Raw genomic sequence first — 115,343 nt, 5'->3', positions numbered from 1 at the left:
GTCCCGGGCAGTTCGGCCTGGGTGTAGCGGATCAGGAAGCTCCACACCCCGACCTGCGCGCCGACATAGAAGAATTGCGCGACCACCCCGAGCAGGAAGAGCGGCTTGCCGAACAACGCGCCGTAATCGCCCTTGCTGGCGACTTCGTCCTCGACCTTGGCCGCGGCGGGCGGGAACTTCACGAAGGCGACGAGCGCCGCCCAGACTAGCACGAACAGGCCGATCACGAGGTATGGGCCCTTCACCGCCGCGGTCTCGGCGGCGTAATAGGCCTGGAGCGCGCTGTCGCTCATCGCCGCGGTCTGCTCGGGGGTATATTCGACGCCCGAAAGGATGAAGTTGCTGCCGATCAGCACGCCGGTGATCGAGCCGAGCGGGTTGAAGCTCTGCGCGAAATTGAGGCGCTGCTCGGCGCCCGAGGGATCGCCGAGCACGGTCACCAGCGGATTGGCCGAGGTTTCGAGAAAGGCGAGGCCGCTCGCGAGCACATAGAGCGCGAGCAGGAAGAAGGCGTAGCTGCGCGAATCCGCGGCGGGGAGGAAGAGCAAAGCGCCCGCGCCGAACAGCGCGAGGCCGAGCACCACCGCGGCCTTGTAGCCGAAGCGCTTCATGAACAAGGCGGCGGGGATCGCGAAGCAGAAATAGCCGAAATAAAAGGCCGACTGGATCAGGCCGGTCTGGAAATCGTCGAGGATGAACGCCTTTTTGAAATGCTTCATCAGCACGTCGTTGAGGTTGTTCGCCGCGCCCCACAGGAAGAAGAGGCTGACGATCAGGATCAGCGGCAAGAGGTAACGTTTCGCCTTGTCGGTCATATCAATCCCCTCCCGTCGATTTTGATCACCGGCACGAAATCGCCGGGCCTGGCGCGAGGCAGGGTGACTTCGAGGCCCCCCGCGTTTCGCGCGAACTTGGTCTTGCCGCCGCCGAGCAAGGCGATGCGCTCGATCTGCGCATCGGCAGGGATCGATTTGAGCGTCACCGGCGCATCAGGCCATTTCAGGAACGCGGCGTAGAGCGCGCCCTTGTTGACCGTGTAGCGCACATCGCCCGGCGCGAACTCGACCTTGCCTTCATTGAATGCGGCGCCGGTGACCTTGGTCGGCCCCTCGCCAAAGACGCGCCATGGCCGCGAGCCGAAGATCGCCGCGTCGCCGTTGCGCTTGGTCCACGCGGTGATGCCGGCGACGATCTTCTCCTCCTCGCTGTCGATCGTGCCGTCGCCGCGGACGGGGATCGAGAGGAGGAGGTTGCCGTTCTTCGATACGACGTCGCACAGGCGCTGGATCACCCTTTCGGCGGGGACATAGCCCTTCGCGTCATAGCGCCAGCGGCTGTAATGCCAGTCGCCGATGCAGGTGGCGGTCTGCCATGGCCGCGCGCGGAGCCGATCGGAGAAACCGCGCTCGACGCTTTCGACCAGCGCGCGTTGCTGGAAGTCGCTGAGGCTGTTTACCGTCATCACCACATCGGGCGCGCCGTTCACCTGGTTCGCATGATCGTAATAATGCGCCAGGGCTTCGAGCCCGACGCTGCCGAAGGGAAGGCCGTAGCCGTCCTGATAGATGATGTCGGGCTTGTACTTCTCGACCATGTCCTTCTGGCGGAGCAGCCATTTGGCGACGAATAGCGGGTTCTGCTCGGGCGCGAATTCCATCCAGCGGCCCGAATGGACATCGACCCAGTCCTGCATCGCTTCCTTGGTGGTGATGCCGCCCGGGGGCACCATCGAGGGACCGGTATAAAGCTCCTGCGGATCGAGCCCGTCCCACCATTTCCCCGCGCCGTCCTCCTTGCGCAGCCTGAACGCGTCGTAGCGTTCGCCCGCGCGCGGGCCCTCGGCGTCATAGCCGTAGGCGGTCTGCCACCAATGCCAGGCGTGCGAACTGTGGTTCGAGACGCCGAAGCGCAGCCCCTCGCGGCGGACGATCTTTTCCCAGGTGCCGATAATGTCGCGCTTGGGACCCACCCGAAGCGTGTTCCACGCGTGGTGCTTGCTGTCGAACGTGTCGAGATTGTCGTGATGGCAGCCGAGCGCCATGAAATATTTGGCGCCCGCCGCCTTGTAGAGCCCGATCAGGTGTTCGGGGTCCCAATTCTCCGCCTTCCAGAGATTCTCGATCTCCATGAAGCCGGTGTCGGCGGGATGGCCGTAATGTTTGAGGTGATGCTCGTAAAAGGGGTTGCCCTGCTGGTACATCTGGCGGCCGTACCAGTCGCCATTTTCGGGGACGCACTGCGCGCTCCAATGCGCCCAGATGCCGAACTTGGCGTCGCGGAACCATTCGGGGACGGCGTAGGCATTGCCGAGCGCCGACCAGTTGGGCTCGATCGGTGCCGATGCCGCCGGGAGCGGGGCGAGCGCCGCCGCGGCGCTGCCGCCCATGCTTCCCAGAACGCCTCTGCGCGTGACCCGCATCGCTCTCCTCTCGACTGCCCTGCGTTCTTACAGGTGCAATTCTATTTCATCAGGGCAAAAGCCTAGCCGGACGCGCGAGGGGTGGCAAGGGCGGTCAGCAGGATGGCGAAGGCAGCACCGCGGCTACGCCGTCAATGGTGAGCGATGCGGCACCCGCAGAGCCGGCGGCGGCATAGGTGGTGGCGGGCGGAATCGTCCCGTCGCCATCGCCGTCGGTGCCGTACTGCCAGCCATTTTCCCCGCCATTGCCGCCAGTTCCCGGTGTTAGGGTGACGATGAACTGCGCGGGAGGGTGGCTGGGGTCGACGGTGAGCGTCACGATCGCGTTGCCGCCGGCGCCGCCGGTCCCACCGGGGCAGGAATATTGCGGGGTCTGCATGGCGAGCCCGCCGCCCGGCCAATTGGTGAGCACGACCCAGCCGCCGGTGCCGCCAGTGCCACCTTGGCCACCGGTGGCCGCGAGCGGGATGACGCGCCCGCTGTCGCCGGTGAGGTCGAGCGGCGGGATCGTCAGGGTGATCGCGCCGTCGCCGCCCGTGCCGCCGACCACGCCCGGCGTGGGCAGGGTGGAGGGCGCCAGGGCCTGACCCCAGGTGAAGGTGGCCGCGCCGTTCGTGCCCGCTGCGCCTGGGCCGCCGGGGCCGCCCGCCTGGGTTGCGCCGGTCGCGGTCGGCTTGATCGCGGGGCTGACCGTGGCGGTTGCGCTTTGCGCGAGCGATCGCCCGAACTGATCGTGCGCGGTGACCGTCACCGGTCCGGAGGCGGCGATGACGACATAGCGCGAGCCGCTTGCCGGGGCGGTGCTGCCGTCGGGCAGGATGCAATAATCGGCGCCCTGCGAATTCCAGCTGAGCAAGGCGAGACCGTTGACCGCGACGGTTGGCGGCTGGACCGAGACGGTCAGCGCGAGTTGCTCGAACGGTCGCGGCGCCGCCAGCTCGCCGCTCGGCGGAACGATGAGGCCGTCGAACGCGAACGCGACACTGCCCGGTGCGCCAGGACCGCCGTTGCTCCCCGCGAACATGCCGCCCGAGGGCGCGCCCGGTCCGCCGGCGCCACCCGCGATCGCGATGATATATTGGGCGGGCGGCAGGCTGGGATCGACGGTAAGCTCGACCACCGCGTTGCCGCCCGGACCGCCATCGCCGCCGTTCATGCCGAAGACATAGGCGCTCGCCTGGAGCGATCCCGGCTGGCCGCCGGTGCCGCCCGTACCGCCGGTGACGGCGATCTGGATGACCTGCTGGGGCTGATCGGAGCTGTCGAGCGGCGGCACGGTCGCGGTGAGCGTTCCCGTGCCCCCGGGCCCTCCGGTCCCGCCAGCCCCCAGGGCGGCGAAGGCGGTATATTGCTCGGCCTCGACCGGATAGGTCTGATTATTGATCGTGACGACCTGGGCGCCACTGCCGTCATTCTCCAGATAGGCCGAAATGCTGCCCATGGTGAGGTTATAGCCCAGGACCTGCGGCTGATAGGCGGGGCTCATGTTCGGGGTGATGGTCGCGTTCTGGCCGGTGGTGCCGGTCGCACCGGGGGTGCCGGTAACCGAATAGCCCGCCTGATTGGGGACGATCGCCGGGCTGACCTGGATCGTCTTCTGCTGCTGCACCGTCTGCCCGTTCGCGCCGACCGCGGTGATGGTGAAGAGGCGTGTCGCCTGGAGGATGACATAGGCGGTGCCGCTCGCCGGAAGCTGCTGGCCGTCATCGGCGAGGCAGTGATCGGCGTTGGGCGCATTCCAGGTCACCTGCGCCAGCCCGCCGACGCCGACCGTCGCAGGCTGGACGACGAGCGAAAGCGACAGCGTCTCGACCGAGAGGGTGAGGGTGCTTTCGAGGACCAATGGCTGGTCCTGGCCGGGCACGGTCTGGGTGGCGGTGAGGAGGAAGGGGACGTCGCCGGTGCGGGTGAGCGCCTCGGTCTGGAAGCCGCCGGTGCCGGGGATGTTCGGGACGGTTGCCGATAGGGGGCTGCCCGAATCCGCGGGCTGATAGGCAAGCGTGCAGGTCACGCCCTCGCCGGTCGCGATCCAGTTGAGCGTGCCGGGCATGCCGTAGAGCACGTCGATATCGTCGAGCGGGACCGGCATCAGCGGGGTGAGGCTGAACACCACCGGGAATTTGCTCACCGGGCAGCTCATCATGCGCGGGCTGAGCGGGTTGGTGCCGCCCGAGGCATTCTCCTGGATATCGACCGTGGATTCACCGACCTGACCGTTGATCGTTACCGCGAACATAAAGGTCAGCCCCGATCCCTTGACGTCGGCGGCGCCACCCGGGGCGAAGAGCGTCACCGTTCCGCCGTCGGTCGCATAGGTCCAGCCGGGCGCCGGGGTCACGACGATGTCGGTCGCCGCGATCAGGTCGCCGGCATTGGTGCCGCGGGGGAAGGTCACGACGATCTGCTGGCAGGTGACCTCGCGGCCGCTATTGTTATCGACCGCGAGCGTCAGCCAGGCAGGGGTGTTCACCTGGAGCGGGTTGGGCTGCGCGGTGAAGGCATAGTCGAGCAGGGGCGGCTGGAGTGCCGCGACGCTGACCTTGAGCACCATGTCTTCCTCCATCAGGGCAGCACCACCGCATAGCCGTCGACCGTCGCGCTCGCGGTTCCGGCGACCGCGCCGCCGCCGCCGCCCGCGCCGGCGGTGACGGTGATCAGATATTGCGCGGTGGTGGTCGCGTTGGGATCCCAGCTGAGATTGAGCGTGGCGTTGCCGCCATTGCCGCCGGGGGCATCGCCGAACTGGCCCTCTCCGCTGCCGCCGCCGCCGCCCGGCCCGGCGGTCAGGGCGATCGGGATGACCTGCCCCCCGCCCGACGTGTCGAGCGGGGGAAGCGCGATCGTCAGGTCGGCATCGCCGCCGGCGCCGCCGGCCGATGGGGGACTCCAGACCCAGACCGGCCCTTCGATGCTGCGGCCCGCCATATATCGCGTGGCCGATTGGCCGCCCGCGCCCCAGGGCGCGACGATATTCTGGCCAGGCGCGTTGGCGACGATGTTCGGGTTGACCTGGATCGTCAGTTGCTGGGGCAGGGTCTGGCCGTCGGCGCCGACCGCGGTGATGTTGAAGGTTTGCTGCTGCTGGAGCAGCACATATTTCTCGCCCACTGCGGGCAGCGTGCTGCCGTCATCCTCGTCGACGCAATGATCGGCGTTGACCGCGACCCAGCGCACCCGCGCAAGGCCGTTCACGCCCACCACGGGAGGCTCGGCATAGAGGGTCAGGCCGAGCGTCGCCACGGTGATCGGGAGCGAGGCGGTCTTGGTCAGCGGCTGGTCCTGGTCGGCCGGGGTCATTTGCGCGGTCAGGAGGAAATCGACCTCGCCGTTCCGCGTGAGCGCTCGCGTCGTGTAGGAACCGCCCGTCGGGCTGTTGGGAACATTGTCGGTCACCATGTTCCCGCTATTGTCGGGCACATAGCTCAGCGTGCAGGTCACGCCCGCGCCGGTCGCGGTCCAGGTGAGGGTGGCCGATTTGCCGTGCGGGATATTGGTGTTGGTCACGGGCACGGCGGTGAGTGCGCTGAGCGTGAAATCGACCGGATATTTGGCCGCGACCCAGGTGTAGGAGCGCACGCCCGCCGGGTTGGCGGGGTTCGACGCGCTCTCATCGATCAGCACGTTCGCGCTTCCCGCCTGATTGTTGGCGGTCATCGCGAGGACGAAGACCAGCCCCTCTCCCTTGACCACGATGCTGCCGCCCGGCGGGGTGAAGATCACCTGCCCGCCATCCTGCTTCACGCCCCAGTCCGCGGCGGGAGGAACGGTGTCGATCTGGGCGGTGGCGATCAGGTCGGCGGCGTTGGTGCCGACCGGCACCGTCACGATGATCTGCGTGCAGGTGACATTGGCGCCCGTCTGATTGCTCGCCGTGATCGTTAGCGACAGGGGCGTGCCCACCTCGATGGGATCGGGCTGGGTCGCGACCGAATAGGTCAACAGGGTAGAGCTGGGATCGGATAGTTGCATCGTGTTTCAAAGCCCTGATTTGGGGGTGAATTGCAGCCAGCCGTCGATCAGCCGGGGCGGCTTGCCGGGCAATCTCGCCTTGGCGTCGGCGGTGACGATCGCGTCGGTTTCCCAATCGGTGGGATCGGTGCCCGCGCCGGTGTGGCGCATCCAAGCCCAGCTGCCATTCTGTTCGGCGGGGACGGGCATGCGGATCGTGTCCCACTGGGTCAGGATCGGGCCGACGCGGAAGGTGACGCCCATGCGCTTGAGCGCGTCCGTATAGAATTCGGAGGGCAGCTCGAAGCTGGTCACCGGCTGCATGCCGGTGTTCGCGTGGATCTTGCCGCGCGGATCGAGCAGCATGGTGAGCATCACCGTTGGGGCCTGCCCCGAGTCCACGAAGGGCAGTGACAGGTAATTGCCGGGCACCACCGGCACGACATAGGGCGAGATCGCGGCGCTCGAGGCGTGGACGGCGTTGAACCGGCCGTAATTGTCGGAGGTGAAATAGCCGATCACCCCGTCGTCGAGCAGCTCGGGGCTGCCGAGGCGGATCGGGAAGGAGAAGCCCGCGAGCCCGGCGTCCTGCGCCTGGAGCGTGTCGCGCCAGCTCTGGTTGGTCGCGGCATTGCCATAAAGCTCGAACTGGAGTTCGACGCGGATCAGCGCGAGCGGGCGGCCGATCAGCACCGCGAGATCATGGTCGGACTGGCCGCCGGGCGGGTCGACCGTCCAGAGCGTCTCGTCGATCGACTGGTAGAGCGCCTGGAACGCCGCGACGCGCGCGGTGGGGGCGATGGCCGACCCCTGGGTGAAGGCGGAGAGCGCGGCGCCCAAGTGCGGGTTGGCGATCTGGGAGGGATCGGTGACGGCGGGGTTGGGGCCCGGCGCGGGGAGCCAATCGACCCTCTGGCCGCTTTGGTCGGCGAGCACGATCAGTTCGCCCAGCGCCGTTCCGCCCGCGTCATAGACCGCGATCGATTGGTCGAGATGGTTGGGGAGCAGCCAGCCGCACACCGGATCGGCATCGGGCGCGTAATAGACTTCCTTGCTGTCGTCGGCGGCGTCGAACAGGCGGATGTTGAGGCGGCTGGGCTGGACGATGCGCGGCACTTGGCGGACGCGCGTGGCGGGGTTGTCGATCGTCGATCCGGCATCGGGCGAGAGGCCGGCGCCGCGGATCGGCTGGAAGTCGGCCGCCTGGCCGGTGCCGTTGCCGTTGGCGTAGAGCAGGTCGAGCACCTGGCCATAGGCGTCGACGATCACCAGCCGGTTGAACTGGAAGAAGCCGCCGCGCACCGGAAAGAAGAAGGGCGTGCCCGATCCGAAATCGAGGTCCTGGTCGCCGAGCGACACCATCGGAATGCCGCGATTTTCGGCGCCGATCGCGGCGGCGAGGGGGCCGGGGGGCGGGGGCGACGTGAGTTCGCCCGAGCGCATCAGGAATGCATCGTTGAAGCCGCTCAGGCTCTGCGAGAGGAAGCGGCTGTTGCTGATCGCCTCGATCGCGGTTTCGAGCGCCTGCATCTCGGTATCGTCGGGATGCAGCGAGACATAGGTGGCGATGCGCTTGAGGAAGGTGTCCATCGCCTGCGGGGTGAGGAAGCTGCGGCCGTTATAGGTCTGGGCGGGGACGGGCGCGGCGAGGCTTGGGTCCCACAGTTCGCCGCCGGTCCAGTTATAGAATTCGCCACCGCGGGCGATGACATTGTCGCTGCCGTCAAAGGCCCAGCCGGACTGGAGGAAGGCCCAGTTATCCTGTTGCTGGCTCTCGCCGCCAAAGACGGCGGGCTGGGGCGGGACCATCGCGCCGGAGGGGGTGTTGGCGACGGTGGGGAACCACTGGATCTCCCATTGCAGGAAGAGCGGCGACCAGGCCTGGGTCCAGGGCGCGAAGGCGAAGCCGGCCTGGAGCGGATCGGGGATGGTCGAGGTCTGCGCGGTGCCGGCGGCCATGGCGGCGGCGAGCGCTGCAGCGGCGGCGGGATCGGGGCTGGCCGGGCCGTCGGTGACGATGATCTGGGCGTTCAGCGGATCGACGAAGAAGGCCTCGACCGCGATCGCCTGCACCGCGGCGCTGACGCCGGCGGGCAGGGCTTGGGTTGCGGGGAGCGCGATGATGCCCGCCAGGCTGCCCGAGGCGCGGGTGACCGGGCCGGCGCCGGGGATCGTCACGCCGGTGACCAGCGCGTCGAGCGTGCGGCAGGGAAGAGCGGCGTTGCTGTCCGGCTCGCTTGCCGGGGGCGTCATCCCGGCGACGAGCACGACCGGATCGGACGGATGGTGGAAGGCGGGTTGGGCGGCGGGGCGCAGCGTGAGCGGATTGGCGGAGGCATTGTCGGGGATATTTGCGGAAAAGGCCGCGATGCTGTCGCTCGACGTCGGATCGGGGAGCTGGCTGGCGAGACCTGCGACCAGCGTCTGCTGCGCCGTCACCGCGGCGAGCGCCGAGCCCGGCGCGGTGGCTTCGAGTGCCTGCTGGACCATCGTCTGGATCACGGTGAGGTCGAGGCCCCAGCCTTGCTGCTCGCCCGCCTGGGTGGCGAGCGCGGCGGGAAGGCGCTGCGACTTCCACCACAAGGCGAACAGCTCCCACTGCATCGTCTTGAGCTGGCGCAGCGCGCGGTCGTAATTGCGCTGGGTGACGTTGAGCGCGGCGAGCCAGGCATCCTGCGCGGGATCGAGCGCGAAGGGCGCGGGGATTGCGGTGCCGTCGAGCGGGTCCTGCGTCGCCTGCGCCTGCGAGACGGGGACGATCTTCCAGCGGGTGCCGCCCGGTGTGGCGCCGAACCAGGCGCGGCGGATCTTGAGCTCGAGCTGCGCTACCCCGTCCGCATCGTCGAGCGTTTCGAGTGCGCCATACTGGAAGGCCTGGAGCTTGGTCTCGATCTCGCCGGTCGGGTCGCCGAGCATCGCCGCGAGCGCATCGACCGCGGTATAGCCGACCGCGACCTTCATCGCGCTGGCATCGGGATCGATCACCGGCGGGGCGCTGCTGGTCTGCCATGTGACGCCATGGACCATGCCATGGACGACCGACAGCGAGGGCGCGGCGGCCGGATTGCCGAGGACCGACCAGTTGAGCGCGGTCGGCGTGGCGCTGGCGAGAAGATCGTGGCCGGGGTCCGAATACCAGCCGCAGACCCAATAGGTCAGCTCGCTATTCTCGGCGATGCCGGACACATTGTCGTAGAAGGAGAGGATGTCGGTGAGGCTGGGCTGATAAGCGGTGAAGGTAACGTCGCTCAGCCCCGTCGCGCGCAGGAAGAGCGGGCCGCCGGGTTCGCCCTGCCACTCCTCGATCCGCTGGCTGCGGCCCATATTGGTGAGGGTGACGTTGCCCGGCTGCGAATTGCGCGGATCGGCGACCGAATTGGTGCCGTCGGCGCCCAGATAGTCGCTCTGGACCACCCAGACGGTGAGCTGGGGCGTGGCGCCGGGGGTGGCGGTCGCGAGCCGGCCGATCGCCCAGCGATTGGGGATGAAGGGAAAGGCGACCTTGTCTCCCGGCGTCGGGGCGAGGCCATGGGTGAAGGCGGCGGGGAGCTTCCAGTAGAGGTGGATGCCGGTTGCCGGGGGCACCATCGTGTCCTCGGCGAAGGGCGCGGGCATCACCTGGTCGAAACTGTTGAGCGCTTCGTAGTCGGGGGTCCAGCGCTCGAACGGTCGGTTGGATGCGCTCTGGACATGGCTGTTCGAGAGCAGGGCCTGAACGGCCATCGGCACCAGCAGGGGCGTGGGGTCGCTCATGCCGATGCTCCATTGGCGAAGATCATGCGTTCGGGCGCGCTCACCATCTGCAGCGCGAACGCCGCCGGACCCCATAGCGCGCTGTCGGACGCGAATTGCGGGAGGGCGGCGAGATGGGATTGCCAGGCATCGACGCGCAGGACGCCGTTCGGGCGATAGCTGGCGTCGAGCGTGACATTGGCGCCCGCGATCTGCTGGCCGACATCGGGGCCGGAGATGGTGCGCAGGTCGACCGCCCATTCGGCCTCGACCCCGAAGGCGAGGCCTTCCTTGGGCTCCTCGATATCGATCCGCACGGGGAGCTGGGGATAGAGGACCAGCAGCACGTCGCTCGCGACCGTATCGAAGCGGAGCGCGGCGATCTCCTGCGTGCCCGCCATATCGGCCCATGCCTTTACCTCGAGCCCCGGCCAGCCCGAGACCACCGCCGATCGGAGCAGGAAGCCGGCGACCGGATCCGAGGGCGCCGGTGCCTGCGTGTCGATCGCCATGGCGCGGCGGCAGGCGGCGCGCGCGATCGCGGCGTCGCGCAGCGGCCCGCGCGCGAGCTGCTGTTGCTGGGCGTCGCGCGAAGTGGCGATGCCGATGCTCTGCGCGCCGTCGCTGAGCGCATCGAGCGCGTTGGCATCGACATGGAAGAAGCGGATCGATTTCTTGGGCAGCATTCGCGCATCGGGGACGAGGTGGACGAAGGGGACGGGCTCGAGCAGCCGCAGCCCGGCGAGCCAGTCCACGACAGTGTCGGTCGGGCTCTGCGGCGGAGCGTCCATGATGCTGGTGCGGATGGTCGAGGGGAGCGCGGGGTCGGCCAGGGTCGCGCGCACGCCGTCGATCGCCGAGGGCGCGCCGGTTGTGGGAACGCGCACCTGCGCGGGGCCGCCGAGATTGCCCACCGCGATCTTGAGCGCGTCGCCGAGCGAGCGGCTGACCTTTTGCGGTTCGAGCATCGAGGAATGATCGCCCCCGGCGAGCCAGCGCGCGCGTTCGCGCAGCAGGTTGACGGTCTTGCTGAGCGCCGCGCGGCTGCGCTGCTGGGCGGTGGCATAGGCGCGGTCGCGCAGCGCGAGCATGCGTCCGGCCTCCCAGCAGGTGGCGTAGGACAGGTCGAACGTGCCGCTGCCGGGATCGTAGACCGTCGCGGCGGAGGCGCTGGCGAAGGCGGTGTCGGGCGACACCGGGGCGACCGGATAGGGCGTCAGCGGCCCGTGATACCAGGCGAAGCTCTCGTCCCCGGCGCGGCTCTCATAGGCGAGCGCGGCATAGCCCTGCGCCAGCGCGGCGGCGGCGTCCGCGGCGGGGGTACCTGCGGCCGGGGCGGTGGCGGGACCAGCGAGGCGCAGACGGAGCTCCGGCCCGCCGGCGGTCGTGCCCGCGAGCTTGGTCATCAGCGCGGTAAAATCCTCACCGTTGGCCTGCGACGAAAAGGCCCAGCTTGCCAGCGACGCCAGCCGCACCCCGGTCACGCCTGCGGGCCAGCTGGGTGCGTCGGTCAGGTAGGCGGCATAGCCTTCGAGCGAGACGAGGTGCGCGATGTAGCGCGCGGGGCCGCTCGTCTGCCCGGCCGGGAAGCGGTTGCCGATCACCACCGAGAACCAGCCGTCGCCGATCGCCTGCGCCGTGGCCTTGTTGTCGGTATTCACTTGCCGGACGTGCGAGAGCCAGGGGAGGTCGGCCAGGCGCGGGACGACCGAGGTGAAGCTATCGGTCGAGATGTGAATCACGCGGCAGGTGGCGGGATCGCCCGGCAGCGCGGGCAGGCCGAGATTGAGGATCGTCGGATCGCTCGACGCCCTATACTCGCTGACGGCGCAGGAGACGGTGCGGGTGGGGTTCACCATGCCGGCCGTCGCGGGCGGCAGGATGATCTCGTCCTCGGCGAACACCAGCAAGGCCAGCCAGGGATAGGCGGGCGAATTGGCGTTGGGCGGCTTGGCCTCGCCGCTCGCCAGCTCGCGCTCCCAGGGGAGCGAGCGTTCCTTCAGGACGATATTGGGCAGGATCGCGTCGTAATCGCCGGTCGAATTGGCGGGCGGGAAGAGCGACTGGATCTCGGACGGATCGAGCGTGAAGCGCGGCGCGGAAATCCAGAAACTGGCGCTGGCCGAGGGAGCCTGGGACAGCGCGGCGCCCTTGATGGAGGTGACCTGCTGGGTCGCGGTGAGCGTGTATGGCGTCTCGCCCGCCGCGAGCGCGGGCTTGTAGGCGTCGTAGAAGCGGATATCCCCGCTCGGGATCGGCGCGCCACTCATGCCGCCGCTCCCCATGGGGCGCCGAGCATCGGTTCGTCGGGATAGTTGAGCGCGACATTCGCGGCGATCGCGCCGGTGTCGCCGTTCGTGACCGGATCATAGCCGAAGCCTTGCAGCGCCGTGAAGATCGCGCTGCGGCGCTGGGCGACGGATGCGCTGGCGATGGTGTTCGCGATCTGCTGGAGCGCGGGGCCCGGCTGGGGATTGGCGGGCGCGGTGGCATCAGCGGCGGCGAGGGGAAGCCAATCCGAATTGTCCTCGTCGATCGTGTAGAAATCGAGATTGGCGAGCGCGAAGGCGGTGGGGCCGGTCAGCGTCACATCGGGCGGGGTGAGGCCGTTCATGCCGATCAGGCACCCGGAAATCGTATCGGCCGAGGGTACCGCCGGGGTCGTTCCCGGATCGAGCGGCTGGCCCCAGAGCGCGGCGGGGGCCGCTTTGAATACCGGCGACCAGGTCCAGCCCTGCGACAGATCGACCGTGCCGTCGGGCCCGGTGAGGCTGACCGTGAGCACCGAGGTCATCGCGCAGACACCCATCGGCCGGACGCCGAGCGGATCGCCGGGCGGCGGCGGGGTGTAGATGGCGGGCTGCGATCCCGCGAGCACCGCCTCGGTCGCGGGGATCGGGGTGGCGACCGCGAAGGTCATCGCATCCGCGCGTGCCAGCCAGGCGCCCTGATCGGTGCCGAGCAGCCCATCGCTCATCGACAGCGTGACCATGCCGAGCGCGTCGGGATCGGGCGCCCCCAGCAGCGCGCGCCGGTGCGCCAGCGTCGCGGCGGGAGCGGGGCGCTTGGGGATCAGCGTCTTGAAATCGTCCCAGCTCTGGAAATTCGTGTCGGTCGGGAGCGGGTCCGCGCCGAAACTCACCGTGAACGAGATGATGTACCAATCGATATGGACCTTGCCCCCGGTCGGCGGGCCCCAGATGGTGAGGTCGGCGCCCAGGCTGACGCTGATCGTCACCGAGGTGAAGAGCAGGTCGAGCTTGTACGACGCGCCGATATCCACGCCGACATCGCCGATGAAATAGAAGGGCTTCCAGGTGAAGAGGAAGTCGGCATAGGCGCTGAACCAGGCGCGCAGGTCGCCGTCGTGGAACAGCACTTCGAGCGCGCCGCCGCCCATCGCGCAGGAGGGTGTGAGCGCGAAATAGCTGTCGCCCTGCACGGTCAGGTTGTCCGACACCTGCCAGCTGAAGCCCAGCCGCGGCACGACGGGATAATGCGGTGGCGGATCGAAGGCCGGGTGATAGCCGCCCAGCGTGATCACGAAATCGCCGGCATGCTCGCCCGAATACCAGATCCAGAAGGCGAAGCCGCCGGTCAGATGGCAATCGGGGGTGAGGATATAGCTGTTGGGCGAGAGCACCGCGCTCGCGCCGAAATAGCCGTCCGCCGGGCGGATCACCACCTCGAGGCCCAGTTCGGCATAGGCGAATTGCGGGCCGGCCTGGGCGAGCTTGATCCGCGAGACGCCGAGCAGCGCGGCCTGGAAATCCTGCCCCATCTGGGCGGTGACGACCATGTTCGACTGGACCAGATCGAACGAGGTGAACTGCACCCCCGCCGCGATCCAGTTGACCCCCTGCGCGGGGGCGATCCAGTCGTCGAGCGCGGCGAGCGCGGTCATCGGATCCGCATTGGGACCGCCGATCGCACCGGGGCTGGCGATCCCCGCGAGCAGCGGGAAGCCCGGCACCTCGTCCATGGTGGGGATGCGCAGCGAGCGGTTATAGCCGAAGCCTGCGCAGAGGCCGGTGACGAAGAAGAAGGGCGGCCCGCCCAGCTCGGCGCCGAGCTGGGCGAAGATGAACATCGACGGGTGGCCGTCGCTCAGCGTGGCGTAGCTGCCCTCTGCCGCGATCGTCCAGTCGGCCGCCTGGATCAACGCCGAGCCGTCATAAGTGACGGACGACACGCCGTTTGCGGATTCGAGAAAGGCGCCACTGACGCTCACCGGCCCGGTATCGGCGCTGATCCCGAGGCCCTTGAGATCGAGGCTGTAGCTGGAGAGGGTGCCCGGCGAGCCGAGCGGGATGCCGATCGACAGGCCCTGCAGCGCGATGTCGAGCACCGACAGCGTCACCTCGCCATCGAACATCACCCCGAGCCGGCAGTCGGGATTGGGGGTGGGCCAGGCGAGCCCGACGCGCTGGCAATGGAGCGGGCCGAAGGATTGCTGGACGGGGATCCACACCTGGTTGCCCGGGCCGAGGTTCGAATGGAGCTGGACGTCGAGCGTCACCGGCCCGCCAGGGTGCGACATGCCCGCGATCGAAGCCGAGAAGGCGGGGTTGACCGCTTCCGTGTCGCCCCCGCCCGAGCCCGAGGAGAGCAGGTTCTGCGCGACCGGATTGCTCGCGCTGCTGCCCGCCAGCCCGTTGCCGAGCGGGATGCCCAGATCGTCGGCCTGAAGCGCGACGCCCCAATAGATGGGCACGGTCGCCGCGTCGCACGAGAAGAGGAAGCGCGGCTGGGCCGAGCCGAGGGTGACGCCCATCATATCGAGCAGCGAATTGCCCGCGGCGCCGGTGAGATCGAGGCCGATGCTGACCAGGTCGAGCTTGGGACGAAAGCTCGGGACCGGCGGGGTCGCGGCGGATTCGGCGAGCAGGGTCAGCGACACGCCCGGATCGGTGATCGCGCCTGCGGGCGGATCGCCGCGGATCACCCAGTTGCTCGCGTCGGTATCGGCGTCGAGCATCTTGCCGAGCTGGAGCACGAAATCTGTGCCGCCGGCGGTGGTCAGCGCGACATCGGCGATGCAGAGGCGCAGGCCATATTCGGTGCCGCCGCTCGCGGGGCTGTTGGCGAACACCCAGACGCCGCCATCGCCGAGCGCGACAATCGGGGTGGTCAGCGCGGCGAGGCGCTTGAGCGCGGCGGCGAGGATCATCTCGCCGATCGCGACCGCGCCCAAGTCGAGCCAGGCCTTGAGCGTGGCGAGCGCGTAGCCGGCATCGTTCACGATCAACCCTGAAGCGGCGAAGAGATCGCCCGCGGTGATCGCCGTGCCGCCGATCGGACGGTTCAGCCATGCGGTGATCGTTGAACTGCCGAGCGCGGCATTGACCCAGGCGGTCGGGCCGGCCTCGACCAGCTGCGCCAGCGACATGATGGCGGGCGGGGAGGCGGCGCCGGTGAAGGTCAGCGCGAAACCGGGTTTGGCGCTTCCGTCGAGCGGAAAGGTTCCGAGGAGATCGAGGCCTGCATAACCATAGCTGCCCAACGGCACCGCGAAGGTGCAGGTGGCGGCGAGTTCGAGCGGATAGGCGGCGGTGCCGGCGACGACGATCGGCGTTCCCGCGGTGTCGAAGACCGGCGCGAAGGCGGTGGCGGTGACGCTGCCGGTGTTCGCCCAGGCGTCGTACAGCCCCACCCCGATCACCCCGCCGCCCGACGCATGCGGCGCGAGCACGAGGTAGATCGGCGCGGATCCGCCGAGGAAGGGCAGCGCGTACCAGTTCCGTCCGCCGATGCTGTGGGCGGGGGTGCCGAGCAGGTCGGTGAGCAGCTTCCATTGCGCGTCGCGGCGGCCGGGGATGCCGGCGAGTTGGGTGGGGACGTCCGCGAACCAGCCGAAATCGAATTCGCCGCCGTTCGAAACGAGCAGTCCGATCAGGCTGCCGATATCCTCCACCAGCGGCGGAATGCTGCCCGAAATCGGAATCGCTGATCCCATGCCCGCAAAACCTCCGCTGCAACGCACAGGCCGGGAACCACGCCATGTAAAAAATCAGCGATGATCTTGAAGCGAAACATTTCGCACCAGCGCAATTACTGTGCGGGGCCCCCCCGATATTGTCCAGAGCGGGACTCGGGGAAAAATGGTTGCGGAAGCGGAAATAAATCGCGGGCGGAGCGCGTCTTGCCGCGACGGGAAGACGTGATCAGGAGATCAGCGCGACGAACTCCTCCTCGCAGATGCGGTCGACCTCGCGGCGATAGTCCGCATAACGCGCGTCGCCCTCCGCGATCTGGCCCAGCGCGGGCTCGCCCTTGCGGCCGGCGTCCCAGCGCAGCAGCGCGATCGGGGCCGCCACCGGCGTCAGCCGCCCGCCGCGCGCCGAACGGAGCGTGGTCAGCAGGCCATACATGTCGCCTGCGATCGAGGGCCGGCCGAGCGTCATCAGCCGGTATTGGCCATGCTCGTTGGTCACCAGATAGATATGGCCCGACTGATAGGGCATCGAGACCGCGCCCTTTTGCGCGAAATGGGCGTCGAGCCGGGCCTTCTCGCTGAAGGACAGGTGGCCCGCCTCGTCGTTCCAGCTGATCTCGGTCATATAGGCATAGATGATGCCGGGTTTCTCGAAGCTCGGCCGCAGCGTCAGATACGAGCCGACCAGCCACTCGACGCCCTCGCGGCGATAGGCGCCGAGCTCCGCGGCGGCCTGCGCGCCGGGCGACGATGACGGACGCAGGCGGATGCCGATTGCGTCCTCGATCCGGATCAGCGTCGCGATCGAGAAGGGGCGCTCGCCCGACAGGCCCTTTTCGAGCGTCGATACGCTCAGCTTGGCGGCGTCGGCGAGCTGCAGGCGTGACATTCTGCGGCGCGCCATCCCCTCGCGGATGCGCGCGCCCAGATCCTGCTGTTCCTGCGGGCCTCTCCCCGTCTCGCTCATTCCTGCTCCTCATCGTCCGTACAGAAACCGACACATCCGTACCGGACCCGCCGACTGTGCGGATAAGGGCAAAAGATTCAAGAAAATCATGTTCGCACGGGCGCCCGGGGAAGCGCAGAAATGTGGAGAACTCTGGTGGGGCAGGTCACATGAAACTCCCGAACATCTTCCTCGATCGGACCACGGTCCTGCTGCTCGGCGTGGGCGTGGGTTCGGCGATCGGCTTCAGCTTTCTGGGGGGAGCGGGTCCCGCGAGTTCTGCGCCGCCGCCCAGCTATGCGGTCTCGAAGGCAGATAGCGGGGTGACCGAGATCGTCGAGGCGCTGCAGCCGGCGCAGCGGCAATTGCTCGAGACGCTCAAGGAAGGACGACCGGTCCGCATCGCCGTGTTCGGCGACAGTTTCGGCGACGGCGTCGCGTTCGGGCTGCAACAGCAGCTGACCGGCAAGGCGGGATATGAAGTGCTCAAGTTCAGCCAGCCCGCGACCGGCTTCACCCGCTACAAGAGGCTCAACCTGGAGGATCGCGCATCCGAGCAACTCGGCAGCGATCCGATCGACATCGCGGTGATCTCCTTCGGCGCCAACGACGCGCAGGGGATCATCACCGACAAGGGCGAATATGCCGCGTTGCTGAGCCCCAAATGGTGCGACCAGATCGGCAAGCGGATCGACCGCTTCGTCGCGCTGCTGCGCGCGCACAACGCGATGGTCTATTGGGTCGGCCTGCCGCGGATGCGCGACGGGACGCTCGACCGTGACGTGATGGGGATCAACCTGTTTTACGCCCAGCGCATGGCCGCGCTGGGCGTGCCCTTCATCGACACGCGCCCGGTCGCGTCGGACGCCAAGGGGCAGTTCGCCGACTATCTCCCCGATCCGGTGACCGGCGCGCGGACCCTGGTTCGTGAGGGCGACGGCATCCATATGTCGATGACCGGCTATAAATGGATCACGCGGAGCCTGAGCGATCGCATCCGGCGCTATGTCGATGCGGGCCGCAAACTCTACGCAAACTCCGCCTCCGCAGCGCGGCGATGAAGGCAATTCTTGCGGCGGCAGCCTTGTTGTCGCCGGCTGCGACACAGGCGTCGCCGTGCACCACACGGGTCTGCAACTTCGACACGCTCGCTCCTTATTTTGCGAGGGTGGCGCAGGCGCGCCCGGCGCGCGGGGTGCCGCCCGTGCATATCCTCCAGATCGGCGACAGCCACACTGCGGGCGACGTCACCACCGCCGCGTGGCGCGACCTGCTTCAGGCGAGGTACGGCAATGGCGGCAGAGGGGTGCTGCCGCCCGGGCGGCCCTATGCCGGTTACCTGACCAAGGGCGTCACCGCATCAATGTCGCCGGACTGGCTGGTCGGCGCGACGTTCGGGCCGGGCTCGGTCGAGTGGCGGCCGCTGCTGGGGCTGGCGAGCTTCAGCCTGAGCACGAATGCGCCGGGTGCCGAGATGGCGCTGGCGGCGGATACGCCGGACATGGCGTTCGACCGGTTCGTGTTGTGTGCCGGCGCGGGGATGTTCGCGCGCAGCGTGACGGTGCGGACCGCCGACGGCGACCGGCAGCTCGACCTGAATTCCGCCGTCGCCGAACCGCGATGCACGACGCTGAAATACGCGGTGCCGCAGATGAAGGCCGAGGTGATCGCCGATCACGGCCCGGTGACGCTGACCAGCTGGGGCACGTTCCGCGATAATGGCGGCGTGGCACTGTCCAATGTCGGCATCATCGGCTCGCAGCTCCAGCATTTCGCCACGACCGACGATGATGTCCTCGCGGTCGAGTTCAAAGCCTATGCCCCCGACCTGATCGTGCTGGCCTTCGGCACCAACGAGGGCTTCGGCCCGCGGCTCGATACAGGCGCGTACGAGGCCGTGCTGCGCGGCCAGATCGCCCGGCTGCGCGCGCTGGCGCCGGGGGTGCCGCTGCTGCTGCTCGGGCCGCCCGACGCGCTCAGCCGTACTCCAGAACTGCGCGGCGACGCCCCGGCCTGTCCGGGCACCGGCACGCCGCCGCTCTTCGTCCCGCTCGCGCTGGCGCAGGTCCGCGCGGTCCAGCGCCGGGTGGCGGGCGAGATGAACATCGCCTGGTGGGACTGGCAGGCGGCGATGGGCGGTCCATGCAGCGCGGCGCGCTGGGCCGCGGCTGGGTTGATGCGTGCCGACAAGGTCCACCTGCTCGCCTCCGGCGGCGCGATCGTCGCGGCGAGGCTCCAGGCCGATCTCGACCGCGCCATGGCGGAGATGCACTAGATGCTGTTCCCCACGCTCACCTTCGGGCTGTTTTTCCTCCTCGTGTTCGCCGCGGTCTGGTCGGTCCGGTCGAACGAGTGGCGCAAGCTGCTGCTGCTCGTCGCCAGCTGGTTCTTCTATGGCGCGTGGGACTGGCGCTTCGTGCCGCTGCTGATCCTGTCGGCGTTGATGAACTGGGGCGTCGCGCGGCTTGTCGCGGGCAGCGCGGAGGGGCGCGGCAAGCGCGCGCTGGTGATCGCCGGCGTCGCGCTCAACCTCGCCATCCTCGGCTTCTTCAAATATTTCGATTTCTTCGCGGACCAGGCGATCAGCCTGATGGCGCTGCTGGGATCGCGCCAGGACCCCGCGCTGATGCAGGTGATCCTGCCCGTCGGCATCTCCTTCTTCACCTTCCAGGGGATGAGCTACCTCGTCGATGTCTCGAAGGGCCGGGTGCGGCCCGCATCGGTGCTCGACGTGCTGCTGCTCATGTCCTTCTTCCCGCACCTCGTCGCGGGTCCGATCGTGCGCGCCGCCGATCTGGTGCCGCAGCTCCAGTCCGCGCCAAGGCTCGATCGCGGGATGGTGTCGATGGGGTTGCTGCTGATCGTGTGGGGGCTGTTCAAGAAGGCGGTAATCGCGTCCGAGCTCTCGACCCAGTTCGTCGATCCCGTCTTCGCCAACCCGGCGATGCATTCGCCGCTCGACCTGATGCTCGCGGCCTATGGCTATGCGGTGCAGATCTATTGCGACTTTTCGGCCTATTCGGACATGGCGATCGGGATCGCGGCGCTGCTCGGCTATCGCTTTCCGCGCAATTTCGATCGGCCCTACCGCTCGGCCTCGCTCCAGGAATTCTGGCGGCGCTGGCATATCAGCCTGTCGCGCTGGCTGCGCGACTATCTCTATATCGATGCGCTGGGCGGCAATCGCGGGGGCGAGCGCAAGGTCTATCGCAACCTGATCCTCACCATGCTGCTCGGCGGGCTGTGGCACGGCGCGGCCTGGACCTTCGTGATCTGGGGCGGGCTGCACGGGGTGGCGCTCGCGGTCGAGCGGGCCTGGTCGCGCTCGTCGGCACGCTGGGCGATCACGCTGCCGCGCTGGGCGAAGATCGTGCTGACCTTTCATGTCGTGACGCTCGGCTGGATCTTCTTCCGCGCGGCGAGCTTCGGCGACGCGCTCGCCTATCTGGGCGGAATCGTCATGCCCGCGGGCGATAGCGCGACCAGCGCGACGCCGCTGGTGGTGGCGCTGATCCTGTTCGGGCTGGCGATCCACGCGCTCCCCCGCGACGCGCTGAAGGGCGTTGCCGAGCGGATGCGCACGCTGCCCGTGCCGGTCGCCGCGACGGGGCTGACGGTGCTGATGCTGGTGGTCGATGCGATGCGCTACGAGGGGATCGCGCCCTTCATCTATTTCCGCTTTTGAGGAGGGGTCATGACGGACGGTGAGGATTTTCCGGTCGAACTCAGCGCCGATCCGGATGGCGGCGCGGGGGCGCTGCGCTGGACGGTGCTGGTCCTGGCGATCACCACGCTCGCGCTCGCACTGCTCAACGCCGAGGCGATCGCCAATTGGAGCCATGAGCTCTCGCCAAGCCCCGGCACCGCGCATGTGATGGCAGCGGCCGACGCGTGGAAGGACACGACCGTCCGGATCGGCGCCGATACGCCGCACGCCAGGCTCCATCGCGCCTGGAAGCGCGCCGAAGCGATGCGCTGGCGCTAGCGGCGTTGCTCTTTGAGAGTCGCTCGCATCTGGAACCGGCCGCCTTGCCCGCGCTTTGGACGCGGCAACGGCATATCGGAGAATTTCCATGGCAGATCAGGAATATAGTGACGCGATCGCGCTGCTGAAGGCGGGCCATCGCAAGGTCGAGGAACTGTTCGAGCAATTCGAAAATGCGAGCGGATCGGGCGCCAGGCAGAAGCTGGCGCACCGGATCTGCGTCGAGCTCAAGATTCACACCGCGATCGAGGAGGAGATTTTCTACCCCGCCTTCGAAGGCAAGATCGAGGAGGATCTCCTGCGGGAGGCCTATGTCGAGCATGACGGCGCCAAGGTGCTGATCAACGATATCGAGGCGGGCGGCCCCGACGACGACTATTATGACGCCAAGGTCAAGGTGCTCTCCGAGGAGATCAAGCACCATGTCCATGAGGAGGAGATGCCGTCCGAGGGTATGTTCGCCCAGTGCCGCAAGGCCGGCGATGTCGATCTGGTGGCGCTGCGCGACGCGATGCTCGCGCGCAAGGAGGAGCTGATGGCGCAGGCCGAAGCCGAAGGGTTGCCCCCGGCCCAGCCGCGCGCGCTCAACGTCGCTACCGCTTGAGGCCGGGCGGCAACGCCCGCATGATCCGAATCCTGGTCCCCGGGGACTTTGTTCGGGCCGATAGGGAGAAGCTTCGATGAGCGGTTTTGCGGTCGATCGGCTGGTCCTCGTCCCCGACGATATCGATCTGTCGCGCTCGCCGCTGGCCGGGCATCTCGACGCCGAAACCTATGTGCTCGGCGCGTTCAATCCCGGGCTGACGCGGCTGCCGAACGGCAATCTGCTGATGATGGTCCGAGTGGCGGAAGCGCTGCGCGAGCCGATCCGGGACGGCAAGGTGCATGCGATCCGCTGGGCCGATGGCCGCTATATGCTCGACGGCTGGCCGCTCGAGCTCGCCGACACCGCGGACCCCCGCAAATTCATGCTCCATGGCGGCGGCTGGAAAATCATGGCGCTGACCTCGCTCAGCTGGCTGCTGCCGGTCGAGCTGAGCCCCGACGGGCTGGAACGCGTGGCGATCCATTACGACCGCGCCGTCTCGCCGCAGGGCAGCTGGCAATGCTATGGCGTGGAGGATGCGCGGATCAGCCGGGTCGGGGACGAATGGCTGATGACGACCTGCTCGGTCAGCCCCGAGCGGCATTCGACCACGCTCTACACGTCGGCGAACGGGCTCGACTGGCGGTTCGACGGCATCGTGCTCGATCACCAGAACAAGGACATGCTGATCTTCGAAGGGCTGATCGGCGGCCGTTATTGGGCGCAGACCCGGCCGCTCGGCGACCTTTATTTCGCCTATCCGCCGGGCAGCGAGTGGCGCGCCGGCCCGTCGATCAACCTCGCCACCTCGCCCGACGGGCGCCATTGGCGGCCGTATCTCGATCCCGGCATCCGCCCGCGTTCGGATAGTGTCGCGACCGCGCGGATGGGCGGGGGGACACCGCCGATCCTCACCGATGCCGGCTGGCTGACGCTGTGGCACGGCGTCGAGCCCAAGGAGATTGTCGGCATCTACCGCACCTATTGGTCGCTGCTCGACCGCGGCGATCCCTCGCGGATCATCCGCAGCGGCGGCGCGCCGCTGCTCGAGGCCTCGCCCGAACTGACCCGGCCGATCGAGCATCAGATGTACCTTAGCGATGTCGTCTTCACGACGGGCATTGCCGATGGCGGCGATCACTATGTCGTGGCGTCGGGCGAGGCGGACCTGGCGTGCCGGATCACCCATATTCCCAAGAGCGTGTTCGGCTGAGAAGCTAGAAGGAATGCACCAGCCGGAAATTGAGTTTGGGTGACTCGTCCCCGGTGTCGTAGCGCGGCCCGCTCAACGGCATCGCGACTTCGAAATTCGCGCCGAAGCTGTTGCTGAGATCCGCGCGGATGCCGCCGCCTGCCGAATAGAGTTCGCCGCTGCCGAGGCCGCTCTCCAGATTGGCCACCTTGCCGCCGTCCGCGAACACATAGAGTTGCGCGCGCGGGATCGCGTTGAACGGCCTCGGCCAGTTGTAGCGGAGTTCGGCGGAGCCCATCGTTCCCTGGTCGCCCGATCGCTCGCTCCAGTCATAGCCGCGCAGGAAGCCGGTCCCGCCCAGGCCCGCTTCCTCGGTGACGAGCAGCGGATCGGTGGCGAACTGGGTCTGGAGCGCCAGCCGCAGGCTGAAATTGCTGCCGAGATTGCCGGTCCAGTCGGTCCACAGGCTGAGGCTGGTGAAGGTGCCGTCGGCATCGGCGCGCGAGGCGAGGGGATCGCCGAGTTCGGTCGCGCCGAAGACGCCGAAGCCATGCGACAGCGTCGCGCTCGCGCGCAGCCGGCCCCCGGCGAAGTCGGTATAGCCATAGAGCGTCATGCGCCCCACCGCGGTCCGGTCGTGCCGGACGCGGACGCCGCCGCGACGCTGGACGAGATCGCGCACGCCGAATTCGGTGCTGAGCCACAGGCTGGCGCTGCGGCGGCGGTAGAGCGGCTGGAGCAGCTCGGCGCTGACATACCAGCTGCGGCTGTCGAGGTTGAGCGGGTTGAGATAGGAGCCCGGCCGGGTTTGCGAGCCCGAAGTCACGAGGATCAGCTCGGCGCCGTCGCGATTGAGCCGCTTGGCATAGCGCAGCCGTCCGAACTGAAGCTCCGCGGGGTCGATCGGGGTGCCGGACCAGGTGACGGTGAACGCATCGTCGGAGAACATGACCGCGCTCATATCGACATCGATCCGCGCCTGGATGGGCCCGAGCGGGCGCGTGCCCTCGTTCGAGACCTGCGCGCGCAGCGCGACGCGATCCTGCGTCACGCGCACGATCAGCACGCCCTTGCCATTCTCGCGGACGAAGCGGCTGCCGCGGATGCGGATGCCGTCGATGTCGCCGGCGATCATCAGCCGGCGCTCGACATCGCCGACCAGCACCGGCTCCCCGGTCACCAGCGGCGCGAGCGACCGCTGGACCGAGGGATAGACGGGGCCATCGAAGCGGATCTCGTCGATCCGCCCCTCGTCGATATGGACGACGAGGACGCCGTTCGACATGCGCTGCGGCTCGATCCAGGCGGTGGCGAAGATATAGCCGCGCGCGCGGGCGCGGGCGGCGAGGTCGGTGGCGAGCTGGGCGAGCTGGGCGGGGCTCAGCGTCTGGCCGACGCGCAGGACGATGATATCGGCGAAATCGGCGGGAGTCAGCGCCTTGAGGCCGGTGAGGGTGACCGCGCCGACCAGCACCTCGGGGCCGGTGTCGGCCTGGGCGCTGCTCGGCGCATCGACATCGATCGGAACGGGCGTGCTCGAAGGCGTCGCTTGCGGGACCGTTTCCTCGCGGTCGCGGCGGTTCGGATCGGTGCGGTCGAGCGCGTCCTGCGCGCAGGCGGGCGTTGCGGTCGCGAGCGCGGCGAAAAGACCCGAAATGAAGATTACGGCCCGCGCCGCACGCCTACGTATCATTACCTAGCCCGCCTCGTAAGTGACGGAGATAGCAGTTAAGCTCTTACGAAATCGTCAAATTGAGAGTGCGTTAACTACGGGGCAGAAGGATAACGCAATCATCCCCCTTTATGAGCGAGGGTCCATATTGGGGGTTTTCCAATGAACGGGTTCGTGAAGCTGCTCGGCGCGGCACTGATGCTTGTCTTTGCGCAGGTCGCGCATGCGCAGGGGGCCAATTGGGTCGTCAGCGAAGCGGCGGGCAAGGTCGTGGTGCATGACGCGAGCGGCGATCATCCCGCGAAGCGGGGCACCGTGGTGCCGGTGGGCGGCACGCTCACCACCGGCGCGGCCTCGCGCGCGGTGATGGTGCGGGGCAAGGATTTCGCGACCGTCTCGGCCAACAGCCGCGTTCGCATCCCGACCGCGCAGCAGACCCAGGGCGGCCGGTTCGCGGTGATCCAGGAATGGGGCAATGTCGTCTTCCAGATCGAGAAGCTGCCCCAGCCGCATTTCGGCGTGCGCACCCCCTATCTCGCCGCCGTGGTGAAGGGCACGACCTTCTCGATCACGGTGACGGCGGACGGCGCGTCGTTGCAGGTGCTCGAGGGCGCGGTCCAGACCTCGACCCTTGATGACGGCGCGAGCGAGATCATCCGCCCCGGCATCCTCGCCACGGTCAGCGCGTCGGACCGCTATCGGCTGAGCGTGCAGGGCCAGGACAGTCACAATGTCGATTCGCCGCAGCGCGGGCAGGCGCCCGCCCCGGGCGCGCCGCCGCCCGAACAGGCGGTGCCCAATCCGGCCGATACCGCCGGCAGCGGGCAGAGCAGCGAGGTGATCGCCGAGACGATCGCGGCGAGGCCCGCCGATCTGGGCAAGGCGACCGACGGCCTGGTCGGCGGCACCACCCAGGTGGCGAGCGCCGATGTCGCGCTGGTTCGCGCCAACGGCAATTCCTCGGGCAATGCGCAGGGTAGCGATGCCGGCAAGGGCTCGGGCAATAACGCGAATGGGAACGGCTCGGGCAGCGGCAACGGGAGCAGCCAGGGCGCATCCGACGACGGCGCCAGCTCGGGAAGCGGCAATGGGAACGGGAATGGTTCCGGAAGCGGTTCGGGCAGCGGCGATGGATCGGATAACGCGAAGGACTCCGGCGGCGGCAGCGCGAACGGTTCGGATAAAGGAACCGGCAATGGGAGCGGTTCCGGGAATGGTGACGGCGCCGGCGGCAATGGCAACGGTAGCGGTGGGACCGATACTGGAAGCGGAAACGGCAACGGCGGAACCGGGAACGGTAATGGCAACGGCGGGACCGATACGGGCAACGGCAATGGCGGGACCGGGAACGGCAACGGCAACGGCAATGGCAACGGCGGGACCGATACGGGCAACGGCAATGGCGGGACCGGGAACGGTAATGGCAACGGCAACGGCGGGACCGATACGGGCAACGGCAATGGCGGAACCGGGAACGGTAATGGCAACGGCAACGGCGGGACCGATACGGGCAACGGCAATGGCGGGACCGGCAACGGTAATGGCAATGGCAACGGTCACGGGACCAAGCCTTGAGTTCTGCCGCCATTGACCTGGCGTTAGGCTCCATCGGCTAGAAAGGGCCGATGGGGATGGGACGAACGGGTCTTTTCGGCTGGATGCAGGAGCGCTGGCGCTGGATGGCGCTCGCTTTGTGCGGCCTGGCCGGGCTGCTCGTCGGGTTCACGGGATTTGGAAGCGCTTTCGAACGCTTCGCCGATGAAGCGCGCTGGAGGGCCCGCCAGCATCCCGCCAGCGGACAGCTCCATATCGTCGAGATCGACGCGCGCAGCATCGCCGCGATCGCGCACTGGCCCTGGCCGCGCAGCAACTATGCCGTGCTGATCGATCGGCTGCGCGAAGCGGGCGCCGCTTCGGTCACCTTCGACGTCGATTTCTCCTCGCATTCGGTGCCCGAGCAGGATGCGGCCTTTGCCGGGGCGCTCGAGCGGGCCGGCGGGCGCGTGATCCTCCCCACCTTCGGCCAGGAGTCCGGCGGCGGCGAAGCGGGGTGGACCGACTCGCTGCCGATCCCCGAATTGCGCGATCACGCGATGCTCGCCGCGGTCAGCATCCTGCCCGATCCGGACGGCACCATCCGCCGCGCGCCGCTGGGCACGATGACCGCGGGCACGCCGCGCCCCTCGCTCTCGGCGATGATCGCGGGCGCGAACGGGGCCGCGGACCAGGATTTCCCGATCGACTATGCGATCGATCCGAACACGATTCCGCGCCACAGCTTCATCGACATCCGCGACGGCCGCTTCGATCCGAAGGCCATCGCCGGCAAGGACATCGTCATCGGCGCCACCGCGATCGAGATGGGGGACCGCTATGCGGCGCCCAATTACGGCGTGATCCCCGGCGTGGTGATCCAGGCGATGGCGGCGGAGACGCTGCGGCGCGGTGTGCCCGTCGAGGCGGGGTGGCAGCTGCCGCTCCTGCTCGGCCTGCTGCTCTCCTGGATCATCCTGGCGGCAAGGTCGCGCCTGTTGCTGGGCGCGGCGGCCGCCTGGTCGCCCGTGCTCGTCTTCGGCGCGACGACCTTGGCCGACAGCCTGTGGAACACGCACTTCCCGGTCGTGCCCGCACTCGCACCGATCGGGGCCGCCTTTCTCTCGGCAACCGCCATGCGGATGCTGCGCGCGGCACGCCGGAGGAGCCTGCACGATGCCCGCAGCGGCCTGCCCAATCGCCTCGCGCTGCGTGAGGCCCTGCGCAGCGGGCAGGGCATGGGTATCGTCGCCGCGCGCTTTGCCGATTTCGACCGGCTCGCCGCCAGCCTCGACGCGGAGGGGACGTCGGAAATGGTCCGCCGCGTCCGCGATCGCATCGCCACCGTCACCGAGGGCAGCCTGGTTCATCGGATCGAGAACCGCGTGCTGGCCTGGTGCAGCCTGGACGAGACCCAGATCGAGGCTCAGCTCGCCACGATCCGCACGCTGATGCTCTCGCCGATCGAAGTGGGCGGACGGCGGGTCGACGTGACGCTGGCGTTCGGCGTCGCCGCCGGGGAGCGGCGCGAACATGCCGAAAAGACGATCGCCCGCGCCGCGCTCGCCGCCGATCATGCGCTCGCGGAGGGACGGAGCTGGCATTATCACGACGCCACCGACGATGACGCGCTCGAGCGCGAATTGTCGCTGCTCGGCGAACTCGACGAGGCGGTCGGCAAGGGCGAGATCCAGGTCTATTACCAGCCCAAGCTCGATCTGGGGACCGACCGGATCGGCGGCGTCGAGGCGCTGGTCCGCTGGAACCACCCGACGCGCGGTTTTCTGTGCCCCGATCTGTTCATCCCGCTGGCCGAGCGCAGCGACCGCATCGCGAGCCTCACGCTGCACGTCGTCGGGCAGACGATCGCCGACCTGCTGGTCTGGCGCGCGGCGGGGCATGAGATTGCCGGCGCGGTCAATCTCTCGGCCAAGCTGCTCAGCGCATCCGACTTCATCGCCGCGTTGCGCGACCTGATCGACGCGAGCGGCATCGCGCCCCAGCTGCTCACCTTCGAAGTGACCGAATCCGCGGCGATGACCGATCCCGCTTCAGCCGCGGCGGCGCTGCAATCGTTCCGCGATCTCGGCATCGCCATCTCGATGGACGATTACGGCACCGGCCAATCGACGCTCAGCTATATCAAGCAGCTCCCCTTGAGCGAGCTCAAGATCGACCGCAGCTTCGTCCAGTTCGCCCATCAGAGCCGCAGCGACGGCGCGCTGGTGCGCTCGACCATCGATCTCGCCCATGAATTGGGACTCAAGGTCGTGGCCGAAGGCGTCGAGGATATCGAATGCCTCGCCTTCCTGCGCGCGATCCATTGCGACATGGTGCAGGGCTATCTGATCAGCCGGCCCGTCCCCGCGCCCGATCTGGCGGCGCTGCTCGGACAATCCTTCGCCGAGGCAGCCTGAGCCAATCGGACGGAATGCGGACGATCCCGACGCCTTGAGCTTGCGCCTTGATTTCCGCGATAGTCACTGAAGGATGGTGGACGCACTAGGGCTCGAACCTAGGACCCGCTGATTAAGAGTTGAACCAAATAGGTTTCAAGACATCCAGCTATGTCTTGATTTCAGTAACTTACGTGCCATGATGTTTCATTCGATCCCGAGCTATTTCGGTCAAATGCTACCTTAGGTAGCGGTCGAGGTGCGCAAAACTGAGTGGAAATCAGATGGCCACGCAAGAACGTAGCGAGAAGATAGGGCGACCGGTTCGCCCCGAACCGACGGGTCGCGCGACAGGTAGCAAACCAGGCAGCGGCGCGCTCACCGATGCTAAGATCATGGCGCTCAAGCCGCCAGCCACGGGCCAGGTCGAGTACCCCGATACCATCGTTCCCGGCCTACGGGTACGAATCGGCGTCTCCGGCGCGAAGACTTTCGTGCTCCGCAAGCGGGTGGCCGGCAAGAACCGCAACATCACGCTGGGACGCTATTCGGAACGCCTTACGCTCCCGGAGGCGCGGAAGAAGGCTCGACAGATCTTGTCGGATGTCGAGATGAAGGCCGACCCGGTGGCTGCGTTGCCAAAACCGCAAAAGCGGAGCGCGACCGGATACACGGTCAACGCGCTCTGGCCGGCTTACAAGCAGTCAAAGGCTGAGCTGCGAAAGATCGGCGAGATCGAGAGGGTCTTTAAACGCCACATTCTGCCCGAATTTGGTGACCGGGCCGCCGACGGCATCACCCGAAGCGAAATCACTCGGTTCATTGATGACGTCGCGCAACGAACGCCGGTCATGGCGCGGAATATCCTAGCGTACTTCTCCGCCTTCTACACGTGGGCGCTGCCCCGGCTCGATCGGCTACCCGGAAACCCATGTCGTGACGCGGGACGCCCACCCAAGCCCAAGCCGCGCGAGCGCGTGCTTTCGGACGAGGAGATCGGTGCCCTTTGGCATGTGCTCGAAGCCGAAGGCGCACCGTTCGGACCCGCAATCCAGCTGCTTCTGCTCACCGGGCAGCGGCGGAACGAGGTCTTCGAAGCCGAAGGCGCCGAGTTCGACCTCGAACGTGCGCTTTGGACAATCCCAGGCGAACGCGCGAAAAACGGCGTGGCCCATTTGGTGCCTTGCGCGCCTGCTGTTGTCTCGATCATCGAGTCACTCCTCGACCATGACCGCGGCGACAAGCTGCTACCCGCGCGCGGAAATTGGGAGGTGGGGCCGAGCGGATTCAGCAAGGCGATGGCGCGCATCCGCGCTGCTCTGGAGAAGCAGGTCGGGCGACCGGTCCCGCACTGGACGCTGCACGACCTCCGGCGAACGACGGCCACAGGACTCCAGAGGCTCGGGATCCGTCTTGAGGTGACCGAGGCCGTGCTCAACCACTTGTCCGGCGCGCGCTCCGGCATCGTCGGCGTGTACCAGCGGCACCACTATTTCGACGAAAAGCGAGCGGCATTAGCGGCATGGAGCAAGGAGGTTACCCGACTGCAGGGACTGCACAGGAGAAAGTCGCGCCTGCAAAAGGTTTGATCTAGCGAGCAGCTGCTACCCAAACTTCATGGTTCGACATTGGGGCCCAATCCCGCTACGTATGCTGCTTGGGGACAGTTGGCGTTTAATCATGTTCTTGAGGCGCCTTCCATGTCGGAACCTCCTGCATTCGGCCCAGATCCAAACCCCTACTACAAGGGGGTCTACTACAGTAACTTCTGGTATTCTAGATATTATGGTTCAGTTCTGTCTGACTTTGCTGGCAATATAGTTACCAACGATATAGAAAAGCATAAAAGGGAGTTGAGGATATTCTCGCTCTTATTTGAAGAGATATATGTTCCTAGAACGCACCTTCTAACCCAAAGCATTGGAGATCAAGAGCATATCGTAGATGCGGTGGTTGGAAGCAGGGAGTTTTTATACCTTCTCGAACGAGATGCGATCCGAGTCTCTTCCTTTCCTGGTATTGACGCTTATGAGGACAACGAGCGAATCACTTCGCGATCAGCAAGCACGTCAGCCGTAACATACCCAAGGAGCAAAGGATTTTTACGGAAGATACCCGCTTCCAAAACTATACCCGTGGATTCTTTAAAAGAGTCAAAAAATAACGTTATCACCTTTCCAAAATTTGCAGAGTATATCAGTCTCAAGAGTCCTGCGTTAGCCGTTGAGTATCTAGAGGTACTCAAGCGCGCCCATATCGAAGGAGTTCCGTTTTTTCACGAAGAATTTGTGAGGAGACTGAGAAACGCAGTGCCTACAGAAAACTTCGTCCCAATATGGCGTGCTACGAACTCAATATATTTGACTAGCGGGACACTGGACTATGGAAATATTATAGCGGGGTTCAATGAGGAAATTGAAAGCTTTGACTTCAGATTTACTAGAGGCGGATTTGATAGGTACCTGATTTCGTTCTCGACACTGTACACATTTCTCTCCATTTTTCTGTCGGGTAGTCTTCTTACAAAGTTCCTTTATGATGATCTCGAGCGGACGCATGGGGTGCTGTACGACGGACGCCATCGACAGATGGTGTCGGCGTTCAGGAGGGAGTTTCAGCGTCTGGTATGGGACTTGTCCCGGCGTACGCGTGTGCCACCCCTGTCAGCAGTATTCGACCAGGGAACGATTCGCGCTCTCCTAGAAACGCAAATCGACAGGAATTTCCAGGAGCAAGCCAACCTAGTATCTGAGTTGATGCGAGATGCTGGAAAAGTGGCTAATGGAATCCAGCCTGGAGCAGGGGTCGTCGGAGAGCTTGGGCGGGCCTCCAGCCGCTACGGGAGCGGAGTCATTCGCTCCTTTCTGCGCAGGAGGCGCATACCGGCCATCATGGAAATGATGAGCGCAATTCAAACTGAACTTAAGCGGACGAGCTGAGACATGTCTCTCTTTGATGGAATCAAGGAAGCAAGCGAGAAAGTCGTTGAGTCCATGTCGTGGGTGAAAGTCGACATGGATGCTCTCCTCATGTACCCTGAGCGGCTTGATCTAAGCACTGCTGAGCTTTTGAACCATTCACCGGAGGAACACCTCCTTGGTTGTGGGGACGACACTCTTCGGTATTTCATTCTCCTCGATGCGATTAACTTCGGTTCTGGCTACTTCCCATACATGGATAAGGGAGAGGGGCTGTCTGGATATTTTACGGTCGCCAGCCGGCTAAAATCGCATTTGGAGAGCGCCGGTATCCCCTCGAGTTTGGAATTGTCACAGATATCTGCGGATACATGTGCGCGAATTTTTGAGCAGCCGTTGAATAATGCTCATGCATCTGAACTGATGAAGCTGTTTTCTTACGCTTGGAGATGTTTGGGGGAATGGGTAACTACTAATTTTGATGGCGATTATCTCGGATTTTTGCGGGGAAGTAAGACAGCTGAAGAGGCAATAGGCGCATTGGTGACTATGAAGCCTTTCCAAGATGTCGCCTTGTATTTCGGGGACGTCATCCCGTTTTACAAGAGAGCGCAGATATTGCTGCAAGACATGGACTTGGCTGAGCCAAGCCACCCGCTTCTTACGTTTCCTGATCTCGATGACATGACGGTGTTTGCTGACAACGTGCTTCCGTATGTCTTGAGGATGGATAAGATCATTCAATTACATCCTTGGCTCGAATCTCGTATCGAGAATGAAGAGCTCATTGCTAATGGCTCACCAGAAGAAGTAGAACTGCGAGCGTGCGCGGTTCATTTTTCCGAGTTGATAGCTGCGACGATCCGCAGTGATCTGAAGTCTATTTCCACGCGTAGATTGGATTTTGTGCTCTGGAACAGGGGGCAGCAACTAAAAAAGCTACATTCCGGTAAGCGGCATCGTTGCCGTTGTATATTCTACTAATAGATCGAGCGCGCTACGGGCTTTCCGATACGTTGTAGAACATCGGGTTCTTCATCCATTCAATGAGAGCGGACTCCCTCCAACCCGCGCACCGAGCGCTGATCTTGATGCTCCGGGGGAACGTTCCATTCTCCATCTTCCGGTACATGGTCGACCGGCTGAGGCCAGTTCGGGCGAGGACGGTCTTGACGCGGAGAATGCGGTCGGGGGTGTCGGTCTGCATTGGTATCACCTTACATTGAGTACGCCTGAGTGGTGCTCCCTCGGCAAAGTTGAGACGGAATTCGGCCCGTGAAAAGACCCCCTCCGGGGCACGTGCAGGCATTGGCGGCGTCTGGCGGCAAAAAGGTACCCTGGCGTAGATCGAGGCCAAGGCAGGTGAAGTCTCAGGGCGTCTCACGCTTCGCGTGACCGCGCTCTACGCCGCGAATCGCGGCGCCGAGTCGCTCTTCGGCGTCTCGGCCGATGCCGGTGTCGATCGCATGACGCATTGGCAGGCTGGCGCCCGGCGAGCGGAACGCGGGGATCAATTGAGCGCGCACTGGCGGGGTCTGGCGAACCCGCCAGAGGTCGCAGCGTTTTTAGTTTCCGCGTGGCACGCTCGATCCGGCCGGGGGGCACGGCGGCGGCTGGCGCACAGCATGCGCGCGCACGCCGCCGCGCCGGACGCCCGGATTCGAGAGTTCGTGTTTGCTGGGCTCTGTTGAGCCCGGTCAGCGCTGCGCGCTGAGTGGCTGCGGTCACCGCGCCTGGGCGCGGTGGCGTTGGCCTCCGGCTTCGATCTGGCGGGGTGGGCGTCGCTACCCTCTAGTCCCGCCGCGGCGTGCCGCAAGCTGCGCTGCGCGCAGCTCCTCCTCTTCGTTGCGGCCCTTCGGGTGCGGCCCGCCTCTGCCGGCGGGACTGCCGGTTCGCTCCTGCCGCCCACCCCGCCATTCCGGCGCCGGTTGCGGTGTTTTGAAGGAGTAGGAAGATGGAACTCAAGCACATCGACATCGCCAATCTCTCCGTTTCGGCTGCCAACATGCGCGCGAAGGGAAAGCCGGACATCACCAACATCCTGCCGTCGATCCGGGCGCGGGGCGTGCTGGTCCCGCTGATCGTGCGGCCTTCGGAGAGCGAGGACCGGTTCGAGATCGTGGCGGGCAAGCGGCGCTATCATGCGGCGCTGGCAATCACGGAGGAGAGCGGCGAGAGCGAGCCACTGCCGTGCGCGGTGATGGCGGCGGGCGACGACGCGGCGGCGTTGGAGGCGTCGCTGATCGAGAATGTCGCGCGGCTTGACCCGGACGAAGTCACCCGATGGGAGAGCTTCACGCGGCTGGTCCGCGAGGGACGCTCGCCCGAGGACATCGCGCTCACCTTCGGGCTGACCGAGCTGCAGGTGAAGCGGACGCTGGCGCTCGGCAATCTCTTGCCACGCATCCGCACCCTCTATCGCAAGGGGGAGATCGACGTCTCGACCGTGCGGCACCTGACCCTCGCGTCCAAGGCGCGGCAGCGCGAATGGCTGGCGTTGCTCGACGACCCGGAGGCCTATTGCCCGACCGGCTATCAGCTCAAGGCATGGCTATTCGGCGGCGCGTCGATCCCGGTCAGCGCGGCGCTGTTCGACCTTGCCAGCTACGACGGCGAAATCGTTTCCGACCTATTCGGCGAGGAACGGTACTTCGCGGACAGCGCCAGCTTCTGGACCGCGCAGAACGCTGCCATCGAGGCCAAGGGGGAGAGCTACCGCGAAGCCGGATGGACCGAGGTTGTGATGCTGCCGACCGGCGAGCAGTTCCACAGCTGGGAGCATGAGCGGTGCCCTAAGCGCAAGGGCGGCAAGGTGTTCATCGCAGTCGGCGCGCGCGGGGACGTGGCAATCCACGAGGGTTATGTCTCGCTCAAGGAAGCACGGAAGCGCGACAAGGGCGAGGCGGTGGAGAAGCCGATCCGGCCCGAGGTCAGCAGCCCGATCCAGAACTATATCGACCTGCACCGGCACGCGGCTGTTCGGGCCGACCTTGCCAGCCGACCGTCGCTGGCGCTGCGGTTGATGGTGGCCCACGTTATCGCCGGTTCCTCGCTGTGGAATGTCCGGATCGAGGCGCAGCGGGCGCACAGCGATGCGATTGCCGAGAGCGTCGAGAGTTGCGCAGCCGAGGCCGCGTTCGACGAGAAGCGGCGGGTGGTACTGGCGGTGCTCGGGTTCGATCCCGAAACGCCGACGGTGACTGGCAGCTATGACGGCGAGCATGGTGTGGCAGGACTGTTCGTCCGACTTGTCGAGCTTCCCGATCCGGCGGTGATGGACGTGGCGGCGATCGTCATGGGCGAGACGCTCGAGGCGGGCAGCGCGCTGATCGAAGTGTTGGGTCCGATGCTCGGCACCGGCATGGCCAAGGTCTGGCAAGGTGACGACGCGTTGCTCGACATGATCCGCGACCGCGAGGTGCTGCACCATGTGCTGGCGGACGTGGCGGGCGAGAGTGTCGCCGATGCCAACGAGGCTGCGACCGGCAAGGTCAAGCGCAAGATCGTGCGGGATTGCCTCACCGGCGAGAACGGACGCGCCAAGGTCGAGGGCTGGGTGCCCAAGTGGATTGCGTTTCCGCCAGCCGCCTACACCGAGCGCGGTGGTGTCGCGACCGTTAGCCGGGCGGCCAGCCTCGCCGAGCTGGCAGGTTCACCCGAGCCCGAGCCGCTGCGTCACGCGGCCTGATCCAGTCTGGCGGCCGCCGCGCCGCCAGATTTTCCTCAATATGTTGGAGGACATCATGACCGATGATCCTGATCCTGAAACCAGGAAGCGGATGGAGCGGGCGGTCCGCAAGCTGCCCCGGTTGCAGCGCGAAATCTTCCTCGCCGCCCGGTTCGACGACATGAGCTATGTCGAGATCGCCGAGCGTACCGGCCTAACCGTCCGGGAAGTAGAGCGGGAGATTGCGAGGGCGCTTGTGAGCATCGCCCGCCGCATGGACCGGCAACCCCGGCGCTGGTGGCGCCGCTGATCCGGATCTCGCCGGGCTTCGGCCCGGCGAGGTTTGCGGTTGTCCCGCCACGGGTTAGGAGTACGAGCATGAAGACCGACCTCGATCATCTGCCAGCTTCGAAGCAGCGCGAATTGCAGCATGTCGTGCGCGTGCTGTTCGAGGAGTTCGAGCGCGAGATCGGGCTTGCGACCCAGCCATGGAAGAAGCGCGGGCGCATCCTCAAGGTCATCCTTTATGGCAGCTATGCGCGTGGCGACTGGGTCGACGATCCGGTCGGCGGCTACAAATCCGACTACGACATCCTCGTTGTCGTCAACGACGCCAAGCTGACCGACCCGGTCGAATATTGGGGCAAGGCCGACGACCGGCTGATGCGCGATGCCACCATCAACGAGGCGCTGAGCGCGCCGGTCAATTTCATAGTGCATGACCTGTCGGACGTGAACGACCAGCTGACCCATGGTCGGCCGTTCTTTGTCGATATCGCACGACAAGGAATCGCGCTCTACGAGGCCGAAGGTTTTGAACTAGCGACGCCGCGTGTGCTGCCGCCGGAAGAGGCGCTCGCTGAAGCACGGGTGCACTATGATAGGTGGTTTGAAAGCGCCGGACGCTATCTTGAAACCGGGATCGGCCACGCGCAGAAGGGCTGGAGAAACGAAGCCGCATTCGAACTACATCAAGCGACTGAGCGCTTCTATCATTGTGTCTTGCTAGTGCTGACGCTCTACAGTCCAAAATCGCACAAGCTGAACTTCCTGCGATCCCACGGCGAAGAAGTGGCGCCCGAGCTGATTGCCGCATGGCCGCGCGCCGACAAGTTCAGTCGTCGCTGCTTCGAGTTGCTACGGCAAGCGTATGTAAATGCCCGATACTCGCCGCATTATGAGATCAGCGACGAGGAGCTGCGCTGGCTCGGCGAGCACGTCGCCGAGCTTCAGGCGCTTGTGAGAGCCGTCTGCGACCGGCGGCTGGCTGGAGCTTGAGCGTTATTTGTGGTGGCCGCTTTCGATTCCACTCCCGGCCGTTCCGCTGGCTGGCGCCTTCCCCCGAAACCGGCCGATCATGCGCGGTCGGCAGTCCAGGAGATCGCGGCCCGTCGTCAGTCTCCCGCCTTCTTCGACTGCAGCTTCGCCGCTTTCGCGTTGATCGACTTGGTGTCGTAGATCCCCGTCAGGGCGAACTGCAGCACCTCCAGCGCATCGAACAGATCCTCGTCATTGACATCCTCGCCGCCGTGAGTGCCGAGATTTCCGATGTTACGGAGGCCGTCGAGCTGCCCCTCATGGGCCGCCCCTGCGGTAAACGCCTTGATGCGCTCATATAAGTCCATGCGCTTCATCTTGCTCTTGTTCGGACCGTTCTTGATCAGCCGTTCGGTCGGCACCTTCTGGTGATCGAGCAGCGCTTCGACGGCGGTCCGGAGCCGCGCCACGCACGCCGACGTGTCCGCCCAGTAGAGCCGAAAGGCAAGATCCAGTTCGCGGCGCACGCGTGAGGGCACGTTCTTGGACATACGGAATAGCGGCGGTGCCGGAAACGCCGCCCGAACGCGCAGCACATCCTCGCGCGCGCCCCAGTAGGTCTGGCCGTCTCCATCATCAATGTCGACCTCCACCGTCTCGATATCGCCGATTAGGTGGACGATCTCGCCGCAGGGCGCTTCGTCGCAGACGAGGCGCGCCGACCAGCGTTCGACCACGTTGTCGGGCTCCCAACTTTGATCGTCGCGATAGTCGATCGAGTGCTTGGGTTCGACGATGTTCACGCCGGTTGTGTCGAGCTTCAGCTTGCCGTTTGCGCATGCCGGGCACGGCAGGCCGAACGTCGCATTCTTGGGCACCAGTCGGTGCCAGGTGTCACGATTGATGTTCACGTTGTTGATCCTTTCGATGCACCCACCGTAGGGATTCGGCTTCTTCAGCCGCAATATATTTCGACGGGCAGGCCAACATTCGCTTGGGCATAGCCGGCCAGCGCCTATCTACCCGCGAATGACACGACGCACCTCCGGCCCGCACCCATGGGCGAAGCATCCTGAGCTCCTCACTTCCATCCGCTCGCCATGGGAGAAGTTCCGCAAGGCGGACTGGAACTTCGACAGGTACGAGGACGCCATTATGGCACGTCCGTGCGACACCGAAACGGTGGTCTATACCGCGCTCGACTTCTGCGTGGCGATGGTGGCGCTGCGCGACTGGACGCGGAAGGCGCTGACCCGCGACGTGCGCACCGGTGACAGGAAGCTGCCGGCTGGCCTCACTAGCACCGATGACTTCAACAGCTGGATATCGTCGCGCGTGCACTGGCAGGCGGCGATTGAGGCGATCGCCAACACCTACAAGCACGCCGACTACCGCGACATCGGGTGGGAGAATGGCGTCGCCATGCTAGCTAGCTTCGCGCCGCTGCCGTTAGGGGCCGACAAGGACGCCTGCAAAGACGGTCTTGAGCTCTTCGCCTTCATGCACAAGCACAAAGATCAGGTCTGGTGGGACATCGCCCTGCGTCAACATCCCAGCCCCGACGCGGAGCCCGGCTATAACGCGTTCGGCGATGCGCTGGACGAGTGGGGCGATATCCTGAAGGAGCTTGGCTACAACGAGATTTGACGGCGTCGGCAATTAGGTAAGCGCGGCCTTCCCGTGGCGGCGAGTCCGGCGGCTGACGCCGGCAGGTGGAGCTGGAACCCTTTACGGCGCGGTTCGCGACGTTCGCTTTCACCATCGTCTTGGAGCGGCTGGCGGCATATTGAGCGCCAGATATCCGTTTCGGAGCTCCCGATAGCTGCCGGGTGGGAAAGTCCCAACTCGGGGCATTGCGTTCATAGCGGATGCGCGCCGCGCGGCTTAGCCGAGCGTCGCTCGCATTCCTCAGGCAGATTTGGGCCTGCGCGGGGTGCGCTTCGGCTTCTCAGCGGGAGTTGGCACCGCCGCTGCTTTGGCCTGTCGCCCCTTTGACCCAAGGCCGATCTTGTGCGCCATTTCGCGGCGCGCCGCCGAATAGTTCTCGGCGACCATCGGGTAGTCGGGCCGCAGATTGTAGCGCTGACGATATTGCTCGGGCGTGAGCCCATGTCCGGACAGGTGCCGCTTGAGGGTCTTGTAGGGTTTGCCGTCGATCATTGAGATGATGTGGTCCTTCGATCCCAGCGACTTCCGAACCGTCACCGCGGGCGTGAATTCCTGCTCGGATGCAGCGTCCTCCGCAGCTTCCAAAGGGGCGGACGAACCACCGGCCAACTCAGTAACAGTAGCGTGCATCGTGCGCAGAAATGCCGGCACGTCTTCGGCGGAGACGCGGTTGTTCTGGTTGCCGAGCCACGCGATCGTGAGTTCGGTCGCGAGCTCAACCGCGTTCAAAGAGTTTTCATCGGACATGAGGGTTCCCGTTCAATTGTGTGGCGACCACGTTGACGCCTTGGAGCACCGTTCCCCCCGTTGAATTGCTCCATGTCGAACGCGCGTTTCGATTTCAACCGCCGAGATGCTTAATCGGCGGGAGATTGTTCAAACGCTCGCTTGCCGCGACGCCGCCATAAGATCAGCGCTTGCTCGCGATGCTCGTCACGCAATGTTGCCGCGGCTTCGACCATCAGGCCGAAGATCACGGCGCGATCGTCGTCGGTGAGTTCGACGAGTCCCGCCTTGGCGACGAGGCCGCCGAGCTCGATCAGCTGGCGTGTTCGCTCGCGGCGCTTCACGACCCACTCGCGCCTGTCGTCACGCGCGATCCTGGCGTTCAGCCGGTGACGGGCCGCCGTCACCCGCCTGAGCGCCGCGCGTGTCCCGGCGAGCGCCGCCGCCGGTCCGACGCGAGCCTTGAAAGAACGCCGCGCCCCGCTTGCGCCAGCCCTCCTTGGTGGCGGCGTCGTTGCTGTCGACTGCGCTCAGCAATGCGCCAGTAAGCTGTTCGATCGGCAGCGCATCGGCGCCGGTCGCGGCGACCAGTTCGCCGAGCTGCTGCACCTTGCGTTCCTTGAGCTGCCGAGCCTTGTCGCCGAGCACCTTCAGCTCCGAATCATAGTCGCGGGGTTTACGCATGACGCTGTCCTCAGTTGCACATGAAGAACGCGTCAGTTAGTAACTCCGTCGATCAGCGTAAATACAGTGGAACATCGTGGGACGAACGTGTCCCGAGAAAGATGAATTCTTTCGAGGGCGCGCTTATACGTTGTGCCAACGTCGCTTGAATAGTGTAAGTGGATTGTCGCCATGGCGATCTACCACTTCTCCGCCAAAGTCATCTCGCGCGCTGCCGGTTCGAGTGCACTGGCGTCGGCGGCGTATCGCTCGGCCTCGCGGCTGCATGACCAGCGGCTCGATCGTCACCACGACTTCTCGAGCAAGGCCGGCGTCGTCCACTCCGAAGTGATGTTGCCGGACGGCGCCCCCGAGCATCTCTCCGATCGTGAGAAGCTGTGGAATGAGGTCGAGGCGACCGAGAAGCGGATCGATGCGCAGCTCGCCCGAGAGATCGAGTTCGCAATCCCGCGGGAGATGACAAAGGAGCAGGGGATCGAGCTGGCCCGCGACTTCGTACGGCGCGAGTTCGTCGACCGCGGCATGATCGCCGATCTCAATGTGCATTGGGATATCGGCACCGACGGTCTGGCGAAGCCGCACGCGCACGTAATGCTGACGATGCGCGAGGTCGGCGAAGAGGGGTTCGGCAAGAAGAACCGCGACTGGAACCGCACCGAACTGCTGGAGAAATGGCGCGAGCGCTGGGCCGAGCACGCGAACCAGCGACTTGCCGCACTCGATATCGACGTGAGGATCGACCATCGCTCATTGGAAGCGCAGGGGATCGATCTTGAGGCGCAGCACAAGATCGGCCCGGCCGCTGCACGCATGGCGGCGCAGGGGCTCGAGGCCGAGCGCCTCGATGAGCATCGCGAGATCGCTCGTTCGAACGGCGAGAAGATCATCGCCCATCCCGGACTCGCGCTCGACGCGATCACGCGCACCCAGGCGACATTCACGGCGCGCGACCTGGCCATGTTCGCGCATCGGCATAGCGAAGGAAAGGACCAGTTCGACCAGGTGATGGCCGCGGTTCGCGGCTCATCCGAGCTGGTCGCGCTCGGCAAGGACGGGCGCGGCGAGGATCGGTTCACCAGCCGCGACATGATCGAGACCGAGCAGCGTCTCGCGCGCGAGACGCAAGCGCTCGCCGAGCGCGAGCGCCACCGTGTCGCTGACCGGGATCGGGAGCACGCCATCGCTAGTGCCGAGCGGCGCGGCCTGATGCTTTCCGCCGAGCAGCGGTCGGCGTTCGAGCATGTTACCAACTCCAGGGATATCGGCGTGGTGATCGGCTATGCCGGCACCGGCAAATCCGCCATGCTCGGCGTCGCGCGCGAGGCATGGGAGCGCGCCGGCTACCGGGTGCAGGGCCTCGCGCTATCCGGCATTGCCGCCGAGAATCTGGAGAGCGGTTCGGGCATCGCTTCGCGCACGATCGCCAGCCTCGAACATCAATGGTCGCAGGGGAGGGAATTGCTCACCTCCAGCCAAGTGCTGGTGATCGACGAAGCCGGCATGATCGGCTCGCGCCAGATGGAACGCGTGATCGCGGAGGCCGAGAAGCGCGGCGCCAAGGTCGTGCTGGTCGGCGATCCCGAGCAGCTACAGGCAATCGAGGCCGGCGCCGCGTTCCGCTCGATCGCCGAGCGGCACGGCAGCATCGAGATCACCGAGGTCCGCCGCCAGCGCGAGGACTGGCAGCGCGACGCCACGCGCCAACTCGCCACCGGGCGCACCGCCGAGGCGCTGCACGCCTATCGCAAAGCTGGAATGGTGGTCGAGTCGGAGACCCGCGCGGCGGCGCGTGAGGCGCTGATCGAGCGCTGGGACCGCGACCGCATCGACGATCCGGCGCGCTCGCGCATCATCCTGACGCATACCAACGAAGAATGCGACGAACTGAATGGGCTGGCCCGGGATAGGATGAAGCAACATGGTACGTTAGTCACTGATATTGCCGTCAAAACTACGCGCGGCGAGCGCTTGTTTGCGGCCGAAGACCGCATCATGTTCCTTCGCAACGAACGCGAATTGGGCGTCAAGAATGGCTCTCTCGGCACCGTCGAACAGGTTGATCGCAGCCGCATGGCAGTGCGGCTGGACGATGGCCGGCATGTCGCGTTTGACCTCAAGGACTACTCGGACGTCACGCACGGCTATGCCGCCACGATCCATAAGGCGCAGGGCGTCACCGTCGATCGCGCGCATGTGCTGGCGACGCCTGGGCTCGACCGGCACGCCGCCTATGTCGCGCTGTCGCGGCACCGCGACGCGGTGCGTCTCCACTACGGCCGTGATGACTTCGCCGATGGCGATCGCCTTGCGCGCACGCTGTCGCGCGATCGGCCGAAGGACAGCGCGCTCGACTATGAGCAGGGAGCGACCCGCTTTGCCGAGCGGCGTGGGTTCGACCGCTCCAGAATTCTTGATACCCTCGCGCGTGAGCGTCTGGTCGATCCGAGCCACGCTGCGCCCGAACTACAACGGCGGGGACGGTTCGAGGGTCTGCGGCTGCGTGTCCCCGATGCCGCGGACGTGCCGAAGCGCAGCCGGTTCGACGGGCTCAAGCTTCAGGCGCCGGCGGAGCGCGCGCCAGTCGAGCGGGGGGGCGGTCTTGGAACCGCGGTCCAGCGCTATGCCCGCGCGGTGCAGGACATCGGCCGCATGACCCAGCAAGGCCTGCCCGCACTCGAATATCAGAAGGCCGCCAAGGTGCAGGCCGAGAGGGCGCTCGACGCCATGCACCAGCACGGGGCCAGCGATCTTGAGGCAGCATTCGCGCGCGAGCCGGGACTGGTGAGCGAGGCGGCCAATGGTCGGACGGCCAACGCCATCCGTCAGATGCAGCTCGAGACGGAGCTGCGCACCAATCCCGAACTGCGCGCCGATCGGTTCGTGCAGGCCTGGCAGCAGCTCCGCGCGCAGCGCGACAAGCTCGGCGGTTGGCAGAACGAGGACGCGCGCGGTGCGGTCGAGAACCGCATGCGCGCCATGGCCAAAAGCCTCGAAAAGGACCCTGCGCTGGGCGCTGCGCTCAGCCGCCGCGGCAGCCAGCTGCTCGGTCGCGAATGGTCGCCGCAATGGTCACCCGGCAGCCGCGACGGCGGCATCGGCGCCGCGATCGGCGATCAGGCGCGCACGCGATCGGTCATCCAGCAACTGACGTTCTCGATCGAGCGAGGGCGCAATCTTGGGATCGGACTATGAACGCTGAAACCACCATCCAACCCGCCACCGAGATTGACGATCCGGAAGTTGCGTTCGAGGCGATGAGCCGGAAGTTGGCGGGGCTGACTGCCGCCGTGGAAGGGTTCGCGGCGCGACAGCAGGAACTGCACACGCGAGATTACGGCCCGGATTTGGCCAAGATCCACGAGCGGTGGGGCAAGGTCGTGGAAGCATTCCATTTCCTCGCCGCGAAGCCAGGCGTCGCGCTTACCCCGGAGACGATAGCGCCCCAGATCGTGGAGGCTGGCGCTCGCGTGCGCGCAGCCGACCATCAGGCGTGGAGCAACGCCAATCGAGAGCTTGGTACGGCGATAGAGTCGTTGAACGGCCTAGTAGCTTCCGCGAGGACTTCCGACACACAAAAGTTCTGGGTCATCGGGGCCGCGACGGCCGCGCTGATCGTGGGATTTTGGTTTGGGACGGTCGTCCCGACGAGGATTGCTCAGTCAGCGCCGGAGAGCTGGCATTGGCCGGAGGCGAAGGCAGCGGCGATCCTGCGAAAGGACGGCTGGAGTGCGGGGGAGCGTCTTCTTCAGGTGTCGAGCCCCTCACGCTGGATGGCCTTGGCTGAAGCTTTGTGGATCGCTCAGGCGAATACCGAGGCTTTGGAGAAATGCCGCAGCCGAGCTACGCGCGCCGGAAAGCCCATCGATTGTGTCCTCGCAGTCGGTCCATCTGCTACTCGCTAGCAGGGTGACGGTGACCGGACTGGACGTCGCTGCTAGAGCGGCGGAGGCAATAGCCGAGCTCGATTATGTCGAACCTCAGGGTTCGTAAGGAAACGGGTCTCGGCTGGTAATCTGTAGGCCAGACGCCCTGACGCTATCTAGAAGTCTGAGGAAGTCGCCATCTGCCAGTCTTAGTCCGCCAGCATAGTCGGGGCGCGCCGCTGACCCATTGCCCATGTTGAACAAGTGCGAGTGGTCGACATATAACTCAGGGTTGTTGTGCTTGATGGTATTCGCTGCCTTGCGAAGAAACTCTAGCGCAGCCCGATCCGGCGCTAGCCCATGGCTCTCCAGCCAGGCGTATTCCCGCTTCGCATCGTAGTTTTTTCCTCGCTTTGCCATCCGCCAATCATCTACGGCTTTCTCCCAGAAGTGGTGGAGTATCACCACATAGGCATTGATCGCGATTGGGATGGCCGCGCGGCTCTGCTCAATCAGCAGTTCGTGGAGGGTCTCACGATCGTAGAGGAAATCTCGGTCTTCATAAACGCCGGCCTCTAACACTCCCGCTTCGATAGCCTTCTTGTCAGCTAACCAATCAGCCTGCGCGTTCTCATGTGCGGTATGGATGGTCGCCATGGTGGCCTCAAACGCGCGACGCAGATCGTCCAGTCCTTTTTGGAACACGTAGCCGCGCATTGAGAATGACATTTCAACCATCCGATGAACTCTGAAGCCGCGGCGTCCCGTCGCGGGATACTTGGACGAACACCACTTTTCCGGACTTGTTAGAGTGCTGCGCCATCATGTCAGCCCTACCTTGGATAGCGCCCTCGACCGCCACAGAGTCTCGATCTCTTGCGCGACGCGATTGAGGTCGCTGCTAACATCATGGTCCCAGTACCGGATGACATGCCAGCCTTGGGCTGACAGCGTTGCGGCAACTTCGGCATCACGTGTGCGATTTCGCGCGAGCTTCTCAGTCCAGTATGCCGAGTTTGACTTGGGACTGGTGCCGTGCTCCGGGCATCCGTGCCAGAAGCATCCATCCACGAATATGGCAATCTTCGCGCGGGTCAGCACGATATCGGGCTTGCCCTTCAGCCCGGATTTGACTCGGAACCTGAGGCCCCGCCCGAACAAGGCGCGCCGCAGGGCGAGCTCCGGTTTCGTGTCTCGCGAACGTATCCGCGACATGCACCGGCTGCGTTGTGCGGGGGTCATGCTGTCAGCCAAATATGTTTTCCTATTGTTCTGGATATTCTGCTTGATTTCCGCTAAAAATGCGCTCGCGAGGGGCGCCGCCTCAGGAGCATTGAAGGAGTTCCCACTTGCTGCTGAGCCTTTTTTGCGGTGCCGGAGGGCTCGATCTAGGCTTTGAGAACGCGGATTTTGAGATCGGTCTTGCTTTCGACAAGAAGGCGGACAGCGTTCGTTCCTATAATCACAATCGCACTGACAAGCACGCCCACTGTGCCGATGTGAATGATCTCACGCTTGAAAAGCTCGACGAACTTTGGGGTTCCCAGTTCGCGCCCGAGGGCGTCATCGGCGGACCTCCCTGCCAGAGCTTCAGCCAGGCGAACCGTGCGATCACTGATGCCGATCCCCGCCATCAGCTGCCGCTCGTCTATGCGCGGCTGCTGAAGACGCTGAATGCGCGGAACCCGGTGAAGTTCTTTGTCATGGAGAATGTCAAAGGATTGCGCAGCAGCCTTCATGAGCACCGGTTGATCCTGTTCAAGAAGGCATTGGCCGACGGGGGGTTCTTCGTTTCCGAGCAGCTCTTGAACGCGGCGGACTACGGCACACCACAAAAACGCGAGCGTTTGTTCATTGTCGGATTGAACAGAGAATTGTTCGGGAAGACCGCTTGGCGCGGTGCGGCGAAGGTCCCTGAGGCGGAGCGCAGCCCGTCAGTTTCGACCGTACTTAAAGGGCTGCCCGAGCCCATGCATTTCGCCAAGGGCGTTGATCCGTCCAACTTTCCGCATCACCGCAATCACTGGTGCATGGCTCCCCGATCACCGCGGTTCAAATTGGGCGGCCTGCGTTCTGGTGACAGCAGCCATCGCAGCTTCAAGACGCTGGCGTGGGACAAGCCGAGCATCACCGTTGCCTATGGCCACCGCGAAGTCCACGTTCACCCGGACTGCCACCGGCGGTTGAGCGTATACGAGGCGATGCGGCTGCAGGGGTTCCCGCATGCCTATGAGTTACTTGGCTCGCTTTCGTCGCAGATTGATCAGGTCAGCGAGGCAGTCCCGCCGACCATGGCTGAGGCGGTGGCTAGAAGCCTTCTTAAGATTCTGGCCGTGCAAGAAGGTCTGGAAAGCGGTGAGGCGGCGTAGATTGCCCCGCGACTGCTTCAGCGACCAGAGGCGACAGGGCATCAGCCTCATATCCAGCCTCAGCTAGGAGCAAATGCGTCGACGCGTTTAAATTGGTGCTCAGTTCTGCGTCGGCTTCGAGCAAGGCGTCAAGATCGTCAATCACCGCCGCGCTGGCCAAAATCTGCATAGATGGATCGTCTGTTGCTCCGCCCGGTGAAGGCCTTTGCCGCGAGACGCCGAATGGATCTACGAGTCCGATCGGCGGCGGAAGAAATTCCAGCGCGAGCGAGACCATCGACGGAGAGGGATCGTCAACTGGGCGGGTCGAATAGCAATGGGACCGTTTGAGCCGGACAGACCATTGCTTCGCGCCGGCCATGTGCAACAGCCATTTGGCAAAGCCGAGCGCGAAGATGTTCAGGAAAGGACGGCCGTCGCCGCTTTTCGCCGTAGCGATCGCGCTTTCAAGATCGCTTGCTCCAGGATGAAGGAAAGCAATGGCGCCGGTTTCGAACTCCGCACTAGCCTTGGCATTCACACGGACCGCGTCACACAGCTTCTCGAACGTCGCCGGATCAAGATCGCCGTCGCGTGCGTCCACGGTGACGAATAGCAGCCAGCGGTGAGTGGCTTTGCTTAGCTGGAGTTCCACGAGGCGGTGAATCGCGTCAATCAGCCGCCTCGAATGCGTGGCATTCGTGGGGGCGATAGAGCCGCAAGCATCAATATTGACGACATGAAACGGCGCCCGGCGCTTGAGCTCGCGCAGCGTGCCGCTGTCAGTGCTGCAGATCGACTCAAAGTCGCGGGGAAGCGTGATCGATGTATCCTTGATATAACCCGCCTGGATGAGGGATGTCTCCCGCACACGCGCGCGCCATCGTGCCGGCATCTTCGGCATCGCTCAGGAATCCTACGGTCTCAAGGCTGCAATCGTTGCCGCTGCACATCTCGCCGATTAGCCGGACATCAAGATAGTCCAGCCCCGGAAGCGTCAGATAACGGACCTCCGGCAGCCGTGAGACCGAGCTGCCGTCGGGAAGCTTTATTGGTTGAGAAACAAGGACATGTTGGTCCTTTAGCTTCTGGATGAGCCGGGCCGCCAGCCCGACCCACTGGTCCTGCCTGACTTTCTGTTTGCGAGGCCGGTGCCATGGGAAAAGGTTGTTCAGCCGGATTGGTACCGCGTCAGTGCTTATCGGGGCCGGCAAAGACTCTTCTGCGAACTCGGCGCTGATATCCGTCTCGCCCTCACTTGATGCCATGGGTCTGCATCACCTGGATAAGATCGTTGATCAGTTCCGCACGCTCATCCTGGCGGAGATCGGAAAGTACGCCATACGCCTCGAGTACAACCGATATCGCTGCGGCAAGCGAGACATGGTCGGGAGCCGGCTCGCGCTTCCAAACTATAGAAGCTTCCGCCACGGTGGTCGGAAGTTGCGGCGTGACAGTTTGCCGGAACGGAGGATCGGCGTCAGCGCCGCGCCGTGAGGACCAAATATCATAGGCGGACTGCAGCGTTGCTTCTGCCGTCTGGGTCTTTTGCTCCTTCCGCTCTCGCTCCAGATCCTCGCCGGCGATATACTTTAGCCTGTTCGCAAGGAGCCGCAGCGCCCGGTGAAGCCATTTCTGGATGTATATGTAATGGGGATGACTGTAGTTGAACGATTCTCGATCGATATTGATGGCACCGTCAAGGCCTTCCAGCACGAAGATCTCGGCAGTGATCTGGCGGAGCCGACTCTGTTCCGACACCTGATAATCGGCGAAGCGCGCGTCGAAGAGGGTTCCGCTCGCTTCGCGGACCCGAATCAGTGAGCCTTGCACGTCCTTCGGGCTGATCTTGCTGTTCCAGTAGAGATAGGCCTCGAACCGCAGATTCCCGCCGGCCCGGTCCAGCGAAGTTTCAGGAAACGGTGCTGTCTCGCTGCCCACCATCATTACGGGCGCGGGAAGGCGCGAAGCAACGGCCAGTTCTTCAGGCAGCGCGATCGGCCGGCGCAGAAGGATGCCATCGAACTCTACGTCGAATTTTCCGACGCCGTCGGTTCGGCCGGATACCAGCCCGAAATGGTCCCGCAGCGTTTCCTTGGCGGCAAGCTTCACAATATCGGCACGCCGATTTGTGCGTGGGACATCCAGGAAGATCATCCCCGAATCGCCGGTAATGTCGAACGGGTGCCGGTCGATATATTCCAACGGGAGCGACAGGCTCAATTTCCAGATTGAACGAAGGTACTCATCAAGCTGTTCAAGCGAGGGGCCCTTCTTCGAGCTCTCCTCGGTTTCAGCGGCCACCCGCACAAGCTCCCGAAATCGCTCAAGCGGTTCCAGGCCATCCTTCCAGGGAAGATTTGGATCGAGATGGGTCAGGCCGCGCTTTTCGTCGTCGCGTCGTCCAATGTGATAGGCTGGCGGGGGCATGATTGGTTCGTCATTTGGCCCGAGCTCGGCTTGGGCCTGCCACATATTGGTGCTTTGCAGCAGCCGCCGGATTTCCGGCCGAAGCTCGTGGAGAATGATGGTCGTGCCATGCGCTTCCAGTTCCGCTTCGGGAACTTCCTCCGAACGGATCTGAACACGCCCAGCCTCAAACTCGGCGCCCGGGGGCCCGTCCTTCAGCCTGGCCTCGTTATGTGTCTTCAGAATCACTGTCGCCCAGGACCGGACTTTTTCGCCGCGGGCCTTGGTGATGATTTGAAAATGCTGCGTTAGCTGTGCAACAGCAAATAGACCGATGCCGATTTTGCCAATCAAGGGCCGGCCGCCAGGACTGAAATCAGGGTCGGCGTCGCTTGCGGTATGCAGCATCGGACCCTCTGTCGTACGCTTGCTGCTGCCGCCGATATTTTCGACGACGTACCCTAGGGTCTCAGGGGTCATTCCCGCGCCGTCGTCGCGGATGGTGATCTGATCGAATTCCGGAGCACCGGTTTCGATCACAACACGCGTCGCATCGGCGTCGTACGCGTTCGCGCAGAGTTCTCGGAACGCCGCCCAAGGCTCCCGGTAAATCCCGTCAGTAACCCGGGCAATGATACGCTGGCTGGTGCTGAGCGGAAGCTCGATCGCGTCGCCGTCCACGGATTCTCGGATGCGCTTGCCGAGTTCTTGCGCCTTTTTAAATCTGGCGCTTTCGACTGCAACCGCTGACATCTAGTCCCCAATCCGCGCGTCTGAGGGATCTGTTCGCCCTGTATCGGCGATCGTTACCCTTTTGCATCGAGCTTTGCCAAGGTATCCGTGAGGAACATCTTAAGCCGATCTCCGGGCGAAGGCTATGACGGCCGCTGTCCGGGTGACCGGCGCCATGCGCCTCGGCCACGATGCCCAGCGGCCCGCGAGGCAGACTCATCTTACCCGCCGTACTAATAGAGAAGGGCCGCTAGCCTTTTGAGCACCCAAAAGTGATGAATCCCTTGCCGTACGCTAAAGCGGCAAGCATCACGATGATGAGCACGATTGCGCCTTTGATCGTGAGCAGCATGTTCTTTTTAAACTGGCGATAGGTTTCTTCTCCATCGCGCACGCGGTTCCACTCGGTCTTGAGAAGATTCTGCGCCTCTTGCTGAAGCAGCCTAATCTCGCGATCGATTATCGGGATCTGGGGGGTGGTGGATATGATAGCGTCCCGGACTCTGCCGATGGAGGCGATCGGTTTGGCCCACTCATTCTTTTCGCGGTTCTCGCGAAGCACGATGCGGTCGAATGCTTCGTCGAATTCCCGCAGATCAATCTTCTTTCCTTTGCTCGCGCGCCCCGACAACTGTCGTGCCAGCGCAGTCACGACCGCTAGGTCCCGTCGCTGGTCGTTGATCCAAGCCTGCCGGAACTCCGTAATCTTGACGTCCTTGGAGATAACCGCACCAAAGAGAGCCACGCTAGCTGTGACCATAGTCGCGGCCGCGGCGACCAAGGCCGTTGTTGCATCTGGCACGATAACCCCCTCCAATTGGCCTCGATCCGTAGCGCGGATGCGAGCGAAGAGGAATGCGCGCCACCAGAACCACGTCCTCCTTCCCGTCCGAGGCCCGTCAGTCCGCGACCGTGAGAATTAGCTGTGCCGCGATCGATTGGTCACTTTGATTGGTGACTCGGGGCCTGTTTGGCCGCTCTGAGACGGCTGGGGACGAAGAAAAATCTCGCGGTGAGCTGTTACCTAGAGCGTTACCTAGCGCCCAGACCGGTTCCGCAACGCCGAGATCTTCTCCAGCTAAGTGTTTGAACTATAAGAAGAAAATGGTGGACGCACTAGGGCTCGAACCTAGGACCCGCTGATTAAGAGTCAGCTGCTCTACCAACTGAGCTATGCGTCCATTCCGGGGCATTTGGGGGCGCTTTGGTGAAGCGCCTGCCGTTCGGGAGCGGGGCCGTTAGCATCCGATTCCGCGGATTGCAAACCCCAAATCGCCTATTCGTTCACCAGGTGACGACCTTGCGGTTCTGGCGGTCGAACGACATCAATATGCCGAGGCAGATCATCGCCGTCATCACCGCGGTGCCGCCGAAGCTGATGAAGGGCAGGGGCACGCCGACGACCGGCGCGAGGCCCATCACCATCGCCATGTTGATCGCGACATAGAAGAAGATCGTCGTCGCCAGCCCCGCCGCCGCCAGCCGCGCGAAGCGGCTCTGCGAGCGCACCCCGACATTGATCCCCCAGCGCACCAGCAGCCCGAAGGCGATGATCAGGAAGAAGCCGCCGAGCAGCCCCCATTCCTCCATCATCGTCGCCAGCGCGAAGTCGGTATGGCCCTCGGGGAGATAGTCGAGATGGCTCTGGGTGCCGTTGAGGAAGCCCTTGCCGAAGATCCCGCCCGATCCGATCGCGATCTTCGACTGGCTGATATGATAGCCGGTGCCGAGCGGGTCGCTTTCGGGGTTGAGGAAGATCAGCACGCGGTTCCGCTGATAGTCGTGGAGCAGGAAGTTGACCGCGAGCGGTGCCGCCACCGCCATGCCCAGCGCGCCGCCGATGAACAGGCGCAGCGGCACGCCCGCGAGGAACATCACCATGATCCCGCCCGCGGTGATCATCAGCGCGGTGCCGAGATCGGGCTGGAGCATGACGAGCCCGGCGGGCAGGCCGATCAGCACTGCCGCGGGCCAGATTGCGCCGAACTTCCTTATCTCGCCTGCGGGCAATATCTCGTAGAAGCGCGCAAGGGTCAGCACGATCACCGGCTTCATCAGCTCGGAGGGCTGGAGGCGGATGAGGCCCAGGTCGAGCCATCGCTGGCTGCCGCCCGCGACCGCGCCGAGCAGCTCGACGCCGAGCAGCATGGCCAGGATCACGCCGTACATCGGGAAGGCCGCCATCGCCCAGAACCCTTCGGGTACGCGGCTGAGCGCGATCGCCATGGCGAGGAAGGCGAAGAAGCGGATGCCCTGCGGCATCGCCCATTTCTGAAGATCGCCGCCCGCCGCCGAATAGAGCACCAGCAGCCCGAACACGCCGATCGCGGCGATCAGCAGGATGATCTTCCACGGCAGCTGCGCGAGCGGCGCGGGGACGAAGCCGGGACCCAAGGTGCTCATTCGTCAGGCTCCACGCTGCCGGTATCCGCGGCGTCGGTATCGATGGTGTTGGTGGTGGCGGCAGCGGCCGCGGCGGAGACATTGTCCGCGGCGGCCTCGGTATCCTCGGGCGTCGGCGGCGGCGGCGCGCTCTGGGTCGCCTGGAAGGCCTTGGCCTGCTCGGCCATGCGCGTCTTGTAGTCGCCGCCCCAGCTCGGTTCGACCTCGGCGAGCGATTTGAGCGCCATCTCCTTGTCGAACAGATAGGTCATGATGTCGCGCCCGATCAGCGGCGTATCGAGGTTGCGGACGGTGTGGCCGTTATGCTCGAGCACCACCGCGGCGGCATATTTCGGATTGTCGGCCGGCGCAAAGCAGATGAACAGCGCGTGGTCGCGCAGCTTGAAGGGCAAGGCGGCGTTCTTGAGCACGCCCGATGCGCGCTCGGCCTTGGTGATGCGGCGGACCTGCGCGGTGCCGGTCTTGGCGGCGAGCGTGACGCCGGGGACCAGCATCCGGCTGGCGCCGCCGGTGCCGCCGTCATTGACCACCGCGAACATCGCGTCGCGCACGATCGCGAAATGCTCGGGCGTGACGTTGAGCGGCGGGGCGGGCTGGACCGGCTCGTCGGCGATGATCCGCGGCACCAGCGCCTTGCCCGAGGCGAGCCGCGCCGCCATCACGGCGAGCTGGAGCGGATTGGCGAGCACATAGCCCTGGCCGATCGACGCGTTGAGCGAGTCCGCGACGGTCCAGGCTTCCTTGTAGCGCTTGAGCTTCCACGCGCTGTCAGGGATCGTGCCCGATCGCTGGGTGGTGAAGGGCAGGGTGAATTTCTGCCCCATGCCGAGCGAGCGCGCCACCGGCGCCACCGCGTCATAGCCGACGCGGCGGACCATCTCGTAGAAATAGATGTCGCAGCTCTGCGCGACCGCGCGGCGCAGATCGACACCGCCATGGCCGCCGCGCTTGTGGCAGTGGAACACGCCGTTGCCGACCTGCATCGCGCCGCTGCAATTCACCACCGCGTGCGGATCGATCCCCGCCGCGAGCAGCGCCAGCCCGTTCATCGGCTTGACCGTCGAGCCGGGCGGATAGAGACCCTGGAGCACCTTGTTCATCAAGGGCACGTGATCGTCCTCGCTCAGCATCTTCCATTCGCTCTGGCCGATGCCGTCGGAGAAGCTGTTGGGGTCGTATGCGGGCATCGACACCATCGCGAGGATGTCGCCGTTCGACACGTCGATCACCACCGCCGAGCCCGAGTTGGTCCCCAGCCGCCGCGCCGCATATTCCTGCAGCCCCATCTCGACGGTCAGCTTGACGTTCTTGCCCGGCGTATCGGGCCGCGTCTCGAGCTCGCGGACGGGCTTGCCATGCGCGGTCACCTCGACGCGCTTGGCGCCGGGCGTGCCGCGCAGCACGTCCTCCATCGTCTTCTCGATCCCGTCCTTGCCCAGCTTGAAGCCGGGGGCGACGAGGATCGGGTCCTTTTCCTTGGCGTACTGTTCGGCCGAGGCCGCGCCGACATAGCCGAGCAGATGGCCCACGCCCGCGCCCAGCGGGTAATAGCGGGCGAAGCTCTCGCTCGGCTGGACGCCCGCCAGCTCGGGCAGGCGGACCAGCAGCGCCGCATAGCGCTCCCAATCGAGCTTTTCCGAAACCTGGATCGGCCGGAATCCGCGCGAGCGCTTGAGATCGGTCTGGAGCCGCGCGACATCCTCCGGCGTGAGCCCCAGCAACTGCTGGAGCGTCTTGAGGACATGCTCCTGGTCCTCGATCTGATCGGGGATCAGGTCGACGCGGAAGGCGGCGCGGTTGAGCGCGAGCTCGCGGCCGTTGCGGTCGACGATCCAGCCGCGGCGCGGCGGGGTGAGCGTCAGGTTGATGCGGTTGCTCTCGGCGAGCAGGCTGAACTTCTCATTCTCGAGCACCGCGAGCCAGGTCATGCGGCCCGCGAGCACCAGTCCGACCCCGCCCTGGATCGCCCCGAGCATCAGCGCCCGGCGGGAGAAGCTATAGGCCTGCGCGGCTTCGGTGATCCGCATCGCCGCGTCAGCCCTTCTTCGCGTCGCGGTCGAGCCAGCCGCACAGGCTGGAGATCAGCGGGAAGAGCGCGGCGCAGATCACGATCTGGAGCAGCAGGGCGGTATCGACATGCGCGGCGAAGGGTGCCGCGATCAGCCGGCCCGCGATCAGGCAGAAGCCCGCCGCGCCCGCCGCGATCAGCCAGTCCTGCCAGAAATCGCGCCACACCAGCCGCGTGTCGAGCACGTCGATCGCGATGAAGCACATCGTCCACAGCAGCATCGCGCTGCCCAGCGGCTGGCCGCTGACCATGTCGTCGAGCAGCCCGAGCGGGACCGGCGCCCACACCTTGACCGTATCCGCGCGCGTCAGCCGCCAGCCGAGCAGCATCAGCAGCCCGAACGGCGGCAGGAAGGGGAAGGTGGCGACGAAGGGGAGGAGGGTGAGCAGCGAACCCAGCACGATCGTGGCCGGCGCGAGCCACGAGGCGCGGGTGCGCTCCTCGGTCCGGCTCAGCGGGATATGGTCCGATCTCATTTGGGGGCGGCACCCCCGGGCGTCGGCGAAGGGGAGGGGGTGGGTTCGGGCAGGAAGGGTTGCTGGACCAGCGCGAAATCGAGCGCGTCGGGATTGGCGGCGGGCTGGCCGATCGCGGTGACGCCCTGCGCGCGGACGACGCGGGCGACGGGGATGTTGGGCGGGAAGATGCCCCCGGTGCCCGAGGTGACGAACAGGTCGCCGGGCTTGAAATCGCCGCTGGTGACCGCGGCGGACTTGAGGTCGAGCTGGCCGTCGCCGCGGCCCGTCGCGATCGCGGGCAAGCCGTCGCGGGTGCGGCGCACGGGGATGTTGCTGCTCGAATCGATGATCAGCAGCACGCGCGCCGAATTGGGCCCCACCTCGATCACCTGGCCGATCAGCCCGTCGGGTTCGCGCACGGGCTGGCCGCGCTTCACGCCCTGCCATGATCCCGCATTGAGCGTGGCATAGCGCCGCGTGCTCGAGGCCGAGCTGTTGACCAGCCGCGCGGCGACGACGCTGTCGGTGGTGGCGTCGCGCAGCTTGAGCATCGCGCGCAGCCGCCGGTTCTCCTGGTTGAGCGTGCGGGCGCGCTCGACCAGGGTGTTGTTGTCGGCCAGCTCCTTCTTGAGCCGGTCATTCTCGGCCTTGACGTCCCAATGTTCGGCAATGCCCGCGGGCGTGCCGGCGATGCTGCGCTTGATCCAGTCGAGCCCCGAGGAGACCGGTGTGGTGATCTCGGCGAAGAAGCCGCGCACCGCGGCATAGGCGGGCGGGTTAAAGGTCGAGAGCAGCAGCAAGGCTGCGCCGATCAGCGCACCGCCGACCGCACCCACATATCCCAAGAATAGGCCGTACTGCGCCCGCCTAGAAAACCCCGGGCGCCGGTCGCGTGGCGGCGCCATCTTCCCCTACTCTTTCAGACCTGGATCAACACACCCCGGAATACCGGATCTTCTAGCGCACGACCGGTACCCAGCGCCACACAGGTCAGCGGGTCCTCGGCGATGGTGACGGGCAATCCCGTCTCATCGCGGAGCACTTCGTCGATCCCCTTGAGCAGCGCACCACCCCCCGTGAGCACGATACCCTGATCGACGATGTCCGCCGCCAGCTCCGGCGCGGTGTTCTCGAGCGCGATGCGCACGCCCTCGACGATCGTCCCGACCGGCTCCGAAAGCGCCTCGGCGATCTGGCCCTGGTTGATCTGGATCTCCTTGGGGACCCCGTTGACGAGGTCGCGGCCCTTGATGTGGATCGTCTGGCCGATCCCGTCCGCGGGCGGCTTGGCGACGCCGACTTCCTGCTTGATCCGCTCGGCGGTGGCTTCGCCGATCAGCAGGTTGTGGTTGCGGCGGACGTACGAGACGATCGCCTCGTCCATCTTGTCGCCGCCGACGCGGACCGAGGTCGAGTAAGCGAGGCCGCGCAGCGAAAGCACCGCGACTTCGGTGGTGCCGCCGCCGATATCGACGACCATCGAGCCGATCGGCTCGGTCACCGGCATGTCGGCGCCGATCGCGGCCGCCATCGGCTCCTCGATCAGCCATACCTGGCTCGCGCCCGCGTTCGACGCGGCGTCGCGGATCGCGCGGCGCTCGACCGAGGTCGAGCCCGAGGGCACGCAGATCACGATCTGCGGCCAGCGCATGAAGCGGCGCTGGCCATGGACCTTGCGGATGAAGTGGCTGATCATCTGCTCGGCGACGTCGATATCGGCGATCACGCCGTCGCGAAGCGGGCGAATCGCCTCGATCGATCCGGGCGTCTTGCCCATCATCAGCTTGGCGTCGTCGCCGACCGCCTTGACCTTGCGCACGCCGTTGAGCGTCTCGACCGCGACGACCGACGGCTCGTTGAGCACGACCCCGCGTCCGCGCAGATAGACGACCGTGTTGGCCGTCCCCAGATCGATCGCCATGTCGTGAGACATCATTCGGAAAAAGCGCGAGAAAATCATCAACCGTCCCGTCCTGTGGCGCTGGACATGTCCGCGCCGCTGTTCGCACAAAAAACTTGTTCCCAACCCGTCCGAAGCGGATCGACTCCAGCCTCGGTTTTATGGCGGATGCGGGTCGCGGAATGCCTTCGCTTGGTCTAGAGCGACCCCTGTGTCAATACGCCGTCTCCCTGAGCATCTGGTCAATCGAATCGCCGCCGGCGAAGTGGTCGAACGGCCCGCCAGCGCGTTGAAGGAATTGACGGAAAACGCGATCGACGCGGGCGCCACGCGCATCGCGATACGCCTTGGTGCGGGCGGCACCGAGCTGGTCGAAGTGGTCGATGACGGGTGCGGCATGAGCCCGTCCGAAATGGCGCTGGCGCTCGAGCGTCACGCCACCTCGAAGCTGCCCGACGACGCGATCGATCAGGTTACCACGTTGGGTTTTCGCGGCGAGGCGTTGCCGTCGATCGCCAGCGTGGCGCGGCTGAGCCTCGAAAGCCGGGTGCGCGGGGCGGAAGGCTGGTCGCGCGTGGTGGATAACGGCACGGTCGAGCGCGAAGGGCCGGCGGCGCTTCCGCCCGGCACGCGCGTCCGCGTCGAGCAATTGTTCGAGCGGGTGCCGGCGCGGCGCAAATTCCTGCGCTCGGCGCGGTCCGAATATGCCGCCTGCCTCGATGTGGTGAAGCGCCTCGCCATGGCGCGGCCCGATATCGCCTTCTCGGTCGAGCATGACGGCCGCCGCGTGCTCCAGGTCCAGGGCGGCGAGACCCGCCCCGAGCGCGTCGCGGCGCTGACCGACCGGGCGCTGTTCGACAACAGCGTCGCGATCGATTTCGAGCGCGAGGGGCTGGTGCTCGGCGGGGTCGCGGGCCTGCCGACCTTCAACCGCGGCGTGGCGGACCATCAATATCTCTTCGTCAACGGACGGCCCGTGAAGGACCGCCTCCTCGCGGGCGCGGTCCGCGGCGCCTATGCCGAGATGCTCGCGCGCGACCGGCATCCGGTGGTCGCGCTGTTCCTCGACGTGCCGGCGGACGCGGTCGATGTGAACGTCCACCCCGCCAAGACCGAAGTCCGCTTCCGCGACCCGGCGCTGGCGCGGGGGCTGATCGTGAGCGGGCTGCGGCGGGCGCTCGATGCGGCGGGGCATCGCAGCGTGCAGCGGCCGAGCGAGAGTGCGCTGGGCATGTGGCAGCCTGGCTCCTTTCCAGACCGTCATCCCGGCGAAAGCCGGGACCCAGAGTTACTACAGACATCGTTTGGGGCCCTGGGTCCCGGCTTTCGCCGGGATGACGGCTACGGAGCTGGCACTGCAGTCCACGACCGCCGCCCGACCTTCCTGACCCCACCCCCCATGGCTCGCGCCGAACCCGCCACCGAAGCTGTTCCCGCCACCCTCCAACACCCCCTCGGTGTCGCCCGGGGCCAGGTCGCCAAGACCTATATCGTCGCCGAGGCCGAGGACGGCCTCGTCCTGGTCGACCAGCATGCCGCGCACGAACGCCTCGTCCTCGAACGGATGCGCCGAGCGATGCAGGGCGGGGGCGTGGCGAGCCAGGCGCTCCTCCTTCCCGAGGTCGTCGAACTCGACGAGCCGGCGTGCGACCGCCTCGAAGCCCGCGCCGCGGAGCTGGCCGCGTTCGGCCTCGACCTCGAACGCTTCGGCCCGCGCGCGATGCTCGTCCGCGCCACGCCCGCTGCGCTGGGGCAGGGCGATGTCCACGGCCTCGTCACCGATCTCGCCGACGAACTCGCCAGCTTCGACGAGGCCCTTAGCCTCAAGGAGCGGCTCGATCATGTCGCCGCGACCATGGCCTGCCACGGCTCGGTCCGCGCCGGCCGCATCCTCTCGGTCGCCGAAATGAACGCGCTGCTCCGCGAGATGGAGGTCACCCCCCATTCGGGCCAATGCAACCATGGCCGCCCGACCTGGGTGAAATTGGCGCACGGCGATATCGAGAAGTTGTTCGGAAGGAAGTGATTGCTCAATTGGCGTTGCAGGGCGTGGTTCGTCGAGTCCACTCCCAAGCCCTTGCAATGTAGGATTTCGCCTGCTTGGCTCGCGCAGCCAGTCGCTCCGGCCGCTCTTTGACCCTGTCGACCTGCCCAAAGCGAACAACGCGTTTCCCCCCGAGGGAACTGCGCGGCGGAAAACATGCGCGATAGTGTGAAGCCAGTGTCAACTTTCACATGCTGGGACGGCCCAGCCTGGTGCGCTACTGAGCCCGGACTCTACCCTTCGCCGCCGGCTTCCACGCCCGCCGTCACCTGCGCCGCGACCTCCCGCATGCTGCCCACGACGAGCAGCGAGTCGCCGCCGACCATGCCGACCTTGGTCTGCCCATTTTCGTCCGCGCGAAGGTAGGCGATGTTCTGGGCCACCACGAAATAATCGCCGCCGCGAGACTTGAGTTCGACAAATTTCATGACGGTTTCTCCTGATGCCCGGTACCCTAGCCGAAAAGAGCTTGGCGCAGGTTAACGCGAGGGGCCTGCCCCCAATTGGGGGGTGCTTGCACGGGCGATCGCAAGCTAGCCCGCGATGTCAGGAAGATAAGGGGTCCGTCGATGAAGCTGCTTCGCCCGTCCGCCGCCGCGCTGGTGGCTGCATCCATCGCGCTTTCGTCCTGTGCCAGCGTCACGGGGGGCGCGCTGATCCGCAAGGGCGAGCAGCCCGCCACCCTGGTCATCCGCAACACCAGCGGCGTCGGGATCGACGTGGTGACGCTCTCGCGCTGCAGCGCGCTCAGCTATGGGCTCAATCGCCTGGGCGGCAGCCAGTCGGAGATCCCCAACAATTCGAGCATGTCGTTCACGATCGGCGCGGGCTGCTGGGATCTGATGGTCGGCCGCACCGGCACCTGCACTCATGAATCGTGCAACTGGCTCCAGTCGCCGGCGAACCGCTTCACCATCGCACCGGGCCAGCGCCAGGTGATCACCTATGGCCGCAACCTCTAGGCTTCAGTTGCCGCGATAGACGAAGGTCTTCGCGCCGCGGTTCGAAGCCCATTCGGGCATCTCCGGGGCGCCGTTGACGGTGCTGCTCAGGTCGATGACGCACATATAGCGATATTCGCGGTGCGTGCCGCAGCCGACGCCGGCGAAGCGGAAATCGCGCGTGAAGAGCAGGTCGCGATGGCCCCGGTCGGGCACGCCGTCATCGACGATCAGCTGGCGGACGACATTCTCGGCATCGTCGAAGCCGTACGAGATGCTCTCGCCGACATAGATGTCGCCGCCGCGGCGCTTGACGCGATCGCCCGGATCGGCGCCGTCGCTCGAGATATGGCCGACCTCGCCCATGCGGCCCTGCGCATCGGCATGGTCGCCCGCGGCGAGCGCGAGGATCTGGCCCTCGGTGAGGGGTGGCAGGGGCTCCTGCGCTTCGAGGAACTCGATCGCCTCGTCGACCGCGGCGGTGCCCTCATTGGTGTAGATGCCGCCCGGATCGCCCGGCAGGTAGAGGATGCCGCCCCGGATATGGCTGCGATATTCGCGCAGCCCCTGGGCATATTCGTAAGGATGGGTGCGGGCGTAATTGACCTGCTGGAGCACCCCCGCCTCGAGCCCCCGCCAGACGGGCAGGTGAGCGGGCGCCTGGGTGGGCGCAGCGGCGGCGATCAGGGCGATCGAGCACAGGCCGAGCGCGGCCGGGAACTTGGCATTGGTACGCACTGGAATTCCCCCCACGGGAATCCGATCCGGAACGATTCGCGGATGGTATACAAAGCTTTGCCCAGATCGCCTTAACGGCCAGCCAAAACAATCCGTAGAAACCCGGTTAAGGATATCCGCCGACGCAAATCCGCGGCGGCCGTCGCGCCGTATCTTCCCCGCGGGCCGCGACGGGGTGGCGCCGAAACGGTCGGAAAATGCGCCGTGGCGGGCAAAGGGGGCGGAAGCGTCAACGGGTTGTTCATCTTGACGCAACCTTCCCCCCGCCGGGTCGTTCTAACAGGCAAGAAACGGACAGGCATCGATATGCACAAGGTCGTTCCAGTTCTATTCGCACTCATCCCGCTCGCGGCGATGATCGGCGCTTGTGTGGCCTGCCCCTGAGGCAGCCCAATAGCATCTTCACCCGAGGAGAAAGGGGCCGCCGGCACTGCCGCGCGGCCCCTTTGCCATTGCAGCGCCATCAGAATTCCACCGCCCTCCGTTCGCCCTGAGCTTGTCGAAGGGCTGTCTTTCTTCTTCGGCCGACAGAAGGACAGTGCTTCGACAAGCTCAGCACGAACGGGGAATGGGATATGTCGCCCAAAACAAAAGGGCCGCCCCGGCATTCCGGAGCGGCCCTCTTTGTTGCGTAGCGGCTGAGGCTCAGGCCTCGGCGTCGCCCTCGGCGGCCGGTTCTTCGGCCTCGGGCTGAACCTCGGCGGTGGCGCCGGGCTCCGCATTGGGATCATAGGCCTCGACGAAGCCGGCATCGTCCTTCTCGAACATCGCCGCCATCACGTCGACGCCCTGCGCCTGCATGTCCGCCTCTTCGGGCGAGCGGGCGACGTTGACCTTGACGGTCACCGACACTTCGGGGTGCAGCGCGACGCGGATCTCGTACACGCCGATCGCCTTGATCGGCTTGTCGAGCACGACCTGCGACTTGCTCACCTTGTGATTGTCGGCAACCAGCGCCTCGACGATGTCGCGCACCGCGACCGAGCCGTAGAGCTGGCCGGTGTTCGACGCCTGGCGGATCAGGGTGACCGAAACGCCCTCGAGGCTCTTCGATTCCTTCTCCGCATCGACGCGGCGGCTCGCATTTTCGGCGACCAGGCGCTCACGATTGGCTTCGAAGACCTTCTTGTTGGCTTCGTTGGCGCGCAGCGCCTTTTTGTTGGGCAGAAGGAAGTTGCGGGCGAAGCCGTCCTTCACCCGAACCACGTCGCCGATGGCGCCGAGCTTCTCGACGCGTTCCAGCAGAATGACATCCATTGCGTCTGCTCCTTACTTCACGATGTAGGGCAGCAGGCCCAGGTGGCGCGAGCGCTTGATGGCGGTGGCCAGCTCGCGCTGCTTCTTCGCGCTCACCGAGGTGATGCGCGAGGGGACGATCTTGCCGCGCTCCGAAACGAAGCCCTGCAGCAGCCGGACGTCCTTGTAGTCGATCCGGGGCGCGTCCTTCGCGGAGAAGGGGCAGCTCTTGCGGCGGCGGAAAAAGGGTCGTGCCATGTCTCTTACTCCCCGAAGCCGGTGTCGTCGCGGTCACGGCGGCCGCGGCGTTCGCGATCGCCCTTGCGCATCATCACCGACGGACCCTCTTCGAGCGCATCGACCTTGACCGTCATGTAACGGATCACGTCTTCGTTGATCTGGGTCTGGCGCTCGAGCTCGGCGACGACGCCCGCGGGGGCATCGATCTCGAGCATCACATAATGCGCCTTGCGGTTCTTGGCGATGCGATAGGCGAGGCTGCGCAGGCCCCAGGACTCGGTCTTCACGACCTTGCCCTTGCCGTCCTCGACGATCTTGGTGGCGGCTTCCGCCAGTGCGTCCACTTGCGCCTGTGCCAGATCCTGGCGCGCAAGGAACACATGCTCGTAAAGAGCCATGTGGTCTTCTCTCTCTTGGCCGATCGCTGACGCCGCACCATGCGGACGCCCCTCCGGCTATCGTCTCAAATGCCGAAACGGGCGTTGAGTCGTGCTCAAAACCCCTTCGGGAGGCGGGCCTATGGCTCAAAGCCCTCGCAAAGGCAAGGGCGGGGCTGGATTCGCCCGGGCGGCGCGTCCGGGCGAACGCGCCGTCCCGCTATGGGACATGCGTCGGCGCTACCGCGTCAGCCGCACATTCGCCAGCCGCATCGCGAGCTGGACCGGCTGCGGCTGTGGCGTGCTGGGCAGCAGCCACGAGGTTTCGGCCGGGGGCTGGTCCTCCGGATCGGGCGGGGGGTTGGGCATCGCCAGCGGGCGGCAGACGCCCGGGATGTCCCAATATTCGAGGCAGACGATCTGCTCATTCTCGACGCGGGCGCGCACCGAGCCCTTGGCGCCGCTCTCCAGCGTGAAGTCGCCGCTGATCTCGTAAGCGCCGCGTTTCGCCTTGGTCTTGTGAATATTGGTCATGCTTCCCGCGCGGAAACCGTCGAGCGACCAGTTGAATGCGTCGAGTTCGACCGCGGCGGCGAAGCGCAGTTCGATCGGGCCATTGCCCTCATATTGCGCGCGCAGGATCTGGTAATGCCGCTTGCGCAGCCACGCGGCGCGGCGGCGGCGCTCCCATTCCGAATAGTCGCGTACCTTGGTCCCCACCGCCTCGAACGACAAGGTGATCTGCACATTGGCATTGGGAACGCTCTTCACCCCGCCCTGAAAGCCCTGGGCGTCGCAGCGGCCCTGCCACACCGAACCGTCGGTCAGGTCGTATAGGCGGCATTGCGATCCGACGCGGCGGCCGATCAGCTGGGAATCGCGCAGGCCGCCGGTGCCGCGGAAATTGCCCTTGACGATGTCGCCGTCGAACTCGAGCTCGATCTCGAGGCTGCCGCCGATCCGCTCGGGGCAGCGATGATCGGGGCGGGGGCAGTCCTTCTTGGGGCCGCCGCTGATCGTGAGGGTCGAGACGACCTCGCCCGAATGGTTGCCGAAATAGCTGATTCGCCCGCGGAAATCGTCGGGCAGCGCGTTTGCCGAATCGACTCCGGCCTGGTTGTTCCCCTGCGCATGGGCGGGGACGAGCCATGCGGTCAGCAGCAACATCGCACTCAGGCACATGCGGATCATGACAAAACCCCTTTGCTGACTCCCGTTAACCATATTCCCGATGGGCCGAAGCCACAATGCAGAAGCGGCGGAGCCGGAACGACCCCGCCGCCCTGCCTCGGCCCGCTCGGTTGAACCGGTGATTTACCACGGGGCCGCGACGCGCCTTGACCGCCCGCGCACCCCGGGCCTAGGCGCACCCGCAATCTAGAGGAGAGCTTCCCATGCGCGCATTCATCTTCCCGGGGCAGGGCAGCCAGGCGGTCGGCATGGGCGCGGCGCTGGCGGCGGCGAGTCCCGCCGCGCGCGAGGTGTTCCAGGAAGTCGACGATGCGCTCGGCGAGAAATTGTCGCGGCTGATGGCCGAAGGGCCCGAGGACCAGCTCCAGCTCACCGCCAATGCCCAGCCGGCGATCATGGCCAACGCGATCGCGGTGTTGCGCGTGCTCGAAAAGGAAGGCGGCATCCGCCTCGCCGAAAAGGCCGATTTCGTGGCGGGGCACTCGCTCGGCGAATATACCGCTTTGTGCGCCGCGGGCGCCTTAGATCTCGCCACCACCGCGCGGCTGCTGCGGCTGAGGGGGCAGGCGATGCAGGCGGCGGTGCCGGTGGGGCAGGGGGCGATGGCCGCCCTGCTCGGCGCCGATCTCGCCAAGGCGCAGGCGATCGCCGACGCGGCGGCCCAGGGCGAGATCTGCACCGTCGCCAACGACAATGATCCGTCGCAGGTGGTGATCTCGGGTGCCCGCGCCGCGATCGAGCGTGCGGTGGAGATCGCCAAGGATCATGGCGCCAAGCGCGCATTGCTGCTGCCGGTCTCCGCGCCCTTCCACTGCCCGCTGATGCAGCCCGCCGCCGATGCGATGGCCGAGGCGCTGGCCGCGGTCGCGATCCAGGCGCCGCTCGTGCCGGTCTACGCCAACGTCACCGCCGCGCCGGTGAGCGATCCCGATACGATCCGCGCGCTGCTGGTCGAACAGGTGACCGGCATGGTCCGCTGGCGCGAATCGGTGCTGGCGATGTTCGATGCCGGCGTCACCGATTTCGTCGAGCTCGGCGGCAAGGTTCTCGGCGGCATGGTCAAGCGCATCGCCCCGGACGCGGTGGCAACGAGCGTGGTGTCGATGGACGACATCGAGGCGCTGGTGAAGGCGTTGTAGGGTTTGGTTCCGCAAAGACGCGAAGGCGCAAAGAGGTGAATGATTGACGGATATCGAGGGAATCTGCCGGGACGTCATCGATGTTTCGCTGCGTATTCATCGGGACTTGGGGCCCGGTTTGCTCGAGTCCGTGTATGAGACTGTCTTGGCGGCGAAGCTCGCGGCGATTGGCTATCAGGTCGTCCAACAAAGGCCGATCGACATTGATTTTGAAGGGCTTCGCTTCGAAGCCGCATTTCGAATCGACCTGTTGATCGAAGATCGATTTTTGGTGGAGATTAAGTCGGTTCAGCAGCTGAACAATGCGCACGTGAAGCAGCTTTGACCTATCTACGGCTCACCAAGCAGTCCCTTGGACTGCTAATTAATTTCAACGGCGCCACGCTCAAGGAAGGGTTACGAAGAGTGATCAATAACCACCAGCCCTTCGCGTCTTAGCGTCTTTGCGGAATCAATAATCTTCTGAAGGACTAAGACTATGTTCGACCTTACAGGCATGACCGCCCTCGTCACCGGCGCTTCCGGGGGCCTAGGCACCGCGATCGCAAAGGGCCTGGCTGCCCAGGGCGCGCGCCTCGTCATCTCCGGGTCGAATGCCGAGAAGCTCGAGGCCTTCCGCGCCGAACTGGGTGGCGATCATGTTGCGCTTCAATGCGATCTTTCCAATGGGGCCGAAGTGGACGGCCTCGTCCCCCGCGCGGTCGAGGCGCTCGGCCAGCTCGATATCCTCGTCAACAATGCCGGCGTCACCCGCGACAATCTGGCGATGCGGATGAAGGACGAGGAATGGGACACGGTCATCCGCGTCAACCTCGAAGCCGCGTTCCGGCTGATCCGCGCCGCCGCCAAGCCGATGATGAAGGCGCGCTTCGGCCGGGTCATCTCGATCACGTCGGTCGTGGGAGCAACGGGAAATCCCGGCCAGGCCAATTATGCCGCGTCCAAGGCCGGGCTGGTCGGCATGTCCAAGGCGCTCGCGCAGGAGCTCGCCAGCCGCAACATCACCGTCAACTGCGTCGCCCCCGGCTTCATGCGCTCGGCGATGACCGATGTGCTGCCCGAGGCGCAGAAGACCGCGTTGCTGAGCCGCATCCCCGCGGGCGATCTCGGCACCGGCGAGGACGTCGCCGCCGCGGTGGTCTATCTCGCGTCGAAGGAAGCCGGCTATGTCACCGGTCAGACATTGCACGTTAATGGAGGAATGGCGATGATCTGATCCCAAAGGGAGGATCATCGATGCGAATCAGCTATTTGGGCGTTGCGGCCGCGATCGCAGCCGGTCTTGCGGCGACCCCGGCGCTGGCCGCCGATCCCGCCACGCTGTCCTGTTTGAACGAGCAGCTGCCGGCCGCCGCGCGCGACGCGTTCGCCGTTTCGGCGCGCACATTGGTCAGCGAGACCCCCCAGTCGGTCAGCTCCGAGACCCGCGCGGCGCTCGATCAGGCGGTTCAGGCGTGTGCCAAGCGCCACAAATGGAGTGGTGCCGAAGCGGAGTCGGCCAGGTTCATCCTGATGTCCGAGCTTGCCTTGCCCGAGCTGCGCAAGGCGGCGAAGGCCGCCGGCATCGATCCCGACGCGATCGCGGCGGCGGTGCGGGACCTTACGCCCGAACAGGCGCTCGGGCTGAGCGACGGCAATCAGGACTCGGTGGTCGCGCTGCTGACCGCGCTCGACAACCACAAGGTGGTGCTGGGAAGCGACGCGCAGCAACGCGTGATCTTCGCGCTCTGCCTCATGGAAAGCCGGTCCTTTGGCGAACGGGTGCGGTTCACGACAAATTGAGCGAAAGCTCTTTCGCGAGGAGGAAGCGATAAAGGGACCGATGCTGATCACGGCGGCGGGGGTCGCGCTGGCGCTTCCGGGTGTCGCGCAGGCGCAGGTGCGCGGCGGCGAGCAGATGGGGCCCGGGCGCGGCGGTGTCTTTCCGCTGCCCCAGGATATCCGTCCGATCGGGTTCCAGCAGCATCGTTACGCGTCGGGCTTCGAATATACCGCGCATTTCGAGGCCGATCAGTGCGAGAAGCTCGGCTGCATGATCGTCGTCAACCGGTCGAAGACCTTCGAGGTCACCGAATTCTACATCAACGACGGCGATATCGACGCGCGCGGCGTGCCGGTCTGGGGGCGGAACCAGTTCAAGGGCTTCCACCTCGATCCCAGCCGCGCGGTATGGACCGTCCGGCCGCGATCGATGAAATGCATGACGCTGGTGCGCGTGGTGCTGCGCGAGCGCGGGACCGACCGTGAGGTGGAGGCCATCCAGCCCTTCGACATGTGCGACAAGCCGCGCGATGGCTTCGCGATGATCCAGGTTCAGGCCGATGGCCCGCGCGTCACGCTGGAGAATGGCACGACGATCGACTAGGGCGGGGCGGCTGACACCTGCCCGGAGACCCGAATTGCGCCGCATTGCCCTGTTCCTCGCCCCGACCCTCGTCGCCGTGACGGGCATCGCGCCCGCGCATGCGCAGGCCGACCGCAACGATCCGATCGCCTGCATCTACCGCGTCTACCACAAGTCCGACTGGGCGGTGCTGGTGAAGGTCGTGCGCCAGGGGCTGGTGGGCCAGACCGGCGACGAAAAGGCCGAGGTTGACCGCATCGGGGCCGCGACCAAGCGGTGCCGCAGTCAATATGGCTGGGGCAAGAAGAAGGAGGATCTGGCGCTGCGCTGGTTCGCGGGCCGCGTGCTTTCGGGCGACGCCACCTTCAACCTCAAGAAATACGGGTTCGATTTCGAGAAGCTCCAGGCGCTGGTCGCCCGGCTCGATGCGCCGACGCGCGCGGCCTATCTGAGCGGGCAGGTGAGCAACGAACAGTCGCAAGCAACCTTGGCCGCGCTAGCCGCTGTCGGAATCGATTTCGCGAGCATTCCCGCCGAGGATCGGGCGATGTTCGCGCAGAAATTGAGCCAGGGGATTCTCGGTCTGGTGCTCCAGCAGGAAGCCGAGGCCGCTTTCAGCGCTTGATCGCCAGGGCCTCCGCGTTCACTCTGGCGACAGACATGCAGCGCCAGGGTCACGCCGATGATGCCGTTCGCCATCCCCGCGCCGCGAACCTGATACCGAACCTGATCCGGGAGAAGACGATGCTGAGATTTGCCGCCCTTGCACTGGCGTTCGCCACTCCGGTCGCGATCACGGTCGCCACCCCGGCCCATGCCGCCGACGTCAAGACGATCCGCTGCCTCGAGGATGGGCTGGACAGCAACGCCCGGGCGCTGCTCGATCGCGATCTCCAGAAGAATCTGGAGAATGCCGGCAAGGCGCAAAGCTACAGCCCCGAGCTGATCGCCGCGATCCAGAAGGCCGCGCAGGCCTGCAGGGCCAAATATGGCTGGAGCGACAAGGCGACCGAATCCGCGATCTTCTATACCGTGCCCCGGCTCGGCTGGTCGATGGCCGCGCGCTATGCCCGCACCAAGGGGCTCAATCCCGATGCGTTCGTGAGCCGCGTCAAGGCGCTGTCCGACGACGAACTCGCTAACGGCACCAGCGAGGAGGTGCTGACCAAGCTTGCCACCGCCTCGGTCGAAGCCGGCGAGATCAACGCCGACACTGCCGCGCTCGGCGGCGCGCTCTATGGGCTGCTGACGATGCAGGCCAAGGCCTATATCGATTTCGCCGGGAGCTGAGTGAAGCCATGATCCGGTATCTCCTGCCCATCGCGGCGGCCGTGATGGCGGCAGCCCCCGCGCATGCCGCCGATCTCGCCACGATCGGCTGCATCGCCGACAAGATCGAACTGCCCGTCCGCGCGCAGATCGCGATCGATGTCGAGCGCAACCTCACCGAAACGGGAAAGCGCCACAGCTATGATCCGCGCGTCACCGCCGCGCTCAATCTGGCGGGCAAGATGTGCGCCGATGCGAATGGCTGGCCCGAGGCGGCGGTCAAGCCGGCGAAGCTCTATGCCCTGGCGACGCTCGGCTGGCCGGTCGCGCAGAAGATCGCTACCGAGCGCGGCTTCGACACGGGGGCGCTCGAGGATATGTGGCAGTCGCTGCCCGAGGAGATGCGCAATCAGCCGCTGCCCCAGCCCGAATATGAGACGCTGGTAAAGGGCTTCGTCACCGACGAGAAGCAGCAGACGCGCGAGAATGCCGAGCTGATAGCGGAGTGCTTCGGCTTCCTCAGCATCATCCAATATTCGAGCTACGAGTTTTCGCAGGCGTGAAGAGCTGGCTCGCCGCCATCGCGCTCGGCGCGGGGCTCGCGGTCGCTGCCGCGCCCGCCTATGCCGCCGACGAGAAGACGCTCGATTGCGTCAGCGAACAGCTCGATGCGCCCATCGCCGCGGGGATCGAGGGCCATTTCGAACGCATCGTCCTCACGCCGCTCGGCGACCCGATGCCCGTCCTGCCCGATGCCGAGGCCGAGGCGATCCAGCGGGCGGCAGACCGTTGCGCCAGGCTCCACGGGTGGAGCGGGAAAGCAGCGTTCGCTGCCCAGACCTATGCCAAGAGCAAGATCGGGCGCGCGGGCACCGAGCGCGGCTTGCGGTCCTTTGACATCGATCCGGCGCCGATTGCCGAATTCTATTTTCGCCAGCCCTTGTCCCTGCGCGAAGTCACGATGTCGGACCCGGTGTGGAAGCCGGTAGTCATGGATTTTGCCCGGGAGTCGGGTACCCGGCATCTGTTCGATCCGGCGCAGGCGCGAAGAGTAGGCCGCTATCTCGGCTGCCTGAGCCTGATCGATGTGTCGCGCGCCGATTTCCGGCGCGCCTAGCTTCTCCGCCGCCCCTCTTGCAACGGCATCAGCGGCGGACTAGGTGCGTTCCAACACTGAAGAGCCCAACAGAGAAGGAAAACAGGGACCATGAGCACCGAGGACCGGGTTAAGACGATCGTTGTCGATCACCTCGGCGTCGAAGCCAGCGAAGTGAAGCTCGAGGCGAGCTTCATCGACGATCTTGGTGCCGACAGCCTCGACATCGTCGAGCTGGTGATGGCGTTCGAAGAGGAATTCGGCGTCGAAATCCCCGATGATGCTGCCGAAAAGATCACCACCGTCGGCGACGCGGTCGCTTATATCGACGCGCATCAGGGCTGACGGCAGGCGGCACCCGCATGGGGGCCCTGTGCCAATTTGCGGCTTCCCGTCCCGGGCCATCGCGCATGGGGGCGGGGAGCCGTTTCGCTTTCGGGCGTTTGAGTCATTGAAGAAGTTTGACGGAGAGATGCGATGCGCCGCGTAGTCGTGACCGGCCTTGGGCTCGTCACCCCGCTTGGGGCCGACGTCGAGACCGCCTGGAAGAATATCATCGCGTCCAAATCGGGCGCGGGGACGATCACGCGCTTCGACGCGACCGATTTCCAGAGCAACTATGCCTGCGAGGTGAAGCCCGCGGACCATGAATATGGCTTCGATGCCTCGAAGCGCGTCGATCACAAGATCCAGCGCCAGGTCGATCCGTTCATCGTCTATGGCATCGATGCCGCCGGGCAGGCGATGGAAGATGCCGGCCTGCTCGACCTGAGCGAGGAGGAGCGGCTGCGCTTCGGATGCTCGATCGGTTCGGGCATCGGCGGCCTGCCGGGGATCGAGAGCGAATCGCTGGTGCTCGCCGAAAAGGGTCCGAAACGGGTCAGCCCGCACTTCGTCCATGGCCGGCTGATCAACCTGATCTCGGGCCAGGTCTCGATCAAATACGGCCTGATGGGCCCGAACCACGCTGTGGTCACCGCCTGCTCGACCGGCGCGCATTCGATCGGCGATGCCGCGCGCATGATCGCGATGGACGATGCCGACATCATGCTCGCCGGTGGTGCGGAGGGCGCGATCTGCCCGATCGGCATCGCCGGTTTCGGCCAGGCGCGCGCGCTCTCGACCGGATTCCGCGACGAGCCCTGGCGCGCCAGCCGCCCCTATGACGTCGACCGCGACGGCTTCGTGATGGGTGAGGGCGCGGGCGTGGTCGTGCTCGAGGAATATGAGCATGCCAAGGCGCGCGGCGCGAAAATCTATGCCGAAGTGGTCGGTTACGGCCTGTCGGGCGACGCCTATCACGTCACTGCGCCGCATCCCGAGGGTTCGGGCGCGTTCCGTTCGATGGCGATGGCGATGAAGAAGTCGGGCCTCGACCTTTCCGACATCGATTACATCAACGCGCACGGCACCTCGACGCCGCTCGGCGACGAGCTCGAGCTGGGCGCGGTCCGCCGCCTGTTCGGCAACAATATCGCGACGCTCTCGATGAGCTCGACCAAGTCCGCGATCGGGCATCTGCTCGGCGGCGCGGGCGCGGTGGAGAGCATCTTCTGCATTCTTGCGCTGCGCGACCAGATCGTCCCGCCGACGCTCAACCTCGACAATCCGAGTGAGAATTGCGCGGGCGTCGATCTGGTGCCGTTCAAGGCCAAGGAACGCAGCGTCAAGGCGGTGCTCAACAACAGCTTCGGCTTCGGCGGCACCAACGCCAGCCTGGTGATGAAGGCTGTCTGAGGAAACGCCCGCACCGCCGAGTGCGGCGCCCAGGAAACGGCGCCGGGGCGGCTGTGCGCTGTTCATCGGCCTGCTGCTCGCGGTCCTTGCGGGTTTCGTGCTGCTTCAGCTCTGGGCGGGCCCCGGACCGGCCAAGGCGAACACCACGGTGGTCATCGCCGAGGGTTCGAGCCTGACCAGCGCGGCGAACGAACTCGAAAAGAACGGCGTGATCCGATCGGCGCGCTTCTTCACCATCCTGTCGCGCGTGTTCGGCGGCGGCGCGCCGATCAAGGCCGGCGAGTATCGCTTCCTCGCGCATAGCAGCCAGTCGGACGTGCTCGCTTTGCTCCAGGGCGGCAAGACCCTCCAGCGCCAGATCATGGTGCCCGAAGGGATGCCGTCGGTGATGGTCTATGACCTGCTGATGAAGGCGCCAGGGCTCACCGGCGAGGTCCAGGTGCCGCCCGAGGGTACCATCCTGCCCGACACCTATGCCTATAATCGCGGCGAGACGCGCCAGGCGGTGCTCGACCGGATGCAGAAGGCGATGGTCAATTACCTCGCCAAGGCCTGGCAGAGCCGCAAGCCGGGCCTCGCGATCGACAATCCGCGCGACGCGCTGATCCTCGCCTCGATCATCGAGAAGGAGACGGGGATCGCGACCGAGCGGCGGATGGTCGCCGCGGTCTATTCGAACCGGCTCAAGCGCAACATGAAGCTCGAGGCCGATCCGACCACCATCTATCCGGTCACACATGGCCGCCCGCTCGGCCGCCGCATCCTGCAGTCGGAGCTTCACGCACAGAACGGCTACAACACCTATGCGATGCTGGGGCTCCCCCAGGGCCCGATCACCAATCCCGGGCGCGCCTCGATCGACGCCGCGCTCGATCCGGCGCCGAGTAACGCGATCTTCTTCGTGGCGGACGGCTCGGGCGGAAGCGTGTTCGCCGACACCTATGAGCAGCACGATGCCAATGTGCAGAAATGGCGGGCGCTCCGAAGGGCTAGGGGGGAGATTCCCTAGGAGTAGCGCGAGTTAGGGAGTTCCTGGGAATCTCAGCGAGCAAGCGATGCCCCGGGCATCCGCCAACTCCCCGGCAGATGCCGGGTCGGTAGCCTCTCCAACATAGGTGACGAAAGCCACGCTCGCGCCATCGCTGACGTACCAGGCGCCCAGCCTGTTATCCTCCATCATTGTGTCAGTGCCGACGACCAGATGCGGACATGTCTGTTCGGTTACCGTCGGCGAACCAAATCGTGACCAGAGCATCTGCTGAAGGGCTACTTCGTCGATGCCCGGCAGCGCACCGGACTCGTACCATGCTATACTGAACTGGATCGCCCCGACACCATCCTCCCGAGCCAGTGTCGGAGGTGGGTCGTCGTCAAGGTCGTCGGTAATATCGAGCCAGCCGGCAGGCACATCGATCTCGACGCCAGCAAAGCCTGCGCGCATTACCGAAGCCCCGCCGCTTCCTTAGCCAGCGTCTCCACCTCGGCCATGCTCGCCCCCTTGGGCGTCACCCAGCTCCCGCCCACGCACAGCACCGGATCGAACGCCAGCCATTCGGGCGCGGTCGCCGCGGTGATCCCGCCGGTCGGGCAGAACTTGCACTGGTAGAAGGGCGCGGCGAGCGCCTTGAGCGCCTTCAATCCGCCCGAGGTCTCGGCCGGGAAGAATTTGAAATGCTGGAGCCCCAGATCGAGCCCGCGCATCACGTCGCCCGCGGTGGCGACGCCCGGCAGGAACGGCACGCCGCTGCCGGTGATCGCCTCGCCCAGCCGCTCGGTAAGCCCTGGCGAAACAATGAATTCGGCACCAGCCTTCATCACCTGCTCGAACTGGTCGGCGTTGACCACCGTGCCTGCCCCGACGATCGCGCCAGGCACCTGCTTCATCTCGCGGATCGCGTCGAGCGCGGCGGCGGTACGCATTGTCACCTCGAGCACGCGCAGCCCCCCGGCGACCAGCGCCTCGGCGAGCGGCCTGGCGGTCGCGGCATCCTCGATCACCAGCACCGGGATCACCGCGCTGGTGCGCATGATGGTCTCGATCTCGCTCAATGCGCATGCTCCTGCGCAAAGGCGGCGGCGGCGCCGTACAGGCCGGGCTGGGGATGGGTGATCAGTTTCACAGGTATCGAGGCCATCAGATTGCGGAACCTTCCCTTGGCGACGAAGCGCTCGCCAAAGCCCGATTGCAGCAGATGGTCCTTCAGCCGCAAGCCCAATCCGCCCGCGATCACCACGCCGCACGGCCCGTGCGTCAGCGCGAGGTCGCCGGCGACCGCGCCGAGGCTCAGGCAGAAGCGGTCCATCGCCGCGACCGCGAGGCTGTCCTTGCCCTCAAAGGCCAGGTCCCAGATCTGCTTGTTGTCCATCCGGTGGACCGCGCGCCCCTCGATCTCGGCGAGCGTCTCGTAGATGGCGACGATGCCTGGCCCCGCGACCACGCGTTCGGTTGAAACGCGCGTGAAATCCTTGCGCAGCCGCTTGACCAGCGTGTCCTCGATCGCGTCCAGCGGGGCGAAATCGATATGCCCGCCCTCGGTCGCGATGATGTGATAGCCGGCATCGTGGCGGAAGATCTGCGCCACACCGAGCCCGGTGCCGGGGCCGCACACGGTGATCGAGCCGCGGTCCGGCAACGTTGTCTCCGGACCGCAAACATGAACGAACGCCTCGTCGCCCAGCTGCGCCACCGCATGGCCGATCGCGGCGAAATCGTTGACGAGCGTCCAGGTCTCGGCACCCAGCCGTTCGGGGATCAGCTTGGGGCGGATGATCCACGGATTGTTGGTGAGCTTGATCAGCTCGTCGTTGATCGGCGAAGCGACCGCGATGGCGGCGGCGGGAGGCAGCGTGCGCCCCAGCGTCTCGCCATAGGCCTGCCAGGCGAGCTGGAGGCTGGGATGGTGCGCCACCTTTTGCGTCGATTCATGCTGGATCGAGACGACGCGGCCATCCGCAACCTCCGCGATCGCGAAGCGTGCGTGCGTTCCCCCAATATCGACCGCGACGACTTCCATGCCCTCTCCCTACGCTCTCTTTTCCATCGGCCGTTCGCCTCCCCGGACAGGAACGGCCGCACCCTTAAATCATAATTGCGCTGCTGCGAGCATCGCCGATGCCCCTAATTCGGCTTCGTCGGCGCCCAATCGCATCATCGCGAACAATTCGCGGCCCGTGCCGTCGGCGGGCAGGGGCGGGGCGGCCTGTTCGCGCGCCTCCCACTCGCCCGCCTCGACCAACGCGGTCAGCACGCCCTGCTCGGCACAGACGCGAACGACATCGCCGTCGCGCAACTTGCCGATCGGGCCGCCGCCCAGCGCTTCGGGGCTGAGATGGATCGCGCACGGCACCTTGCCCGACGCGCCCGACATCCGCCCGTCGGTCACCAGCGCCACCTTGAACCCGCGATTCTGGAGCACGCCCAGCGGCGGGGTGAGCTTGTGCAGCTCGGGCATCCCGTTCGCCTTGGGTCCCTGGAAACGGACCACGACGATCACGTCGCGATCCAGTTCGCCTGCCTTGAACGCGTCCTGCACGCTCGCCTGGTCCGAAAACACCCGGCACGGCGCCTCGATCGTCCAGCGCTCGCGCTCGACCGCGGAGACCTTGATGCAGGCGCGGCCGAGATTGCCCTTGAGGATGCGGAAGCCGCCCTCAGGCGAGAAGGGCGCGTCAAGCGTCGCGATAACGCTGTCATCGCCGCTCTTGGCGGGAAGCTCGTGCCAGACGAGCTTGCCGTCCTCGATCAAAGGCTTCCGAGCATAGGCTGCCATCCCGTCCGAAGCGATGGTCGCGACATCGGCATGCATCAGCCCGCCGCGCAGCAGCTCGCGGATCACGAAGGCCGGGCCGCCGGCATCCTCGAATGCGTTCACGTCCGCCGATCCGTTGGGGTAGACGCGGCTGAGCAGCGGCACGGTGCGCGACAGCCGGTCGAAATCGTCCCAGTCGATCGCGATCCCCGCGGCGCGCGCGATCGCGGGCAAGTGGATCAGATGGTTGGTCGAGCCCCCCGTCGCGAGCAGGGCGATGGCGGCGTTCACGACTGCCTTCTCGTCGACGATCTCGCCCAGGCCGCGATACTCGTTGCCGTTCCAGCCGATCTCGGCGAGCCGGTGGACCGCGGCGCGGGTCAGTTCCTGGCGCAGCTTGGTGCCCGGGTTGGCGAAGGCGGCGCCAGGGATATGGAGGCCCATCGCCTCCATCATCATCTGGTTCGAATTGGCGGTGCCGTAAAAGGTGCAGGTGCCCTTGGAGTGGTACGCCGCAATCTCGGCCTCGAGCAGCACGTCGCGGCTCACCTTGCCCTCGGCATATTGCTCGCGGACCGCGGCCTTCTCCTTGTTCGACAGGCCGGATCGCATCGGCCCGCCGGGGATCAACACCATCGGCAGATGCCCGAAGCGCAGCGCCCCGATCAGCAGTCCCGGCACGATCTTGTCGCAGATGCCGAGCAGCGCTGCGCCTTCGAAGGTGCGGTGGCTGAGCGCCACCGCGGTCCCAAGCGCGATCGTATCGCGGCTGAACAGCGAGAGTTCCATCCCCTGATAGCCCTGCGTCACCCCGTCGCACATCGCGGGCACCCCGCCCGCGACCTGCGCGGTGGCGCCGGCCTCGTGCGCCCAGACCTTCATCTGCTCGGGGTAACGGTAATAGGTCGCGTGCGCAGAGAGCAGGTCGTTATAGGCGGTGACGATCCCGATGTTCATCGAGCGCCCGGCCTTGAGCTGCTCGCGCTGCTCGTCGGTGCCCGCATAGGCGTGCGCCAGGTTGGCGCAGCCCAGCCGCGGCCGGTCGTTCCCGCTCTCCCGCTCGCGCGCGATCATCGCCAGATACTGGGCGCGCTTCTCCTTCGATCGCTCGATCACACGGTCCGTAACGGCAGCGATTTCGGAGTGGAGCGGCATCAGGGGGCCCAGTGCACGTCCAGCGGCAGCTCGACATCGGCGAGGATGCGGCCGGCGGGGTAAGAGGAGGAGGCGCCCTCGGCGATCGCGGCCTCGAGCACGTCGCGCTTCTGCTGTCCGGTGATCGCGATCATCAGCGCCTTCGCGGAAATGATCGCGTTGCGGCTGAGCGTTACCCGGGCGACCGGCGCCTCGGGCGGCAGCGGCTCGGGCATCACGCCCAAGGCGCGGCGCTCCTTGGGCCCGTTGAGCGCCTCGTCATAGTCCGGCCCCGGGAAGATCGACGCGGCATGCCCGTCGCTGCCGATGCCGAGCAGGCACAGGTCGAGCGGCCAGTGCAGGTCCTGGAGCAGCGCATCGGCCGAGCGCCCCGCCGCCTTGTAATCGGGGGCCTTATCGCTCACCAGCGGGATCACCCGCGCGCCTTTGGGCAGGAAGATCTTGGCGATCGCGGTGACGTTCGACAGCGGATCGCCCAGCGGGACGATGCGGTCGTCGCCCGGGATGATCGTCACCCGCTTCCATTCGATCTTGTTCTGGGCGAGCTTCTCGTAGATCGGCAGCGGCGTCTTGCCGCCGGCGAGCGCCACCACAGCGGCGCCCCGCGCATCGATCGCGCTCTCGATGATGAAGCCGATATCCCCCGCGACGGCCTCGGCCATCTCGTCGGCATCGTCATATTCCCACCATTCGATCTCGGTCATTTCCACTCCAGCGTCATTTCATTGGCCCTCACGCGCGAAACGCGTTGGCGGGGCCTATTCGTTCCACGTCACGCCGTCACGCTCGGTCAGCGCGATTCCTGCCGAGGGCCCCCAATTGCCCGAGGCATAGGGCTTGGGCTTGACGTCATTCGCCTCCCAGCCGGCGCGGATCTGGTCGATCCACTCCCATTGCGCCTCCACCTCGTCGCGGCGGACGAACAAAGTCGGGTCGCCTTCGATCAGGTCGAGCAGCAGCCGCTCATAGGCGATCCGCCGCCGCGTCCCCGCGAATTCGGTGTCGAGCGACAGGTTGAGCGGCACCTCGCGCAACCGGATTCCGTCGCGGTCGAGCCCGGGCTGCTTCGCCATCACCAGCAGGCGGATATATTCCTCGGGCTGGAGCCGGATGACGAGCTTGTTGGCATGCAGCTGCCCGCCGCGCTCCGAGAAGATCGAATGCGGCACCGGCTTGAACTGGACGACGATCTCGCTGCGCCGCTCCGCAAGCCGCTTTCCGGTGCGCAGATAGAAGGGCACGCCCTGCCAGCGCCAATTGTCGACATGCGCCTTGATCGCGACGAAGGTCTCGGTGTTCGATGCCTTGCCCAGCTCGTCGGTATAGCCATCGACGATCTCGCCCTTGGACGCGCCAGCACCATATTGCCCGGTGACCGTCAGGTTCGCCGCTTCGTTCACCGCGATCTTGCGCAGCGATCGCAGCACCTTGACCTTCTCGTCGCGGATCGCGGTGCCGTCGAAGCGGGCAGGGGGCTCCATCGCGATCAGCGCGACCAGCTGGAGCATATGGTTCTGCACCATGTCCCTCAGCGCGCCCGATTCCTCGTAATAGCTGGTCCGCCCCTCGAGCCCGACCGTCTCCGAAATCGTGATCTGGACGTGATCGATGCCCTGCGCGTTCCACACCGGCTCGAACAGCGAATTGCCGAATCGCAGCGCCAGGATGTTCTGGACGGTCTCCTTCCCGAGATAATGGTCGATTCGGAAGGTCCGCTCCTCGGGAAAGGCGGAGGCGACGATATCGTTGATCTCGCGGCTCGACTGGAGATCCTTGCCCAGCGGCTTTTCGAGTCCGATGCGGACATTGTGCCCCGCCAACCCCGCCGCCTCGAGCCCCATGATAGTCGGCCCGAACAGCCAGGGCGCGGTCGACAGGAAGATGGCGAGCCCGTGCGAGATGTCGCCGAGCTTGTCCGCGAGCGCGGCGAACCCCTCGGTCTTCGAGGCATCGAGCGGTTGATAATTCAATCGTTCGAGGAACTTACCGACAGCGCTGTCATCCTTGCGGTCGGCAGGCAGGAATTCGTCGAGCGCGCGGGCCGCGAAATCGCGGTACGCGGCATCGTCATGATCCGAGCGCGCGGTGCCGGTGATCGTCAGCCCCTCGGGCAGCAACCCGTCGGCGTGGAGGCCATAGAGCGAGGGAAGCAGCATCCGCTGCGCGAGATCGCCCGTGGCTCCGAACAGCAGCAACTTGCCGACAGGCTGGGACATCAGGCGCGCAATCCTCTTTCGTTTGCGAGACCTGCTCGACACGAATGTTAGTGAAAGATCAAGCCGTAACAACGGCCTCGCCCTTGATCCCACCACCCGTACCTTCCGTCATGCTGAACTTGTTTCAGCATCCACGGTGCAACAAGCGATGCCGTCGCGCGCGGAGGAATGGACCCTGAAACAAGTTCAGGATGACGGTAGAAAGGGGTGGCCTAGCGCGTCGCTTCGCCGAGGAGGGGCCTAAAGCACCAGCCCTGCCACCGGGTCCAGCCCCGCCATGATGTTGAGATTCTGCACCGCCGCGCCCCCGGCGCCCTTGCCAAGATTGTCGAGCGTCGCCACCAGCCGCGCCTGGCCGCGCTCGGCATTGCCGAACACGCGGAGCGTCATCCGGTCGGTTCCGGCATTCTCCTCGATCATGATCAGCTGGGTGTCGTCGGCGGGGACCAGCTTCACGACCGCCGAATCCTTATAGGCATCGGCCAGCGCGGTCTCGATCGTCGCGAGCGACGGCTTGCGCGGCAGCGCGTGGAGCGGCAGCGGCACCTCGCCGATCATCCCGCGATAGGTGCGCGCGACCGAGGGGAGGAAGATCGGCGGATGCTCCATCCGCGCATGCTTCTGCATCTCGGGCACATGCTTGTGCGCCAGGCCGAGGCCATAGGCGCGGAAGGCTGTGCGCGTATGTCCGCGCTTGGTCTCGTCCTCGAATTCCTCGATCATGTTGCGCCCGCCGCCCGAATAGCCCGAGGCGGCATTGTAGCTGAGCGGGAAATCGACGGGAATCAGCCCAGCACGTACCAGCGGACGCACCAGCGCGAGAAAGGCGGTGGGGTAGCAGCCCGGGTTGGTCACCCGCGCCGCCCCCGCGATCGCGCCGGCCTGGCTCGGCTCGAGCTCGGCAAAGCCATAGGTCCAGCCCTCGGCCACACGGTGCGCGCTCGACGCGTCGATGATCCGCGTGGCCGGGTTGGTCACCATCTCCACCGCCTCGCGCGCCGCATCGTCGGGCAGGCACAGGATCACGAAATCAGCCGCGTTCAGCGCTTCCTTGCGCTTCTTGCTGTTCTTGCGCGTCGCGTCGTCGAGCGTGATCTGCTCGATCTCCTTGCGGCCGGCCAGCCGTTCGCGAATCTCGAGCCCGGTCGTGCCCGCGGCGCCATCGATGAAAACGCGGATCATGCGTGCCGCCGCGCCGTGATCGGGCCATAGCGGGTCACCACCGCCTCGATCGGCTCGCGCACGACCGAATCGGTGACATGGATCGCCTGCTCGCCATCCGCCATGATCGCGGCATGATCCGCGAAGAAGATCAGGTCGCCGCGCGACAAGGGAACGTCACTGGCCACCGCGCTGCCCACCGATGCCGCCTGCAGGTCGGCGAAGCGCGGGCAGGCATGGCCGGTGCGGGTCAGCGCGTAGAAGACGAGACCCGAACCGTCGAACCCCGCGGGCGAACGGCCGCCGGGTTTGGCCGGCGCGCCGATCAGCGTTTCGGCCAGGTCCGCCGGATCGCCGGCAACGGGCGGGGCAGGGGCTGCGGGATCGTCATAGCCGAGCGCGCCGCGCGCGACGAAGCCGACGACCCCGTCCGCCGTGCAGATGCCCCAGGCATAATCGGTCGCGAGTTCGAGCATCTCGAACGCCTCGCCCGGCAGGATCTCGGAAAGAATAGCGCCGTCCGCCTGCCGCGAGGCAAGGATGGGTGCCGCGATCACGGCGCTGCAGGGGATCGCCGCGGCATAATGCGGGGCGAAGACATGATCGGCGAGGCGCACATCGGCCAGGTCGCCGCGCACTGCATCGACCCTCGGATCGACTCGCGTGGAAAGACCGGTGAGCGAGAAGCGCTTACGCGTGGGCCCTGCGGGCGACCGGCTCGCTGAGGGATTCTCCCGCGAGGAAATGCCCGAACTCTGCAAGAAAATCTGCCCCCTCCGTGGTGCGCGCGACAAAGATGTTGCGCTTGTCGGTATCATCGCGCTGGCGGCGCAGATAGCCGAGCGAACCCAATCTATTCAAGGCGCGCGTGACAACGGGTTTCGATACGTTGAGCGCTCGCGCGAGCCCTCGCACGGTATGCGGTCCTTGATCGAGATATACCAGCATCAGCAGCGCCATCTGGCGGTTGGTGAGGTCTGGTTCCCCCGAACGGACATAGTCGATCAGGGTATTCTTCCACGAGGACAGCGACTTGTCGGACATCGCGTTCACGGCACTCACTCTGAATTGTTACACCTACGCATGGGCTAAACGCGCCTAGTGCCCGCAAGGTTTCAGTGCGATTGCGAAATGTTACTTGGGCCATGACGCCACGGTCTCGGAAGGCGGACTCGGTGGGGATTCCGCAGAGGTTGATCGGGGCCACTTGCTCCCCTATGTCGCGCCTTCACCGACAAAGGCCCCAGTTTCGAAATGATCACCTTCCTGACGATCGTCCAGTTCCTCGTCTCCGCCGCCTTGGTGGGGGTGATTCTTTTGCAGAAGTCGGAAGGCGGCGGGCTGACCACGGGCGGCAGCCCCTCGGGCCTGATGTCGGCGCGCGGCGCCGCGGATTTCCTGACCCGCACCACCGCCATCCTCGCCGGTGCCTTCATCGTCCTCAGCATCACGCTGGCGGTGCTGGCGGCGGGCCGTCACTCGACCCGCATCGACGCCTCGCTCCAGAAGCAGGCGCCGGTTGCGCCGCCGATCACCGCGCCGCTGCCCAGCGCGCCGGTCGACGCCAACGCCGCGGCTCCGGTACAGGTGATCCAGCTCGGCAACCAGACCGCACCCGCCAAGAAGTGATTCGGTAAGCCACTGAAAAGTGGCGATTCCGAAATAAATATGCGCCGGCCCGGATTCGGGCGCTTGTCGGCGTGCCTCCAATCCGGCTAGGCGTTTCCTCCCATGGCGCGGTATATATTTATCACCGGCGGCGTGGTCTCCTCGCTCGGTAAAGGTCTGATGGCGGCGAGCCTTGCGGCGCTTCTGCAGGCGCGGGGCTATTCGGTCCGTATCCGGAAATTCGACCCCTATCTGAACGTCGATCCGGGGACGATGTCGCCCTATCAGCACGGCGAGGTCTATGTGACCGACGACGGGGCGGAGACCGATCTCGATCTCGGTCATTACGAGCGCTTCACCGGGGTCGCCTCGCGCCAGTCGGACAATGTCACCTCGGGCCGGATCTACCAGCAGATCATCACGCGCGAGCGCAAGGGCGACTATCTGGGCGCTACCGTCCAGGTGATCCCGCACGTCACCGATGCGATCAAGGCGTTCGCGCAGGACGATGTCGACGGGCTCGATTTCGTGCTGTGCGAGATTGGCGGGACCGTTGGCGACATCGAATCGCTCCCCTTTATCGAGGCGATCCGCCAGCTGCGCAACGATCTGGGCCGCGGCCAGTCGGTCAGCATCCATCTGACCCTGGTGCCGTACATCGCCGCCGCGGGCGAGCTGAAGACCAAGCCGACCCAGCACAGCGTGCGCGAACTCGCGGCCCTGGGCGTCTCGCCCGATGTGCTGGTGTGCCGCAGCGAACAGCCGCTCCCCGATGGCGAGCGCGCCAAGATCGCGCTCTTCTGCAACGTCCCCAAGGAAGCGGTGATCCCCGCGCTCGACGCCAAGAGCATCTATGCGGTGCCCGAGCAATATCATGCCGAGGGGCTCGACCGCGAAGTCCTGAAGGCGTTCGGCATCGAACCCGGCGAAGCGCCCCGGCTCGATCGCTGGTCGGACATCATGGACCGGCTCGAGAACCCCGAAGGCGAAGTCACGATCGGCGTGGTCGGCAAATATGTCGGCTTGCCCGACGCCTATAAGTCGCTCCACGAGGCGCTCATCCATGGCGGCATCGCCAATCGGGTGAAGGTCAATATCCGCTGGCTCGACGCTGAATTGTTCGAGGGCGACGAGGACGAGATCGCCGCCCGGCTCGAGCCGATGCACGCGATCCTGGTCCCCGGCGGTTTCGGCGAGCGCGGGAGCGAGGGCAAGATCGCCAGCGTCCGCTTCGCGCGCGAACGCAACGTCCCGTTCTTCGGCATCTGTCTTGGCATGCAGATGGCGTGCATCGAGGCGGCGCGCGAGGGCGGGCTGACCAGCGCCTCCACCACCGAATTCGGCGAGACCGACGTGCCCATCGTCGGCCTGATCACCGAATGGATGAGCAAGGACGGCCTCCAGCAGCGCGAGGAAGGCGGCGATCTGGGCGGCACGATGCGGCTCGGCGCCTATCCGGCCAAGCTCACGGGCAATTCGGTGGTCAGCTCGATCTATCAGGCAACCGACATCAGCGAGCGCCACCGCCACCGCTATGAGGTCAATACCGGCTACAAGGACGTGCTCGAAAAGGGCGGGCTGGTGTTTTCGGGCATGTCGCCCGACGGCACGCTCCCCGAGATCGTCGAGCGGCCCGATCATCCCTGGTTCGTGGGCGTCCAGTTCCACCCCGAGCTCAAGTCCAAGCCCTTCGATCCGCATCCGCTGTTCGCGAGCTTCATCGAAGCGGCGGTGAAACAGAGCCGGCTGGTCTAACCCGTAATCCTCCCCCGCCAGGGGGAGGTGTCAGCGCAGCTGACGGAGGGGGAGGGCGGCAGCCACCTCTTTGTCGTGTCCTCCCCCTCCGACGCCTTCGGCGCCACCTCCCCCTGGCGGGGGAGGATAATATCCTAACCCGCCCGCGCCAGCGAGTTCATCGCGCGCATCATCATCACATGGTCGCCCCCTGCCGCCATCGCGCCGGGGCCGCAATCGAACAGCAGGTGGTTGCGGATCGCCTCGGGCACCGATCCGTCGGGCGCGAGCGGATGCTGGGTCAGCAGCTCCTCATAGCGCGCATTGTCCGCCGCCGGATCGCCGGTCAGGTCGCAGATCCGTTCTAGCATGCAGGCATTCGCGACCGGCGCGCCGCCGGCATGCGCCATGCACGAGAGCGTGATCCCGTCCATCATGTCGATCCGCGGCCGGCGGACAAAGTTGAAGATCGAGAAGATCGAGGCACCGGTCAGCGGATCGGTCGCGCAGCCATAGATCTGCTCGCCCACCACCACCGACCAGCCGACCAGCCTCGCCGAAAACACCCCCGTCCGAAAGCGGATCGTCCCGTCCGGGGTCGGCTCGAGAATGGCATGGTCGTGCGCGAATTTGCCGCGGAATTCGGGGCTGGGGCGGGTGGTCCGCCAGATCCCGGCGAGCGCGCCGTGCAGCGCGGCGCCCTCGCGCGCGGCATCCTGGAGCGTGGGGATGGCGAGCCACTCGGCAAAGGCGCTCGGCATCGCGGACGCCGGCGCGGCCGCCGCCGGCGGCGCCACCCCGAACCGCGCGGCCAGCGCGGGCAGGTCGAGCTCCCAGTCGAGCATGGTGAAGCCGGGATGCCGCACCGCGATCGCCTGGGTCAGCCGCGCCAGATTATGCGCCGAGGGCGTGACCGCGCCCGAGCACCAGCGGCTCACCAGCGACTTGTCGACCCCGACATCGGCAGCCAGCCGGCCGCCGCTGATCGACAGCGCCTTGAGCACCAGCCCCAGCCGGTCCGAAAAGTTGGGATCGCCCCCCATGCGCCGAATACCGCACAGCCGGGCGCCAAATGCAACCGTTGCATGCAACGTTGCACGGCGGTTGCGCAGGCCGCGGCGCGCCGTTGCAACTGCCCGCACCGCCGCAGGCCGCCTAGTGGGCCCTCCATCGGACCGGCAGCACCGCCGGTCGAACAGGATAGAGGATGCACATCATGTCGAAGTCGATCATCATCGCCGCCGCCGTCTCCGCGCTCGTCGTCGCCGCACCTGCCTTCGCGCAGAATAATGACTGCGCCGCCACGGCGGGCCGCGGTCACGTCAAGGTATTCGACGGCAATAACGGCCCGATCTCCTCCGCTACTGCTAGCCAGCCCAGCACGGTTCGCGGCTTCTATCGCACCAATCTCGGGCGCGAGGCGGCCCCGACGTCCCGCGGCGACGGCTTCGACGGTCCGCACGGTTCCGCGAGCAACCTGCGCGACCGCCCCTCGAGCGATCCGACCGAAGCGCGTCCGCCGTGCCGCGACGGCTTCGACGGTCCGCACGGTTCCGCGACCAACCTGCGTGACCGCCCCTCGGGCGATCCCACTGCGGGCCGCCGCCCGGCCTTCAACGGCCCCCATGGCTCGGCGAGCGACCTGCGCGACCGCCCCTCGGGCGACCCCACGGCGCTCGGCCGTCCTGTCCTCCATGGCCGCAAGGCGGGTGCCGACGAGGGTGCCACCGGCGGCCGGCCGCGTGCGCAGCCCTCCAGCCGGCCCACCACCGGCCTGACCAAGACGGGCGCCGGCACGCTTCAATACTGATCGTCGATCCAGGCATCGGGCCCTCTCCTCGCACGAGGAGGGGGCTTTGGTGCGGCTAGGGTGTGTTCTCGCTACCCGCGATGGCCGTGATCGCCCGGAGAGGGGCGCTGGCAAGGAAGGTCGCGCAGTCGCGTAGCGGTGCTACGCGCAAGCGGCCTGACGCAGTCCAGCGCCCCTCTCCGGGCGACGACCCCTTCGGGGCGGGCGCATTTTGGCGCATGGCGGCGTCGCTCGTCGGTCACGATGCAGTCGCATCGCTCCACTCCTCGCTTCTAGCCCTGCGCCAAAATGCGCTCCGTCACGACCGTCGCGGGTAGCGAGGACACACCCTAATTCAGGCGCGCCAGCCGCTCGGCTTCGGCCTCATATTCGTTGGCCATGTCGTTGAGGGCGTCGAGCGTGCGGCGATCGAGCACGCTGCTGCTCAGGCGGCGGCAGCGCGCGGCCTGGTCGCGCAGGTCGTCGGCGCGGCGGCGGTCGGTGACGTCGATCAGCAGGTTGACCGCGCCGATGACATTGCCGCCATCGTCGAACAGCAAGGTGGGGAAGGGGAGGAAGCGGACGCGGCTGCCGTCGGGCCGCTCGGCCCAGGCCTCGACCCCGCGAATCTCGCGGCCCTGCTTGATCGCCACCGCCATCGGACAGCGATCGTGCGGAAGCGCCTCGCCCTCCGCAGTGAACAGCTTCCAGGTGACGCACCAGCGGTCCCGGCCCGGGCGCGGGGTGCGCCCGGCGAACGGCACGCATGCGCGGTTATAGTGCGTCACATTGCCATCGATGTCGGTCAGGTAGATCGCGGCGGGGAGCGCATCGAGCGCGTCCATCATCGCTTCGCTCGGCCCGCTGATGGCGCCCAGCGCCGACTTCAGCAGAAATTCTGCGGATTCCAATTTGATGTCCACGTAACGCACTGCCCCAAAATCCCGCCAGACCCCGCACGCACAACGCTGATCCAAATCAATGGTTCCGGAAAAATGTTAGCGCGAACATTTTTTGTCCTCCCCAAGCAAAAGGCGCCCGAACCGCGGTCCGGGCGCCTCTGCTGCGACACCCAAAGGGAGGAAGATGCCGCGAGGGGGAGGTCAAATATCAGGCCGCGTTGGCAGCCTCATAGGCGATCGCCTGGGGTTCGCTGCCCGATCGGACCGCGATCTTCTTGGGCTTCATCGCCTCGGGCACTTCGCGGACCAGCTCGATCACCAGCAGGCCGTCGGCCAGGCCGGCATTCTCGACCCGCACGAAATCGGCGAGCTCGAAGCGGCGCTCGAAGCTGCGATTGGCGATGCCGAGGTGCAGGAACGCGCCGTGACCGGTGTCGCTATCGGCCTTCTTGCCGGCAACGGTCAGCAAATTCTGCTGCGCGGTCACGTCGATCTCATCGGCCTTGAAGCCGGCGACGGCGAGCGTGATCCGGTAGCGGTCCTCGGCGACGCGCTCGAGGTTGAAGGGGGGATAATTCTCCGACGCCTGCTGACGCGCGCTGGCTTCGAGCATGTCGAAGAGCCGGTCGAAGCCGATGGTGGAGCGGCGGAAGGGGGAAAAGTCGAACTGACGCATTTCAATCCTCATCGTTGAGCAAGTTGAACGTCTTGCGGACACCCGGAAATCGGCGTGTCCTGGTCTTTGCGAAGCCCGGTTGGCGCCCCGCTGGACTTATCTTGGATCAACGCGTCCCGGTTTCAAGGGTGCGCCCAACCGCCCGCCGCAAGCGCCGGAAACCCATGCTAGGGCTGGTTAAACATCTCCTTGCTCGCTAATATCCCCTAAATCGATGGAGATTAGCGCGACACGATGACAAGGGGATCCCAATGAGCCTTTCGACCCTGACGCTGGCGCTTCTTGCCGGGACCTCGCCTATCGCGGCCACCGCCGCTCCGCTTCCGGAGGATCCCCCCGCCGCTGCCGTTGCTGCTGAGGATCCGCAGGCGCAGGATGGGCAGAATGTGAAGGACGACGGCACCATCGTCGTCACCGCGCGCCGCCGTCAGGAGCGAGTGCAGGAGGTTCCGATCGCGGTGACCGTGGTCAATGGCAACGACCTGGCCAATGCCGGCAACTACAACGTCAACCGCCTCCAGCAACAGCAGCCCACGCTGCAATTCTATTCGAGCAACCCGCGCAACTCCGCGATCAACATCCGCGGCCTGGGCGCGCCGTTCGGCCTCACCAATGACGGGATCGAGCAGGGCGTCGGCTTCTATGTCGACGGCGTCTATATCGGCCGCGTCGGCGCCTCGACCTTCGATTTCGTCGATGTCGGCCAGGTCGAGGTGCTGCGCGGGCCGCAGGGCACGCTCTACGGCAAGAACACCACCGCCGGCGCGGTCAACATCACCACGCGTCCGCCCGCCTTCTCGCCCGAGGGGCGCGTCGAGGCGACCTATGGCCGCTACAATTTCCTCCAGCTCAAGGGCTCGGTTTCGGGCCCGCTGATCGGCGATACCGTGGCGGCGCGCCTCTCCACCTCATTCACCCGCCGCGACGGCACGATCCACAATGTCGCCACCGGCGAGGATTTGCACCGCCAGCAGAATTTCGGCGTCCGCGGCCAGGTGCTGGTGCGCGCCGCGCCCAATCTCGACATCACCCTGGCGGGCGATTTCAACGTCCAGAACCCGCTTTGCTGCGTCCAGGTCTATGCGCGGGTCGGCGCGACCCAGCGCCCGCTCAACCGCCAGTACGCGGCGCTCGCCGCGGCCTTCAACTATACCCCGCCGAGCCTCAACCCGTTCGACCGCGTGACCGATCTCGATGCCGACATCAATTCGCGGCAGGAAATCGGCGGCGCCTCGCTGGTCGCCAACTGGGATATCGGCCCGGCGACGATCACCACCGTGAGCGCGTGGCGCTATTGGGACTGGCAGCCCGCCAACGATCGCGATTTCGTCGGTCTGCCGATCACGATCAAGTCGCAGAACCCCTCGCAGCAGACCCAGGTCTCGCAGGAAATCCGCATCGCCTCGAACGGCAACCGCCGACTTCAATACACTGCGGGCGCCTTCGTCTTCCATCAGAAGATCAACACCCAGGGCTCACAGGTCCAGGGGCCCGCGGCAAGCCGCTGGCTGCTCAACCCGAGCAGCGCCAATGCGAACAACCCCGCGGTGCTCAACGGGCTGACCTCGACCAACACGATCAGCTTCGACAACACCAGCTTCGCGCTGTTCGGCAAGCTCAACTGGGAGATCCTGCCGGGGCTGCGCATCCAGCCGGGCCTGCGCCTCAACTATGACGAGAAGAGCGGCTCCTATTCGGCGGTGGTGACCACCAGCACCGGCAGCACCACGCTCAACAACGATCAGCTCGGCGTGCTCGCCCCGCAAAGCTATGCGCCGCACTTCAGTGCATGGAACGTCTCGGGTGACGTCACCCTCTCGTACGATTTCAGCCCCGACGTGCACGGCTATCTGACCTACGCGCGCAGCTTCAAGTCCGGCGGCATCAACCTTTCCGGCCTGCCGCTCAACGCGACCAATACCGGGGTCGATCTGTCGGTGCAGACGGTCAAGCCCGAGCGCGTCAATCACTTCGAGGCGGGGCTCAAGACCCAGTTCCTCGACCGCCGCCTGACGGTCAACCTTGCCGGCTTCTGGACCGAGATCGACGATTACCAGGCGACGGTGAACAACGGCCAGATCACCGTGATCCGCGGCTATCTCGCCAATGCGGGCAAGGTGCGCGTGCGCGGGTTCGAATGGGACTCGTCGTTCCGCCCGAGCGAGCGCGGCAGCCTCTACTTCAACGGCGCCTTCACCGACGCCAAATATGTCCGCTTCACCAACGCGCCGTGCCCGCCCGAACTTTCCGGCGGCAGCCCCGCCCTGAACGGCGCGACCCCGGCGCCCGCGGGCACGCCCGGGCTCAGCCCGCTGGTCTGCGACATTTCGGGGCAGATCCTGCCCGGCATCTCGAAATGGAGCTTTTCGTTCGGCGGCGAGGTCAATGCGCCGGTCGCCGGGGGCGAGCTCTATTTCGGCTATGACGGCAGCTACCGCTCGAAATTCTCGTCCAATCCCTCGCGCTCGCGCTACACCGATATCGACGGCTATTCGCTGTCGAACTTCCGGCTCGGCTGGCGCCAGGGCGACCTCAACATCTTCGGCTGGGTCCGCAACGCCTTCGGCCAGGACTATTTCGAGCTGCTCTCGACCCAGTCGGGCAGCACCGGCCTGGTCGTCGGCCAGCCCGGCGAACCGCGGACCTATGGCGTGACGGTCAGCAAGCGCTTCTGATTTCCGGACAGACTTGGCCTCCCGCCATGGCCGGGGGAGGTCGAGGGAAGGGAGGTCGCCGCCCGCGCGGCCTCCCTTTTCCTTTCTCCCTCTCCCTTCGGGAGAGGGAAGGGGCCCGCCGCCGAAGGCGGTGGGAAGGGTGAGGGTGAATGGTTGGGCGACGGCACAGCCAAAAGGCAAGGTCACCCTCACCCTTCCGCCGCTTCGCGGCTCCCTCCCTCCCTCAAAGGGAGAGGGATTTGCCCCCAAAACGGAAACGGCCGGACTGTTTCCAGCCCGGCCGCCTGCGTGACGAATTGCCTCGTCAGCCCCCTTTGTCAGGGCCCGTCCGCGCGCTTGCTCTTGCCAACAAGCGGGACTGGGCACCTCCCCGAACCACGGCCATTGCCTGCGTTTCGACAAGGGTTTTGCTAGGGTTAGCCGCAGCGCTTGTCACCCCGCTAGCGACGGGCCGCAACCGATTAGCCGCACCCTGTGTCCGTTCGGCAACAGCCGATCCGCAACAACTCCCCGCAAACTCCATCGCATCTCCATTTGCGTGAGAAGCCGGACCTGCCCTAGAGCGGCCCCCGAAACGCCGCTTTCGCCGGGGACAGAACCGCTTCCATGCTGATTTCACGCTATGAGCGGATGATCGCCCGCCGCTACCTGCTTCCGGGGCGGGGCGAGGCGTTCATCGCCGTCGTCGCGGGGTTCAGCCTCGTCGCGGTGATGCTCGGAGTCGCCGCGCTGATCGTCGTCATGAGCGTGATGAACGGCTTCCGCGCCGAGCTGTTCGACAAGATCACGGGGCTCAACGGTCACGCCGTGATCCAGGGCTATGGCGGCCAGCTGCGCGACTGGCGCGAGATCGTCCGGCAGGCCAAGGCCACCCCCGGCATCACCAGCGCGACCCCGCTGATCGAGCAGCCCCTGTTCGCGAGCTTCAACGGCCGCGTCGAATTCGCGCTGGTCCGCGGCATGCGCGTCGAGGATATCGCCACCAACCCCACGCTCCGGGGCAAGGAGATCGTCGGCAAGCTCTCCAACATGCAGCCCGGCGGCGAGCAGGTCGCGCTCGGCTCGCGCCTCGCCGAGTCGCTGGGTGCCACGATCGGCAGCGAGATCTCGATCATCAATCCCCAAGGCGCCTCCACCCCCTTCGGCACGATGTTCCGCACCGTGAAATACCGCGTCGCCGCGATCTTCGAGGTCGGGGTCTATGATTACGACAAGGCCTATGTCGTGATGCCGATGGAGGACGCGCAGACCTTGCTGCTGATGGGCGACTCGGTCGGCATGGTCGAGCTCGACACCGACGATCCGGACCGGGTGGGCGAGATCGTCGCCCCACTCGCGCAAAAGGTCCAGGACCGCGCCCAGCTCACCGACTGGCGGATGATGAACGCCCAGCTGTTCGAGGCGCTCTCGGTCGATCGAATTGTCAGCTTCACCGTGGTGGCGATCATTCTGATCGTCGCGTCTTTCAACATCTTCTCGTCGCTGATCATGCTGGTCCGCTCCAAGACCCGCGACATCGCGGTGATTCGGACCATGGGGGCGACACGGAATGCCGTGATGCGCATCTTCGTGACCGTGGGAACGACGATCGGTGTGCTGGGCATCGCCGCGGGCCTGGTGTTTGCCTTCCTGATCATCACCTTCCGCGAATATGTCGTGAAGTTCATCGGGCTGGTCACCGGCCAGAATGTCTGGGATCCGTCGATGCGCTTCCTCACCGAACTGCCCGCCAAGACCAACCCGATCGAGGTCGTGATCGTCTGCATCGTCGCGTTCCTGTTCACCTTCCTCGCCACGCTCATCCCGGCATGGATGGCTTCGAAGACCGATCCGGTTCAGGTGCTGCGCTATGAATGAGCCCGTTCTCCAGACCGCCGGTCTGCGCCGCAGCTTCAAGCAGGGCGAAGCGACGATCGAAGTGTTGCGCGGGGTCGATCTGACCGTCATGCCGGGCGAGATTGTCGCGCTGCTCGGCCCATCGGGATCGGGCAAATCGACCCTGCTCCAGGCGGTGGGGCTGCTTGAGGGCGGGTTCCAGGGATCGATCCGCATCGCAGGCAACGAAGCCGCCCAACTCGATGATGCCGCGCGCACCGCGATCCGCCGCGACCGGCTCGGCTTCGTCTATCAGTTTCACCACCTGCTCCCCGATTTCAGCGCGATCGAGAATGTCGTGCTGCCGCAGATGATCCACGGCGCCACCCGCGCCGATGCCGACAAGCGTGCCGCCGAATTCCTCACGGCGCTCGGTCTGGCCGAGCGTCTGACGCACCGCCCCAGCCAGCTCTCGGGCGGCGAGCAGCAGCGCGTCGCGGTCGCCCGTGCACTCGCCAACCGGCCGATGCTGGTGCTGGCGGACGAGCCCACTGGCAATCTCGACGAGGCGACCGCGGACCGCGTCTTCGCCGAATTCCTGAGCCTCGTGCGCGGCGAAGGCTCGGCGGCCCTGGTCGCCACGCACAACGAGCGGCTCGCGGCGAAGATGGACCGGGTGCTGCGGCTCCACGAGGGTGTGCTGGAATAGTGCGATTGGTAATATACGCGCTATGCCCTAGGCTGGTGAAATCGTACCCGAGCTACCGGAGACCCGCTGTGCCGATCCGCCCGATCCTCACCGCCGCAGCCCTTCTCGCCGCGCTCCCCGCCGCCGCCCAGGCCGCAGCACCCGCCGCGCCGCCCTGCGCCAGCCCCGACCATCACGCCTTCGATTTCTGGGTCGGCGATTGGGACGTCACGCCCTTTGGCGGCGGGCCGCTGGTGGCGCATTCGAAGATCGAAAGCCTCTATGGCGGCTGCGCGATCCGCGAGAACTGGATGCCGCTCAAGGGCAGCGGCGGCGGCAGCCTCTCCAATTTCGACGGCGGCGGCTGGCACCAGACATGGGTCGATTCGTCAGGCGCGCGCGTCGTGTTCGAGGGCGGATACAGGGACGAGGCGATGGTGCTCACCGGCAATTGGCGCGGCGTCGCCAACGGCAAGGACGGGCTCGTCCGCATGACCTATACCCGCCAGCCGAACGGCGCCGTCCGCCAGAAGGGCGATGTCTCGACGGACAATGGCGCCACATGGTCGCCATCGTTTGACTTTCTTTATACGCCAGCGAAACGAGAATGAGCTGGTCCGAAACCCCCATCCTGAGTGGCAGGCATGTCACCCTCCGCCCCCTCGCCGCCGAGGACCGCGACGCGCTGGTCGCGGCCACGTCCGACGGGCGGCTGTGGGAGCTGTTCTATTCGCTCGCGCCGGGCCCCGACACGATCGACCTTTGGCTCGCCTACACCTTCAACGAACGGAAGCAGGGCAGGGTGCAGCCCTTCACCGTGCTCGATGCGTCGGGCAAGGTGATCGGATCGACGCGCTATCTGCGGATGAACCTCGCCAATCGCCGGGTCGAGATCGGCGGCACCTTCTATTCGAAATCGGTCCAGCGGACCGGCATCAACACCGAGGCGAAGCTGCTCCTCCTCACCCACGCCTTCGAGACGCTGGGCTGCGTCTGCGTCCAGCTGCGCACCGACTGGTTCAACAAGCAGTCGCAGCGCGCGATCGAGCGGCTGGGCGCCAAGAAGGACGGGGTGTTGCGCGGCCAGCGCATCATGCCCGATGGACGCGTGCGCGATACCGTGGTCTATTCGATCCTCGATCATGAATGGCGCGGAATAAAGCAGAATCTCAATATGATGCTGGCAAGGGGCGAGCAAAGATGACCGCAGTCACCGATATTTCCGTGCGCGAATCGAGCGGCACGGAGGGCGATCTCTCGGCCTATGCGGGCCAGGTGCTGCTGATCGTCAACACCGCCTCGGCCTGCGGCTTCACCCCGCAGCTCGGCGACCTCGAGGCGCTCTACCGCGACTATCATCCGCGCGGATTCAGCGTGCTCGCCTTCCCCTGCAACCAGTTCGGCGCGCAGGAACCGGGCAGCGCCGAGGAGATCGCGACCTTCTGCGAGAAGAATTACGGCGTGACCTTCCCGGTCTTCGCCAAGATCGAGGTCAACGGCGCCAATGCCGCGCCGATCTTCGCGCATCTGAAGAAGGAAGCGCCGGGCCTGCTCGGCTCGGAGGCGATCAAGTGGAACTTCACCAAGTTCCTCGTCGATCGCGCGGGGCGCGTGGTCGAGCGCTACGCCCCCACAACCTCGCCCAAGGATATCGCCAAGGATATCGAGAAGCTGCTGTGACGTTCTGGCGTCGCAAGAAGGTCGCTGAGGATTCTCCGCCAAAGACGATAATCACCTTTGGGGAGGCGAAAGAAGCCACCCGTCGAGCTGCGTTTCTTAACGTCGGAGCTCGGGTAACGGACGATGAAGAACGCAAAGCTGGCTTAGCCGAGCTGTTTCGCGTTTGCAGGGAAGCAGCGATTAGTGCCGGCGCGGTAGAAGGCCTTTCGCAAACCGAGATTGACGACGAAATCGGAGCCCTTTGCGATGCAGATGTTGATCGCCTCAAGGCCGGATCCGACAAGGAGTTCGTCGCGTTCGCGCAGGAGTCCGGCGTGATCGTGAATCGATTTCTTGAGAAGTTGTTTTAAATCGAGAGCGCAGCTTGCGTCATCATTTTGCTCAGGGTGGAAGCGAAAATGGTGATGCGGCGCGCCCCGGCGCGCAGCGTGCTTCCGGCACGTGAGCACCGGAAGCGTGGTGCATCGCCATTTGCAGCCCGCCCCCGGCGAAATGACGACGCAAGCTAGGTGGTGGGGCGGGAGGAGAGGGCGCCCCACCACCGCGCTTAAGGAACGGACCAGGCCCGGGAAGGCCGCTTTGTCACAAGGGGTCCGCCCCTTCTCGTCAGCCTGCGGAGGGCAGGCAGATCACATATTGGCCGGTCGTTTCCATCCGACGGCCCTGATTGTCCTCGACCGGCTCTTCGCCCGCGACCAGTCTGCCCAGGCCCGTCAGGGCGCCGAACACGCTGCCGGTTCCCCGGAACGGGCTCCCGCGCCGGTCACGCTTCGGCTTGGGGCGGCCGTTCCGGGGATCGCGGCGGCGCGGCGGCGCGATCACGCGCCCCATCCGCGCCGCGACCGAAGCGGCGTCCCCCGCCCGCCCGAACTCCCGCCAGACAACGCGGAAGCCCTTGGGCACTTCGGTCCAGTCGCCGCCCTCGGCGCGGATCAGGTCGCAGCCGCAATGGTGGCAGGCGGTGAAATCCAGCCCCTGATTGTGATGATGGGTCGTCTGGGCGCTATGGCCGACAACGGTGCAAAGGAGCGTCATGGTTCAATGCCCTCCCGAGGCATTATCAAGGCCGGTCCGGCTGGCGAGCCGGAAGGCGGCGAGGTCGCGGAACTGCTCGTCGTCGCTCTGGACGGCGAGGTCGGGGTTCCAGATTTCAAAGCTGTCGCCCGCGCCCACGAACAGGGCGAGGGTTCCGATCTTCCCCAGATGCCGCATGGCAGCCGGGATCTTCATGGTCGCACCGGTCCGGGGCATCTTCTCGACGATCCCGAAGGTCCGGCGCATCCGGCGGTAATGGTTGCGGGCGTCCTCGCCCCGCGACTCGTCGGCAAGCCGGCGAGCCTCGGCGCGGGCGCTGAGCTGTTCGAGGTGATCATGGCCGTATCCGACCAGGCAACCATCTGCCGCGTGCTTCGAAACCAGCAGTTCGGCAATGTCCTCGGGCAGCGCTTCGTCAAGGAATCCGGGGATCGTAACGCTCCCGTCCTCCCCAACTTCACACAATGCGCTACCCAGGAACATGATACTCACTCACCCTACTCTTCGCTTCGCCTTCAGTGCCGGTTCAGCGTTTATGGCCTAACAACCCGTTGGTTTCGCGGCGTTTCGTTACCGTTGCCCAACAATTGCCATAATAAGGCCTAAATCTGACCGTCCGATGAACCGTTCGTTTTTATCGACGAACCGAATTAACCATAATCTGCATCAATCGGAGTTGAACCGCTATTCGGGTCGAATCCCTTCCGGATTCGCCGCTAAGGGTGACTCGCTAAGGGTGCGTGCGGAGTTCTGCGTTCATGCGCAGGTAAGGATCGGAAAAGCTGTGGATAGAAGGACTTGGCGGGGTGGCGATTCGGCCGTCCGTGCCCTAGCGTAAAGCCCATGCATTCGGGGTTCGTACCGCTCAGGATTTTCTCGTCCTACACGATGCTCGAAGGCGCGATCGAGCCCAAGGCGATCGCGAAGCGCGCCCGCGAACTCGGCTTTCCGGCGGCGGCATTGGTCGACCGCAACGGCCTCTACGCGGCGATGCCCTTCTCCGAAGGGTGCCTGAAGGCGGGGGTCCAGCCGATCATCGGCACCCTGCTCGCGGTCGCGCGGCCGGACATGCCCGATGGAGTCGCGGTGCCGATCGACTGGCTCGCGCTCTATGCGCAGGACGAGCGGGGCTACACCAATCTGTGCGAACTCGTGTCGATGGCGCATCTCGATCGCCCGATCGAGGAAGATGCCCATGTCACCTTCGAGTCGCTGGCGGGGCGCACCGACGGACTGATCTGCCTCACCGCGGGTGCCGAGGGCGCGCTCGCCCGGCTCTATGCCGAGGGGCAGGATCCTGCCGCCCATGCCTATGCGACCCGGCTCGAGTCGCTCTTCCCGGGCCGGCTCTATATCGAGATCGTCCGCCGCCTGAACGAGGTCGAGGGCAAGGCCGAGCCGCGCCTGCTCGAACTCGCTTATGCCCGCGACCTGCCTTTGGTCGCGACCAACCCGAGCTGCTTCGCCGACGAGAATTTCCACGAGGCGCACGATGCGATGCTCTGCATCGCCAATTCCTCCTACGTCGCCAGCGACGATCGCCCGCGCAGCTCGCCCGATGCGTGGATGAAGCCCGCGGGCGAGATGAAGTCGCTCTTCGCCGATCTGCCCGAGGCGATCGCCAACACGCTCGTCGTCGCGCAGCGCTGCGCGGTGATGGCGCCCAGGCGCAAGCCGATCCTCCCCAGCCTTGCCGGCGACATCGAAGGCGAAGCCGCCCAGCTCCGCGACGATGCCCGCCTGGGCCTCGAAGCGCGCCTCGCCAAGGCCGGAATCACCGACCCGGAGACCCGCCAAACCTATTTCGACCGCCTCGCCTTCGAAACCGACGTCATCATCACGATGGGCTTCCCCGGCTATTTCCTGATCGTCGCCGACTTCATCAAATGGGCAAAATCGCAAGGGATTCCGGTCGGCCCCGGCCGCGGTTCGGGTGCGGGTTCGGTGGTCGCCTGGTCGCTCACCATCACCGATCTCGATCCGATCAAGCTCGGGCTGCTCTTCGAACGCTTCCTCAACCCCGAGCGCGTCTCGATGCCGGACTTCGACATCGACTTCTGCGAAACCCGCCGCGGCGAGGTGATCCGCTACGTCCAGGCCAAATATGGCCGCAACCAGGTCGCGCAGATCATCACCTTCGGGACGATGAAGGCGCGCGCGGTGGTCAAGGATGTCGGCCGCGTGCTCCAGATGAGCTATGGCCAGATCGACCGGCTCTCCAAGCTGATCCCCAACCACCCGACCGACCCCTGGACGCTCGAACGCACCCTCAACGGCGTCAGCGAGTTTCACGCCGAGTACAAGGCGCACGAGGATGTCCGTCACCTCGTCGATCTCGCGATGCGGCTCGAGGGCCTGCCGCGCCACAGCTCGACGCATGCCGCGGGCGTGGTGATCGGCGACCGCCCGCTCGCCGAACTGGTCCCGCTCTATCGCGACCCGCGCTCGGACATGCCGGTCACCCAGTTCGACATGAAATATGTCGAGGTGGCGGGCCTCGTGAAGTTCGACTTTCTCGGCCTCAAGACGCTGTCCGTCCTCCAGCGCGCGACCGAATTGCTCGCTGACCGCCATATCGAGATCGATCTCGACACGCTCGGCTGGGACGACCCGCAGGTCTATGAACTGCTCCAGCGCGGCGACACGGTCGGCGTGTTCCAGCTCGAATCGGAGGGGATGCGGCGCACGCTTGCGGCCGTCCGTCCGTCGAACTTCGGCGACATCATCGCGCTCGTTTCGCTCTACCGCCCGGGCCCGATGGACAACATCCCCAGCTTCGGCGCGCGCAAGAACGGTCGCGAGGCGATCACCTATCCGCACGACCTGCTCGAGGGCATTCTCGCCGAAACCTACGGCATTTTCGTCTACCAGGAACAGGTGATGCAGGCCGCGCAGATTCTCGCAGGCTATTCGCTGGGCGGCGCCGACATGCTCCGCCGCGCGATGGGCAAGAAGATCAAGGCCGAGATGGACGCCCAGCGCGCGACCTTCGTCGAGGGCTGCGCCACCCACAACAAGATCCCCGCCGCCAAGGCCAACGAGCTGTTCGACTTGATCGACAAGTTCGCCGGGTACGGCTTCAACAAGTCGCACGCCGCCGCCTACGCCCTGCTCGCCTATCAGACCGCCTGGCTCAAGGCGCATTACCCGCACGAATTCTACGCCGCATCGATGGCGTTCGACATCGACCAGACCGACAAGCTCGCCATCTTCGCCGACGATATGAAGCGGATGGGCGTCCAGTGCCTGCCGCCCGACATCAACGCGTCCGAGGCGAGCTTCGTCGTGCAGGAGGGCGAGGGCCAACTCGCGGTCCGCTATGCGCTGGCGGCGCTCAAGGGCGTGGGCGAGCGGGCGATGGAACAGCTTGTCGAGGAGCGCGAGAGCGGCGGCCGCTTCCACTCGCTCGACGACATCGCCCGCCGCGTCGATCCGCGGCTGCTCAACAAGCGCCAGGTCGAGACGCTGGCGGGGGCGGGGGCGTTCGACAGCATCGAGCCCAACCGCGCGGGCGTGTTTGCCGCCGCCGAGACGATCCTTGCGGTCGCCCAGCGCACCCATGCCAACCGCACCAGCGGCCAGGGCGGCCTGTTCGGCGAGAGCGAGCGCGGCGGCGGCGCGATCGCATTGCCCCGCAGCGCCAACTGGTCGCTCGCCAACCGCATCAATGCCGAGCGCGATGCCTTCGGCTATTATTTCTCGGCGCACCCGCTCGACCGCTATCAGCACCTCGCCCGCGCCCATAGCGCCCGCCCGATCGCAACGCTGAACGAGGTGCCGATCGCCGAGGGCCAGCGCGTCGGTGCCACCGTCGCGGCGCTGATCGAGGATGCGCGCTGGCGCACCTCGGCGCGCGGCAACCGCTACATGATGGCGACCATTTCGGACACGAGCGGGCAGGTGCCCGTCAGCTGCTTCGACGAGGCGGTGGCGAACGACATGGAGGAATGCGCCCGCGCCGGCGGCTGCGCGATCCTGACCATCGAGATGGACAAGCGGCCGGGCGAGGACACGCCGCGCGTCGCGATCCGCCGCGTCCAGTCGTTCGAGCAGATCGCGGGCTCGGCGCGGCTTCAGCTCGATCTCACCCTCACCGATCCCGCCGCCTTGCCCTTGCTCGCCGAGCTGATCGGGGAGCAGCGCGGCGGCCGCTGCACCGTCCAGCTCGCCATGCCCTCGCGCCCGCACGAGACCGCCACGGTCGTGCTCGGCCGCGATTTCCGCCTCGACGAGGAAATGGTCGGCCGTATCCGCCTGCTCCCTGGGGTCCTCGCCGCCGAGTTCAGCAGCGCCGACAAGGGCCTCGCGGCGGCGGCCTAAGGCCCGATGCGTTCGGATGGAACCATCGCCGTCATCCCGGCGAAAGCCGGGACCCAGAGCCAAGCAGGACATCGCCCGTAACCCTGGGTCCCGGCTTTCGCCGGGATGACGCATTTGGAGAGTTGGCAGTCCTCAAGCCCTTGCAATGTAGGATTTCGTCTGCTCGGCTCGCCGCGCCGGTCACTCCGGCCGCTCTTTGACAACGTCGATCCGCACGACCTGCACGAACCGCATTTCTTCCTGGTAAACCGCGCGGCGGAAAACATGCCGATCAGTGTCAAGCTAGTGTCAACTTTCACATGCTGGGACGAACTCCAAGCCCCCCACGCTTGCGTCATCCAATAACTCCCGCCTAGCGTATAGGTCGTAAGGGCGAGGGGCAGCGCCTTATGGACTTTCGCCCCCGACCCAAGTTACGTTCACTCGCGAGAGAATATAATATTGGAGAGCGTCGATGCTGGGTGGAATGCAGGATTTCGAGCTTCGGGTCCCCAGGCTGATCGATCATGCCGAGCGCGAGCATTGGAGCCGCGAGCTGGTCACGCGCTGGGCCGACGGTACCGAGAGCCGCACCACCTGGGCCGGGGTCGCGCGCGATGCGAAGAAGCTGGCGCAGGCGCTCGAGCGGCTCGGCATGAAGCCCGGCGACCGCATCGCGACGCTCGGCATGAACCACGCCCCCCATATCGTCGCCTGGTATGGCGCGATCGGGATGGGCGGGGTGATCCACACGATCAATCCGCGCCTGTTCGACGAGCAATTGATCTACATCGCCAATCACGCCGAGGACCGCGTCCTCTTCTACGACAAGCAGTTCCAGCCAATTATCGACCGGCTCAAGCCGCACTGGACGACGATCGAGCATTATGTCGTGTTCGACAGCGATGGCCCCGACGGCTTCGAAGCGCTGCTCGCGCAGGAGGACGGCAATTATAGCTGGCACGAGGGTCCCGAGCGCGACCCGTGCATGATCTGCTATACCAGCGGCACCACCGGCAATCCCAAGGGCGTGCTGTACGAACATCGCTCGACGATGATCCACGCCATGGCCGAGGTCGCGCCCTGGGTGTTCAACATCTCGCGCCGCTCGGTGATCCTGCCGATCGTCCCGATGTTCCACGCCGCCGCCTGGGGCCTGCCTTTCGCGGGGGCGCTTGCGGGCGCGAAGTTCGTCTATTCGGCGACCAACGACGCCAAGACGATCTGCGAGCTGATGAACCGCGAGAAGGTGACGCATTCGGCGGGCGTTCCCACCGTCTGGCTCGCCATGTTCAAGCATATGGACGAGACCGGCGATGCGCCGAAGCATCTCGTTCAGGTCACCATCGGCGGCTCGGCCGCGCCGCGCGCGATGATCGAGCGGATCATGGGGATGGGGATCGAGGTCAAGCATCTCTGGGGCATGACCGAGACCTCGCCCATCGGCACCGCGGGCACGATTCCCGTCAATTGGGAGGAGATGAGTCACGAGGACAAGCTCGACCTGATCAGCAAGCAGGGCAGCACCCCGTTCGGGATCGAGCTGCGTGTCGTCGATGACGAAGGCAAGGTCCAGCCGCGCGACGGCAAGAGCTCGGGCCGGCTTCAGGTCCGCGGACCCTGGGTGGTCAAGCGCTACTTCAAGGCCGATGCCGACGCGGTCGACGCCGAGGGCTGGTTCGACACCGGCGACGTGTCGGTGATCCATCCCGATGGCGTCATGCAGATCACCGATCGCGCCAAGGACGTGATCAAATCGGGCGGCGAATGGATCAGCTCGGTCGACCTGGAAAATGCCGCGGTCGGCTGCCCGGGCGTGCACGAGGCGGCGGCGATAGGCGTCCATCATCCCAAGTGGGACGAGCGTCCGATCCTCCTCGTCGTCCGCCGCCCGAACAGCGATGTGAGTGCCGAGGAGGTCCAGGCGCATCTGGCCAAGCATGTCGCCAAATGGTGGCTCCCCGACGAGGTGGTGTTCGTCGATGAGCTGCCCCACACGGCGACGGGCAAGCTGCTCAAGACCGCGATCCGCGAGCAGTACAAGGACTATAAGCTGGCGGTGGCTTGATCAGTCGAGTTCGAGCGGCGCGATCTTCGGTACCAGCACCGCCCAGCACACCACCCCGATGCCGCACACCGCGGTGGCGACATAGAAGGCGTTGAGGAAGCTCCCGGTCCTGTCGACGATCATGCCGGTGATGATCGGCGCGATGATCCCGGCCATGTTGCCGCAGGCATTCTGCACGCCGACATAGGTTCCCGCCGCGCGCGGCCCCGCGAAGATCTGCGCGACCGCGTAGAGCGTCACCGAGCAGGGTCCGCAGCCGATCCCGGCGAGGATCAGGAAGGCGACCAGCGCCTCCGTGTCATTGGCGAGCGCGATTCCCAGGATCGCCACGCCCACCAGCCCGATTCCGATCACCGAGAAGGTGCGGAAAATCCGCCCTTCATGCCCGCCGCCTGCGATAAGGCGGTCGCAGACCCAGCCGGTCGTCACCGCGCTCGCCGCCTGGGCGAGATAGGAGACGGTTGCGACCAAGGTCATCGTCGCGATCGAGAAACCGCGTTGCTGGACGAGATAGAGCGGCAGCCAGGAGAGCAGGAAATAGAGGCTGTAATTGGCGGTGAAATGGCTGAGGCTGGTGGTCCAGATCGCGCGGGTGCCGATCAGCCGCCCGATCGGGAATTGCCCGCTCGCATGGCGATGTTCGGGCGGCAGCCGCCGCATCAGCCCCAGCCAGGGCAAGAACCACAGCAAGGTCGCCAGCCCGCACACCATGAACATCGCGCGCCAGCCGAAATTGATCATCAGCACCCCGCCCGCGAGCGTCCCCACCGCCGGCCCCAGCGCGAGCGCCGCCGCCACCGCCGAATTGGCGATTCCCCGCCGCGCGGGCGGGACATGGCGGCAAATGATCTTCGAAGCGCCGGGGAAGGCGATGCTCTCGCCAAGGCCAAGCAGCAGCCGCAGCACGACCAGCCCGGTCAGCGATCCGACGAACCCCATCGCGGCGGTGCTGAGCGCCCAGACCGCGAGGCCCGCCGCGAGCAGGCGATAGACCGAGAAGCGGTCGCACAGCCAGCCGACCGCGAGCTGGATTGGCGCATAGACCCAGAAAAAGGCCGAAACCGCGAGGCCGAAGCCCGTCGCGCTCAGCCCCAGCTCGCCCTTCATCAGCGGCGCCGCGACCGCGATCGTGCCGCGATCGACATAGTTGAGCAGGATCGCCGCGGCGACGAGCAGCACGAGGCTAAGGATCGGGACCGCCGGCCGCGCCATTGTCGCCATCATGCCCCCTCCGCTCGTTCCGGCGGGAGAATGACCCAAATGCGCGGCCGGGGATAGGGGCCCTTATTTGGCCGCGAGGATCGTGCCGCTCACATCGCCTGCGAACTTCTCCCGGAACGCCGCGCAGTTGCGGATCTGCTCCATCGCGCGATCGAGCGACAGCGTGCTGGTATGCCCAGCGATCAGCGCGGGCTTGAGCCGCGCCTCGACCGTGTCGGCCTGCGCCGCGACGCAGAGCGTCCCGAACGAACCCGCCGCGCGCGCCGCGAAGATGCCGCCGCGCGACCGCGACAGGGCATCGAACGCGTTGAGCACTTCGGGCAGCACCACCGCGCTCACCTGGGGATCGGAGAGGAGCGAGATCATCGTGCCGATCCGCTGGCCGAAATTGAGCTTGGGATGCTTGAACTCCTTGACGAACCAGGTGGCGATCGCCGGATCGCCCACGTCGCCGATCGCGTCGTACATCGAATCCGCCAGAGCCTCGTCATCGCCCGACAGCGCGTTGGTGACCAGCGTCTTGGCATAGTCCAGCCCCTTGGCGCGCATCAGCGCCGCGAAACCCGCAGACATGAACTGGCTGTCGAGTGCCTTGGTGTCGCCGCCCAGATATTTCTCGGCAGCGGCGGTCAGCGTCGCCGCCAGCTGCGGATCGCGCGCGTCGTTGGCGAGCAATTCGACCAACGAATTGCGCAGCTTCTGCCGGTCCGGATCGTCGCTGACATAGGCGCCTTCGCGCGGATCGAAGCCGAGCTTCGCCAGCACAGGCGCATAGATATGGCTCAGCATCGTGCGGAACGCGGGCTCGGCTTCCTTCGAAACCAGCCCGCGCCGGATCATCCCCGCGAGCCGCTGGCCGTTATCGACCGCCGCGTTCGAATCCTTGTTCCCGGCCATCACCGCCGCCGCGGCGACCAGCCGGTTGAAATTGCCGCGCCCGGCATAGAAATTGGCCCATAGGCTGTCGTTCATCGCCAGCGCCTCGCCCGCGCCGAGCGAGGCCGAGCCGGCGATCAGCGCCTTCCAGTCGGCATCGTCCAGATCGTAGCGATAATAGCCCCAGCCGCCGGCATTGGGGACGATCACCCCGCCGCCCGCCGCGCTCACCGCCTCGTTCGGCTGGTCGATCAGCGTGCAGCTGCGCGTCTTTTCGCGGCGCAGGCAGAAGGGGATGATCCATTGCTGCGGCTTCGGATTGGCGCCGTAATAGGCGAAGCGCGTCTGCGTCGCGACCAGCCTGTCGCCGTCGCGGTGCAAAGTCACCAGCGGGATGCCCGGCTGATCGACGAAGCTGCGCAGCGAGGCGAGCACGCGCGGATCCTTGGCGGCATCGGCCAGCGCGCCGAAGAAATCGTCGGTGCTGGCATTGCCGTAGATGTGCCGCCGCATGTGCAGCCGCACGCCGTCGCGGAACAGCGTATCGCCCATATAGTCGGCGACCATCGCCACCACCTGGCCGCCCTTGCCATAGGTGATCTGGTCGAACGCGCCGTCGATCTGGCTGTCCTGCGTGATCACCTCATGGATCGGCCGCCCGACGGTGAGCGCGTCGAGATTGGCCGCGTCGAACGCCTCGTCGATCGCATCCACGCCGATGTTGAGATCGGGGCGCCATTCGTTGCCGATCCGGTATCCCATCCAGTTGGCGAAGCTCTCGTTGAGCCAGATATCGTCCCACCAAGCGGGGGTGACGAGATCGCCGAACCATTGGTGCGACAGCTCGTGCGCGACGATCATCCCGAACGCCTGCTTGCGCGTGGTCTGGTCGCTCTCGCTGAGGAACAGGATCGAATCGCCATAGATATCGATCCCGGCATTCTCCATCGCCCCCGGCATCACCGGCGAACCGACCTGGTCGAGCTTGGGATAGGGGAAGGCCTGGCCGAAATAGGCTTCGAGAAGCGCTACGATCTTGCCCGACTGATCGAGCGCATATTGCATCTGATCGGCATTGGGCTTGGTCGCGATCACGCGCAGCGGCAGCGGCCATTTGCGCTGCGGGGTGGGCGGCACGACCGTCTCGAGCGTCTTGAACGGGCCGACGACGAAGGCGATCAGATAGGTCGGCATGGGCTTGGTCGCGAGGAAACGGTGCGTGACCAGATCGCCCTTGGGCGTGCCCTTGCCGATCTCCGGCCCGTTGCTCGCGGCGACGAAGCCGGGCTTGGTGGTCAGCGTGACGGTGAAGGGCGTCTTGTACCCCGGCTCGTCGAACGAGGGGAAGGCGGCGCGCGCGTCGATCGATTCGAACTGCGACCAGCTATAATATTCGCCGCCCACCTTGATGCGGTACAGGCCCGAGGGGCCGCTGCCGAAGGCCGCGTCATAATCGAATTTGAGCGTCATCTTGCCGGCGGGGACGCTGCGCCCGAAGTCGAGCTTGGCGAGGCCGAGCGGGCTGATCTGGCTGAAGATCACTGGGAATTCGCGCCCGCCGATCTTCGCGACCGCGCGGGTCACGTGCAGGTCGCGGCCGTGCATGTAGATGAAGGCGGAGGGGCGCTTGAGCCGGATATCGATCTCGGTGTGCCCGCTGAACCGCGCCTGCTCCGGCACCACGGTCAGGTCGAGCCGGTAGGTGATCGGCGTGACCTGGTCGGGCAGCTTGCCGGTGGGATCGGCGGCAAGCGCACTCGCGGGGATCAGCAGGGCGACGAAAGCGAGAATCAGGGCGCGCATCGGCAATTCCTATTGGGGATCGGGATGCTTAGCAGCCTAATACACCTTGGCAACGGCCCCTCTTGCGCACTGCAGCGCGAAGGGACAGTCTGGTGCGAATGGAAACGGTGAACATCGGATCGGCGGGTGCCAGGGGCGTAACCCTCGGCGCGCGGCCGGAGGCGGTTCGCGTGCTGCCGTCGGAAACGGCGGTGGTCGTGATCGACATGCAGAACGCCTATGCCTCGCCCGGCGGCTATGTCGATCAGGCGGGGTTCGACATTTCGGGCGCGGCAGGGACGATCGGCAAGATCGCGCAGGTGCTGGAGACCGCGCGGGGTGCAGGGATCCAGATCGTCTATCTGCAGAATGGCTGGGACCCGGACTATGTCGAGGCGGGCGGGCCGGGTTCGCCCAATTGGCACAAGTCGAACGCGCTCAAGACGATGCGCAAGCGGCCCGAGCTGGCGGGGAAGCTGCTCGCGCGTGGGGGCTGGGACTATGACCTGGTCGATGCACTCAAGCCCCGCGACGGCGACATCGTCATCGGCAAGACGCGCTATTCGGCCTTCTTCAACTCGCAGCTCGACTCTGTGCTGCGCTCGCGCGGCATCCGCACGATCGTGTTCGTCGGGATCGCCACCAATGTCTGTGTCGAGAGCACGCTGCGCGACGGCTTCCACCTCGAATATTTCGGGGTGATGCTGGAGGATGCCACGCATCATCTGGGCCCGCCGGCGATGCAGGAAGCCACCGTCTACAATGTCGAGAAATTCTTCGGCTGGGTGAGCACGACCGCGGATTTCTGCGGGTCGTTCGGCCAGCTTCCCAAGGAGTAGGTGCATGCCCTTCGAATCGATCAACCCGCCGCAATTCCCCACCCCGATCGCCCCCTATTCGGCGGGGGCGAAGGCGGGGAACACCGTCTATGTCTCGGGCGTGCTTGCGCTGGGCGAGGGCGGGGTGGTGCTCCATGTCGGCGACGCCGCGGCGCAGACCCGGCATGTACTCGACGTCATCAAGATCACGCTCGAGGCTGCCGGCGCGACGCTCGAGGACGTGGCGATGAACCATATCTTCCTCAAGGACTTCGCCGACTATGCCGCGTTCAACCGGGTCTATGCCGAATATTTCCCCGGGCAGAAGCCCGCGCGCTATTGCATCAAGGCCGATCTGGTGAAGCCCGACTGCCTCGTCGAGGTGGCTTCGGTCGCGCACATTGGCTGACCTCTCCAAATCCTCCCCCGGAGGGGGAGGGGGACCGCGAAGCGGTGGAGGGGTAGGTTCCGAGAGCGGGCCGGTTCGCTTGGGGCGACTACCCCTCCGTCAGCCTTCGGCTGCCACCTCCCCCTCCGGGGGAGGATCCTGATGCCGCAGATCGACGGCCTCTATTGGGAATCGCACGGCGAAGGCCCCCCGCTGATCCTGTCGGCGGGGCTGGGCGGATCGGGCAATTACTGGCTGCCGAACCTGCCCGCGCTGGCGGCGGAGCACCGCGTCATCCTCTACGACCATCGCGGGACCGGGCGGAGCGACAGGGCGCTGCCCGAGACCGTTACCGTCGAGCAGATGGGCGACGATATCCTTGCGCTGATCGATGGGCTCGGCCTCGGAAGCGCGACCGTGATCGGCCATGCCGCGGGCGGTGTGGCGGGGCTCGCGACGGCGCTCAAGGCGCCCGACAGGATCGACCGCCTCGTCCTCGTCAATGCCTGGTCGAAGCTCGACCCGCACTTCGCCCGCTGCTTCGAGGCGCGGCTGGAGCTGCTGCGGCACAGCGGGCCGCGCGCTTATGTCCGTGCCCAGCCGCTATTCCTCTTCCCGGCCAACTGGATCAGCGAACATGCCGAGCGGCTGGCGGCAGAGGACGAGCATCACCTCGCCCATTTCGCGGGCGCCGAGGCCTATGAGAAGCGCATCGCCGCGCTCGCAGCCTTCGATATCGACGCGAAACTGTCACAAATTTCCGCCCCGACTCTTGCGCTCGCCGCTGCGGATGACATGCTCGTGCCATCGAACTGCTCGAAGCGTCTCGCCGAGGGCATCATAGGGGCGGAACTGGCGTTGATGGATTGGGGAGGGCATGGCTGCAACGTCACCGACCCTGACGGTTTCAACGCCCGCGTCCTCGAATTTCTAGGGAGCTAACACCATGCAGGTCGGCGTCTTTGTCCCCATCAACAATAATGGCTGGCTGATCAGCGAGAACGCGCCCCAGTACATTCCCGATTTCGACATGAACAAGACGATCGCGCAATCGGCGGAGAAGCACGGGCTCGATTTCCTCCTGTCGATGATCAAGCTGCGCGGCTTTGGCGGCAAGACCCAGTTCTGGGAATATGGCATGGAGAGCTTCACGCTGATGGCGGGGCTCGCCGCGGTCACCGAGAAGATCAAGATCTACGCGACCTGCCCGACGCTCGTCATCCCGCCCGCCTTCGCCGCGCGGATGTGCAACACGATCGACAGCATCAGCCATGGCCGGTTCGGGCTCAACCTGATCACCGGCTGGCAACGCCCCGAATATTCGCAGATGGGCCTGTGGCCCGGCGACGAGCATTTCCGCAACCGCTACCAGATGCTCGGCGAATACGCCCATATCCTGCGCGAGCTGTGGGAGACCGGGCGGAGCGACTATAAGGGCACTTATTATCAGATGGACGACTGCCTCGTCCGCCCGACGCCCAGCGGCGACATGAAGATCATCTGCGCGGGTTCGTCGGACGACGGCCTCGCCTTCTCGGCCAAATATGCCGACTACGCCTTCTGCCTCGGCAAGGGCGTCAACACCCCCAAGGCCTTCGCGTTCAACAATGAGCGCCTCGCGGTGGCGACCGAGAAGAGCGGTCGTGACGTCTCGATGTTCGTCCTCGTCATGCTGATCATGGCCGAAACCGACGAGGAGGCCGAGGCCAAATGGAAATCGTACAATGACGGTGTCGATGTCGAGGCGATCGCCTGGCTGATGAACCAGGGCGCGGCCGACAAGCACAACCCCACCACCAATGTCCGCCAGCTCGCCGCGCCCGAGGGGGCGGTGAACATCAACATGGGCACGCTCGTCGGCAGCTACGCCAAGGTTGCGGCGATGCTCGACGAGATGGCGGAGGTGCCGAACACCGGCGGGGTGCTGCTGACCTTCGACGACTTCATCCAGGGGGTAGAGGATTTCGGGACCAAGGTGCAGCCGCTGATGAAGAGCCGGCGGAAGGGGTGAGAGGGCCCTAAGTTGACACGAACTTGACACTGGTCCGCTGGTTCGGCCGCGGCACGTGGGTGCGGAAAGTTCGGCGAAGGTTAGGCCAAAACGGCGTTTGATCCGGGCCCGATAAGGTCTCGCGAATTCCCTTCATTCATGACCTTTGCCTGAGGGGAAATGTGCATCCTGATGGATTTGCGGGGCGCCGCAGGGAAGCGGCTGGATAGCTGACGGTTCAAAGAGCGGCGGGATGCCCCGCTTGGGTAGCTAAGCCGTTGAAATCCAACATTGCAAGGGGAGCGCTCGCCCACCTTTCCGTCATCCCGGCGAAAGCCGGGACCCAGGGTCGCACACGACATCGCTCTTGGCTCTGGGTCCCGGCTTTCGCCGGGATGACGGCTGTGGTCAGGCCACGCCCCCCGCGGCGGCGATGGTGCGGTTGCTGGCGTGGAGCTTGTTGCGCACCGCGCGGGCGAAGCTGCGCTCCAGCATTGCGCCCAGTTCGGGATCGGTCTCAAGATAGGTTCTGAGCGTCGCCGCGGGCATGCACCAGAAGCGCGCGGGTCCCGCGAGCATCACCGTCGCGGTCGCGGGTTCGCCGGTGAGGATCGAGGCCTCGCCGATCAGGTCGCCGGGGTGGCAGGTCGCCACCTGGCGGCCGTCGCTCAGCACCAGCGCGTCGCCGGTCGCCAGCCACGCGATCCGCTCGACCGGCGATCCCTCGCGCGTGAGTTCGTCGCCGACGGTGCCGTTGAGCCAGACCCCGCCATCGATCAGGTGACGCGCGCTGTGGCGGGGAACGCCCGCCAGAAAGCCTGCCAGCATCTGCTCCTCATCGGCGGTGAAGCGCGCGCGCCCATCGGCGATCAGGTCGCGGCCCAGCACGACGACGCAGCAGGCGAGCACCAGCCCCATCCACGCCATCGTCGCGATGTCGCCGGTCCAGACCAGCGCATGCGCGAACGCCACCATCGCGGAGAGCGCGATGAACAGCCGCGGCCATTTGCGCGAGGTCACCACCGCGAGCAGCAGCAACCCATAGCTCAGCTGAAGGACAAGCGACCCGCCCGAGAACATGAGCACTCTATGCGGCAGATCGCGCGCCGCGGCTAGTCCGGGCGGGGTGGGGCGGAAGGCCTGGGCGGTCGGCCTCGGCGGGCCGCAAGCCCGCGCGCCACGATCCGGGGGTTAGCCCGAACTCGCCATAGAACCAGCGCGTGAACGAACTCGGCGTCGCATAGCCGATCATCCGGGCGATCTCGCCCAGCGAGCGGCTCGAATGGGTGAGCTGGTCGATCGCCACCTCGCGCCGCACATCGTGGAGCAGCGAGCCGAAGCTGTGCCCCTCCTTTTCGAGCAGCCGCTGGAGCGTGCGCGAGGGCATCCCCAGATTCTCGCTGACCTGTTCGAGCGTCGCACGGCCGAGCGGGAGCATCAGATCGAGCGAGCGCCGCACCTGCGCCTCCATCGATGCCGCCGCGGCGCCGGGAGCGAGCAGGTCGAGATAGCTCTCGGCATAGCGCGCCAGCTCGGTATCGGCGCTGCTATAGGGCGCGTCGAGCGCGGCGGCGCTCGAAACGAAGCCGTTGAAATCGCTCGAAAAGACGAGCGGCACGTTGAACACCCGGTTGTGCACCGCCGGATCGCCGGGGGCGGGATGGGTGAAATGCACTGCCTTGGGCCGCCACTGCCCGCCCGAAACCGCGATGATCGCGCGATAGACGATGCCCATGACGAGCTCGATGCCCTGCCGCTCGACCGTGCCATGGCCGGGCGCGATCCCGACGATGAAGGCGACATCCTCGCCGCGCTCCTCCATCCGCACATTGACGGTATCGCCCATCAGATGCTGGTAGCGCGCCATCGCCTGGACCACGCCGCGCACGGTCTGCTGGTGGCGCAACACCAGGCCGATCGCGCCGAGATGCGCCAGCTCGCGCGATTCCGCCATCATCAGCCCGAAGCTGACGCAATTGGCCTCGCGGGCGCTTTCGGTCAGCAGGAAATTGACCGCGGTGCGCGAGATGCGCCGGTCCGGATCGGAGAGCATCGCCGGGTTGATCCGCGCGCGCTTGAGCATCGCATTGGGATCGAGGCCGACGAAGCGGGCGACCTCGAAATAGTTGGTCAACGCGGCTGCACGAACCTGCGCCATGACTCACCCCGCGCGAGGCAGGGCCCGCGCTCCCTGCGGGGAGCATCTGCCTCGCCTTGATATGTGTCAAGCGACCTGGGCCGTATCGACATTCAACTTATCCTCCCCCGCCAGGGAGAGGTGTCACGCGTAGCGTGACGGAGGGGGAGGACGGCGGCCACATCTGTTTCGTGTCCTCCCCCTCCGACGCCTTCGGCGCCACCTCCCCCTGGCGGGGGAGGATTAACAGCGCTCGCTGAATGCCGATACGTCCTAAGGCCTCGTTCCGGCGCGCCACATATTGGCCGCCACCCCGAATTCCCCCGTGAACCAGCGCGAGAAGGAACTGAGCGTCGCATAGCCGACCAGCACCGCGATCGCCTCGATCGAAAGCGCGGGCGTGGCGAGGTGGCGCAGCGCGAGTTCGCGGCGCACATCGTTGAGCACCGCGCCGAAGGTCGTTCCCTCGCGCACCAGCGCGCGCTGCAGCGCGCGCGGATGCTGCCCCAGATCCTCGCCGACATGCTCGAGCGTGCCCCGCCCCGAGGGCAGCAGCAGATAGAGCGCGCGCCGCGCCCGATCGGTCGCCGAATCCGCCCGGACCACCGCCTGGGCGAGCCGCTCGACCGAATCCTCGGCATAGCGCGCGATCGCGGGCTCGGCCCCGATGATCGGCAGGTCGAGCGAGGCGGGGGTGCAGCTGATCCCGTTGAACTCGTCCTCGAACTGGACCGGGCAATCGAACACGCGGCGATGGATCGTCAGGTCGGCGGGGGCAGGGTGGACGAAATGGACGCTGTCCGGATGCCAGTTGCCGCCCGTGATCGTCGCGAAGCTGCGGCGCATCTCCGCGACGGTCGCTTCGATCGTCTGGCGGGTCATGTGATGATCGGTGACGATATCGGTGCGGATCAACGCGGTCTCGTCATCCTCGTCGAGGCTGATCACCAGCGTATCGGCGAGCATGCGCTGATAGCGGATCAGCACGCGGATCGCGTCGCGCAGCGTGCGCTGGTGGCGGAAGAGCAGGCTGAACGCGCCGAGGCCCGAAATCTTGCGCGCCTCGCCGACCAGCAGCCCGAAGCCCTCGACCCCGCTTTCGCGCGCCGATTCCTCGAGCAGCAGCGACATCGACCGGCCGGGGATGAAGCGATCGGGATCGGCGATCATCGCGCGCGAAAGACCGGCGCGCGCCAACATCCGGTCGGGTTCGAGCCCCACCGACTCGGCGACCTCGACATAGTGCGCCAGCCCGGATGCGCGTGCCTTCGCCATTGTGCAGATAGTAACACACAAGCTCTGGCCGACCCAGAAGCGAAACAAATCGTACAATTGGCGCGAACTGCGAAGCGAGTGTCGCGATCGGAAAAGTAAGACTCCGGGAAGATGCGTAAGGAACGCCAGTGTCGGACGAAGCGCCGATACAGGTCATGAACCCCGAAAAAAAACAGCGGGAAAGGGCGGACGGCGAGAGCCGGTTCGCCTTCCCGCGTGCTGTCCAATCTGTGCGTACCCGTGTTTCTGGAGGTAGAATGCGTTCGTCTCAGCGCGTATCGGCGCCGGCCCGCCATGCCGGATGCCCTGTTCCCCCGGCGATTGCCCCGCGCCACTTCCATGTGGCGAACCGGCAGGCGGTGCGCCTGCCGTCGCTCGTCCATGCCCAGGATCGCGGCGCCTCGGCGGCCGAATCGCGCCTCACGGCGATGAGCGCGATGGCGTCGACGCTCGTCCATGAGCTGAGCCAGCCGATCACCGCGTCGCAGAACTACCTCCAGGCCACCGCCTATCGCCTGCGCAGCCAGATCCAGGGGCTCGAGGCGATGCTCGACGTGCTCGACCATGCCAGCGCTCAGACGCGCAAGGCGGGCGAGATCATCGGCCGGATGCGCGATTTCATGGTCAGCGGGACGATCACCGGGCAGCGCCAGGACCTGGGCGAGCTGGTCGCTTCCGCGTGCATGATGCTGCGGCTCGATGCGCCGGTCGAGATCGTCCGGGCGCTCGATCCCGACGCGCTCGACGTGATCGCCGATCGCGTCCAGATCGGCCAGGTCCTGTCGAATCTGCTCGCCAATGCCGTCGATGCGCTCTCGGGAAGCGACACGCGCCGCATCACCATCAGCTCGCGCGCGGCGGGCCGGATGGTGGAAGTGCGGGTCGCCGATACCGGCCCCGGCTTCGGCGAGGGCGAGATCGCTCAGCTGTTCGAGCCCTTCTACACCACCAAGCCCGCGGGCACCGGCCTCGGCCTGCCGCTGTGCCGGATGATCGTCGAGGCGCATGGCGGGCGAATCTGGGCCGAGCGGGGCGGGGAGGGCGCGACGATCGCCTTCACGCTGCGCGCCGCGGACGCGGAGGGCTGAGCATGGCGGGCCATATCGTCCATGTCGTCGATGGCGACGCCGCCGTGCGCGATTCCGCGGCGGCTTTGCTCACCCTGCTCGGGCATGAGCCCATGTTGTGGGAATCGGGCGGCCAGTTCCTCGCGCGCGCCAATCCGCGTCCGGGCGAGTGCATCCTGCTCGATGTCCGGATGAGCGGGATCGGCGGGATCGAGGTGCTCGGGCGGCTCACCGCCTGGGGCATCGTCACGCCGGTCGTGATGATGACCGAGCCGGGCGAGCGCTGGCTCGAGTCCGAATTCATGGAGCGCGGCGCGGTGTGGCTGCTCGACAAGCCCTTCACCCTGGGCGACCTCAAGCGCGCGCTCGCCATCGCCGAGGCCGCGGCGGCGCGGATCGCGTGCCAGCGTGCGGGGATCGAACCGCAGCGCCGTATCGAAGGATAGTATTTCACATTCGTGCCGGGCAGGGAGGCGTATCTTCCCCAGCCCGTCCCTCGTGTGCCGGTCGTGTAGCGTATCGGGCCGGGAGGGAGAGGTCGCTCCCCCGCAACCTCGCACGGACCGACAGGCGGGAGGGTCCCCTAATCCCCCCGGACCCTCCCGCTTGTCATCCTCCGCCCCTCGGCTATGGTAGCGTTACCATAAGGATGGAGAGGGTGATGGACAGGTTGCGGCGGGCGCTTGCGCCGATCGTGCTGCTATTGGCGCTGGCCGGCGGATCGGCGGTGGTCGCGGCCGAGGGGAAGGGCGAGCGCTGGGTCGCCGCCTGGGGCACCTCGCAGCAGATCCCCGAGGAGCGCAACGCGCTCAAGCCCGAAGAGCTCAAGGACGCGACGCTCCGCCAGATCGTCCGCATCCAGATCGGCGGCAAGCAGCTCCGCATCCGCCTGTCGAACGCGTACGGCACCCAGCCGCTGACGATCGGCGCGGCGACCATCGCCAGGTCCGCCGACAATGCCCAGTCGCGCGTCGATCCCGATAGCCTGCAGACGCTGACCTTTGGCGGCAAGCCCTTCGCGACCATCCCCGCGGGCGCCGAATATTGGTCGGACCCGGTCAGCCTGCCGGTCGCGGCGGGCACCGATCTCGCCGTCTCGATCTATCTGCCCGACGCGCCCGCGCAGCAGACCGGCCATCCCGGATCGCGCGCGACCTCCTATTATCTCCACGGCGACCTGACCGCCGCGCCCGAGCTGCTGGGCGCCAAGACGGTCGATCACTGGTACCAGCTCGCCGGGATCGAGACCGTGTCGGAGAAGGGATCGGCGCTGGTCATCATCGGCGATTCGATCACCGACGGTTCGGGGGTGAAGCCCAATACCAATCTGCGCTGGACCGACGCGCTCCAGCTCCGGCTTCGCGGCAGCGACCTCAAGGAGATGGCGATCCTCAACGCCGGGCTGGGCGGCAACCGGCTCCTGCTCGACGGGTTGGGGCCGAATGCGCTCGCGCGGTTCGATCGCGACATCCTGTCGCCCCCCGGCGTGACCCACATGATCGTCCTCGAGGGCGTCAACGATCTCGGCACGCTCACCCGCGATGCCCCCGCCACCCCCGAACAGCATGCTGCGCTCGTCCGCAACATGATCGGAGCGCTCCGCCAGATGGTCGCGCGCGCGCGATCGCGCGGGATCGTGGCGATCGGGGCGACGATCCTGCCCTATGGCGGTTCGGGCTATTATCATCCCGGCCCCGAGAGCGAGGCCGACCGCCAGGCGGTCAACGCCTGGATTCGCGCGCCGGGCAATTTCGACGGGGTGATCGATCTCGACGCGGTGATGCGCGATCCGGCCAGGCCGACCCACATGCTCGCTTCGTACGATTCGGGCGACGGGCTGCATCCGTCGATGGCGGGCTATCAGGCGATGGCCGATGCGGTGCCGCTGGCGCTGCTCGGATCGAAGCAGAAGCCGGCGCGCGCGGCCGCCGCCAAGCCCGAACCCGCGCCGATGATCGCCTTCACCTTCGACGACATGCCCGCGCACGCCGCACTCCCGCAGGGCGAAACCCGGGTCGATATCGCCGACCGGATCATCAAGGCGCTCAAGGCAGTGGGGGCGCCGGCAACCGGCTTCATCAACGGCGTGGCGACCGAGCGTGAGCCCGCCTCGGTCCCGGTGCTCGCAAACTGGCGCGCGGCGGGCTTCCCCCTGGGCAATCACGGCTGGGCGCATCTCAACCTCGACCAGATCAGCGACGACCAGTTCGTCGACGAGCTCAAGCGCAACGAGCCCTTGCTCCAGTCGCTGATGGGCAAGCAGGACTGGCATTGGTTCCGCTATCCCTTCCTTGCGGAAGGCGGTGCCGATCCTGCCCGCCGCGCGCGGATCCGCACGCTGCTCGCCGCGAACGGCTACAAGGTCGCACCGGTGACGATGGGGTTCGACGACTGGGCCTATAACGACATCTATGCGCGCTGCGTGGCCAAGGGCGACACGGGTGCGATCGCGCAGATGGAGACCTGGTTCCTCGACGGCGCCGAGGCGAACATCGCCCGCTACCGCGCGATGGCGAAGACGCTCTACGGCCACGATGTGCCGTACGTGATCCTGATGCACCTCGGCGCGTTCGATGCCCGCATGATGCCGCGGCTGCTCGCGCTCTATCGAAAGCACGGCTTCCGCTTCGTCAGCCTCGAAGAGGCGATGCGCGACCCCGTCTACAAGGCGGAGGTCAACCCCGCGCTCCCTCCCGAGCCGCAAGGCCTCGAAGGTGCTCTGAACGCGAGAAAATTGCCGTTCCCGCCCGGTTACACGCGTCCGGCGCTGGACAGCCTGTGCCGATAGCATAAGCTCGCTCCCGAGGGGTTTCGATCGGTTGGGGGTGGGGACGAGTCCGTGCTGCGTTGGGTGATCGCTTTGCTGCTGGTGACGTTCGCGGGGGCGCTCCCCGCGGCTTCGCCGCCCGCACCCAAGGGCGTGACCGTCACCGTCACCCGCGGCGAGGGCGACGAATGGATCGCCGACTATCAGTTCGATCAGGCCTCGCCGGTCTGGTTCTTCCCGCGATCGGGGATCGACGAGAAGGGCCAGCCATGGCGGCTCCAGGTCTGGACGGTCGAGACGCCCGGCGTCCGCCTCGTCCGCGCGGGCCATTACGATCTGCTCACCGCCGATACCCCGCTCAAGCGCGTCCGCATCCGGATGAAGCTCTATACCGACCAGCCCGAGGCCGAATATGCCCCGGTGCTGCGCTTCTCCGACGGCGCGCTCGCCTTCTTCTCGGACCAGTTCTACGTCGTGCCGACAAAGTCGATCGCGGCTGCGCGGGCGCTGCCGGTCGATCTCAACGGCGTGGGCACCGACGGCACGCCGGTCACCTTGGTGCTGAGCGATCCGGGCCACCGGCTGCTGCTGCGCGGCAAACCGATCACCACCGGGCACGTCAGCTTCGCGCTCGATACCGGCAACACCTATCTCTACACCGGCAACGCCCCCGTGATCGACACGCCCGCCTTTGCCGGCGTGCTCGACACCGGCCTGCCCGACTGGGTGAAGGCCGAACTGCGCGATTTCACCCCGCGGCTGATGGCGCTCTATCGCGACAAGCTCGGCATTCCGGCGATCGGCAAGCCGATGGCCCTGATTGCCTGGGGCGGGGACAAGCCCGAGGGCATCTCGCTCGGCGGCGGCGTGGTCGATGGCATGGTGGTGATGCAGATCCGCGGCGCCCGCGCGCTCACCCGCTCGCCCGAGACCACGTCGTGGATGCGCTGGTTCATCGGGCACGAGTCCGCCCATTTCTGGATGGGGCAGACGCTCCATTACGAGCGGATCAGCGAGGGCTGGATCACCGAGGGTGCGGCCGATTTCCTCGCCACCCGCGCGCTCCAGCGGCTTGTCCCCGAATATGATCCCAAGACCGACCTGCGCGACGCGATGCACGATTGCCTGCGCTTCGTCGGGCCGATGGAGGCGCTCTCCAGGTCCGAGGATCGCGGCGAGCCGCGCGCCAATTACGGGTGCGGCGCGATGCTCCTCCTCGCCGCCGAGGCCGCGACCAGGAAACACGATCCCAAGGCCGACAGCTTCACCTTCCTGCGCGGGCTGATCGACGCCAACCGCATCGATACCTATGTCAACACGCGCGAATGGCTCGAGCGCTTCAAGCTCGCCACCGGCGACGCCGCGCTCACCGCCGAGGTCCGCGCCTTCATCACCACGGGGGTGCCCGATCCCAAGGCCTTTTGGCGGCATCTGTTCGCGGTCACCGGGGTCGATCAGCCGGTCGAGATGAAGTCGATCAAGGAAATGATGCAGGCAGGCTAGGACGGACCGCCATTCAACTCATCCTCCCCCGCCAGGGGGAGGTGGCACGCGTAGCGTGACGGAGGGGGAGGGCGGCGGTCACGGCTGTTTCGTGTCCTCCCCCTCCGTCGCCTTCGGCGCCACCTCCCCCTGGCGGGGGAGGATCAACCTTGCTCGCTGAATGGCGATCCGTCCTAGATCGGCAGGCTGAACTGGTCGCCCTGCGGCGGGCGGAACAGATCGGTGCGCACGTTGAACCGCTCGCTGTCGAGCCCGTAACGCCGCGCGGCCTTGTGGAAGCGGGTGCGCAGCAGATCGGCCCAGGCGCCCTGGCCCTTGAAGCGCGTGTGGAAATTGCCGTCATTATCCTTGCCGCCTCGGATCGACTGGATGATCGACATGACCTTTCCCGCGCGATCGGGGAAATGGGTGTCGAGCCAGGCGCGGAAGAGGGGCGCGACCTCGTGAGGAAGGCGGACGGGGAGGAAGAAGG

The 115,343-nt window shown here is 65.9% G+C and carries 102 protein-coding genes, 1 tRNA gene and 1 pseudogene (2 of these 104 running past the window's edge); 53 read left to right on the top strand and 51 right to left on the bottom strand.

Going from position 1 to position 115,343, the window contains the following annotated elements; all coding sequences use genetic code 11:
- The 8 genes from fucP to OF829_RS16655 all read right to left on the bottom strand — a co-directional run.
- Positions 1–815, bottom strand: partial view of an L-fucose:H+ symporter permease gene (gene fucP, locus OF829_RS16690; RefSeq protein WP_264941261.1) — the 5' portion only. The gene continues 436 nt to the left of window position 1, outside the view; 815 of the gene's 1,251 nt are visible here — the first part of the coding sequence; it begins with the start codon at positions 813–815; its stop codon lies beyond the left edge, outside the window.
- Positions 812–2,386: an alpha-L-fucosidase gene (locus OF829_RS16685; RefSeq protein WP_264941260.1), complete on the bottom strand. Its 1,575-nt coding sequence runs from the start codon at positions 2,384–2,386 to the stop codon at positions 812–814. The genes fucP and OF829_RS16685 overlap by 4 nt, the downstream gene beginning before the upstream one ends.
- A 127-nt stretch (positions 2,387–2,513) precedes the next feature.
- On the bottom strand, positions 2,514–4,970 hold the full coding sequence (locus OF829_RS16680) for a hypothetical protein (RefSeq protein ID WP_264941259.1): 2,457 nt from the start codon (positions 4,968–4,970) through the stop codon (positions 2,514–2,516).
- An 11-nt stretch (positions 4,971–4,981) separates the two neighbouring features.
- Positions 4,982–6,388 carry a hypothetical protein gene (locus OF829_RS16675; RefSeq protein ID WP_264941258.1) on the bottom strand — a complete coding sequence of 469 codons (1,407 nt, stop codon included), beginning with the start codon at positions 6,386–6,388 and terminating at the stop codon, positions 4,982–4,984.
- A 6-nt stretch (positions 6,389–6,394) separates the two neighbouring features.
- Positions 6,395–10,120 carry a hypothetical protein gene (locus OF829_RS16670; protein WP_264941257.1) on the bottom strand — a complete coding sequence of 1,242 codons (3,726 nt, stop codon included), beginning with the start codon at positions 10,118–10,120 and terminating at the stop codon, positions 6,395–6,397.
- On the bottom strand, positions 10,117–12,369 hold the full coding sequence (locus OF829_RS16665) for a hypothetical protein (RefSeq protein ID WP_264941256.1): 2,253 nt from the start codon (positions 12,367–12,369) through the stop codon (positions 10,117–10,119). Before OF829_RS16665 ends, OF829_RS16670 begins: the two co-directional genes overlap by 4 nt.
- A complete protein-coding gene (locus OF829_RS16660) occupies positions 12,366–16,055 on the bottom strand; it encodes a DUF6603 domain-containing protein (RefSeq protein ID WP_264941255.1) in 3,690 nt (1,229 codons plus the stop codon). The genes OF829_RS16665 and OF829_RS16660 overlap by 4 nt, the downstream gene beginning before the upstream one ends.
- Positions 16,056–16,263: 208 nt before the next feature.
- The gene (locus tag OF829_RS16655) at positions 16,264–17,001 is read right to left on the bottom strand and encodes a helix-turn-helix domain-containing protein (protein ID WP_264941254.1); all 738 of its coding nucleotides are present in this window, start codon (positions 16,999–17,001) and stop codon (positions 16,264–16,266) included.
- A gap of 149 nt (positions 17,002–17,150) precedes the next feature.
- Here OF829_RS16655 and OF829_RS16650 point away from each other — a divergent pair, with 149 nt between their 5' ends.
- The 6 genes from OF829_RS16650 to OF829_RS16625 all read left to right on the top strand — a co-directional run bounded on the left by OF829_RS16650 (position 17,151) and on the right by OF829_RS16625 (position 22,764).
- Complete coding sequence (locus OF829_RS16650; protein ID WP_264941253.1) at positions 17,151–18,041, top strand: SGNH/GDSL hydrolase family protein; 891 nt, start codon at positions 17,151–17,153, stop codon at positions 18,039–18,041.
- 134 nt (positions 18,042–18,175) lie between these two features.
- Positions 18,176–19,255 (top strand): GDSL-type esterase/lipase family protein, encoded by a 1,080-nt coding sequence (locus OF829_RS16645; protein WP_264941252.1) that lies wholly within the window; start codon positions 18,176–18,178, stop codon positions 19,253–19,255.
- Positions 19,256–20,665 (top strand): MBOAT family O-acyltransferase, encoded by a 1,410-nt coding sequence (locus OF829_RS16640; protein WP_264941251.1) that lies wholly within the window; start codon positions 19,256–19,258, stop codon positions 20,663–20,665. It abuts the gene before it with no gap.
- Positions 20,666–20,674: 9 nt separating this feature from the next.
- A complete protein-coding gene (locus OF829_RS16635; RefSeq protein WP_264941250.1) occupies positions 20,675–20,965 on the top strand; it encodes a hypothetical protein in 291 nt (96 codons plus the stop codon).
- A gap of 88 nt (positions 20,966–21,053) precedes the next feature.
- A complete protein-coding gene (locus OF829_RS16630; RefSeq protein ID WP_264941249.1) occupies positions 21,054–21,569 on the top strand; it encodes a hemerythrin domain-containing protein in 516 nt (171 codons plus the stop codon).
- Positions 21,570–21,645: 76 nt separating this feature from the next.
- Complete coding sequence (locus OF829_RS16625) at positions 21,646–22,764, top strand: glycoside hydrolase family 130 protein (RefSeq protein WP_264941248.1); 1,119 nt, start codon at positions 21,646–21,648, stop codon at positions 22,762–22,764.
- Positions 22,765–22,768: 4 nt separating this feature from the next.
- Here the strand turns inward: OF829_RS16625 and OF829_RS16620 are convergent, their stop codons facing one another.
- Positions 22,769–24,436 (bottom strand): ShlB/FhaC/HecB family hemolysin secretion/activation protein, encoded by a 1,668-nt coding sequence (locus OF829_RS16620; protein WP_264941247.1) that lies wholly within the window; start codon positions 24,434–24,436, stop codon positions 22,769–22,771.
- A 141-nt stretch (positions 24,437–24,577) separates the two neighbouring features.
- Between OF829_RS16620 and OF829_RS16615 the strand changes: the two genes are divergently transcribed.
- The 5 genes from OF829_RS16615 to OF829_RS16595 all read left to right on the top strand — a co-directional run bounded on the left by OF829_RS16615 (position 24,578) and on the right by OF829_RS16595 (position 32,246).
- Positions 24,578–25,990 carry a FecR family protein gene (locus tag OF829_RS16615; protein ID WP_264941246.1) on the top strand — a complete coding sequence of 471 codons (1,413 nt, stop codon included), beginning with the start codon at positions 24,578–24,580 and terminating at the stop codon, positions 25,988–25,990.
- A 50-nt stretch (positions 25,991–26,040) separates the two neighbouring features.
- Positions 26,041–28,365 carry a putative bifunctional diguanylate cyclase/phosphodiesterase gene (locus tag OF829_RS16610; protein WP_264941245.1) on the top strand — a complete coding sequence of 775 codons (2,325 nt, stop codon included), beginning with the start codon at positions 26,041–26,043 and terminating at the stop codon, positions 28,363–28,365.
- Positions 28,366–28,628: 263 nt separating this feature from the next.
- Entirely contained in the window at positions 28,629–29,933 is a 1,305-nt protein-coding gene (locus tag OF829_RS16605; RefSeq protein WP_264941244.1) for a tyrosine-type recombinase/integrase, read from the top strand.
- Between the two features lie 111 nt (positions 29,934–30,044).
- Entirely contained in the window at positions 30,045–31,283 is a 1,239-nt protein-coding gene (locus OF829_RS16600) for a hypothetical protein (protein WP_264941243.1), read from the top strand.
- Between the two features lie 3 nt (positions 31,284–31,286).
- Positions 31,287–32,246, top strand: a complete 960-nt coding sequence (locus OF829_RS16595) for a queuosine salvage family protein (protein WP_264941242.1) — start codon at positions 31,287–31,289, stop codon at positions 32,244–32,246.
- A 13-nt stretch (positions 32,247–32,259) separates the two neighbouring features.
- On the opposite strand, the gene OF829_RS16590 is transcribed toward OF829_RS16595, so the two are convergent.
- On the bottom strand, positions 32,260–32,469 hold the full coding sequence (locus tag OF829_RS16590; protein WP_264941241.1) for a helix-turn-helix transcriptional regulator: 210 nt from the start codon (positions 32,467–32,469) through the stop codon (positions 32,260–32,262).
- Between the two features lie 184 nt (positions 32,470–32,653).
- Between OF829_RS16590 and OF829_RS16585 the strand changes: the two genes are divergently transcribed.
- From OF829_RS16585 to OF829_RS16570, 4 genes are all read left to right on the top strand, one after another.
- Positions 32,654–32,953: a hypothetical protein gene (locus OF829_RS16585; protein WP_264941240.1), complete on the top strand. Its 300-nt coding sequence runs from the start codon at positions 32,654–32,656 to the stop codon at positions 32,951–32,953.
- Positions 32,954–33,216: 263 nt separating this feature from the next.
- Positions 33,217–34,950, top strand: coding sequence for a ParB/RepB/Spo0J family partition protein (locus tag OF829_RS16580; RefSeq protein WP_264941239.1), 1,734 nt, complete (start codon positions 33,217–33,219; stop codon positions 34,948–34,950).
- Between the two features lie 55 nt (positions 34,951–35,005).
- Positions 35,006–35,239 carry a sigma factor-like helix-turn-helix DNA-binding protein gene (locus OF829_RS16575; protein WP_264941238.1) on the top strand — a complete coding sequence of 78 codons (234 nt, stop codon included), beginning with the start codon at positions 35,006–35,008 and terminating at the stop codon, positions 35,237–35,239.
- A 68-nt stretch (positions 35,240–35,307) separates the two neighbouring features.
- Entirely contained in the window at positions 35,308–36,207 is a 900-nt protein-coding gene (locus tag OF829_RS16570; protein ID WP_264941237.1) for a HEPN domain-containing protein, read from the top strand.
- A gap of 116 nt (positions 36,208–36,323) precedes the next feature.
- Here the strand turns inward: OF829_RS16570 and OF829_RS16565 are convergent, their stop codons facing one another.
- A complete protein-coding gene (locus OF829_RS16565; protein WP_264941236.1) occupies positions 36,324–37,151 on the bottom strand; it encodes a DUF4145 domain-containing protein in 828 nt (275 codons plus the stop codon).
- A gap of 64 nt (positions 37,152–37,215) precedes the next feature.
- On the opposite strand from OF829_RS16565, the gene OF829_RS16560 reads away from it, so the two are divergent.
- Entirely contained in the window at positions 37,216–37,833 is a 618-nt protein-coding gene (locus OF829_RS16560; RefSeq protein ID WP_264941235.1) for a hypothetical protein, read from the top strand.
- 261 nt (positions 37,834–38,094) lie between these two features.
- Here the strand turns inward: OF829_RS16560 and OF829_RS16555 are convergent, their stop codons facing one another.
- The 3 genes from OF829_RS16555 to OF829_RS16545 form a co-directional block, all read right to left on the bottom strand.
- A complete protein-coding gene (locus OF829_RS16555) occupies positions 38,095–38,601 on the bottom strand; it encodes a MucR family transcriptional regulator (protein WP_264941234.1) in 507 nt (168 codons plus the stop codon).
- Between the two features lie 110 nt (positions 38,602–38,711).
- A complete protein-coding gene (locus OF829_RS16550) occupies positions 38,712–38,924 on the bottom strand; it encodes a conjugal transfer protein TraD (protein ID WP_264941233.1) in 213 nt (70 codons plus the stop codon).
- A gap of 19 nt (positions 38,925–38,943) precedes the next feature.
- Entirely contained in the window at positions 38,944–39,264 is a 321-nt protein-coding gene (locus OF829_RS16545; RefSeq protein ID WP_264941231.1) for a conjugal transfer protein TraD, read from the bottom strand.
- A 171-nt stretch (positions 39,265–39,435) separates the two neighbouring features.
- On the opposite strand from OF829_RS16545, the gene traA reads away from it, so the two are divergent.
- Both traA and OF829_RS16535 read left to right on the top strand, forming a co-directional pair.
- On the top strand, positions 39,436–42,456 hold the full coding sequence (gene traA / locus OF829_RS16540; protein WP_264941230.1) for a Ti-type conjugative transfer relaxase TraA: 3,021 nt from the start codon (positions 39,436–39,438) through the stop codon (positions 42,454–42,456).
- The gene (locus tag OF829_RS16535) at positions 42,453–43,166 is read left to right on the top strand and encodes a DUF6118 family protein (RefSeq protein ID WP_264941229.1); all 714 of its coding nucleotides are present in this window, start codon (positions 42,453–42,455) and stop codon (positions 43,164–43,166) included. The genes traA and OF829_RS16535 overlap by 4 nt, the downstream gene beginning before the upstream one ends.
- A 75-nt stretch (positions 43,167–43,241) precedes the next feature.
- On the opposite strand, the gene OF829_RS16530 is transcribed toward OF829_RS16535, so the two are convergent.
- Positions 43,242–43,844, bottom strand: coding sequence for a hypothetical protein (locus OF829_RS16530; protein ID WP_264941228.1), 603 nt, complete (start codon positions 43,842–43,844; stop codon positions 43,242–43,244).
- 105 nt (positions 43,845–43,949) lie between these two features.
- Entirely contained in the window at positions 43,950–44,369 is a 420-nt protein-coding gene (locus OF829_RS20620; protein ID WP_406701443.1) for a very short patch repair endonuclease, read from the bottom strand.
- A 107-nt stretch (positions 44,370–44,476) separates the two neighbouring features.
- Between OF829_RS20620 and OF829_RS16525 the strand changes: the two genes are divergently transcribed.
- Positions 44,477–45,496: a DNA cytosine methyltransferase gene (locus OF829_RS16525; RefSeq protein ID WP_264941227.1), complete on the top strand. Its 1,020-nt coding sequence runs from the start codon at positions 44,477–44,479 to the stop codon at positions 45,494–45,496.
- On the opposite strand, the gene OF829_RS16520 is transcribed toward OF829_RS16525, so the two are convergent.
- The 9 genes from OF829_RS16520 to OF829_RS16480 form a co-directional block, all read right to left on the bottom strand.
- Entirely contained in the window at positions 45,447–46,379 is a 933-nt protein-coding gene (locus tag OF829_RS16520; RefSeq protein ID WP_264941225.1) for a hypothetical protein, read from the bottom strand. The two genes, OF829_RS16525 and OF829_RS16520, sit on opposite strands and share 50 nt — an antisense overlap.
- Before the next feature lie 350 nt (positions 46,380–46,729).
- On the bottom strand, positions 46,730–48,637 hold the full coding sequence (locus tag OF829_RS16515) for an ATP-binding protein (RefSeq protein ID WP_264941224.1): 1,908 nt from the start codon (positions 48,635–48,637) through the stop codon (positions 46,730–46,732).
- Between the two features lie 229 nt (positions 48,638–48,866).
- A complete protein-coding gene (locus OF829_RS16510; protein ID WP_264941223.1) occupies positions 48,867–49,418 on the bottom strand; it encodes a hypothetical protein in 552 nt (183 codons plus the stop codon).
- Positions 49,419–49,721: 303 nt separating this feature from the next.
- Positions 49,722–49,797 (bottom strand) — tRNA-Lys (locus OF829_RS16505).
- A gap of 103 nt (positions 49,798–49,900) precedes the next feature.
- Positions 49,901–51,019: a rod shape-determining protein RodA gene (gene rodA, locus OF829_RS16500; protein WP_264941222.1), complete on the bottom strand. Its 1,119-nt coding sequence runs from the start codon at positions 51,017–51,019 to the stop codon at positions 49,901–49,903.
- Entirely contained in the window at positions 51,016–53,046 is a 2,031-nt protein-coding gene (mrdA, locus tag OF829_RS16495; RefSeq protein ID WP_264941221.1) for a penicillin-binding protein 2, read from the bottom strand. Before mrdA ends, rodA begins: the two co-directional genes overlap by 4 nt.
- Before the next feature lie 7 nt (positions 53,047–53,053).
- On the bottom strand, positions 53,054–53,563 hold the full coding sequence (gene mreD / locus OF829_RS16490) for a rod shape-determining protein MreD (protein ID WP_264941220.1): 510 nt from the start codon (positions 53,561–53,563) through the stop codon (positions 53,054–53,056).
- Positions 53,560–54,381, bottom strand: coding sequence for a rod shape-determining protein MreC (gene mreC / locus OF829_RS16485; RefSeq protein WP_319951564.1), 822 nt, complete (start codon positions 54,379–54,381; stop codon positions 53,560–53,562). Before mreC ends, mreD begins: the two co-directional genes overlap by 4 nt.
- Positions 54,382–54,464: 83 nt before the next feature.
- Positions 54,465–55,505: a rod shape-determining protein gene (locus tag OF829_RS16480; RefSeq protein WP_319951563.1), complete on the bottom strand. Its 1,041-nt coding sequence runs from the start codon at positions 55,503–55,505 to the stop codon at positions 54,465–54,467.
- Positions 55,506–55,656: 151 nt separating this feature from the next.
- Between OF829_RS16480 and mutL the strand changes: the two genes are divergently transcribed.
- Positions 55,657–57,471 carry a DNA mismatch repair endonuclease MutL gene (gene mutL / locus OF829_RS16475; protein ID WP_264941217.1) on the top strand — a complete coding sequence of 605 codons (1,815 nt, stop codon included), beginning with the start codon at positions 55,657–55,659 and terminating at the stop codon, positions 57,469–57,471.
- Between the two features lie 251 nt (positions 57,472–57,722).
- Here mutL and OF829_RS16470 read toward each other — a convergent pair whose 3' ends face one another.
- A complete protein-coding gene (locus tag OF829_RS16470) occupies positions 57,723–57,917 on the bottom strand; it encodes a hypothetical protein (RefSeq protein ID WP_264941216.1) in 195 nt (64 codons plus the stop codon).
- 141 nt (positions 57,918–58,058) lie between these two features.
- Between OF829_RS16470 and OF829_RS16465 the strand changes: the two genes are divergently transcribed.
- Entirely contained in the window at positions 58,059–58,451 is a 393-nt protein-coding gene (locus OF829_RS16465; protein ID WP_264941215.1) for a hypothetical protein, read from the top strand.
- A gap of 3 nt (positions 58,452–58,454) precedes the next feature.
- On the opposite strand, the gene OF829_RS16460 is transcribed toward OF829_RS16465, so the two are convergent.
- The 5 genes from OF829_RS16460 to OF829_RS16440 all read right to left on the bottom strand — a co-directional run bounded on the left by OF829_RS16460 (position 58,455) and on the right by OF829_RS16440 (position 62,212).
- Positions 58,455–59,168 (bottom strand): CAP domain-containing protein, encoded by a 714-nt coding sequence (locus OF829_RS16460; RefSeq protein ID WP_264941214.1) that lies wholly within the window; start codon positions 59,166–59,168, stop codon positions 58,455–58,457.
- A gap of 645 nt (positions 59,169–59,813) precedes the next feature.
- Entirely contained in the window at positions 59,814–60,425 is a 612-nt protein-coding gene (gene rplI / locus OF829_RS16455) for a 50S ribosomal protein L9 (protein ID WP_264941213.1), read from the bottom strand.
- A gap of 12 nt (positions 60,426–60,437) precedes the next feature.
- The gene (gene rpsR / locus OF829_RS16450; protein WP_264941212.1) at positions 60,438–60,662 is read right to left on the bottom strand and encodes a 30S ribosomal protein S18; all 225 of its coding nucleotides are present in this window, start codon (positions 60,660–60,662) and stop codon (positions 60,438–60,440) included.
- A 5-nt stretch (positions 60,663–60,667) separates the two neighbouring features.
- Positions 60,668–61,042: a 30S ribosomal protein S6 gene (gene rpsF, locus OF829_RS16445; RefSeq protein WP_264941211.1), complete on the bottom strand. Its 375-nt coding sequence runs from the start codon at positions 61,040–61,042 to the stop codon at positions 60,668–60,670.
- A gap of 219 nt (positions 61,043–61,261) precedes the next feature.
- Entirely contained in the window at positions 61,262–62,212 is a 951-nt protein-coding gene (locus OF829_RS16440) for a hypothetical protein (RefSeq protein WP_264941209.1), read from the bottom strand.
- A 203-nt stretch (positions 62,213–62,415) separates the two neighbouring features.
- Here OF829_RS16440 and fabD point away from each other — a divergent pair, with 203 nt between their 5' ends.
- The 12 genes and pseudogenes from fabD to mltG all read left to right on the top strand — a co-directional run bounded on the left by fabD (position 62,416) and on the right by mltG (position 70,806).
- Positions 62,416–63,351 (top strand): ACP S-malonyltransferase, encoded by a 936-nt coding sequence (fabD, locus tag OF829_RS16435; RefSeq protein ID WP_264941208.1) that lies wholly within the window; start codon positions 62,416–62,418, stop codon positions 63,349–63,351.
- A 43-nt stretch (positions 63,352–63,394) separates the two neighbouring features.
- A pseudogene (locus tag OF829_RS16430) lies at positions 63,395–63,789 on the top strand (GxxExxY protein).
- A gap of 40 nt (positions 63,790–63,829) precedes the next feature.
- Positions 63,830–64,567, top strand: coding sequence for a 3-oxoacyl-[acyl-carrier-protein] reductase (fabG, locus tag OF829_RS16425; RefSeq protein ID WP_264941207.1), 738 nt, complete (start codon positions 63,830–63,832; stop codon positions 64,565–64,567).
- A gap of 20 nt (positions 64,568–64,587) precedes the next feature.
- The gene (locus OF829_RS16420; protein WP_264941206.1) at positions 64,588–65,133 is read left to right on the top strand and encodes a hypothetical protein; all 546 of its coding nucleotides are present in this window, start codon (positions 64,588–64,590) and stop codon (positions 65,131–65,133) included.
- A 40-nt stretch (positions 65,134–65,173) separates the two neighbouring features.
- Positions 65,174–65,716 (top strand): hypothetical protein, encoded by a 543-nt coding sequence (locus tag OF829_RS16415; RefSeq protein ID WP_264941205.1) that lies wholly within the window; start codon positions 65,174–65,176, stop codon positions 65,714–65,716.
- A gap of 34 nt (positions 65,717–65,750) precedes the next feature.
- Positions 65,751–66,320 (top strand): hypothetical protein, encoded by a 570-nt coding sequence (locus OF829_RS16410; RefSeq protein WP_264941204.1) that lies wholly within the window; start codon positions 65,751–65,753, stop codon positions 66,318–66,320.
- Between the two features lie 35 nt (positions 66,321–66,355).
- The gene (locus OF829_RS16405) at positions 66,356–66,985 is read left to right on the top strand and encodes a hypothetical protein (RefSeq protein ID WP_264941203.1); all 630 of its coding nucleotides are present in this window, start codon (positions 66,356–66,358) and stop codon (positions 66,983–66,985) included.
- Between the two features lie 8 nt (positions 66,986–66,993).
- A complete protein-coding gene (locus OF829_RS16400) occupies positions 66,994–67,527 on the top strand; it encodes a hypothetical protein (protein ID WP_264941202.1) in 534 nt (177 codons plus the stop codon).
- Positions 67,524–68,081, top strand: a complete 558-nt coding sequence (locus OF829_RS16395) for a hypothetical protein (protein ID WP_264941201.1) — start codon at positions 67,524–67,526, stop codon at positions 68,079–68,081. The genes OF829_RS16400 and OF829_RS16395 overlap by 4 nt, the downstream gene beginning before the upstream one ends.
- A gap of 90 nt (positions 68,082–68,171) precedes the next feature.
- Positions 68,172–68,405, top strand: coding sequence for an acyl carrier protein (locus OF829_RS16390; protein WP_264941200.1), 234 nt, complete (start codon positions 68,172–68,174; stop codon positions 68,403–68,405).
- 132 nt (positions 68,406–68,537) lie between these two features.
- Positions 68,538–69,797 (top strand): beta-ketoacyl-ACP synthase II, encoded by a 1,260-nt coding sequence (gene fabF / locus OF829_RS16385; RefSeq protein ID WP_264941199.1) that lies wholly within the window; start codon positions 68,538–68,540, stop codon positions 69,795–69,797.
- Between the two features lie 97 nt (positions 69,798–69,894).
- Positions 69,895–70,806, top strand: coding sequence for an endolytic transglycosylase MltG (mltG, locus tag OF829_RS16380; RefSeq protein WP_264941198.1), 912 nt, complete (start codon positions 69,895–69,897; stop codon positions 70,804–70,806).
- A gap of 12 nt (positions 70,807–70,818) precedes the next feature.
- Here mltG and OF829_RS16375 read toward each other — a convergent pair whose 3' ends face one another.
- From OF829_RS16375 to OF829_RS16335, 9 genes are all read right to left on the bottom strand, one after another.
- Complete coding sequence (locus OF829_RS16375; protein WP_264941196.1) at positions 70,819–71,238, bottom strand: hypothetical protein; 420 nt, start codon at positions 71,236–71,238, stop codon at positions 70,819–70,821.
- Complete coding sequence (gene eda, locus OF829_RS16370) at positions 71,238–71,846, bottom strand: bifunctional 4-hydroxy-2-oxoglutarate aldolase/2-dehydro-3-deoxy-phosphogluconate aldolase (RefSeq protein WP_264941195.1); 609 nt, start codon at positions 71,844–71,846, stop codon at positions 71,238–71,240. The genes OF829_RS16375 and eda overlap by 1 nt, the downstream gene beginning before the upstream one ends.
- Positions 71,843–72,811 (bottom strand): glucokinase, encoded by a 969-nt coding sequence (gene glk / locus OF829_RS16365; RefSeq protein WP_264941194.1) that lies wholly within the window; start codon positions 72,809–72,811, stop codon positions 71,843–71,845. Before glk ends, eda begins: the two co-directional genes overlap by 4 nt.
- A 69-nt stretch (positions 72,812–72,880) precedes the next feature.
- A complete protein-coding gene (edd, locus tag OF829_RS16360) occupies positions 72,881–74,701 on the bottom strand; it encodes a phosphogluconate dehydratase (RefSeq protein ID WP_264941193.1) in 1,821 nt (606 codons plus the stop codon).
- Positions 74,701–75,405, bottom strand: coding sequence for a 6-phosphogluconolactonase (pgl, locus tag OF829_RS16355; protein ID WP_264941192.1), 705 nt, complete (start codon positions 75,403–75,405; stop codon positions 74,701–74,703). The genes edd and pgl overlap by 1 nt, the downstream gene beginning before the upstream one ends.
- Positions 75,406–75,459: 54 nt before the next feature.
- On the bottom strand, positions 75,460–76,917 hold the full coding sequence (gene zwf, locus OF829_RS16350) for a glucose-6-phosphate dehydrogenase (protein ID WP_264941191.1): 1,458 nt from the start codon (positions 76,915–76,917) through the stop codon (positions 75,460–75,462).
- Between the two features lie 240 nt (positions 76,918–77,157).
- Positions 77,158–78,099 (bottom strand): N-acetyl-gamma-glutamyl-phosphate reductase, encoded by a 942-nt coding sequence (argC, locus tag OF829_RS16345; protein ID WP_264941190.1) that lies wholly within the window; start codon positions 78,097–78,099, stop codon positions 77,158–77,160.
- The gene (locus OF829_RS16340; RefSeq protein WP_264941189.1) at positions 78,096–78,716 is read right to left on the bottom strand and encodes a C40 family peptidase; all 621 of its coding nucleotides are present in this window, start codon (positions 78,714–78,716) and stop codon (positions 78,096–78,098) included. The genes argC and OF829_RS16340 overlap by 4 nt, the downstream gene beginning before the upstream one ends.
- Before the next feature lie 52 nt (positions 78,717–78,768).
- On the bottom strand, positions 78,769–79,122 hold the full coding sequence (locus OF829_RS16335) for a MarR family transcriptional regulator (RefSeq protein WP_264941291.1): 354 nt from the start codon (positions 79,120–79,122) through the stop codon (positions 78,769–78,771).
- Between the two features lie 210 nt (positions 79,123–79,332).
- Here OF829_RS16335 and secG point away from each other — a divergent pair, with 210 nt between their 5' ends.
- Positions 79,333–79,707: a preprotein translocase subunit SecG gene (secG, locus tag OF829_RS16330; RefSeq protein ID WP_264941187.1), complete on the top strand. Its 375-nt coding sequence runs from the start codon at positions 79,333–79,335 to the stop codon at positions 79,705–79,707.
- Positions 79,708–79,809: 102 nt separating this feature from the next.
- The gene (locus OF829_RS16325; RefSeq protein WP_264941186.1) at positions 79,810–81,441 is read left to right on the top strand and encodes a CTP synthase; all 1,632 of its coding nucleotides are present in this window, start codon (positions 79,810–79,812) and stop codon (positions 81,439–81,441) included.
- 134 nt (positions 81,442–81,575) lie between these two features.
- Here OF829_RS16325 and OF829_RS16320 read toward each other — a convergent pair whose 3' ends face one another.
- Positions 81,576–82,463, bottom strand: a complete 888-nt coding sequence (locus tag OF829_RS16320) for a helix-turn-helix domain-containing protein (protein WP_264941185.1) — start codon at positions 82,461–82,463, stop codon at positions 81,576–81,578.
- Positions 82,464–82,636: 173 nt separating this feature from the next.
- Here OF829_RS16320 and OF829_RS16315 point away from each other — a divergent pair, with 173 nt between their 5' ends.
- On the top strand, positions 82,637–83,230 hold the full coding sequence (locus OF829_RS16315) for a hypothetical protein (RefSeq protein WP_264941183.1): 594 nt from the start codon (positions 82,637–82,639) through the stop codon (positions 83,228–83,230).
- Positions 83,231–83,559: 329 nt separating this feature from the next.
- On the opposite strand, the gene OF829_RS16310 is transcribed toward OF829_RS16315, so the two are convergent.
- A complete protein-coding gene (locus OF829_RS16310) occupies positions 83,560–84,120 on the bottom strand; it encodes a PAS domain-containing protein (RefSeq protein ID WP_264941182.1) in 561 nt (186 codons plus the stop codon).
- A 199-nt stretch (positions 84,121–84,319) separates the two neighbouring features.
- On the bottom strand, positions 84,320–84,787 hold the full coding sequence (locus tag OF829_RS16305) for an Hsp20 family protein (protein ID WP_264941180.1): 468 nt from the start codon (positions 84,785–84,787) through the stop codon (positions 84,320–84,322).
- A 251-nt stretch (positions 84,788–85,038) separates the two neighbouring features.
- On the opposite strand from OF829_RS16305, the gene OF829_RS16300 reads away from it, so the two are divergent.
- The 7 genes from OF829_RS16300 (at position 85,039) to OF829_RS16270 (ending at position 91,995) form a co-directional block, all read left to right on the top strand.
- Positions 85,039–87,462, top strand: coding sequence for a TonB-dependent receptor (locus OF829_RS16300; protein WP_264941179.1), 2,424 nt, complete (start codon positions 85,039–85,041; stop codon positions 87,460–87,462).
- A gap of 606 nt (positions 87,463–88,068) precedes the next feature.
- Positions 88,069–89,319 carry a lipoprotein-releasing ABC transporter permease subunit gene (locus OF829_RS16295; RefSeq protein ID WP_264941178.1) on the top strand — a complete coding sequence of 417 codons (1,251 nt, stop codon included), beginning with the start codon at positions 88,069–88,071 and terminating at the stop codon, positions 89,317–89,319.
- Positions 89,312–89,986, top strand: a complete 675-nt coding sequence (locus OF829_RS16290; protein ID WP_264941177.1) for an ABC transporter ATP-binding protein — start codon at positions 89,312–89,314, stop codon at positions 89,984–89,986. Before OF829_RS16295 ends, OF829_RS16290 begins: the two co-directional genes overlap by 8 nt.
- Positions 89,987–90,054: 68 nt before the next feature.
- Positions 90,055–90,576 (top strand): hypothetical protein, encoded by a 522-nt coding sequence (locus OF829_RS16285; protein WP_264941176.1) that lies wholly within the window; start codon positions 90,055–90,057, stop codon positions 90,574–90,576.
- The gene (locus tag OF829_RS16280) at positions 90,573–91,169 is read left to right on the top strand and encodes a GNAT family N-acetyltransferase (protein WP_264941175.1); all 597 of its coding nucleotides are present in this window, start codon (positions 90,573–90,575) and stop codon (positions 91,167–91,169) included. Before OF829_RS16285 ends, OF829_RS16280 begins: the two co-directional genes overlap by 4 nt.
- Complete coding sequence (locus OF829_RS16275; RefSeq protein WP_264941174.1) at positions 91,166–91,645, top strand: glutathione peroxidase; 480 nt, start codon at positions 91,166–91,168, stop codon at positions 91,643–91,645. Before OF829_RS16280 ends, OF829_RS16275 begins: the two co-directional genes overlap by 4 nt.
- Positions 91,642–91,995, top strand: a complete 354-nt coding sequence (locus OF829_RS16270; RefSeq protein ID WP_264941173.1) for a hypothetical protein — start codon at positions 91,642–91,644, stop codon at positions 91,993–91,995. Before OF829_RS16275 ends, OF829_RS16270 begins: the two co-directional genes overlap by 4 nt.
- A gap of 256 nt (positions 91,996–92,251) precedes the next feature.
- Here OF829_RS16270 and OF829_RS16265 read toward each other — a convergent pair whose 3' ends face one another.
- Together OF829_RS16265 and OF829_RS16260 are read right to left on the bottom strand one after the other, a co-directional pair.
- The gene (locus OF829_RS16265) at positions 92,252–92,680 is read right to left on the bottom strand and encodes a hypothetical protein (RefSeq protein ID WP_264941172.1); all 429 of its coding nucleotides are present in this window, start codon (positions 92,678–92,680) and stop codon (positions 92,252–92,254) included.
- A 3-nt stretch (positions 92,681–92,683) separates the two neighbouring features.
- Positions 92,684–93,172, bottom strand: a complete 489-nt coding sequence (locus OF829_RS16260) for a hypothetical protein (RefSeq protein ID WP_264941171.1) — start codon at positions 93,170–93,172, stop codon at positions 92,684–92,686.
- 351 nt (positions 93,173–93,523) lie between these two features.
- On the opposite strand from OF829_RS16260, the gene dnaE reads away from it, so the two are divergent.
- Both dnaE and OF829_RS16250 read left to right on the top strand, forming a co-directional pair.
- Positions 93,524–97,000: a DNA polymerase III subunit alpha gene (dnaE, locus tag OF829_RS16255; protein ID WP_264941170.1), complete on the top strand. Its 3,477-nt coding sequence runs from the start codon at positions 93,524–93,526 to the stop codon at positions 96,998–97,000.
- Between the two features lie 454 nt (positions 97,001–97,454).
- Positions 97,455–99,047: a long-chain fatty acid--CoA ligase gene (locus OF829_RS16250; RefSeq protein ID WP_264941169.1), complete on the top strand. Its 1,593-nt coding sequence runs from the start codon at positions 97,455–97,457 to the stop codon at positions 99,045–99,047.
- On the opposite strand, the gene OF829_RS16245 is transcribed toward OF829_RS16250, so the two are convergent.
- The gene (locus OF829_RS16245; protein ID WP_264941168.1) at positions 99,048–100,271 is read right to left on the bottom strand and encodes an MFS transporter; all 1,224 of its coding nucleotides are present in this window, start codon (positions 100,269–100,271) and stop codon (positions 99,048–99,050) included. It lies immediately after the preceding gene.
- 60 nt (positions 100,272–100,331) lie between these two features.
- Positions 100,332–102,947, bottom strand: coding sequence for a M1 family metallopeptidase (locus OF829_RS16240; RefSeq protein WP_264941167.1), 2,616 nt, complete (start codon positions 102,945–102,947; stop codon positions 100,332–100,334).
- Positions 102,948–103,045: 98 nt separating this feature from the next.
- On the opposite strand from OF829_RS16240, the gene rutB reads away from it, so the two are divergent.
- From rutB to rutA, 4 genes are all read left to right on the top strand, one after another.
- Positions 103,046–103,765 carry a pyrimidine utilization protein B gene (rutB, locus tag OF829_RS16235; RefSeq protein WP_264941166.1) on the top strand — a complete coding sequence of 240 codons (720 nt, stop codon included), beginning with the start codon at positions 103,046–103,048 and terminating at the stop codon, positions 103,763–103,765.
- A gap of 4 nt (positions 103,766–103,769) precedes the next feature.
- The gene (gene rutC / locus OF829_RS16230) at positions 103,770–104,153 is read left to right on the top strand and encodes a pyrimidine utilization protein C (RefSeq protein ID WP_264941165.1); all 384 of its coding nucleotides are present in this window, start codon (positions 103,770–103,772) and stop codon (positions 104,151–104,153) included.
- Positions 104,154–104,294: 141 nt separating this feature from the next.
- A complete protein-coding gene (gene rutD, locus OF829_RS16225) occupies positions 104,295–105,074 on the top strand; it encodes a pyrimidine utilization protein D (protein ID WP_264941163.1) in 780 nt (259 codons plus the stop codon).
- A gap of 4 nt (positions 105,075–105,078) precedes the next feature.
- Positions 105,079–106,143: a pyrimidine utilization protein A gene (rutA, locus tag OF829_RS16220; RefSeq protein ID WP_264941162.1), complete on the top strand. Its 1,065-nt coding sequence runs from the start codon at positions 105,079–105,081 to the stop codon at positions 106,141–106,143.
- 387 nt (positions 106,144–106,530) lie between these two features.
- Here the strand turns inward: rutA and OF829_RS16215 are convergent, their stop codons facing one another.
- The 3 genes from OF829_RS16215 to OF829_RS16205 all read right to left on the bottom strand — a co-directional run bounded on the left by OF829_RS16215 (position 106,531) and on the right by OF829_RS16205 (position 109,534).
- Complete coding sequence (locus tag OF829_RS16215) at positions 106,531–107,202, bottom strand: Crp/Fnr family transcriptional regulator (RefSeq protein ID WP_264941290.1); 672 nt, start codon at positions 107,200–107,202, stop codon at positions 106,531–106,533.
- Positions 107,203–107,209: 7 nt separating this feature from the next.
- On the bottom strand, positions 107,210–108,280 hold the full coding sequence (locus OF829_RS16210) for an AraC family transcriptional regulator (protein WP_264941161.1): 1,071 nt from the start codon (positions 108,278–108,280) through the stop codon (positions 107,210–107,212).
- Positions 108,281–108,532: 252 nt separating this feature from the next.
- Positions 108,533–109,534: an AraC family transcriptional regulator gene (locus OF829_RS16205; protein ID WP_264941160.1), complete on the bottom strand. Its 1,002-nt coding sequence runs from the start codon at positions 109,532–109,534 to the stop codon at positions 108,533–108,535.
- A gap of 341 nt (positions 109,535–109,875) precedes the next feature.
- On the opposite strand from OF829_RS16205, the gene OF829_RS16200 reads away from it, so the two are divergent.
- From OF829_RS16200 to OF829_RS16185, 4 genes are all read left to right on the top strand, one after another.
- Positions 109,876–110,622 carry a sensor histidine kinase gene (locus OF829_RS16200; protein ID WP_264941159.1) on the top strand — a complete coding sequence of 249 codons (747 nt, stop codon included), beginning with the start codon at positions 109,876–109,878 and terminating at the stop codon, positions 110,620–110,622.
- 2 nt (positions 110,623–110,624) lie between these two features.
- The gene (locus tag OF829_RS16195) at positions 110,625–111,047 is read left to right on the top strand and encodes a response regulator transcription factor (RefSeq protein ID WP_264941158.1); all 423 of its coding nucleotides are present in this window, start codon (positions 110,625–110,627) and stop codon (positions 111,045–111,047) included.
- Positions 111,048–111,262: 215 nt separating this feature from the next.
- Positions 111,263–113,389 carry a GDSL-type esterase/lipase family protein gene (locus OF829_RS16190; protein ID WP_264941157.1) on the top strand — a complete coding sequence of 709 codons (2,127 nt, stop codon included), beginning with the start codon at positions 111,263–111,265 and terminating at the stop codon, positions 113,387–113,389.
- A gap of 51 nt (positions 113,390–113,440) precedes the next feature.
- Positions 113,441–114,871 (top strand): hypothetical protein, encoded by a 1,431-nt coding sequence (locus OF829_RS16185; RefSeq protein ID WP_264941156.1) that lies wholly within the window; start codon positions 113,441–113,443, stop codon positions 114,869–114,871.
- Between the two features lie 173 nt (positions 114,872–115,044).
- On the opposite strand, the gene OF829_RS16180 is transcribed toward OF829_RS16185, so the two are convergent.
- On the bottom strand, positions 115,045–115,343 hold the end of the coding sequence (locus OF829_RS16180) for a PA0069 family radical SAM protein (protein WP_264941155.1). It continues 775 nt past the right edge of the window; only the last 299 of its 1,074 coding nucleotides appear in the window; the start codon falls outside the window, past its right edge; its stop codon occupies positions 115,045–115,047.

Source organism: Sphingomonas caeni, from assembly GCF_026013415.1.
Taxonomy (GTDB): Bacteria; Pseudomonadota; Alphaproteobacteria; order Sphingomonadales; family Sphingomonadaceae; genus Sphingomonas; species Sphingomonas caeni.
The sequence above is the reverse complement of the archived record's forward strand: the minus strand, read 5'-3'. Positions and strand labels throughout refer to the sequence as shown.

What these genes read in the sequence shown, in the direction of transcription:
- pgl (WP_264941192.1), bottom strand. Translation starts at nt 75,405, where the DNA reads ATGACCGAGATCGAATGGTGGGAATATGACGATGCCGACGAGATGGCC.
- OF829_RS16520 (WP_264941225.1), bottom strand. Translation starts at nt 46,379, where the DNA reads ATGCCGAAGATGCCGGCACGATGGCGCGCGCGTGTGCGGGAGACATCC.
- OF829_RS16545 (WP_264941231.1), bottom strand. Translation starts at nt 39,264, where the DNA reads ATGCGTAAACCCCGCGACTATGATTCGGAGCTGAAGGTGCTCGGCGAC.
- OF829_RS16245 (WP_264941168.1), bottom strand. Translation starts at nt 100,271, where the DNA reads ATGATGGCGACAATGGCGCGGCCGGCGGTCCCGATCCTTAGCCTCGTG.
- OF829_RS16315 (WP_264941183.1), top strand. Translation starts at nt 82,637, where the DNA reads ATGTCGAAGTCGATCATCATCGCCGCCGCCGTCTCCGCGCTCGTCGTC.
- OF829_RS16580 (WP_264941239.1), top strand. Translation starts at nt 33,217, where the DNA reads ATGGAACTCAAGCACATCGACATCGCCAATCTCTCCGTTTCGGCTGCC.
- OF829_RS16250 (WP_264941169.1), top strand. Translation starts at nt 97,455, where the DNA reads ATGCTGGGTGGAATGCAGGATTTCGAGCTTCGGGTCCCCAGGCTGATC.
- OF829_RS16680 (WP_264941259.1), bottom strand. Translation starts at nt 4,970, where the DNA reads ATGGTGCTCAAGGTCAGCGTCGCGGCACTCCAGCCGCCCCTGCTCGAC.
- OF829_RS16675 (WP_264941258.1), bottom strand. Translation starts at nt 6,388, where the DNA reads ATGCAACTATCCGATCCCAGCTCTACCCTGTTGACCTATTCGGTCGCG.
- OF829_RS16605 (WP_264941244.1), top strand. Translation starts at nt 28,629, where the DNA reads ATGGCCACGCAAGAACGTAGCGAGAAGATAGGGCGACCGGTTCGCCCC.
- OF829_RS16640 (WP_264941251.1), top strand. Translation starts at nt 19,256, where the DNA reads ATGCTGTTCCCCACGCTCACCTTCGGGCTGTTTTTCCTCCTCGTGTTC.
- fabF (WP_264941199.1), top strand. Translation starts at nt 68,538, where the DNA reads ATGCGCCGCGTAGTCGTGACCGGCCTTGGGCTCGTCACCCCGCTTGGG.
- rpsF (WP_264941211.1), bottom strand. Translation starts at nt 61,042, where the DNA reads ATGGCTCTTTACGAGCATGTGTTCCTTGCGCGCCAGGATCTGGCACAG.
- OF829_RS16650 (WP_264941253.1), top strand. Translation starts at nt 17,151, where the DNA reads ATGAAACTCCCGAACATCTTCCTCGATCGGACCACGGTCCTGCTGCTC.
- OF829_RS16535 (WP_264941229.1), top strand. Translation starts at nt 42,453, where the DNA reads ATGAACGCTGAAACCACCATCCAACCCGCCACCGAGATTGACGATCCG.
- secG (WP_264941187.1), top strand. Translation starts at nt 79,333, where the DNA reads ATGATCACCTTCCTGACGATCGTCCAGTTCCTCGTCTCCGCCGCCTTG.
- OF829_RS16265 (WP_264941172.1), bottom strand. Translation starts at nt 92,680, where the DNA reads ATGACGCTCCTTTGCACCGTTGTCGGCCATAGCGCCCAGACGACCCAT.
- rpsR (WP_264941212.1), bottom strand. Translation starts at nt 60,662, where the DNA reads ATGGCACGACCCTTTTTCCGCCGCCGCAAGAGCTGCCCCTTCTCCGCG.
- OF829_RS16405 (WP_264941203.1), top strand. Translation starts at nt 66,356, where the DNA reads ATGCAGCGCCAGGGTCACGCCGATGATGCCGTTCGCCATCCCCGCGCC.
- OF829_RS16470 (WP_264941216.1), bottom strand. Translation starts at nt 57,917, where the DNA reads ATGAAATTTGTCGAACTCAAGTCTCGCGGCGGCGATTATTTCGTGGTG.
- OF829_RS16610 (WP_264941245.1), top strand. Translation starts at nt 26,041, where the DNA reads ATGGGGATGGGACGAACGGGTCTTTTCGGCTGGATGCAGGAGCGCTGG.
- mreD (WP_264941220.1), bottom strand. Translation starts at nt 53,563, where the DNA reads ATGAGATCGGACCATATCCCGCTGAGCCGGACCGAGGAGCGCACCCGC.
- OF829_RS16465 (WP_264941215.1), top strand. Translation starts at nt 58,059, where the DNA reads ATGAAGCTGCTTCGCCCGTCCGCCGCCGCGCTGGTGGCTGCATCCATC.
- OF829_RS16635 (WP_264941250.1), top strand. Translation starts at nt 20,675, where the DNA reads ATGACGGACGGTGAGGATTTTCCGGTCGAACTCAGCGCCGATCCGGAT.
- OF829_RS16210 (WP_264941161.1), bottom strand. Translation starts at nt 108,280, where the DNA reads ATGGCGCAGGTTCGTGCAGCCGCGTTGACCAACTATTTCGAGGTCGCC.
- OF829_RS16390 (WP_264941200.1), top strand. Translation starts at nt 68,172, where the DNA reads ATGAGCACCGAGGACCGGGTTAAGACGATCGTTGTCGATCACCTCGGC.
- OF829_RS16515 (WP_264941224.1), bottom strand. Translation starts at nt 48,637, where the DNA reads ATGTCAGCGGTTGCAGTCGAAAGCGCCAGATTTAAAAAGGCGCAAGAA.
- OF829_RS16195 (WP_264941158.1), top strand. Translation starts at nt 110,625, where the DNA reads ATGGCGGGCCATATCGTCCATGTCGTCGATGGCGACGCCGCCGTGCGC.
- dnaE (WP_264941170.1), top strand. Translation starts at nt 93,524, where the DNA reads ATGCATTCGGGGTTCGTACCGCTCAGGATTTTCTCGTCCTACACGATG.
- rutD (WP_264941163.1), top strand. Translation starts at nt 104,295, where the DNA reads ATGCCGCAGATCGACGGCCTCTATTGGGAATCGCACGGCGAAGGCCCC.
- OF829_RS16305 (WP_264941180.1), bottom strand. Translation starts at nt 84,787, where the DNA reads ATGCGTCAGTTCGACTTTTCCCCCTTCCGCCGCTCCACCATCGGCTTC.
- OF829_RS16600 (WP_264941243.1), top strand. Translation starts at nt 30,045, where the DNA reads ATGTCGGAACCTCCTGCATTCGGCCCAGATCCAAACCCCTACTACAAG.
- zwf (WP_264941191.1), bottom strand. Translation starts at nt 76,917, where the DNA reads ATGTCCCAGCCTGTCGGCAAGTTGCTGCTGTTCGGAGCCACGGGCGAT.
- OF829_RS16335 (WP_264941291.1), bottom strand. Translation starts at nt 79,122, where the DNA reads ATGTCCGACAAGTCGCTGTCCTCGTGGAAGAATACCCTGATCGACTAT.
- rodA (WP_264941222.1), bottom strand. Translation starts at nt 51,019, where the DNA reads ATGAGCACCTTGGGTCCCGGCTTCGTCCCCGCGCCGCTCGCGCAGCTG.
- OF829_RS16415 (WP_264941205.1), top strand. Translation starts at nt 65,174, where the DNA reads ATGCTGATCACGGCGGCGGGGGTCGCGCTGGCGCTTCCGGGTGTCGCG.
- OF829_RS16685 (WP_264941260.1), bottom strand. Translation starts at nt 2,386, where the DNA reads ATGGGCGGCAGCGCCGCGGCGGCGCTCGCCCCGCTCCCGGCGGCATCG.
- OF829_RS16630 (WP_264941249.1), top strand. Translation starts at nt 21,054, where the DNA reads ATGGCAGATCAGGAATATAGTGACGCGATCGCGCTGCTGAAGGCGGGC.
- rutB (WP_264941166.1), top strand. Translation starts at nt 103,046, where the DNA reads ATGGAAACGGTGAACATCGGATCGGCGGGTGCCAGGGGCGTAACCCTC.
- OF829_RS16440 (WP_264941209.1), bottom strand. Translation starts at nt 62,212, where the DNA reads ATGATCCGCATGTGCCTGAGTGCGATGTTGCTGCTGACCGCATGGCTC.
- OF829_RS16595 (WP_264941242.1), top strand. Translation starts at nt 31,287, where the DNA reads ATGTCTCTCTTTGATGGAATCAAGGAAGCAAGCGAGAAAGTCGTTGAG.
- OF829_RS16215 (WP_264941290.1), bottom strand. Translation starts at nt 107,202, where the DNA reads ATGTTCTCGGGCGGGTCGCTTGTCCTTCAGCTGAGCTATGGGTTGCTG.
- mrdA (WP_264941221.1), bottom strand. Translation starts at nt 53,046, where the DNA reads ATGCGGATCACCGAAGCCGCGCAGGCCTATAGCTTCTCCCGCCGGGCG.
- OF829_RS16480 (WP_319951563.1), bottom strand. Translation starts at nt 55,505, where the DNA reads ATGATTTTCTCGCGCTTTTTCCGAATGATGTCTCACGACATGGCGATC.
- OF829_RS16555 (WP_264941234.1), bottom strand. Translation starts at nt 38,601, where the DNA reads ATGTCCGATGAAAACTCTTTGAACGCGGTTGAGCTCGCGACCGAACTC.
- OF829_RS16205 (WP_264941160.1), bottom strand. Translation starts at nt 109,534, where the DNA reads ATGGCGAAGGCACGCGCATCCGGGCTGGCGCACTATGTCGAGGTCGCC.
- OF829_RS16655 (WP_264941254.1), bottom strand. Translation starts at nt 17,001, where the DNA reads ATGAGCGAGACGGGGAGAGGCCCGCAGGAACAGCAGGATCTGGGCGCG.
- OF829_RS16560 (WP_264941235.1), top strand. Translation starts at nt 37,216, where the DNA reads ATGACACGACGCACCTCCGGCCCGCACCCATGGGCGAAGCATCCTGAG.
- fabG (WP_264941207.1), top strand. Translation starts at nt 63,830, where the DNA reads ATGTTCGACCTTACAGGCATGACCGCCCTCGTCACCGGCGCTTCCGGG.
- rplI (WP_264941213.1), bottom strand. Translation starts at nt 60,425, where the DNA reads ATGGATGTCATTCTGCTGGAACGCGTCGAGAAGCTCGGCGCCATCGGC.
- OF829_RS16280 (WP_264941175.1), top strand. Translation starts at nt 90,573, where the DNA reads ATGAGCTGGTCCGAAACCCCCATCCTGAGTGGCAGGCATGTCACCCTC.
- OF829_RS16325 (WP_264941186.1), top strand. Translation starts at nt 79,810, where the DNA reads ATGGCGCGGTATATATTTATCACCGGCGGCGTGGTCTCCTCGCTCGGT.
- argC (WP_264941190.1), bottom strand. Translation starts at nt 78,099, where the DNA reads ATGATCCGCGTTTTCATCGATGGCGCCGCGGGCACGACCGGGCTCGAG.
- OF829_RS16670 (WP_264941257.1), bottom strand. Translation starts at nt 10,120, where the DNA reads ATGAGCGACCCCACGCCCCTGCTGGTGCCGATGGCCGTTCAGGCCCTG.
- OF829_RS16615 (WP_264941246.1), top strand. Translation starts at nt 24,578, where the DNA reads ATGAACGGGTTCGTGAAGCTGCTCGGCGCGGCACTGATGCTTGTCTTT.
- glk (WP_264941194.1), bottom strand. Translation starts at nt 72,811, where the DNA reads ATGGAAGTCGTCGCGGTCGATATTGGGGGAACGCACGCACGCTTCGCG.
- OF829_RS16570 (WP_264941237.1), top strand. Translation starts at nt 35,308, where the DNA reads ATGAAGACCGACCTCGATCATCTGCCAGCTTCGAAGCAGCGCGAATTG.
- edd (WP_264941193.1), bottom strand. Translation starts at nt 74,701, where the DNA reads ATGCCGCTCCACTCCGAAATCGCTGCCGTTACGGACCGTGTGATCGAG.
- rutA (WP_264941162.1), top strand. Translation starts at nt 105,079, where the DNA reads ATGCAGGTCGGCGTCTTTGTCCCCATCAACAATAATGGCTGGCTGATC.
- OF829_RS16190 (WP_264941157.1), top strand. Translation starts at nt 111,263, where the DNA reads ATGGACAGGTTGCGGCGGGCGCTTGCGCCGATCGTGCTGCTATTGGCG.
- OF829_RS16665 (WP_264941256.1), bottom strand. Translation starts at nt 12,369, where the DNA reads ATGAGTGGCGCGCCGATCCCGAGCGGGGATATCCGCTTCTACGACGCC.
- OF829_RS16295 (WP_264941178.1), top strand. Translation starts at nt 88,069, where the DNA reads ATGCTGATTTCACGCTATGAGCGGATGATCGCCCGCCGCTACCTGCTT.
- OF829_RS20620 (WP_406701443.1), bottom strand. Translation starts at nt 44,369, where the DNA reads ATGACCCCCGCACAACGCAGCCGGTGCATGTCGCGGATACGTTCGCGA.
- OF829_RS16660 (WP_264941255.1), bottom strand. Translation starts at nt 16,055, where the DNA reads ATGGGATCAGCGATTCCGATTTCGGGCAGCATTCCGCCGCTGGTGGAG.
- OF829_RS16290 (WP_264941177.1), top strand. Translation starts at nt 89,312, where the DNA reads ATGAATGAGCCCGTTCTCCAGACCGCCGGTCTGCGCCGCAGCTTCAAG.
- OF829_RS16530 (WP_264941228.1), bottom strand. Translation starts at nt 43,844, where the DNA reads ATGCGCGGCTACGTGTTCCAAAAAGGACTGGACGATCTGCGTCGCGCG.
- OF829_RS16275 (WP_264941174.1), top strand. Translation starts at nt 91,166, where the DNA reads ATGACCGCAGTCACCGATATTTCCGTGCGCGAATCGAGCGGCACGGAG.
- OF829_RS16240 (WP_264941167.1), bottom strand. Translation starts at nt 102,947, where the DNA reads ATGCGCGCCCTGATTCTCGCTTTCGTCGCCCTGCTGATCCCCGCGAGT.
- OF829_RS16320 (WP_264941185.1), bottom strand. Translation starts at nt 82,463, where the DNA reads ATGGGGGGCGATCCCAACTTTTCGGACCGGCTGGGGCTGGTGCTCAAG.
- OF829_RS16590 (WP_264941241.1), bottom strand. Translation starts at nt 32,469, where the DNA reads ATGCAGACCGACACCCCCGACCGCATTCTCCGCGTCAAGACCGTCCTC.
- OF829_RS16625 (WP_264941248.1), top strand. Translation starts at nt 21,646, where the DNA reads ATGAGCGGTTTTGCGGTCGATCGGCTGGTCCTCGTCCCCGACGATATC.
- OF829_RS16300 (WP_264941179.1), top strand. Translation starts at nt 85,039, where the DNA reads ATGAGCCTTTCGACCCTGACGCTGGCGCTTCTTGCCGGGACCTCGCCT.
- rutC (WP_264941165.1), top strand. Translation starts at nt 103,770, where the DNA reads ATGCCCTTCGAATCGATCAACCCGCCGCAATTCCCCACCCCGATCGCC.
- OF829_RS16400 (WP_264941202.1), top strand. Translation starts at nt 66,994, where the DNA reads ATGATCCGGTATCTCCTGCCCATCGCGGCGGCCGTGATGGCGGCAGCC.
- traA (WP_264941230.1), top strand. Translation starts at nt 39,436, where the DNA reads ATGGCGATCTACCACTTCTCCGCCAAAGTCATCTCGCGCGCTGCCGGT.
- OF829_RS16620 (WP_264941247.1), bottom strand. Translation starts at nt 24,436, where the DNA reads ATGATACGTAGGCGTGCGGCGCGGGCCGTAATCTTCATTTCGGGTCTT.
- OF829_RS16420 (WP_264941206.1), top strand. Translation starts at nt 64,588, where the DNA reads ATGCGAATCAGCTATTTGGGCGTTGCGGCCGCGATCGCAGCCGGTCTT.
- fabD (WP_264941208.1), top strand. Translation starts at nt 62,416, where the DNA reads ATGCGCGCATTCATCTTCCCGGGGCAGGGCAGCCAGGCGGTCGGCATG.
- OF829_RS16375 (WP_264941196.1), bottom strand. Translation starts at nt 71,238, where the DNA reads ATGCGCGCAGGCTTTGCTGGCGTCGAGATCGATGTGCCTGCCGGCTGG.
- OF829_RS16575 (WP_264941238.1), top strand. Translation starts at nt 35,006, where the DNA reads ATGACCGATGATCCTGATCCTGAAACCAGGAAGCGGATGGAGCGGGCG.